Here is a 98,432-nt window from a genome sequence, read left to right as displayed (position 1 = left end):
AGATCTGGAATCTGCCGTCAAGCACTGATTTAGGTTTTCTATCAATAAGCAGCAAAACGTCCCAAAGGGAGCCTATATAGAGGAGCCGAAACACCCCTCTATATAGAAGAGACCTATCAGAGAACGCCCGAAGCCTTGAATGCCGACACCGCCCCGGCATCCAGGCCCAACACCCGCTGCAAAACTTCCAGCGTGTGCTCACCCAGCAGAGGAGGCGCAAAACGGTACTCCACCGGCGTTTGCGACAGTCGAATCGGGCTCGCCACCTGCGGCACCATCCCAGCCAGTGCATGAGGCAGCTCGATAGCCAACCCACGCGCCTTGACCTGAGGATCGGCAAACATCTGCGCCACGTCATTGATAGGCCCGCATGGCACGCCAGCCTGTTCCAGCTGTGCCACCCATTCAGCGGTTGTCTTGAACACCGTCGCCTGGCGGATCAGCGGAATCAGTGCTGCCCTGTTTGCCACCCGCAGCTTGTTGGTGGCAAAACGTGGATCGTCCGCCCACTGCGGCTGCCCAGCCACTTCCGCGAACTTGCGGAACTGCCCATCGTTCCCGACGGTAAGGATGAAGTCGCCATCCGCCGTAGGAAAATCCTGATAGGGCACGATGTTCGGATGAGCATTACCCAAGCGTTTAGGCGCATTGCCTGTCGTCAGGTAGTTCATTGCCTGGTTGGCCAGACAAGCCACCTGCACGTCCAGCAATGCCATATCGATATGCTGACCACCGCCATCGTGATCCCGATGCGCTAGCGCAGCCAGGATCGCAACAGTCGAATACAGCCCGGTCAGGATGTCCGTCAACGCCACGCCAACCTTCACCGGCCCCGCACCTTCTTCGCCTTCAGGTCGCCCCGTCAGGCTCATGAGGCCGCCCAGCCCCTGGATCATGAAGTCATAACCCGCACGCTTGGCGTAAGGGCCGGTCTGGCCGAACCCGGTGATCGAGCAATAGATCAGATCCGGATTGATCGCCTTCAGCGATTCATAGTCCAGACCATAAGCCGCCAGACCGCCGACCTTGAAGTTCTCGATCAGGATGTCCGACTTGGCCGCCAGTTCACGCACCAGCTTCTGCCCTTCAGGGCGAGTGAAGTCGATGGTGACCGATTGCTTGTTGCGATTGGCCGACAAGTAATAGGCGGCCTCGCTGGTGTTCTCGCCATAAGCGTCTTTAAGGAACGGCGGTCCCCAGGCGCGCGTGTCATCGCCGTTACCCGGACGCTCGACCTTGATCACTTCAGCGCCAAGGTCGGCCAGGATCTGCCCGGCCCAAGGCCCGGCCAGCACCCGCGATAAATCCAGTACCCGTAGATGCGATAGCGCGCCCATGGACGTTCTCCTTAATAGAACGCCTGGAGGCCGGTTTGCGCACGACCGAGGATCAGCGCATGGACGTCGTGCGTACCTTCATAGGTGTTCACCACTTCCAGGTTGACCAGGTGACGCGCGACACCGAATTCATCGGAGATGCCATTGCCGCCCAACATATCGCGAGCCATGCGCGCGATGTCCAGGGACTTGCCGCAAGAGTTACGCTTCATCATCGAGGTAATTTCGACTGCAGCGGTCCCTTCGTCCTTCATACGACCCAGACGCAGGCAGCCTTGCAGCGCCATGGTGATTTCAGTCTGCATGTCGGCCAGTTTCTTCTGGATCAACTGGGTAGCGGCCAATGGGCGACCGAACTGTTGACGATCCAGGGTGTACTGGCGAGCGGTGTGCCAGCAGAACTCGGCTGCACCCAGCGCCCCCCAGGAGATGCCGTAACGTGCCGAGTTGAGGCAAGTGAAAGGACCTTTCAGGCCACGGACATCCGGGAAAATGTTCTCTTGCGGCACGAACACGTTGTCCATCACGATTTCACCGGTGATCGAAGCCCGCAGGCCCACTTTGCCGTGAATCGCCGGAGCGCTCAGGCCTTTCCAGCCTTTCTCCAGAACGAAGCCACGGATGTCGCCGGCATCGTCCTTGGCCCAGACCACGAACACATCGGCGATCGGGCTGTTGGTGATCCACATCTTGCTGCCGGTGAGGCTGTAGCCGCCTTCGACTTTGCGCGCACGTGAGATCATCGCGCCCGGGTCGGAACCGTGGTTAGGCTCGGTCAGGCCGAAGCAGCCGATCCACTCACCCGACGCCAGTTTCGGCAGGTACTTCTGCTTCTGCGCTTCGGTACCGAATTCATTGATTGGCACCATCACCAGCGAGGACTGCACGCTCATCATCGAGCGATAGCCAGAGTCGATGCGCTCGACTTCACGAGCGATCAGGCCGTAGCTGACATAGTTCAGGCCGCTGCCACCGTACTGCTCGGGGATGGTTGCGCCCAACAGGCCGACCTCGCCCATTTCGCGGAAGATCGCCGGATCGGTCTTCTCATGACGGAAAGCTTCGAGGATGCGCGGCGCAAGGCTTTGCTGAGCGAATTGCGCAGCCGTGTCGCGAATCATGCGCTCTTCTTCAGTGAGCTGTTGATCCAGCAGCAGGGGATCGATCCAGTTGAAGCTAGCTTTACCGCCCATGAGTGTGTCCTCTCGAATCGGGTCAAATAACGTGGACTGATCCTAGGCCCGGATCGGCGCTACGGCAAACGAGGATTTTGCATACTGTTGTGCTAATTTCTCACTCCGAAACGTCGCGAAAGAGCCTTTATGCGATGTATTAGTGAGATTGACGTACATGCGCAGAAAGATACCCAGCACCACCGCCCTGATCAGCTTCGAGGCTGCCGCACGCCACGAGAGCTTCACCAAGGCCGCCCAGGAACTTTCGCTGACCCAAGGAGCGATTTGCCGACAGATCGCCAGCCTTGAAGAGTTCCTCAGTGTGGAACTGTTCCGACGTTCGCGGCGCGGGGTCAAGCTGACGGAAGCCGGACTCTCCTACAGCCGTCGGGTGGCCACTCAGCTCGATGCCGTTGAGCGCGACACCTTGTCAGTGATGGGCCAGCAGGGCACCAACGTGATCGAGCTGGCCGTAGTTCCGACTTTCGGCACCCAATGGCTGCTGCCGCGCCTCAAGGACTTCCAGCAGAAACACCCGGAAGTGACGGTCAACCTGACCAACCGCACGCGGCCGTTCCTGTTCGCCGACACGGATTTTGATGCTGCCATCTACTTTGGTGATGCGGATTGGTCGGGTACAGAATCCCACAGGTTGATGGGTGAAAATCCGATGCCCGTTTGCAGCCCCAACCTGCTCGGAAACAAGACCTGTCTGACGCCCGGCGAAATCGCCGACCTACCTCTCCTGCAACAAACCACCCGCCCCTATGCCTGGCGCCAATGGTTCGACTCCCAACACCTGAATGTCCCGCGAGACATGACGGGCCCCCGCTACGAGCTATTCTCCATGCTCGCCCAGGCAGCCATGCACGACATGGGCATTGCCCTGATCCCACCGTTCCTGATTCAAAGGGAGTTGAAAGAGAAACGTCTGGTGATCGCCAACCCCCAGGCACTGTCCAGCATCAAGGCTTACTACCTGATGATTCCTGAGCGAAAGGTCGAATCCGCGTCGTTGAGGGCATTTCGTGACTGGCTGGTAAATCAGGCGCACAGCTACAGCCTAGAGGGATAAAGGCTCTACAATGTTACTTGACCCCGTAGTCAGCTAAATGAAAGCCCTACAGATATACGTATTTGTCGCATGACAGCAAACTGTATCGACAAGTCGTACAAACGTCCCACAAGCGCCTGATGACGCGGCTTTGCGCCACTATTTCAAGGCAATGCCGCATCATTCATACGGCCGATGTGTAAATTCTTCAATTTCGGCCAGAATCCTTGAAAAGCACGGTCTACAAGGGATTGAGCCGGTTGGTTGCGACATTCGGTCACGGGGTGACTTGTAGTTAATTTTCCGTCACCCGTCATAATCCCTTGAAGGGCACAAAGTTCGCCTGCAAAATGCCGCGCCCCGCCCTGATTTGGCGGGATCGTGCTGATCGGCCGCCCCCAGCCGCACCATCCGTAGTGCATGGGTTTACTCTATAAGATCACGCAGGAGATTTGACGTGCACATTGGTGTTCCTCTCGAAACCCAGACCGGTGAAACACGGGTTGCTGCAACCCCGGAAACCATCAAGAAGCTGATCGGCCAGGGCCATAAGGTCACTGTACAAAGCGGCGCCGGCATTAATGCCAGCGTTGTCGACAGTGCCTATGAAGCGGCAGGCGCAACCATTGGCAGCGCCAATGACGCGTTTGGTGCAGAGCTGATTTTGAAGGTGGTCGCGCCCAGCGACAGCGAGCTGGCGCTGATTAAAAGCGGCACCGTTGTGGTGGGCATGCTCAACCCGTTCAGCAACGAAACCATCGCCAAAATGGCCGAGTGCGGCGTTACCGCCTTTGCCCTGGAAGCCGCGCCGCGTACCTCCCGCGCCCAGAGCCTGGACGTACTGTCCTCGCAAGCCAACATCGCCGGTTACAAGGCTGTGTTGCTGGCCGCTCACCACTACCCTCGCTTCATGCCGATGCTGATGACCGCGGCAGGCACCGTGAAAGCGGCGCGCGTGCTGATCCTCGGTGCTGGCGTGGCCGGTTTGCAGGCGATCGCTACGGCGAAACGCCTGGGGGCGGTGATCGAAGCGTCTGACGTGCGTCCGGCGGTAAAAGAGCAGATCGAATCCCTCGGCGCCAAGTTCGTCGACGTGCCCTACGAGACCGATGAAGAGCGTGAATGCGCCGTCGGTGTCGGCGGTTACGCCCGCCCGATGCCGGCCAGCTGGATGCAGCGCCAGGCCGCCGCCGTGCACGAACGCGCCAAGCAGGCTGACATCGTCATCACCACCGCGCTGATTCCCGGCCGCAAGGCACCGACACTGTTGAGCGCGCAAACCGTGGCCCAGATGAAGCCGGGGTCGGTGGTGATCGACCTCGCGGCGGCCCAGGGCGGCAACTGCCCGCTGACCGTGGCCGATCAGGTGGTCGTCGAACATGGCGTGACCATCGTTGGCCCGACCAACCTGGCCAGCGCCGTGGCGGCTGACGCTTCGGCGCTGTACGCCCGCAACCTGCTGGACTTCATGAAACTGTTGTTCGATAAAGAAGGACAACTGGTGATCAACCTTGAAGACGATATCGTCGCCGCGTGCCTGATGTGCCGCGACGGCCAGATCGTGCGCAAGAACGGCTGAGGATAAAAACAATGGAAGACATGCTGATCTCTCACGGTATCTACAACCTGATCATCTTCGTGCTGGCGATCTATGTCGGCTACCACGTGGTCTGGAACGTCACACCTGCACTGCACACGCCACTGATGGCCGTGACCAACGCCATCTCGGCCATCGTGATCGTCGGCGCCATGCTGGCAGCGGCGCTGACCGTGACCCCGCTGGGCAAGACCATGGGCACCCTGGCCGTGGCCCTGGCCGCCGTCAACGTGTTTGGTGGCTTCCTGGTGACCCGCCGCATGCTGGAAATGTTCAAGAAGAAAGCGGCCAAAGCTCCGGCTGCCAAGACCGCAACAGCAGCCAAGGCTGAGGTGCAGCAAGCATGAGCATGAACCTGGTTACGTCCCTGTATTTGATCGCCTCGGTCTGCTTCATCCAGGCGCTCAAGGGCCTCTCGCACCCCACCACGTCGCGTCGTGGCAACCTGTTCGGCATGCTCGGCATGGGCCTGGCGATCCTCACCACGGTCGGCCTGATCTACAAGCTGGGTGCCGAACTGGCCCAGGACGGTATCGTCTACGTGATCGTCGGCCTGTTGATCGGCGGCACCGCCGGTTCGATCATGGCCAAACGCGTTGAAATGACCAAGATGCCCGAACTGGTCGCCTTCATGCACAGCATGATCGGCCTGGCAGCAGTGTTCATCGCCGTGGCTGCCGTGGTCGAGCCGCAGTCGCTGGGCATCGTCAAGCAACTCGGTGACGCGATCCCGGCCGGTAACCGCCTGGAACTGTTCCTCGGTGCCGCCATCGGTGCAATCACCTTCTCCGGCTCTGTCATTGCCTTCGGCAAGCTGGCAGGCAAGTACAAGTTCCGCCTGTTCCAGGGGGCACCGGTACAGTTCAGTGGCCAGCACAAGCTGAACCTGCTGCTGGGCCTGGCCACCCTGGGCCTGGGCGTGACCTTCATGCTCACCGGTGACTACACCGCTTTCGCCGTGATGCTGGCCCTGGCCTTCGTGCTCGGCGTGCTGATCATCATCCCGATCGGTGGCGCGGACATGCCAGTGGTCGTGTCGATGCTCAACAGCTACTCCGGCTGGGCAGCGGCGGGCATCGGCTTCTCGCTGAACAACTCGATGCTGATCATCGCCGGCTCGCTGGTGGGCTCGTCCGGTGCGATCCTCTCGTACATCATGTGCAAGGCGATGAACCGCTCCTTCTTTAATGTGCTGCTCGGTGGCTTCGGCAATACGGCAGAGGCGGCCGGCCCGGCGGGTTCCAAAGAAGCCCGTCCGGTGAAATCCGGTTCGGCTGACGACGCGACCTTCCTGCTGACCAACGCCGACACCGTGATCATCGTGCCGGGCTACGGCCTGGCGGTGGCACGCGCTCAGCATGCACTGAAGGAACTGACCGAGAAGCTGACCCATCGCGGCGTGACCGTGAAGTATGCGATCCACCCGGTTGCCGGTCGTATGCCCGGCCACATGAACGTGTTGCTGGCCGAGGCCGAAGTGCCTTACGACCAGGTGTTCGAGATGGACGACATCAACTCCGAGTTCGGCCAGGCCGACGTGGTGCTGGTGCTGGGCGCCAACGACGTGGTCAACCCGGCCGCCAAGAACGATCCGAAATCGCCGATTGCCGGCATGCCGATCCTCGAAGCGTTCAAGGCCAAGACCATCATCGTCAACAAACGCTCGATGGCCAGCGGCTACGCCGGCCTGGACAACGAGCTGTTCTACCTGGACAAGACCATGATGGTGTTCGGCGACGCGAAGAAGGTCATCGAAGACATGGTCAAGGCCGTCGAGTAACCCTCTGCGGCACACGGAACGCCCCGACTCGTCGGGGCGTTTTTGTTTGTGCAAATCGTCGGACAAACTATTCTTTTGTTACCGATCCGGTAACGGTGTTTTGCTTGAAAAGCCCGGAATAGACGCCTCGATTGCGACCTTGGTAGCGGGACAGAAGCCGGCGCAATTCACTAGACTGCACGTCCTGCTACCTGTTGCCCGAGATAACAATCCATGTACCGTGACCGTATCCGCCTGCCTTCGTTGTTGGACAAAGTGATGAGCGCTGCCGACGCTGCCGCTCTGATTGAGGACGGCATGACCGTCGGCATGAGTGGCTTTACTCGCGCAGGCGAAGCCAAGGCCGTCCCCCAGGCGCTGGCTGAGCGCGCCAAGGTCACGCCGCTGAAAATCAGCCTGATGACCGGCGCAAGCCTGGGCAACGACCTCGATAAGCAGTTGACCGAAGCCGGTGTGTTGTCGCGACGCATGCCGTTTCAGGTCGACAGCACCCTGCGCAAGGCGATCAATGCCGGTGAAGTCATGTTCATCGACCAGCACTTGTCGGAAACCGTGGAGCAATTGCGCAACCAGCAATTGAAGCTGCCGGACATCGCCGTGATTGAAGCCGTAGCGATCACCGAACAAGGGCATATCGTGCCAACCACCTCGGTCGGCAACTCGGCCAGTTTCGCGATTTTCGCCAAGCACGTGATCGTCGAGATCAACATGGCGCACAACCCGAATCTCGAAGGTCTGCACGACATCTATATTCCGACCTACCGTCCGACCCGCACGCCGATTCCGCTGGTCAAGGTCGACGATCGCATTGGCAGCACCGCCATCCCGATTCCACCGGAAAAAATCGTCGCCATCGTGGTCACCAACCAGGCTGACTCGCCCTCCACTGTGCTGGCGCCAGACGCCGAGACCCAGGCCATTGCCGACCACCTGATCGACTTCTTCAAACAGGAAGTGGCAGCCGGGCGCATGACCAACAAGCTCGGCCCGCTACAAGCCGGAATCGGCACCATCGCCAACTCGGTGATGTGTGGCCTGATCGACTCGCCGTTCGAAGACCTGACGATGTATTCCGAGGTGCTGCAGGATTCGACCTTCGACCTGATCGATGCGGGCAAGCTGAGTTTTGCTTCGGGCAGTTCAATCACCCTGTCGAGCCGGCGCAATGCTGACGTCTTCGGCAATCTGGAGCGCTACAAGGACAAGCTGGTCCTGCGCCCGCAGGAGATTTCCAACCACCCTGAAGTCGTGCGCCGCCTCGGCATCATCGGCATCAACACGGCGCTGGAGTTCGACATCTATGGCAACGTCAACTCCACTCACGTCTGCGGAACGCGGATGATGAACGGCATCGGCGGCTCGGGCGACTTCGCGCGCAACGCGCATCTGTCCGTGTTCGTGACCAAGTCGATCGCCAAGGGCGGTGCGATCTCCAGCGTGGTGCCGATGGTCAGCCATGTCGACCACACCGAACATGACGTCGACATCCTCGTGACCGAAGTGGGCCTGGCAGACTTGCGCGGCCTGGCGCCCCGGGAACGCGCCCGGATCATCATCGACCAGTGCGTGCACCCGGATTACCGCCAGGCGCTCAATGATTACTTCACCACCGCGTGCGCCATCGGTGGGCACACCCCACACATCCTGCGTGATGCCCTGAGCTGGCACATCAACCTGGAAGAAACCGGGCAAATGCTGAAGAAGTAATTAGTACAGATGGCAGCTGGCGCAAACACAGTTTCGTCAGCTTGCTCTTGCCTCTTCGAAATATGAAAAAAACTGTACTGCTGTACTGGTCATTTCCTAAGGAAAATTCCTACCTTTTCGGACAAAAACAACAATTTCGCACCTTAATAGTGCGGATAGGTACAGTTGCCTCAATTTAGACCAGTACACCCCCTATAAACAGTTAACTGAGCTCTCACAATACAGATGAACTGTATCTACAGAGACTAGGCAAACAAGAGGATCATGGGCACCAGTTAAACCACTACCTAATCCCGCCATAAGCGGAAGGATGTCAACCATGGAACGTACACTCAGTTCCGAACTGTTCTTCGAAGACACTGCTGCAAAAACCCAGGCTTCCCTGCCTCTGCGCGTTATCGCCAACCTGATGCTGTGGCAGCGCCGCATCACCAGCCGCCATCAACTGGCTCGCCTGGATTCGCGTCTGCTGGCTGATGCCGGGATTAGCGAAGCACAACGCTACGAAGAGCTGAGCAAGCCGTTCTGGCGCTAAGTTAGCGTCGCTGGCTCTGACCTGAAGGTCCACCGCCAGCAACCCGAATTGAAAAAACAAAGCCCGTCGTGGGAAACCACGACGGGCTTTGTCGTTTCGGAGAAGAAAGAAAAAAGCAGTACAGTTTTAACAAACCAAAATTATACCTGAACAGTTGCTTCACCAGATTTGATACAGTCTGGAAACTTCGCCAGATCAACACGATGAGACTGTCGCGGCGTCACGCACAGACAGCTACTATCAATCAGAACCTGGCGGGCAACGAGCGTCTGACACAGCAGACACTGCGCCATCTTCCAATCGGCTTACCCTAGGAGTTACACCATGTCCCGACTTCGCCTGCTCAGCGCTGCAGCCCTGCTTGCCGTAGCTGCCAATTCCCACGCCACCAGTTTTATCGTGACCACCGACGCAGTCGTTGGGGCACTCAAATCCAGTTCCGATGCGACGTCCGACATCACGTCTTCATTCAAAGATGACAAGATCGTGCTCGCCGCGCGTGACGATGCCGCCAGCTTCGTTGCCAGCGAAGGTTCCATCCGTGGGGTGAAACTGGAAAGCGCACTCAACCATATTCGTCATCAGGCACCCCAGTTGAACGCAACCGACGCACAACTGGCGCAGGCGATCCTGACGATCTGATCGACTGCTCTGTTCGGGGACACGCTCGACGTGCCCCGATATTTCCGTGCTGGCTCTGGAATGGGCCTTGCGCTAGCCTTGGGACTCACTTCTAACTGTCGAGTCTCATGCGTTTTCTTGCAAATCTGTTGATCACTCCAGTCATGATTACGGCTGCCTGTTCAGGTTCAGCCCATGCTTACGACGCCTTTAACCTGTCAACCCAGGGGATCGTGGCCAGTGGATATGCCACAAGCATGGTGACCTCCGCCCCCTTCGACCATAAACTGCTGCTCGCAGCCCAGGATGACGCCGCGGCATTCATTGCCAGTGACGGCCAGCTAAGAGGCGCACGACTGGAGTCGGCCCTGCGGTATCTGCGCCGAACCCAGGTAAAACTTCATGCCAGCGACCTTGAACTGGCACAAGCAATTCTCGTCCAATAGTTATCCCTGTTTTTTCTGGAGTCATTCCATGCGTAACCCGCTGATTGCTGCCACTTTAGGCCTGCTGCTGTTGGCCGATGTGGCCCAGGCACATACCCTGGTTGCCACCAGTAATATCCTGATCCGTGCTACCCAGCGCACCCTCGATTTCACTTCCGACACCACCACGTCCATTCGCGATTCGAAAATCGTGCGCGAGGCCCAGGACGACGCCGCCAGTTTCGTTGCCAGCAATGGCGACATACGTGGCGCTCATCTGGAATCAGCCTTCGATTTGCTGCGCACCCGCGTGCCGGAAGCCCGTGACGCCAGTGACCTGGATCTCGCTGAAGCCATCCTCGCACTGTGAAGCGTCCAGGCGCCTGGCTGCTGGCCGGGGCCCTGTTGCTGTTCGGCAACACGGCCCACGCCGGCCTTCAATTACAGCTCAAGACCGAAGGTCTGACACCCGCGCAACAGCACGCCAGCCAGGCGTTGCTCGATGAAGCCATGCAGGCACTGCCGCCACGCTTCGTCGAGCAACTCGATCGACACATCGATGTCGGCTGGACCGATGACATGCCAAGAAATGCCTACGGTCAGGCGACACTGGTGTCCGAACTCGACCTGAACCGCAACCTGCTGGCCGGCCTCACCGATGGCAGCGCCGCGACCAAAAAAACCCATCGCCCCCATGGCACCGTACGCCGGGAAATGCTCGCCACGGTGTTGCACGAGCTGACTCACATCTACGATCGCTCACGCCTGTGGCCAAAGTCGGAGCGTGCACTGATTCAACGCTGTACCCGCCAAGACAGCAGCTCAGGGCTGGTCGGCATCCCCGACCAATGCCGCGGCCAGACCGGCCGCCGCTTTACCCTCAGCGATGATCCACGCCTGCTCGACCTCGCCGGCTGGCCGCAATACGTCGGCCGTCGTGGCGAACGCGAACAGTACAACCGGCAGATCGCGCGCAGCCCGGACATCTACGAGACGAGCAGCCCCAAGGAGTTCGTCGCGGTCAATATCGAGTACTTCCTGCTCGATCCGAGCTATGCCTGCCGTCGTCCCGCGTTGTACCGCTACTACAAAGAACACTTCGGCTGGGCACCCGCTGCCAAAGACGCTTGCGGCAAAACCGTCGCCTTCCTCAATGCCGGCAGTGATTTCGCCAAAACACCACTGGGACAGGTCGATCCTGAACGGGTTTACGCCATCGATTACCTGTTGGCCGAAGCTAACCAGAACCTGTTCAGCTACTGGGGTCACAGCATGTTGCGCCTGGTCATCTGCGCACCGGGCCGGCCTCGCGGACCGGATTGCCGACTGGACCTGGACCAGCATCTGGTGCTGTCATACCGCGCATTTGTCGGTGATGTGCAGATGTCGAGCTGGAATGGGCTGGTCGGCAAGTACCCGTCGCGATTGTTTGTCCTGCCGCTTTCCCAGGTAATCGACGAATATACCAAGACCGAGTTGCGTAGCCTGGCCTCGGTACCACTGAACCTGTCGCGCCGCGAGATCGAAGATGTGGTGGAGCACGCCGCCGAAATGCACTGGAGCTACGACGGCAACTATTTCTTCCTGTCCAATAACTGTGCGGTAGAAGGACTGAAACTGCTGCGTAGCAGCACTAACAACCCGCAACTGGTTGGTCTGGACAACATCATGCCCAACGGCATGCTCGAAGTGCTCAAGGGGCGCGGTCTGGCCGATACCAGCGTGCTGGATGATCCTCGCGAAGCACTGCGCCTGGGTTATCGCTTCGACTCCTTCCGTGATCGCTACCAAGCGATGTTCGAAGTGTTGAAAAAGCAGATGCCGATCAAACAGGAAACTGTCGAAGAGTGGCTGGATCTTAAAGCCGCAGAGCGGCGGCAATGGTTCGAACAGGCCGATTTGCGTACCAGCGCAGCATTGCTGCTGCTGGAACAGGCGAGTTTCCGTCGACAGATGTTGCTGGCCCAGGACGAAGTGAAGCAGCGCTATCTGGGCGCTCGGGAGCTTAAAAACGGCGGCATGGACAAGGCCAACGAGACACTGAAGCAGATTCTCGCCAACAGCGGCTTCCTCAGCCGCCCGGCAGAGTTGCTGGGGACCACTGGTTACGGGTTGCCACAACCGAGCGAATGGCAGCATCTGGAAGCGGAAAGCAGCCAGCGCCAGAAACAACTCCTGGCGCTGTCCGGGGATCTGGACAAGGAGGTGAGGGCGTTGCTTGAACCGGGCCGCGCCGCCGAGATGGCCGCCAACGAGGCCAACGTGACGCAGATCGGTGAGCACCTGCGCAAACTGCACAAGGCATCAGGCGGGATAGAGTTGCCTTGATACCGCACCTTGTGGGAGCGAGCCTGCTCCCACAAGGTTTACAGCGTTCAGGAGCTTTACCTTCAGCTGACGCGGGCTTTACGCACGCCTTCGGCCAACGCCGAGCACAGGCTCAGAACGCCATCGACGGCTTGTTCCGGGGAAGTGGCATTGGCGATGTGATCGATCAACGCCGAACCCACCACAACACCGTCAGCCAGCCGCGCAATGGACGCCGCCTGTTCTGGAGTCCGGATACCGAAGCCGATGCTGATCGGCAGATCGGTATGGCGACGCAGACGGGCGACCGCTTCCTCGACGTGCTCCAGCGTGGCGGCACCGGCACCGGTCACACCGGCCACCGAGACGTAGTAGACGAAGCCGGAGCTGCCGTTGAGAACGGTCGGCAGGCGCACATCATCGGTGGTTGGCGTGGTCAGGCGAATGAAGTCCAGGCCCGCTGCCTGCGCCGGGTCGCACAACTCGCCGTTATGCTCTGGCGGCAGGTCGACCACGATCAGGCCGTCAACGCCGGCCTCCTTGGCTTCGGCGATGAAGCGCGGTACGCCGTACATGTGGATCGGGTTGAAGTACCCCATCAGCACCAGCGGCGTTTCGTTGTTGTCCTGGCGGAACTCGCGAACCATTTGCAGGGTTTTTGCCAGATTCTGCTTGGCACCCAATGCACGGATGTTGGCGAGCTGGATTGCCGGGCCATCAGCCATCGGGTCGGTGAAGGGCATGCCCAGTTCGATCACGTCGGCACCAGCCGCCGGTAAGCCCTTGAGGATGGCCAGGGAGGTGTCATAGCCCGGGTCGCCGGCAGTGACGAAGGTCACCAGGGCGGCGCGGTTCTGTTCCTTGAGTTCGGCAAAACGCGTTTGCAGGCGGCTCATCAGTGTTTCTCCTGCTTGGATTGTTCCATGTGGTGCATCACGGTCTGCATGTCTTTGTCGCCACGGCCGGACAGGTTGACCACCATCAGGTGATCTTTTGGCAAGGTCGGTGCGCGCTTGAATACTTCAGCCAGGGCATGGGCGCTTTCCAGGGCAGGGATGATCCCTTCCAGGCGGCAGCACTGGTGGAATGCAGCGAGGGCTTCGTCGTCGGTCACCGAGGTGTACTGAACGCGGCCGATGTCATGCAACCAGGCGTGTTCCGGACCAATGCCCGGGTAGTCCAGGCCAGCGGAGATCGAGTGGGCGTCGATGATCTGGCCATCGTCGTCCTGCAGCAAGAAGGTGCGATTGCCGTGCAACACACCGGGTACGCCGCCGTTCAGGCTGGCCGCATGCTTGCCGGTCTCGATACCGTAACCGGCGGCTTCGACGCCGATGATCTCGACACTCTGGTCGTCGAGGAACGGGTGGAACAGGCCCATGGCGTTGGAACCACCGCCGATGCACGCCACCAGGCTGTCTGGCAGGCGACCTTCCTGGGCTTGCAGCTGCTCGCGGGTTTCCTTGCCGATCACGGCCTGGAAGTCGCGAACCATCGCCGGGTAAGGGTGCGGACCGGCCACGGTACCGATCAGGTAGAAGGTGCTGTCAACGTTGGTCACCCAGTCACGCAGGGCTTCGTTCATCGCGTCTTTCAGCGTGCCGGTACCGGCTACCACCGGGATAACCTCGGCACCCAGCAGCTTCATGCGGAACACGTTGGCCTGCTGACGCTCGATGTCAGTGGTGCCCATGTAGATCACGCAATCCAGACCGAAACGCGCAGCGACGGTGGCAGTGGCCACACCGTGCATGCCGGCGCCGGTCTCGGCGATGATGCGCTTCTTGCCCATGCGCCGCGCCAGCAGGATCTGACCGATGCAGTTGTTGATCTTGTGCGCGCCGGTGTGGTTCAGCTCTTCACGCTTGAGGTAGATCTTCGCGCCGCCGCAGAACTCGGTCAAACGCTCGGCGAAGTACAGTGGGCTTGGACGTCCGACGTAGTCGCGCTGGAAGTAGGCCAGTTCTTCCTTGAATGCAGGATCTTCCTTGGCCAACTCATATTCGCGGGCCAGGTCGAGGATCAACGGCATCAGGGTTTCGGCAACGTAGCGGCCGCCGAACGCGCCAAACAGGCCGTTGGCATCAGGGCCGTTGCGCAGATTAGTCTGGGTCATGGGGCGCTCCAGTTGAATGCGTGAAGTGATGCATAAAGAGATAGTGGGCTTCACTCTACCCCTGACGCCCCGACCTGAAAACCGATAAGATCGCCACAACCTGTCAGGAAAACTCACAGATCAAATGAGCCATGACCTTCCTCCGCTGAACGCGCTTCGCGCCTTCGAAGCCACTGCCCGCCTGAACAGCGTCAGTCAGGCGGCGGAACAGCTGCACGTCACCCACGGTGCGGTCAGCCGGCAACTCAAGGTGCTTGAAGAACACCTCGGCGTAAGCCTGTTCATCAAGGACGGTCGCGGCCTGAAACTCACAGATGCCGGGTTGCGACTGCGTGATGCCAGCAGCGAAGCCTTCGAGCGCCTGCGCAGCGTTTGCGCCGAACTCACACAAAGCACAGCCGATGCGCCATTCGTGCTCGGTTGCTCGGGAAGCCTGCTGGCGCGCTGGTTTATCCCCCGACTGGGGCGGCTCAATGCCGACCTGCCGGACTTGCGCCTGCACTTGTCGGCCGGCGAAGGCGATCTGGATCCGCGAAAACCGGGGCTGGATGCCTTGCTGGTATTTGCCGAGCCGCCCTGGCCGGCGGACATGCAGGTTTTTGAGCTGGCCAGCGAACGCATCGGCCCGGTCATGAGCCCGCGGTTTGTCGGCTATGAACGGCTCAAGCAGGCGCCGGAAACCGCGCTGCTGAACGAACCCTTGCTGCACACTACCTCACGCCCGCAAGCCTGGCCGAACTGGGCGCAACCACGGGGGCTCGACCCCAGGGCGCTGAAGTACGGTCAGGGATTTGAACATTTGTATTACTTGCTGGAAGCCGCCGTCGCGGGTCTGGGCGTGGCGATTGCTCCCGAACCCTTGGTGACGGAGGACTTGAAGGCCGGGCGCCTGGTTGCGCCTTGGGGCTTCAGTGAAACCCCGGCGCAACTGGCGTTGTGGCTACCCAAGCGCGCCGCGGACGGGCGCGCCCGACAACTGGCGCAGTGGCTCAAGAACGAACTGCGTCGAGCGGATTAATCACGCTTGCACAACAGATAAGCGGCCAGCAGGCCCAATGCGCCCACGGCGACACCGGCAGTTGTCCAGGGGTGGTCCTGGGCGTAGTCCCGGGTGGCAATCCCGGTTTCGCGGGTTTTGACCTTGACCTCTTCATAAGCATCGGCAAGCAGATGGCGCGAGTGTTTCAAGGCATTCTCGGCGTTGCTTTTCAGGGTCTTGAGGGTTTTACGCGACTCGTCCGAAGTGTCGTCCTTCAGGCTTTCCAAAGACTTGAGCAGACTCTCGATCTCGGCTTCCATGCTTTGCAATGAGGCTTTACGTAACGAGGTGTTGGCCATGGTGGCTCTCCTGCATTGGTGATGAGTGGCGTGTGTTGGTTGGGACTTCACGGGTTCGAGAAAGTGCAGAAAATCTGAACCTCACCCTCAGAACGGCCAACAGAAGAAATAGGAAAAATCACTGCTAGTCTGTAATTCACACGCCGAGGAGAACGCCATGTCTGACCATCACACCTACAAGAAAGTCGAGCTGATCGGCTCGTCCACCAGCAGTATCGAAGATGCGATCAATAACGCGCTGGCCGAGGCCAGCAAAAGCATCAAGTACATGGAATGGTTTGAAGTGACCGAGACCCGTGGGCACATCAGGGACGGTAAGGCTGCGCACTTTCAGGTGACCTTGAAAGTCGGATTCCGGATTGCCAGCAGCTGACTTTGGGCTAGTCTTCTGAACTTGCACGCCGGTCGAATGCCATAGGGAATGGCAAAGCACTCCATGAGTGCGTCCGGCTGACGGCTGGTTACCCCTATGATCCGACCAGGGAATGCAACCGATGAAGAAGTTTATGTTGGCAGTAGGTTTGTTGAGCCTTGCGGGGAGCGCATTGGCGGGCGGCAAGCCATGCGAAGAGCTGAAAGCCGAAATCGCAGCGAAACTTGATGCCAAGGGCGTATCCGGTTATTCGCTGGAGATTGTCGACAAAGGTGCCGCTGCCGGCGGGAAAGTTGTTGGCAAATGCGAAGAGGGCGCCAAAGTGATCGTCTATAAAAAGTAGGCCGATTCTCGCCCGAATAAAAAAGCCGACGCCAAGGCGCCGGCTTTTTTATGCCTGCCGTTTGAGTATCAACCCCGCATGACCTGCGCCAGCAGCTCGTAGGAATGCACGCGATCGGCATGTTCGTACAGGTCACAGGTGAAAATGAGCTCGTCGGCCTGGGTCTGTTCGATCAGGACCTCAAGTTTGGCGCGGATTTTCTGCGGGCTGCCGATCATGGCCAGCCCAAGGAAATCGTGCACGGCATCTTTTTCATGGGGCAGCCACAGGCCGTCCATGGACTTCACCGGAGGACGCTGTACCAGGCTTTGGCCACGCATCAGGGCGAGAATCCGCTGGAACACCGAGGTCGCCAGGTAATCGGCCTGCTCGTCGGTATCGGCTGCCACCAATGGCACGCCGAGCATCACGTAGGGCTTGTCCAAAACGGCTGACGGCTTGAAATGATTGCGGTAGACCCGAATCGCCTCATGCATGTAGCGCGGAGCGAAATGCGAGGCGAAGGCGTAGGGCAGACCGCGCTCGCCGGCCAATTGCGCACTGAACAGGCTCGATCCCAACAACCAGACCGGCACATTGGTCCCGGTTCCCGGCATCGCGATGATGCGTTGGTCCGGGGTACGCGGCCCGAGGTAGCGCACCAGTTCCGCCACATCTTCCGGGAAGTCGTCGGCGCTGCCGGAGCGTTCGCGGCGCAGTGCACGTGCGGTCATCTGATCGGAACCGGGAGCGCGCCCCAGGCCCAGATCGATCCGGCCCGGATAAAGGCTTTCCAGGGTGCCGAACTGCTCGGCAATCACCAACGGTGCGTGGTTGGGCAACATCACCCCGCCCGAACCGACTCGAATGGTTGACGTGCCACCGGCCAGATAACCGAGCAGCACCGAAGTCGCGGAACTGGCGATGCCATCCATGTTGTGATGCTCAGCCACCCAGAAGCGGTTGTAGCCGAATTTCTCGACGTGCTGCGCCAGGTCCAGCGAATTGCGCAGCGACTGGGCCGCGCTGCCGTTCTCGCGCACCGGCACCAGATCGAGGGTCGAGAACTTGATATCGGACAGTCGTTTCATAAACCTGCTTCTCCAATTGAGGGCGCAGGTTTGTTCTTGCGAACGCAAACCTGCCGAATCCAAAAGCCTGATTCATGCAATGAGGGCATATACCCGAGTTTCAATAGCCCGGTAAAAAATCCCGCAAAAAAAGCAGACTGATCGGACGAGATGAACTTTGCCCCACCGTCTATCCTCACAACCCAGGCAAACGGAAACCACGAAGGCGCGACGTTTCGCGTCAATCTTGAGGAGGCAGGCATGGCTATCGTTAAGAAAGCTTCGGCTCATTGGGAAGGTGATCTGAAAACCGGCATCGGCTCGATTTCCACAGAAACCGGCGTGCTCCGCGAAGCACCCTATGGCTTCAAGGCGCGCTTCGAAGGCGGCCGGGGTACCAACCCGGAAGAGCTGATCGGCGCGGCCCACGCCGGCTGTTTCTCCATGGCGTTTTCCATGATTCTCGGCGATGCCGGCCTGAAGGCCGATAGCATCGATACCCAGGCTGAAGTCACCCTGGATCAAGTGGACGGCGGTTTTGCGATTACCGCAGTTAAATTGATTCTGAAGGCAAAAATCCCCGGGGCGACCCAGGCCCGGTTCGAAGAGCTGAGCAACAAGGCCAAAGAGGGCTGTCCGGTGTCAAAAGTGCTGAATGCGAAGATCAGCCTGGAGGCAACGTTGGTCGGCTAGATTTTCATTGAAGACAAAAGATCGCAGCCTTGCACAACCTGCCGGGATCATTCGGTAAAAGGAGCTCAAGGCTGCGATCTTTTTTGCGTCGCGACAGACTTGCCCGCTAAAACTGTGGTCGAATAAATGACAGCAGCGAAAACCACGATTGTGCGTGCTGCCTCAAAGGAGCTTCACCATGAAACGTTTTGCCTTGGCGCTTATCTGTTGCGCACTGGCCACTTCGGCCCTTGCGGCACCGAAACCCTGCGAAGAACTCAAGGCCGAGATCGAAGCCAAGATCCAGGCCAGCGGCGTCACTTCCTACACGCTTGAAATCGTCACCAACGACGAGGTTCATGACCAGAACATGGTCGTGGGCTCGTGCGAAAACGGCACGAAGAAAATCATTTACCAGAAAAACGACCGCTGAACCATTCACATCAGGCAGTAGGATTCCCGGTCTTCAGCAACGATTTCGCGTTTGGCGTTGTACAGCCGGGCACCGGGGGTAAAGGCAATGGAACGGCCTTCGAGCACATAACGCTGGCCGGCTTCGAAATGATCGTATTTGATGGTCAGGTAGCACAGCCGCTCCGAAGGGCCGCTCATCATGCCCAATCCGCCACCGGGTACTTCAAAGTCGAAACGCACGATCAGTTCATGGCTGCCCGGCGTGACCTCGAAAAAACGCCCGTCGCGCAGGCGTTGTTTATCCAGTCGTTCGGCCATCAACAACTTGTCGTTAGGGAAAGGTGTCGAGAATTCGACCCAGGCCATTTTGGGATTGGGTGTCGGCATCGGGCTTTGGCAACCCGCGACAACACCGACGGCGAGTAACAGCATCAACCTGCGCATGATGGATGTCCCAAGGGATATGCATCCAGCATAACGCCGATCAGGTGTGTTGACAGCCTGCCGGCGTGCCGCGCCCAATCACTTTGCGCTGCTGATCGTAGAGTTTCGCCCAAGGCCGAAACCCGATGTTCCCTGCCTGTAGCTGATAACGCTCACCCGCGTTGAAGTCGCTGAATTTCACATTCAACTGACAATCGCGCCACAACGGCTCGGCGTCTGGGCCGATATTGGTGGGCTGGACCGCGAATTGGTAGCGGACCGTCAACTCATGGCCACCGGGTTGAACCTGGAAATAGCGTTTATCGTCGGTGTTCCTGTCATCGACCTCCAGCGCCTGCAGCGCCGTATCTTCTTGCTTCGAGTCCAGGTCGATCCAGGCTTGCGCGGGATCGTGGCGGGGTATTCCGAAACCAGCACAGCCGGCCAGCATCAGCAGGCCTCCTGTCAGTATCAACATGCGCATAGCGGAGCTCCATTCAAGCGGGATAGTCTTGCGGAAAGACTCTCCAAGGAAGAATTATTGTGATCAGGCCGCTTCCTAGCCTTGGGTTACTTGATCGCGTTTTTCGCGTTTGGTTTCCGAGCCTGTTGTTTTTGTTGCTCAACGGCTGCACCAGCGCCAGCTATTACAGCCAACTGGCCAACGGCCAACTGCAGTTGCTGCGAGCCAGGGAGCCTGTTTCCAGCGTGATTGCCGACCCGGCGCGCGATCAAAAACTGCGCACACACCTGGAGCAATCGCAAAAGGCCCGAACCTTCGCCAGCCAGCAATTGCACCTGCCGGATAACCAGAGTTACCGCTTGTACGCGGACATTGGGCGTCCCTTCGTCGTCTGGAATGTCTTCGCCACGCCGGAATTTTCCCTCAAGCCCGTAAACCACTGTTTCCCCATAGCCGGTTGCGTGGCCTATCGCGGTTACTACAGCCAGAGCGCAGCCCGCGGCGCAGCGGCTTTGCAACGCTTGCAAGGCATGGACGTGTCGATTGGCGGCGTCGAGGCCTATTCGACACTTGGCTGGTTCAACGACCCGATCATCAGTTCGATGATGGGCTGGGGGGATGAGCGACTGGCCACGTTGATCTTTCACGAGCTGGCCCATCAGCGCTTCTATGTGAAGGACGACACGGAGTTCAACGAATCCTTCGCCACCTTCGTCGAGCAGGAAGGTACTCGCCAATGGCGCGCCTACCGCCAACTGCCACCGGATAACAATGCGCAGGCACGTCAGCGCGACCAGTTCACTGAATTGGTGCTCAAGACCCGCACCCGACTGGAAAAGCTCTACACCTTGCCGCTGCCAACTGAACAAATGCGCCAGCGCAAGGCGGCCGAGTTCGAGCGCTTGCGCAGCGAATACCGGCAATTGCGCGACAGTCAGTGGGACGCAGACAAACGCTATGACGCCTGGATCTATGCCCCCATGAACAATGCCCGGCTATTGCCGTTTGGCTTGTACGACCAATGGGTGCCGGCTTTTGCCGCACTGTTCCAGCAGGAGAATGGCGACTGGCTTAAATTTTACGCCGCCGTGGAAAAGCTTGGCGCCTTGCCGACGGACGAGCGCAAGGCCGCGCTGAAGGCTTTGGCTGACGGAGCCGATCAACCAAAGAACCAGTAGCAAACCCCGATCGCACCCAGCACCCCGGCAAGCTCGGCCAGCAATGCACAACCAACGGCATGGCGTGCACGCTGGATGCCCACGGCGCCGAAGTACACCGCCAGGACATAGAACGTCGTTTCGGTACTGCCCTGGACAGTTGCCGCCACCAGTGCCGGGAAGCTGTCCACACCCGAGGTCTTCATGGTTTCAATCAGCATCGCCCGGGCGGCGCTACCGGAGAAGGGTTTGACCATCGCCGTAGGCAGCGCATCGACGAAACGCGTGTCCCAACCGGCCCATTCCACCAGATGACGGATCCCGTCCAGGCCAAAGTCCAGCGCCCCGGACGCGCGCAGTACGCCTACCGCGCAGAGCATCGCCACCAGGTAGGGCAGCAAGTTTTTGGCGACGTCGAAACCCTCTTTGGCTCCTTCAACGAAAGCCTCGTAGACCTTCACTTTGCGCAGCGCGCCGATCACTAAGAACAGCATGATCAGGCCAAACAGCGTCAAGTTGCCGAGGATCGATGACAGGCCGGCCAGAGCGGTCGCCGAAAGGGTCGCCAGCAACGCCATGAAAGCACCGAGGGCGAGGGCGCCGGGGATCAGGTAGGCCAGCACTACGGGGTCCCAGATGCGCAGGCGCTGCATGAACGCCACCGACAGGAAGCCGACAATGGTGGAGCAACTGGTCGCCAGCAGGATCGGCAGGAACACCAGCGTCGGGTCCGGAGCCCCTTGCTGGGCGCGATACATGAAGATCGTCACCGGCAACAGGGTCAGCGAGGAGGCGTTGAGCACCAGGAACAGGATCTGTGCGTTGCTGGCGACGGTCGCGCTGGGATTGAGTTCTTGCAGTGCTTTCATGGCCTTGAGGCCGATCGGCGTGGCGGCGTTGTCCAGGCCCAGGCCATTGGCGGCGAAGTTCAGGGTGATCAGGCCGATGGCCGGATGACCCGGCGGGACTTCAGGCATCAAGCGCAAGAACAGTGGTCCCAGGGCCTTGGCCAGCCATTCGACGATGCCGGCTTTCTCGGCAATGCGCAGAAAACCCAGCCAGAGGGTGAGGGTGCCGAACAGCAGCACCATGACTTCGACCGACAGCTTGGCCATGGCAAAAATGCTTTCCACCATCGCCGCGAATATCCCGGCGTTGCCACCAATCAGCCACTGGGCCAGCGCCGATACGGCTGCCACGATGAAGAAGCCAAGCCACAGGCCATTGAGCATCAGTCAAATCCCCCCAAAAGATCCGCGAATGATAGCGGGGTGGCCAGAAACGACAAACCCCGGATTTCTCCGGGGTTTGTCTGGTGCGGCAGATGCTCCCACAAGGGGTATTACATCAGCTCTTGGAAATCTCGCCTACCGGCAGCTTTTCCTTGCTGCGCCAGTGCGGCAGGGAGTTCCAGTAGCGCTGGCCCTTGGCGTCGTCGTACATGCCTTCCCAACGAGCGATAACCAGAACCGCCAGGGCGTTGCCGATCACGTTCAGCGCGGTACGGGCCATGTCCATGACACGGTCGACACCGGCGATGAACGCCAGGCCTTCCAGAGGAATACCGACGCTGCCCAGGGTGGCCAGCAGTACCACGAAGGACACACCCGGTACGCCGGCGATGCCTTTGGAGGTGACCATCAACGTCAGTACCAGCAGCAGTTGCTGGCTGATCGACAGGTCGATGCCATACAGCTGGGCAATGAAGATTGCCGCGATGCTTTGGTACAGGGTCGAACCGTCGAGGTTGAACGAGTAACCGGTCGGCACCACGAAGCTGCAAATCGCTTTCGGCGCGCCGTAGGCTTCCATCTTCTCGATCACGCGCGGCAGCACGGTTTCGGAGCTTGCGGTGGAGTAGGCCAGTACCAGCTCATCCTTGAAGATGCGCATCAGCTTGATCACCGAGAAGCCGAACAGGCGAGCGATCAGGCCCAGGATCACGAAAGCGAAGAAGGCGATGGCGACGTAAACCAGGATCACCAGTTTGGCCAGCGGTATCAGCGAGGCGAAGCCGAAGTTGGCAACGGTCACCGCGATCAGTGCGAACACGCCGATCGGGGCGTAGTTCATGATCATGTGAGTGACCTTGAACATGCTTTCCGAAACGCCCTGGAACATCTTCACCAGCGGCTCACGCAGGTCCGCCTGCAGGCTCGACAGACCGAGACCGAACAATACGGAGAAGAAGATGATCGGCAGCATTTCGCCGCGAACCATGGCCGCGAAGATGTTCGACGGGATCAGGTTGAGGATGGTTTCGATGAACGCGTGTTCATGCTGAACCTCGGCCGCCGTGGCCTGGTACTTGGAAATGTCCACAGTGCCCAGGGTGCTCATGTCGATGCCGGCACCCGGATGGAACAGGTTGGCCAGCAGCAGGCCGACCACGATGGCGATGGTGGTGACGATCTCGAAGTAGATGATGGTCTTGAAGCCGATGCGCCCCAGCTTCTTGGCGTCACCGACGCCGGCAATGCCGACGATCAAAGAGGAGATGACGATCGGGATCACGATCATCTTGATCAGACGGATAAAGATATCGCCTGCCGGTTGCAGGACGTTGCTGATCCACCAGGCTTTTTCGGCACTGAAATGGTTGAGCAGCGCACCGATTGCTATCCCCAATACCAGACCGATGAGGATCTGCCAGGCGAGGCTAAGCTTTGCCTTCTTCATATTTTTACCCTTACTTGCGTTTGACTCAGGGAGATGCGCGAACTGGAACGCTTATGGCGAAAAAGTCCAGTGCATCTGCCCCCCGTATAAGGTGCCCCGGAGCGCGTGTTTGCCGCTCTCTGGCAGGCGAAAAAAGGCGCAACTATTCCGATGCAGGTAAGCGCCGTCTAATGCCGTAAACGCCTACCCTATGCAGAATCGGCATGAGGTTTTTTTAGCGAAACGCGCGTCCCAACCGGTTCGAATACGACATTTCAGCAGGCATAAGTGCCGTGAACCGGCCATCACAGAGCAGATTGAATATTTTTTGAGCAGCGACTGAGCGTTGATTTTTCAGCAAAATCCCGCCGGGCGAAGGGAAAAATCGCGGCCAAAGAAAGGTGATTTTTCTCGATATACGGTCACCAATGAAACACCGAGAAAAGTATTTTCCGACGTAACAGGGATAAGGACGGGATAACACTGACGAAATAGAGACGAGCGCTCTATTTCAATATGTTGCTTGATCAAGCCCTTCGCAAGCCCGTCGAGCCTTGGCGGTCCGGCGAACTTGCGCAGTAGCTTCTCCTGACCCGGCCCTTGCGCAGGTACTCCCTGTACCCGTAGGTCACTCCGCCCCTGAAACAGGCAGAACGTCCCGACCCCTTGGTCATGCGCCGGCCTTCCTCAGGTGGCGCAGGTGGAAAGAGGCGCTGGCCTCCTTCGTGTACAAATTCTGTTCTATCAGCAAGCCCTTGATGGAGCCTCAGGCAAGTCGGGAAAACGCCAGCCCGCATGCCATGGCACTACCGCCCAACAGCAGGGCGGCTGCCAGTGACTTGAACAAACCTCTCATATCAGCCTCGACCGCGACGGCCAAAGAAGAAGGAAGCAATGAACATCACCAGGAACACGACAAACAGAATCTTGGCGATACCCGTGGCGGTGCCCGCGATACCACCGAAGCCCAGTACAGCGGCGATGATGGCGATGATCAGGAATGTGATTGCCCAGCTCAACATGGTGATTCTCCTTACGCTTCTGTTTAGAGGTGCTGCATTTCCCGGCGCATGGGGTGCGGCGGAAGTTATGTCTAGAACACCCAACGCTCTTGATGACGTATCTCACCCACAGGCCCGGCCTGGTCGACATCCATCATGCGCATCGGTGGGCTATCAGCCTGACTACTGCTGACGGCGCTGAAATGGGTTTGGGTCGGATGCGGAATCGACAGGAATGGCGCTTCCGGCTGCCGGCTCTGCTCCCAGCGCAGAAACTGCTGGCCGCCAAGCAAGGTAATCAACAGCGCCAGAACAGCAAACAGTCCTTGCTGGATATACACAGGCGAGAGTTGCAGGTGGGCGGCACGTTGACGGTTCATCCTGGGGCTCCTACCACTGGGGTCGGTTCGATAGCGGGCGCTTGTTTTTGAATACCCTGGTTAATCAGACAATTGCAGAGCGCATGCCAGCTTTGATACGAATTAATTCCCTTTAATATCAATATGTTATGAACGCCAAGGAAACCACTTCGCGCGCATCCTGCACGATGCCATCTATGCAGTCGTGCGTATTGCACGACGGGTCTGAAGGAAGGCGTAAATTTTTTGAATTGAGAGGAGGGTACGGAGGTCAGAAATTCACGCTGGCCGTTGGCAGATTCCGGGTATCTATCAAAAGACCCGCAAAGTCAGGTGGCTAACCGATACATCCGATGAGAGCTACCCTGCCATGACAGGAATGGCTCAGAATCAATCATGCAACTTGCCCGATTTCTCCGGGACTAAATTAAGATCATTCTTTAAGGAGCGTAGGAAAATGGAATCCGCCACTGAGCATCAAGGCCGCATTCTGCTGGTGGACGATGAGTCCGCCATCCTGCGTACTTTCCGTTACTGCCTTGAAGACGAAGGCTACAGCGTGGCCACCGCCACCAGCGCCGCGCAGGCAGATGCCCTGTTGCAGCGACAGGTTTTCGACCTGTGCTTCCTCGATTTGCGTCTGGGTGAAGACAACGGCCTCGATGTGCTGGCCCAGATGCGTATCCAGGCGCCCTGGATGCGGGTGGTGATCGTCACTGCCCACTCGGCCGTCGACACGGCCGTGGATGCGATTCAGGCCGGTGCCGCCGATTATCTGGTCAAACCGTGCAGCCCCGATCAATTGCGTCTGGCAACCGCCAAGCAACTGGAAGTTCGACAACTGTCGGCGCGACTGGAAGCCCTGGAAGGCGAGGTGCGCAAGCCCAAGGATGGTCTGGACTCCCACAGCCCAGCCATGAAAGTGGTACTCGAAACCGCCCGTCAGGTCGCCACGACTGACGCCAATATTCTGATTCTGGGTGAATCCGGTACCGGCAAGGGCGAACTGTCCCAAGCCATTCATGGCTGGAGCAAACGCGCGAAGAAATCCTGCGTCACGATCAACTGCCCGTCGCTGACCGCCGAGCTCATGGAAAGCGAACTCTTCGGCCACAGCCGCGGCGCCTTCACCGGCGCCAGCGAAAGCACCTTGGGGCGAGTCAACCAGGCTGATGGCGGAACGCTGTTTCTCGACGAGATCGGCGACTTTCCCCTGACATTGCAGCCGAAGTTGCTGCGTTTTATTCAGGACAAGGAATATGAGCGCGTCGGTGATCCGGTGACCCGTCGTGCCGATGTGCGCATCCTTGCGGCCACCAACCTCAACCTTGAGGACATGGTGCGCGATGGTCGTTTCCGTGAAGACCTGCTCTATCGCCTGAATGTCATAACCTTGCACCTGCCACCGCTACGCGAACGCCGCGAAGATATTCTCAACCTGGCCGACCGTTTCCTGGCGCGCTTCGTCAAGGAGTACGCCCGTCCCGCGCGCGCCTTCAGCGACGAGGCCCGGGAAGCGCTGCTGAGTTATCGCTGGCCGGGCAACATCCGTGAGCTGCGCAACGTGATTGAGCGGGCGAGCATCATCTGTCCGCAGGAGCGGGTCGAGATCAGCCATCTGGGCATGGCTGAAACCCCGGTCACCAATGCACCGCGAATCGGCGCGGCACTGAGCCTGGATGAGCTGGAAAAGGCCCACATCGGCGCGGTCCTCGCCACCGCCGACACCCTGGATCAAGCGGCGAAAACCCTGGGCATCGACGCCTCGACGCTGTACCGCAAGCGCAAGCAGTACAACCTGTGAGCAATCGCCGATGAAACTGGCGATGAAATTACGGACCCGGCTTTTCCTGAGCATCTCCGCACTGATCACCGTCGCGTTGCTCGGGCTCTTGCTCGGGTTGGTCAGCGTGATGCAGATGGCCGGCAGCCAGGAAGCACTGATCCGCAATAACTTCATCACCCTGGACCTGGGGCTCAAGCTGCGTCAGACCCTGGGTGATCAATTGATCATCATGCTCAGCGAGAAGCCTGACTCCGCCGCTTTCGCGGCCTCGAAGCAGCATTACTTCGAACTGCTGGAGGAAGGCATCGCCCAGGAGCCGGCAGATACCGGAAGCGAGCACGGCTTCAGAAAAGCCAAGGCCGACTACGAGAGCTTTATCCAGGCTTATGAAACGTCCCCGAACCCGTCGAATGTGCTCAGCAGCCACGACAACCTGACGGAAAAATTCAACGCACTACGCAATGGCCTGATCGCCGAGCACAAGCGCGCACTGGATAACATCAGCGATACCGAGCGACAGGCCCGGGAGCAGGCATTGCTGATTGCAGGGTTGCTTGGCCTGGTGGGGCTGGCAGTGCTGATCATCGGCTTCGTGACCGCGCAAGCTATCGCCCGACGTTTCGGGGAGCCCATCGAGGCCTTGGCCAAGGCGGCGGACCATATCGGCCAGGGCAATTTCGATGTCACCCTGCCGATTTCTTCGGCGATGGAACTGAACCAGCTGACCCGACGTTTCGGGATCATGGCCCAGGCACTGCGTGAACATCAGGCCACCAACGTCGATGAGCTGCTGGCCGGTCAGCAGCGTTTGCAGGCCGTGCTCGATAGCATCGACGACGGACTCCTGATGATCGACCGCCAGGGTCATCTGGAACACCTTAACCCTGTAGCCCAGCGTCAATTGGGCTGGGAGTCCGATCGTCTGGGTCAGGGGTTGGGCACGGCGCTGAAGCGCCCCGAGCTCGATGAGCAGCTGCAACTGGTACTGCGCGGCGGCACGCTGGAGCGGGCGCTGGAAGACTTGAGTGTCGAAGTCGACGGCGAGTCGCGACTGCTGACCTACAGCCTGACTCCGGTCAGCCATACCCAGGGCCATATTCTGGGCGCCGTGATGGTGCTGCATGACGTCACGGAACAGCGTGCCTTCGAACGGGTACGCAGCGAATTTGTATTACGCGCCTCCCATGAATTGCGCACACCAGTCACTGGCATGCACATGGCCTTCGGATTGTTCCGTGAGCGCGCGCACTTTGCCCAGGACTCCCGGGAAGCCGACCTGCTCGATACCGTGAATGAGGAGATGCAGCGGCTGATGCAGTTGATCAACGACCTGCTGAACTTCTCCCGTTACCAGAACGGTTTGCAGAAGCTCACCCTGACGCCTTGTTCCATCGAGGCGTTGCTGGAACAGGCTCGCTCACGCTTTGCCACGGCGGCCGAAGAGCAGGAAATCAATCTGCTGGTGGAGGTGCAGGAGCCTTTGCCGCGGTTACAGGCCGACCAGCCACAACTGGAGCGGGTACTCGACAACTTGCTCGACAATGCCTTGCGGCACACCGGATCCGGCGGGCGGATACGTTTGCATGCCCGGCGCCACGGTGACCGGGTCATCATCAGCGTCGAGGACAACGGCGAAGGTATTGCCTACGGCCAGCAGGGGCGGATCTTCGAGCCGTTCGTGCAGGTCGGACGCAAGAAAGGCGGGGCCGGGCTCGGCCTGGCCTTGTGCAAGGAGATCGTGCAATTGCATGGCGGGCGGATGGGCGTCTATTCACGGCCGGGGCAGGGTACTCAGTTCTACATGGCGCTGACCGTCTAGGTCACCCTCACGCTTCGTCATCCAGGCGCCGGCCTCCCCGACGTCGCCCCCGGGTAATCAATTCAGTGAACTGCACTGCGCTCAGCGCCCGCGCGAACAGCCAGCCCTGGCCGAACTTCACGCCTTCACTGCACAGGAACGCGGCCTGGGCCTCATGCTCGATGCCCTCGGCAATCACCTTCAGGTGCAGCGACTGGGCCATGTGAATGATGTGCGGGGCCACGCCGCTGCTGGCGGCGTCATGGCCCAGCGCGTCAATGAACGCCTTGTCGATTTTCAGGCAATCCACCGGCAGGGTTTGCAAATAGGCGAGGCTGCAATAGCCGGTGCCAAAGTCATCGATCAACACCTGGTGTCCGACATCCCGTAGCGCTTGCAGGTTTTCCCGGGCCACCACCACATCGACCAGCCCGCGCTCGGTGACTTCAAAGGCAATTTGCCGCGCAGCGACGCGGTGCAGGGTCAACAACCGCGCCATCACCTGGCCGATCCGCGGAACCATCACATCACACGCCGCGAGATTGACCGAGATGTACAACTGCGGGTTGGCACGCAGCAACTGGCCGAGTTGCTCGAGCAGGCGTTGCAGGACGAAGTCCGTCATCTGGCGAATCTGCCCGGTATTCTCTGCCATCGGAATGAACAGGTCGGGACTGGTCAGGGTGCCGTCCGGCCTGCGCCAGCGCAGCAGTGCTTCAGCCCCGACACAGTTGCGGCTATCGAGGTCGAAGATCGGTTGATACAGCACCTGCAACTCGCCCCGGCGAATCGCGCCGGTCAGTTCGGCGTCCAGCGACTGCCGCTGGCGCACCAGCAGAAACACCAGGAACCCGACGCAGATGCCCAGCGCGAGGCTGGCCGGCAGCAACCACCACCAGACCGCCGGGATATGCATGCCGGTGCGTGGGCTGATCAACACCAATTGATATTCCGGGTTGTCGGTGGGCATCCGGTATATCAGGCGTGCCTGGGTGATTTGCAGCGCATCACGGTTTTTCGGTGGCCAGGCCTCGTCCGGCGGCCATACCTGAGAAGCGCCGAGCACCGGAATCGCGCGCGCGCCATGGTCCAGGACTACCAGCAGGCTGCTGCCCGGCGACAGGTCGACCATATCGGTCAAATGCCCGCGAGAGGTCGCGACCCGGAAATTCCCGCGCCCGAGCATCAGCGCGGCGCGGTTTTCATCGGGTTCGGTGGTGGTGTTGAGCCAATAGCTGTAAGTCGGGCCCTTGATGTCTGGCGATCGACTCAGCGACAACCCTTCCTGGCGGGGGCGATTGGAGCAGATTCGCGAGGAGTCCATGTAGGCAGCTTCGTAGACGAAGCGATAATTGAACGAAACCTGCTGCAGGGTTGCGATCATTTCAGCATCGCAACCGCGCAACGGTTGCGCTTCAAGGTCGTCAAGGCTTTCACGCAGTTGACCGAAGAGCTGTTCCAGGCGGGCGAGGAAGCGTTCGCCCTGAGCATTCATTTCTTCGCTTTCGTTTTGCTCGACCTGGTGTATGGCAACGAACAGGCTGCCGGCCATCAACAACGTTGCGCTCAAGACAGTAGACATCAGCCCCAGGAACCAGGGGCGATGGAACCAACTACGTAAGGTCTCTCGAGCAGCGGTCATTGTGAAATATCCGAAGGATTACCAATGAGTTATAGCTGCTGATTGGAAAAAAGCCCTGACCGTCGGGCGGGCGTCATTATTTTGTCTGATTCAACACCAAAAGTAGCGCGGCAGTTTGCGCATCCGGAGTGCCATCGAAGTGCGCCGGACGGAAATGCATCTGGAATGCCGCGATCACATGTCGTGTCGCGACATCGAGCTCGCCGGTTTGTGGCGAGGCATAACCCAGGCGGGTCAACTGCGCCTGAAACCAGCTGATGCTCGGCAACTGCTCGGCGAACAACATTTGCTGGCGCGCCACCGCCTGTTCATTCGGCCAGATACCCAGGCCTTCGGCGGCCAGACGCTTCCAGGGAAACAGCGGCCCCGGGTCCAGCTTGCGCAAAGGTGCAATATCGCTATGGCCGATGATGTCGCGAGGCTTGATGCCCTGACGTTTGCTGATGTCCTTGAGCAATACGATCAACGACTGGATCTGATCTTCGGTGTAGGGATACCACACGCGTCCGGTCGGGGTGTCCTTGAAGCCCGGATTGACGATTTCGATACCGATGGAACTGGAGTTCAGCCAGGTCCGGCCATTCCATTCGCTCTCCCCGGCGTGCCAAGCTCGCACATTTTCATCCATCAGCTTGTAGATGGTGGCGCCCTTGTCGTCGCCGATCAGGTAATGGCTGCTGACTTCACCGTGGGTCAGCAATTGCAACGAACGCTCCAGCGAGGCATTGGTGTAATGCACCACCACGAACTGCACACGGCTGTCGTAATTGGCTGAGGGATGACTGGTGTCAAAACGGGGACCGCCGGCGCAGCCGGCCAGCAGAATCAGTGACGCAATCAGAGCAAAATATTTCATGGCGAAGGCAGTACACACAAGACAATAATGCAACAGTGTAACGTAATGCCTGGCGGGCTGACGGCAATCAAACAAAATGGAACAATTGACGATCAGCCCGGCTCCACGCGATTGCGTCCGGCATTTTTTGCGCGATACAGCGCCTGATCGGCTCTTTTAAGCACCTGATCGCCGTGTTCACCCGGCCTGAACGCCGTCATCCCGATAGACACGGTGATGGTCACCGGCTCTCCCTTGAAGTGGAAAGGACAAGCCTCAATGGAGGCCCGCAAGGCTTCCAGCAACTTCAACCCCGCCGCTGGCACCGTGGATGGCATCAACAGCACAAACTCCTCGCCGCCAAACCGGGCAATGAAATCCGTCCCGCGCAACCGCTTGCGCAACACACTGGCGATGATTTTCAGCACTTTGTCACCGGCCAGGTGCCCGTAGTTATCGTTGATCCGCTTGAAATGATCGAGGTCGAGCATGGCAAGCAACAACGTGTTGCCATGTTGCTGCCATTGTGTGATTTCATGATCCAGGCGCTCGCTCCAGGCCGCACGGTTGGGCAGCCCGGTCAACGGGTCGACCAATGCCTTCTGCCGTTGCTCTTCAAGGTGCTCGCGGTAACCCTGGGCCTCCTGCTCCATATGGGCGACCCGTTCGGCCAGGCTGTGCAAGCGCGCAGCGACCTCCTGCTCGCGCTCATCGCGTTGTTTCTGGTGCTGGTCCATGGTACCCAGCAAGCCTTCGAGATGGTTTTCCAGTACGTGCTTGAGATCCTCCAGGTCCGCCGCTTCCTGCATGCTGCTTTGCAGGCCATCGACCTGTTCACGGATCTGCGTATCCATCTGCCGCGCAGCCGAACGGTTGTCGGCGTGCCCTGCGGTGGCGGCCTGCAAGTTGCTCTGGAACGACTCGAGACGCTCGTTCAATCGTTGCAGATAGGCTTCGAACTCATGCTGGCCGCTGTCGGTAATAGCCAGCATCAACGTGGCGAAGTCGTCGAGGATCGGCAGCAATTCGTACCAGTTCAGACCGTTTTTCAAACGATCGCGCATGGATTCGGCTTGCGGGCGATGACGTTCGGGCAATGTCAGGTCGTCGAGCAGCCCCAGCAGCGTGTCTTCGATGTGACTGGCCACCGAGCTGTAGGAGGGCTCGGGGGAATCCGGAAGTGCATAGAGAATATCGTGTTCGGATAGCGCCTGATCGACGACGGCCACATCCTCCATAGGCATCGGAGGTAAAGGCAAGCTATCCGGCGAAACTTGCGCGGTCAGCTCGTCAGGGTTTGCTTCCGATTCAGGAGTCGTCGCGATGGTTTCCGGGGCGGACTGCCCGGCCGATTCGATTTCTGCCGCGACGGCACTGGCCGGTTGAGGTTCCACAGCCGGGTGGGCAAAAGCTACGATTGCCGGAGCAGGCGCAGCCACGGTTGGCCCGGTCGGTGCAGACTCACCTTCAACTCGCGCAGCGGGGGGTACCTGGAAAGTTGCCGCAGGATTCCTGGCTACAGAGACCAGATCAGGAGAAATAACCGTTGATGCCGCTGCCTCCTCCGCTTCACGACCGCCGAACAACCGCTGCAGCAAGCCCGGCCGGCCATTCTCCGTCGGGGTCTCCAGCTGGCTCAGGGCCTTGCCCTGCAAGCCACTCAGCTCGCTGAGCAGCAAGGGTATCTCACGTGCCTGACTGACTCGCGCATCCAGTTGCTTGGCGAAACTCTTGAGTGGCCGACTCACATCCCGTGGCAACGGCAATGTTTGCAGTTGTGTGACCAGCGCATTGAGGGCGGCACTGGTCTGGTTGACCCGGGTTTCCCGACGCTGCTCCGAGTCGAGCACTGCCTTTTCAAGGCGTGGAATCAGCGCGGCCAGGCCTGCGTCCATGTCGTCGGTGCGCACGACCTCGCGCATTTCTTTCATGCATTGGTCAACGGCGCGGTCAGTACCTTCCGCCGCCAGGGTGCTGCGCACCAGCCCGCGACGCAGCAAGTCGAGCCGCGCGTCCCAGCGACGTTCGAGCTTTTCCTGTTGTTCGATGCTTTTGAGGTATTTCTCTTTCCAACGCTGTGCTTCGTCGCTCATTCAGGGGTTCCGCGAGGGGCAGGACTCAATGCGGGCAATGCATCGGCCGTGAGCGAACCCGGCAAACGAATCTCTACCGCTACCGGCAGGTGATCGGAAATGGGCTGTGCCAGCACCTCGACCTTTTCCAGGGTCAGGCTCGGGCTCAGCAAGATATGGTCCAGGCAGCGCTGTGGGCGCCAGCTGGGAAACGTCGCTTCCAGTTGCGGCGCAAGCAGGCCGAGATCGCGCAACGGGGAATGTTGCAGCAGGTCACTGGCATGGGTGTTCATGTCGCCCATCAGTACCTGGTGCTTGTAGTCGCCAATCAACTCGCGGATGTAGGCCAATTGCAGGCTGCGGGCCCGGGCGCCCAACGCCAGGTGCATCATGACCACCACCAGCGCTTCCGGGCCTTCGCCGAACCGCACCAGAATGGCTCCGCGCCCCTTTGGCCCCGGCAACGGATGATCCTCGATTGCCCATGGGCGCAACCGGCTGAGCACGCCATTGCTGTGCTGGGCCAGGCGACCGAGATTGCGATTGAGTTGTTGATACCAGTAGGGAAAGGCACCGAGCTGGGCCAGGTGTTCGACCTGATTGACGTAGCCTGATCGCAGGCTGCCGCCATCGGCCTCTTGCAAGGCGACCAGATCGAAGTCGCCCAGCAGATTGCCGATTTTCTGCAGGTTATCGGCACGCCCGGTGTGCGGCAGCAGGTGCTGCCAGCCCCGGGTCAGGTAATGCCGGTAGCGCTCGGTACTGATACCGACCTGGATATTGAAACTGAGCAAGCGCAGACGACTGTCTGCGGGCAAGCCCGTGGACTCCAGATGATGCTCGTTGACCCGCGGATCATGCAGGCCAACGATGCGTTCAGTACCCCATCGGCGCATGGCAGTGACTGCCCTTAGTTGGCGGCAGCCTTGTTAGCCGCTCGCTCTTTGTCGATCAGTTTGTCGGCCAGTTGCAAGGCCTGTTCGGCACCGCCGGCGGAACCCACGTCAAAGCGGTACTTGCCATTGACGATCATGGTTGGAACGCCGGAGATTTCGTACTTCTTGGCCAGTTCACGAGCCTTGACGATCTGGCCCTTGATAGCGAAAGAGTCGAAAGTCGCAAGGAACTTGTCCTTGTCCACGCCTTGGGTAGCGAGGAAGTCGGCCATGTCGTTCTTGTCGGTCAGTTTTTTGTGTTCTTTCTGAATGGCATTGAACACCGCGGCATGGACGTTGTGTTCGACACCCATGGCTTCAAGGGTCAGGAACATCTGGCCGTGAGCGTCCCACGGGCCACCGAACATGGCTGGAATGCGCACGAAGTTCACGTCCGAAGGCAGCTTCTCGACCCACGGATTGATCACTGGCTCGAAGGCGAAGCAATGCGGGCAGCCGTACCAGAACAGCTCTACCACTTCGATCTTGCCAGGCACGGCGACCGGAACAGGGTTGGTCAGTTCGACATAAGGCGCGGCGGGGGCGTCAGCGGCCTGGGCAGTCATGCCGAACAGGCTGGCAGCGGCAAAAACGGCGCTGATGATCAGATTACGCATGCTTTACTCCTGGACAAATTTTATCGCCTCGCGCGACTTGTTATCGGACAGATCCTGGCGGGCTTGAGTTCTGTAGTGTAACGGCAGCGGCCACAAAAAAGGGCGGCCAAGGCCACCCTTTTTATACTTGCTGTGACGGATTAATCGAGCGTTAACACTGCAGGCGATAAGCTCGCCGCTCAACGCCTGATCCGCCGGCCTTAGTGCAGGCCTTGAATGTAGCTGGACACCGCGGCGATGTCTTCGTCGCTCAGCTTCTTGGCAATGCTCTGCATGGGCTTGGTATCGCCGTCGTTGGTGCGGCCGCCTTCTTCCTTGCGGAAATCGACCAGTTGCTTGCCGACGTATTGAGCGTGCTGACCACCCAGGTGCGGGAAACCGGCAGCCGCGTTACCTGCGCCATTTGGCGAGTGGCAACCGGTGCAGGCTGGCAAGCCCTTGGCCAGGTCACCACCACGGAACAGGGCTTCACCGCGAGCGACAATCTTCGGATCGGCGGCACCGACGCTACCTTTCTGGCTGGCGAAGTAGGCGGCGATGTCCGCCAGGTCCTGATCGCTCAGGTTGGTGAGCAGGCCGGTCATTTCCAGAACAGTGCGCTTGCCCGACTTGATGTCGTGCAATTGCTTGGTCAGGTAGCGTTCACCCTGACCCGCCAGTTTTGGAAAGTTTGGCGCCATGCTGTTGCCATCCGGGCCGTGGCAGGCGCCACAGACGGCGGCTTTGGCCTGGCCGGCTTTTGCATCACCCGGTTGTACTGCCTCACCTGCAGCATGGGCCATGCCGGAGATGCCCACGGTCAACAGCAGACTCACGATCAATTTCTTCATCAGCTAATCCAACTACGGCTAAGGGTTAAGAGTTATGGACCGGGCTTACTCGCTCATCCAAAGGATGATGGCTTGGTAATCCTCGGCACTGCAGTCCATGCACAAACCACGCGGCGGCATCGCCTTGAAACCCTGGGTCACGTGTTGCACCAGCGTCTCCATACCTTTCGCCAACCTCGGCGTCCAAGCTTCCTGATCGCCTTTTTTCGGCGCCATGGGGAGTTGGCCGGAATGACAGGCACCACAAACACGGTTGTACACAGCTTCCGGATCCTGTGTAGCCTGAGCGCTGTAAAGCGGCATCAATACACCGGCAGCTAGCAGCCATTTCGTCATAAAACGACCTTTTCAGGGTTGAGAGCGAGCTGCGTTCTAGTGCGCAATCAAGGTCTGTCGCTCTCGTGAACTTCATCCTACGCTGGGACAAAGCGCACACAAAATCTGCGGCATTATATACTGGCGTCACTGAAACGGAAGCGACACTGCTTGCCGCACCCATTCCTGGCGCCGCCCACATCGGAAATCCCATGCAACTCAAGAATCCCATCCTCGGTCTGTGCCAACAGTCCACCTTCATGCTCAGCGCCGCCAAAGTCGACCAATGTCCGGATGACGAGGGCTTCGAAGTCGCCTTCGCCGGGCGTTCCAACGCCGGCAAGTCGAGTGCCTTGAACACCCTGACGCACGCCAGCCTGGCGCGCACCTCGAAAACCCCGGGGCGCACGCAACTGTTGAATTTCTTCAAGCTAGACGATGAACGCCGTCTGGTCGACCTGCCGGGCTACGGTTATGCAAAAGTACCGATCCCGCTCAAGCAACACTGGCAGCGTCACCTGGAGGCATATCTGGGTGGTCGCGAGAGTTTGAAAGGTCTGATCCTGATGATGGACATCCGCCATCCGATGACCGATTTCGACCTGTTGATGCTCGACTGGGCCGTGGCTGCCGGCATGCCGATGCACATTCTGCTGACCAAAGCGGACAAGCTGACCTACGGCGCGGCCAAGAACACACTGCTCAAGGTTCAGGCGGAAATCCGCAAGGGCTGGGGCGATCTGGTGACAATCCAGCTGTTTTCGGCCCCGAAACGCATGGGCCTGGAAGATGCCTACACCGTACTGGCCGGCTGGATGGAACTGGCGGACAAGGGTGCCGAAGCAGAAGCCCAGTAAGTGCGAAAACTGCCTGCGGTGCACGCGGGCAGTTTTCTCGGGGCAAAAAAAACCCCGGGCTTCATATGGGGAGGGAGAAGTTCCGGGGTTGAAGCTCTAGACCGCTAGGGCGGGGTCCAGATATCTGCCAACACTTAACACAACATAGGAGCATCGAAGGGCTTCACCAGCCATTCAGTAACTCTGAGTGGTGGTGTGCAAGATTAGTTCAGATTTTTTTCAAATGGGTTTGAAATAACTCTGATAACCCTTCGGACCAAACTGTTTTTTGCGCCCTTCTGCCGCGGCACTATGCCGCAGCAGAAAAGGTCTTTTCAGGGGGCTCAGTGAGCCTCATCCCAGTTGTTTCCAACACCCACTTCGACCAGCAACGGCACATCCAGTTTCGCCGCCTCGCTCATGTGCACGCGAATTTCATCGCGAACCTGGTCGACCAGGTCTTCACGCACCTCGAGCACCAGCTCATCGTGCACCTGCAAGATGACTTTGGCGTCGAGGCCCGACACGCTCAGCCAGTTATCCACCGCGACCATGGCTTTCTTGATGATGTCTGCAGCGGTGCCTTGCATCGGCGCGTTGATCGCCGTGCGTTCGGCGGCGGCGCGCTCTTGCGGCTTGTTGGAGTTGATGTCCGGCAGGTACAGGCGACGGCCGAAGAACGTCTCGACATACCCTTGCTCGGCGGCCTGGGCACGCGTGCGGTCCATGTACTGGCGAACGCCGGGGTACCGGGCGAAGTAGGTATCGATGTAGGCCTTGGCGGTCTTGGTGTCGACGCCGATGTCCTTACCGAGCTTCTGCGCGCCCATGCCGTAGATCAGGCCGAAGTTGATCGCCTTGGCGCTGCGGCGCTGGTTGGAGGTCACGTCGGCCAATTCGACCTTGAACACTTCGGCGGCGGTCGCGGTGTGTACGTCCAGATTGTGGCGGAAGGCGTTCATCAGCCCTTCATCCCGGGACAGGTGCGCCATGATCCGCAGTTCGATCTGCGAATAATCCGCCGCCAGCAGCTTGTAACCGGCCGGGGCCACGAACGCCTGGCGGATGCGCCGCCCTTCGGCGGTGCGCACCGGGATGTTCTGCAGGTTCGGATCACTGGAGGACAGCCGCCCGGTGGACGCCACTGCCTGGTGATACGAGGTATGGATCCGCCCGGTACGCGGGTTGATCTGCTCCGGCAGACGGTCGGTGTAGGTGCTTTTCAGCTTGCTCATGGAGCGGTATTCCATGAGCACTTTCGGCAATCGATAGTCGTCTTCTGCCAGTTTGGCCAGCACTTCTTCGGCGGTGGACGGCTGGCCCTTGGCGGTTTTCTTCAATACCGGCAGGCCGAGCTTCTCGTAAAGGATCACGCCAAGCTGCTTGGGCGAACCGAGGTTGAATTCCTCACCTGCAATCTCAAAGGCTTCACGCTCCAGCGCCACCATCTTGTCGCCCAGTTCAATGCTTTGCACGCCCAGCAAGGCGGCGTCGACGTATGCGCCCTGGCGCTCGATACGCGCCAATACCGGTACCAACGGGATTTCGATGTCGGTCAGCACGCTGGCCAGGCTCGGAATGGCCGAGAGCTTTTCGAACAGGGCATGGTGCAAGCGCAGGGTGATATCTGCATCTTCGGCGGCGTAGGGCCCGGCCTGCTCCAGGGCGATCTGGTCGAACGTCAGCTGTTTCACGCCTTTGCCGGCGATGTCCTGAAAACTCACTGTGGTGTGGTCCAGATACTTCTGCGCCAGGCTGTCCATGTCATGGCGCGTGGCCGTGGAGTTGAGTACGTAGGACTCAAGCATGGTGTCGAAGGCGATGCCACGCACGGTAATGCCGTTGTCCTGATCGCCGCCGATGGCGCAGTTGGCCAGGATGTTCATGTCGAACTTGGCGTGCTGGCCGACCTTGAGTTTGCTCGGGTCTTCCAGAATCGGCTTGAGTACGCGCAGGACCGTATCGCGATCCAGCTGCTGCGGCACGCCAATGTAGGAATGGGTCAACGGGATGTAGGCCGCTTCATTGGCCTGAACCGCGAACGACAGGCCCACCAGTTGCGCCTGCTGCGCATCGATGCCGGTGGTTTCGGTATCGAAGGCAAACAGTTTGGCGTTGTTCAGCTTTTCCAGCCAGGCATCGAACCGCGCCTGATCGAGGATGGTTTCATAGGCGGCTTCAGCAGCGGCGGCTGGCGCTTCGGCCTCTGGTTCGCTGAACAGATCGGCGGCCGGTGCAGGCTCGGCGGTAGCGCTCAGCTCCAGACGCTTGGCATCCCTATCGAGGTCGTTCAACCAGCTCTTGAATTCCAGCAGGGTGTACAGCTCGTAGAGTTTGGCCGGATCTTCAGGACCCATTTGCAGGTCATCGAGCCCAACGTCCAGCGGCACATCGACCTTGATGGTCGCCAGCCGATAGGAAAGGAAAGCCATTTCCTTGTGCTCTTCGAGCTTGGCCGGCAGGGTCTTGGCGCCGCGAATCGGCAGGGTCGGCACAATGTCGAGCTGCGCATAGAGTTCGGTCAGGCCCCCGTTCACACCGACCAGCAGGCCGGAAGCCGTTTTCGGGCCAATACCCGGAACACCTGGAATGTTGTCGGACGAATCGCCCATGAGCGCCAAATAATCGATGATCTGCTCCGGAGCGACGCCAAATTTCTCCTTCACGCCCTCCACGTCCATGCTGCTACCGGTCATGGTGTTGACCAAGGTAATGTGACCGTCGACCAGTTGCGCCATGTCCTTGTCACCGGTAGAGATGATCACCGGACGATCCGCCGCCGCGCTGCTGCGGGCCAAGGTGCCGATCACGTCATCGGCCTCGACGCCTTCGACGCACAGCAGCGGGAAGCCCAGGGCGATCACGCTCTGGTGCAGCGGCTCGATCTGCAAGCGCATGTCGTCGGGCATGCTCGGACGGTTGGCCTTGTATTCGGCGAACATCTCATCGCGAAAAGTCCCACCCTTGGCGTCGAACACCACGGCGAACGGACTGTTCGGATATTGCTTGCGCAGGCTCTTGAGCATGTTCAACACGCCCTTGACCGCGCCGGTCGGCAGGCCTTTGGACGTGGTCAGCGGTGGCAGTGCGTGAAAGGCGCGGTACAGGTAAGAAGAACCGTCCACCAGGACGAGGGGGGCTTGGCTCATGAGCAGGATCAACCTTTTCGGCGGGTCCGGCGCTAGAATAGCGGGACCGTTGACGACAAAGGGACAAGGTTATCATGCGCACACTAAATCGCCTGTTGCTGGCTGGCTTGTTTGCAATCACACCACTGGCCGTCATGGCGGCGGACGATGCGCCATCGCCGGAACCGGATGTGACTATTCGCACGGAAGGCGACAACACGATCAAGGAGTACCGCCAGAATGGCTTCCTGTATGCCATTCAGGTAACACCGAAGGGCGGAAAACCGTACTTTCTGGTGCGGGCAGATGGATCGGACGGTAACTTTATCCGCTCGGATCAGCCCGATATGCTGATTCCGTCGTGGAAGATTTTCGAATGGAAGTAGTTTCTTAATTTCAATCGGCGCCGGCTCAATAGCGGCGCCCGTACTGGCAGCTTAAACATGTCTGTGTTCACCCCCCTGGCTCGGCCCGAGCTGGAAGCTTTTCTCGCCCCTTATGGCCTCGGCCGCCTGCTTGATTTCCAGGGGATTGCCGCCGGTAGCGAAAACACCAATTTCTTTATCAGCCTGGAGCAGGGCGAATTTGTCCTGACCCTGGTCGAGCGCGGCCCGGTTCAGGAAATGCAGTTCTTCATCGAACTGCTCGACGTGCTGCACGGCGCGGACCTGCCGGTGCCTTATGCCTTGCGCACCACCGACGGCGTGGCCTTGCGCGAACTGGCGGGCAAGCCTGCGTTGCTGCAACCGCGCCTGGCTGGCAAACACATCAAGCAAGCCAACGCGCAACATTGCGCGCAGGTAGGTGAGTTACTCGGCCATCTGCACCTGGCGACCCAGGCCAACATGATCAAGCGCAAAACCGATCGCGGCCTGGACTGGATGCTGGAAGAGGGCACGCAGTTTTTGTCGCACCTCGGTGGTGCCGAGCAGAAAGAGCTGCTGCAGCGGGCGCTGGAAGAAATCACCCGGCAGAAAGTAAAAATCCTGGCACTGCCACGGGCGAACATTCACGCCGACCTGTTCCGTGACAACGCGATGTTCGAAGGCACGCACCTGACCGGGTTGATCGACTTCTACAACGCCTGCTCCGGGCCGATGCTCTACGACGTGGCGATTGCCTTGAACGACTGGTGCTCGGACGACGATGGCGTGATCGATGGACCACGAGCGCGGGCCTTGCTCGGCGCTTACGCGGCCTTGCGACCGTTCACCGCCGCCGAAGCCGAGTTGTGGCCGACCATGCTGCGGGTCGCCTGCGTACGGTTCTGGTTGTCACGCTTGATCGCCGCGGAGTCGTTCGCCGGGCAGGACGTGTTGATTCACGATCCGATGGAGTTCCAGTTACGCCTGGCGCAGCGCCAGACGGTCAATACGCCGCTGCCTTTCGCCCTTTAAAGCAAAGATCGCAGCCTTCGGCAGCTCCTACGGAGCAATGTAGGAGCTGCCGAAGGCTGCGATCTTTTTGTTTCAGCGGTTACAACGACTCCAGGCACCCTGCCAGATCATTCCCCAACTTCTCCAACACCTGCTCATAGCCCTGAGCGGTCGCCGGCGTGTACCCGCCCAGCGCATCCAGTTCAGCCAGCTTCACTGGCAGTCCGGCCACCAGGGTTTCCGCCAGGCGTGGCCGCAGCGGTGGTTCACTGAACACACAGGTCTTGCCGACTTCCTGCAACCGCGCGCGCATTGCCGCGACATGCTGGGCACCGGGTTGCACTTCGGCCGCGACGCTGAACACACCCACGTGCTTGAGGCCGTAGGCGTCTTCGAAGTAGTCGAAGGCTTCGTGGAAAACGAAGTAGGGCTTGCCTTGAACATCGGCCAGGCGTTTCTTCAGGCGCGCATCCAACGCATCGAGACGCTCGTCGAAGGCTTTCAGATTGCTCTGATAGCGCGCGGCATTTGCAGGATCGGCGGCAATCAAGTCAGCCGCCATTTTCGTGGCGATGACCCGGGCGTTGACCGGCGACAGCCACAGGTGCGCATCCAGACTGCCCGGACGGTGATCGTGGTCGTGCTCGTCGGCTTCTTCGGCGTGTGAGTGGTTATCTTCGGCAAAACGACGCAGTTTCATGCCCGGCAAATCCTGCACGGCGACGTTAGGCAACGTACGACCATTGAGCACCCGTGGCAGGAAGCCTTCCATGTCCGGGCCGATCCAGTACAGCAGGTCCACCGACTGCACCTTACGTACGTCGGAAGGCCGCAACGCATAGTTATGCGGCGAAGCACCCGGTGGCAGCAAAACCTCGGGGATCGCCACGCCGTCCTGCACTGCAGCCGCGATCAACTGCAGAGGCTTGATGCTGGTAAGGACCTTGACCTCGGCCTGCGCCGAACCGATCAGCAGAAAACTTGCGATAAATGCGACAAAAACAGAAAAAAGTCGGGACACGATGACCACTCGAAGAGGCGAGAACGGGTAACATAATAACGTCTCTCACAATCGTCGTCGCCGCTCATGCTCAAAACACCGATCGCCAGCCGTCCCCACGACCACTCACATTGCGTTCACAGCGCTTTGTCCGAGGCCGATGCCCTGTGTGCGCGTCAAGGCCTGCGCCTGACCGCGTTGCGCCGGCGAGTGCTGGAACTGGTGTGGCAAAGCCACAAGCCGCTGGGTGCCTACGACATTCTCGCAGTCCTTAGCGAACAGGACGGGCGCCGCGCCGCGCCGCCGACGGTGTACCGCGCGCTGGATTTCCTGCTGGAAAACGGCCTGGTCCATCGGATTTCCTCGCTCAACGCCTTCATCGGCTGCAATCACCCGGAACATGCTCACCAGGGTCAGTTCCTGATCTGCCGTGCGTGCCACGCCGCGATCGAACTTGAGCAAAAATCCATCAGCGACGCGATCATCGCCAGCGCCAGGGATGTCGGGTTTGTCGTCGAAGGCCAGACCGTCGAAGTGGTCGGTCTCTGCTCGGGTTGCCAGGGGGCTTGATGAGCAACGCGCTGATCCGTCTTGAACAGGTTGCCGTCACGTTCGCCGGGCAACCGGTGCTGGACAACATCGAACTGAGCGTCGAGCCGGGGCAGATCGTTACCCTGATCGGCCCCAATGGCGCCGGCAAAACCACCCTGGTGCGGGCCGTGCTCGGCCTGCTGAAACCGGACAGCGGCAGCGTCTGGCGCAAGCCGAAACTGCGGGTCGGTTACATGCCGCAAAAACTTCACGTCGATCCAACCCTCCCACTGTCGGTCCTGCGTTTCTTGCGCCTGGTACCGGGCGTGGACCGTGCGATGGCCTTGGCGGCACTCAAGGAAGTCGGCGCCGAACAGGTGATCGATAGCCCGGTGCAAAACGTTTCCGGTGGCGAAATGCAACGCGTGTTGCTGGCCCGGGCCTTGTTACGTGAACCGGAACTGTTGGTACTCGACGAACCGGTACAGGGTGTCGACGTGGCCGGCCAAGCTGAGCTGTACAGCCTGATCACCCGCCTGCGTGACCGTCACGGTTGCGGCGTGCTGATGGTCTCCCACGATTTGCACCTGGTGATGAGCACCACCGACCAGGTGGTTTGCCTCAATCGTCACGTCTGCTGTTCCGGCCATCCCGAGCAGGTCAGTGGCGATCCGGCTTTCGTCGAGCTGTTCGGAAAAAACGCACAAAGCCTGGCGATTTATCACCACCACCACGACCACGCCCACGACTTGCACGGCTCGGTGGTCAAGGCGCCCACACCGGGCCAACCCCATGTCCACGGAGATAGCTGCAAGCATGGCTGATTTTCTGCTCTACGCCCTGCTTGCAGGCTTGGCCCTGGCCGTTGTCGCAGGCCCGCTGGGGTCTTTCGTCGTCTGGCGGCGCATGGCCTATTTCGGCGACACCCTGTCTCACGCGGCATTGCTCGGCGTAGCCCTGGGCTTCCTGCTGGATGTCAGCCCGACCGTTGCCGTCACTGTTGGCTGCTTGCTGCTGGCGGTGATGCTGGTGACCTTGCAACAACGCCAGCCGTTGGCGTCCGACACGCTTTTGGGAATTCTCGCACCCAGCACGCTCTCTCTGGGCCTGGTGGTACTAAGCTTCATGCACGAAGTGCGGATCGACCTGATGGCATACCTGTTCGGCGACCTGCTGGCGATCAGCCCGACCGATCTGGCCTGGATCCTTGGCGGCAGTGCTGCTGTACTGCTCTTGCTGGTTGCGTTGTGGCGCCCATTGCTGGCGATCACGGTGCACGAAGAACTGGCCAGGGTCGAAGGCCTGCCGGTGGCGGGATTACGCCTGGCCTTGATGCTGTTGATCGCCGTGGTGATTGCCGTGGCGATGAAAATCGTCGGGGTGTTACTGATCACTTCGTTGCTGATCATCCCGGCGGCTGCGGCACAACGTCACGCCCGCTCGCCGGAGCAGATGGCACTGGGCGCGAGCCTGCTGGGCATACTCGCCGTGTGTGGCGGGCTGGCGTTGTCCTGGTTCAAGGACACCCCGGCCGGCCCGTCGATTGTGGTGACGGCCGCCGCGCTATTTCTGCTGAGTTTTGTTCTGCCCCGTCGAGGGGTGTAGACTTGCTCGTTTTTTGCGCAAATAGAGAGTCGCAGGAATGAAGTCGTTCGCCTCCCGTTATCTGCTCCTTGTCGCATTTTCTTTGCTGCTGGGCGCCTGCCAAAGCACGCCATCGGAAGCCACCAAGGCCGCCGATGCACGGGCCATGGCCATCGTGCAGCTGGAGCAAAACATCGCCAGCGATGAACTGGCCATCGCCGAAGACCAATTGGCAGCCTTGCAGGCCGAATCGCCCAACGATGCTTCCCTTGAGCAATACCAGCGGCAACTGGCCGAAGCCTATCTGCGCCGCAGCCAGACCGTACTGCAAAAAGGTGACGTGGATGCCGCCGCGACCGCCCTGAGCCGTGCCCGCGCGTTGATGCCCAAGGCTCCGGCACTGACCGGCGGAGTCAACGGCTCGATTGCCCAGGCGCGCAAGGCCGAGCTGGAAAAGGCCGAAGCCGCCCTCAAGGCTGCCGAAGCCAAGCCAAAAGCCAAGGTCATCGACCCGATGGCTGAAAGCACCACTGTCGTACTGAATATCAACGATATGGGCAAACTGCGTCGCCAACTGGATGCCATCGCCGCCGATGTGGTGAATTTTCTGTGTGATGTAAGCATTCAGGCTCCACGCACCAACGATTACCCTTGGCTGGCTAACTTGCTGACCAAGCGAGTGAAGAAGCTCGATCCTGAGTTTGATCTGAAGCTGGAGCGGCAGATTTTGCGCAGTGTTCCGGCGCAGATGGTTCTGAGTCCGCGCAAACCCTGAAAAGCATCGTCGGAACGCCGACCGGAGCAAGCCCGCTCCCACAATGCCCGAGTTAGCCACAAAACAAGTGACCAACCTGGAACCCTGTGGGAGGGGGGCTTGCCCGCGAAGGCATCCTGTCTGGCAGTAAAACTCTCAGGCCGGAATCGCCTTGGCCTTCGCCTCTCTACCCCAAACCCGATGCTGCCCTATTGCAGCCAAAAACGGTTTGATCAATTTCGCATCCGCACCCACGATCAACCCCGCATCAGCCTCCAGCTTCAACACATCCAGCAACTGCTTCGCCTCGCCCTGAAACGCGATAGCCTTCAGATGCTTGTATGCCTCCAGCAGGTAATGCAGTGCCACTCCGTCAGTGCTCAGCGCCTTGATCGACGCGGCTCCGCCCGGCACGAACACCGCATCGAACGCCACCGAAGGCGAACCTTCCATCGAAGCTTCGACCGCAAGGGTTTTGCCATCAGCCGTTTTGACTGGCGCCGAACTCGGCCCTAACAGTATCCCGTGGGCCCCCTCCGCTTTCAGCGCTTTCTTCATTGCAGCGATCGAGGCGCCATCGACACCGTTCGCCGCCAAAATCGCAATTTTTCGCGTCTTGATGTTTTCCGGCAACAGATTGGCCTGGCTCAATGCCGGTGAATGATCCAGCGCGGTTTTGCGCACCTCGACGGTTCCTCGACTGGGCGCAGGCAATCCAAGGTTCTGCGCCACGCGCCTGGCCAATTCCAGATCGATATTGACGAGGATTTCGTTCACTTCCCGGGCGCGGATCGCTTCGCGCTCGACCTTGCCCAACTCAAAGCTATAGGCCGAGATGATGTGCTCCCGTTCATGCTCACTCATGCTGTGGAAAAACAAGCGAGCCTGGGAGAAGTGGTCCGCGAACGATTCGCTGCGCTGGCGAATCTTATTGGCGTCGATGCGCTCCGGATAGCTATCGAACCCGCCGTCCTGAGCGGAGGCCGGCGTTTCCTTTGGCCAGCCGCCATCAATGGAGTTCGGCTCATAGGAGGCACGTCCTTTGTCGATAGTGGTGCGGTGCTGCGCATCCCGCTGGCCGTTGTGGAAGGGTGACACCGGACGGTTAATCGGGATCTCGTGAAAGTTTGGTCCGCTGAGTCGGCTGATTTGCGTGTCGGTGTAGGAAAACAACCGACCTTGCAGCAGAGGATCGTTGGAAAAGTCGATCCCCGGGACGATATGTCCGGGGCAAAAGGCAACCTGCTCGGTTTCGGCGAAGAAATTGTCCGGATTGCGGTTCAGCACCATCTTGCCCAACGGCGTGATAGGGACCAACTCTTCGGGGATCAGCTTGGTGGGGTCGAGAATGTCGAAATCGAAGGCATGTTCGTTTTCTTCTTCGATGACCTGCACCCCCAACTCCCACTCCGGATAGTCGCCGATCTCGATCGACTCCCACAGATCACGACGGTGGTAGTCGGCATCTTTTCCCGCAAGCTTCTGCGCTTCGTCCCACACCAACGAGCAAGTGCCGGCCGTGGGGCGCCAGTGGAATTTGACGAACCGCGATTTTCCTTCGGCGTTGATCAGGCGGAAGGTATGCACACCGAAGCCCTGCATGCTGCGCAGACTTTTCGGGATCGCCCGGTCGGACATCGCCCACATCACCATGTGCGCCGATTCCGGCACCAGCGAGACAAAGTCCCAGAAGGTGTCATGGGCCGAGCCCCCGGTAGGGATTTCGTTGTGCGGCTCGGGTTTGACCGCATGCACGAAATCGGGAAACTTGATGGCGTCCTGAATGAAGAACACCGGCATATTGTTGCCCACCAGGTCGAAGTTGCCTTCGTCGGTGAAGAACTTCACCGCGAAACCTCGTACGTCGCGCACGGTATCGCCTGACCCTCGCGGCCCCTGCACCGTGGAAAAACGCACGAAGACCGGGGTTTTCTTCGCCGGATCCTGCAGGAAACCGGCCTTGGTCAGCACAGAGTGGTTTTCATAACTCTGGAAGTAACCATGGGCACCGGTCCCGCGAGCGTGAACGATGCGCTCCGGGATCCGCTCGTGATCAAAATGCGTGATCTTTTCACGCATGATGAAATCTTCCAGCAAAGACGGCCCGCGGCCCCCGGCCTTCAGGGTGTTCTGGTTGTCCGCCACCTTCACGCCCTGGTTGGTGCGCAAGGCCTGCTCAGTGGCATCGGAGCGAAATGTTTCCAGGCTGTCGAGCTTGGCATTGGTGTTGTGGCGGTCCGGGGTATCGGACCCGGCCAGGGCACTCTGGGTGGCGGCAGGCTTCTTGATACTCATCAGGCGTGAACTCCTCAGGCGTATTCCAGTGGCCTAAGTAGTGACTGACGTATTTCTTCAGCCGTTCCTTTTTTCTGACCTTTGATCGCGTTATTGCCAAATGACAGGACAAATGCGAAATAAATGCTAAGAACCTCTATACGGACAGGCTAAAATGCGCGCCCGGCTAACCGCTGATCCTTTTCTAACGCGCCCCACAAGGTTCGCTACGTGATCGAGTTTCAAAACGTCCATAAAACCTACCGCGTCGCCGGTAAGGAAATCCCCGCCCTGCATCCGACCAGTCTGACGATTGAGAACGGGCAGGTTTACGGCTTGATCGGTCATTCCGGCGCAGGAAAAAGTACCCTGCTGCGTCTGATCAATCGCCTGGAAAACGCCAGCGGCGGCAAGATCATCGTCGACGGTGAGGAAGTCACCGCTCTAGACGCCAACGGCCTGCGCCGCTTCCGTCAGCAGGTCGGGATGATTTTCCAGCACTTCAACCTGCTGGCCTCCAAGACTGTCGCCGACAACGTGGCGCTGCCGCTGACCCTGGCCGGCGAACTGTCGCGCAGCGAGATCGATTCCCGCGTGGCCGAGTTGCTGGCGCGAGTCGGTTTGTCCGACCACGCCAAAAAGTACCCGGCGCAATTATCCGGCGGGCAGAAGCAGCGTGTCGGCATTGCCCGTGCGCTGGCGACCAAGCCGAAAATCCTGCTGTGCGACGAAGCCACCAGCGCCCTCGACCCGCAAACCACCGCGTCGGTCCTGCAATTGCTGGCCGAGATCAATCGCGAGCTGAAACTGACCATCGTCTTGATCACCCACGAGATGGATGTGATCCGCCGGGTCTGCGACCAGGTAGCCGTGATGGACGCCGGCGTGATCGTCGAGCAAGGCTCGGTGGCCGAGGTGTTCCTGCATCCGAAGCACCCGACCACCAAGCGCTTCGTGCAAGAAGACGAGCAGATCGACGAAAGCGAACAGCGTGACGACTTCGCTCACGTGCCGGGGCGCATCTTGCGTCTGACCTTCCAGGGCGAAGCGACCTACGCGCCTCTGCTGGGCACTGTCGCCCGGGAAACCGGTGTGGACTACAGCATCCTGGCCGGTCGTATCGACCGCATCAAAGACATCCCTTACGGGCAACTGACCTTGGCCGTGACCGGCGGTGACATGGAAGCGGCCTTTGCCCGCTTCACCGCAGCCGACGTCCACATGGAGGTGCTGCGCTAATGGAAGCCCTGACAAGTTTCTTCGCCAATATCGACTGGTTCGAAATCTGGCTGGCCACTGGCGACACGATGCTGATGCTCGGCGGTTCGCTGCTGTTCACCGTGTTGCTCGGTTTGCCCCTGGGTGTTCTGCTGTTCCTGTGCAGCCCGCGCCAGTTGCTGGAAGCCAAAGGCGTCTACGCGATGTTGTCGCTGGTGGTGAACATCCTGCGTTCGCTGCCGTTCATCATCCTGTTGATCGTGATGATCCCGTTCACCGTGTTGATCACCGGCACGTCCCTCGGTGTCGCCGGTGCGATCCCGCCACTGGTGGTGGGTGCCACGCCGTTCTTCGCACGCCTGGTGGAAACCGCCCTGCGTGAAGTGGATCGCGGCATCATCGAAGCGACCCAGGCCATGGGCGCGACCACGCGACAGATCATCACCAATGCCTTGCTGCCGGAGGCTCGTCCGGGCATCTTCGCAGCAATTACGGTGACAGCCATTACACTGGTGTCCTACACGGCGATGGCCGGTGTCGTGGGCGCCGGTGGTCTGGGTGACCTGGCGATCCGCTTCGGCTACCAGCGTTTCCAGACCGATGTGATGGTGGTGACCGTGGTGTTGCTGCTGGTACTCGTTCAGGTACTGCAAACCGTTGGCGACAAATTGGTCGTCCACTTTTCCCGTAAGTAAGACATGAGCCGGCCATTCGCTGGCAGGTGCCAAACGGGCACCGCAAGCGGGCACCTCACATGGAGTTAGCTGAATGAAAAAACTACTCGTGGCCTTCGCGGCCGTTGCGGCATTCTCTGCCCACGCTGAAACCCTGACCGTCGCAGCCACCCCGGTTCCGCACGCCGAGATCCTCGAATTCGTGAAGCCGACGCTGGCCAAAGAAGGCGTGGACCTGAAGGTCAAGGTATTCACCGACTACATTCAGCCGAACGTGCAGGTCGCGGAAAAACGCCTGGACGCCAACTTCTTCCAGCACCAGCCGTACCTGGATGAGTTCAACAAGGCCAAGGGCACCCACCTGGTTTCCGTGGCCGGCGTGCACCTGGAGCCCCTGGGCGCTTACTCCAGCAAGTACAAGACCATTGCCGAACTGCCTGGCGGTGCCAACGTGGTGATCCCGAACGACGCCACCAACGGCGGCCGTGCGCTGTTGTTGATGGCCAAGGCCGGCCTGATCAAGTTGAAGGATTCGAACAACATCCTGTCGACCGTGAAAGACATTACCGAGAACACCAAGGACCTGAAAATCCGCGAACTGGAAGCCGCGACCATCCCGCGCGTACTGACCCAGGTCGACCTGGCGCTGATCAACACCAACTACGCGCTGGAAGCCAAGCTCGATCCGGCCAAGGACGCGCTGTTCATCGAAGGCAGCGACTCGCCTTACGTGAACATCCTGGTGGCTCGCCCGGACGACAAGGACAGCGATGCGATGAAGAAGCTGGTCGCTGCCCTGCACAGCCCGCAAGTGAAGGCCTTCATTCTCGAGAAGTACAAAGGCGCGGTGGTGCCGGCGTTCTGATCGAACTGCTGCAACGAAAAAGGGGACGCCAAGTGCGTCCCTTTTTTGTGCCTTGAAATATAGACCCCTGTGTCACTTAGTTGCGCTTGAGCATCACCGGCAACTGCGCCACCAACTTCGCATTATTCAACGGCGCCCGAATAAACCCGCGCTGAGTGCCATCCGGCCCGATCACGGCAAGGTTACCGCTGTGGTCAACGGTGTAGTTCGGCTTGCTGGTGTCCGCCGGGATGAACGGAATGCTCACCGCGTTGGCGATCGTTTGCAACTCGTCGGTCGACGCCGGGGTCAGGCCGATGAACTGCGGGTCGAAGTAGCCCAGGTACTGCTTCAGTTGCTTGGGCGTATCGCGATTGGGGTCGATGCTGACCAGCACGATCTGCAGTTTATCCACCGCTTCTGGCGGCAACTCGCTCTTGATCTGTCGCAGTTGGGCGAGGGTGGTCGGGCAGATGTCCGGGCAGAAGGTGTAGCCGAAGAACAGCAGGCTCCACTTGCCTTTCAATTCGTTGATCGCGACCGGCTGGCCGTCCTGATTGGTCATCGTCACGTCCGGCAGATTACGGCTCTGCGGCAGCAAGATGATGCCGGCGTCGATCAGCGCCGTCGGATCGCCCTGGTTTTTCCCGGACAGCACCTTGTTGACGGTCAGGCCCAGGATCAATGCAACCAGGGCGACGAGTATGAAGACGGTTTTCTGGGTTCGAGTCATAGGTTCAACAATAGATAGTGGTCTACGAGCAGGGCGATAAACAACAGGAACAAGTAGTAAATAGAGTACTTGAACGTGTTGATCGCCGCGTGCGGCCGAGTGCCACGGTACAGCACCACGGCCCATTGCAGAAACCGCGCGCCCAGCCCGAGCGCGCAGACCAGGTAGAGAGTGCCGCTCATGTGGATCACATAAGGCATCAGGCTGACGGCAAGCAATGCGAAGGTATAAAGCAGGATGTGAATCTTGGTGTAGTGCTCGCCATGGGTGACCGGCAGCATCGGGATGTCGGCCTTGGCGTATTCCTCCTTGCGATGGATCGCCAGCGCCCAGAAGTGCGGCGGGGTCCAGGCGAAGATGATCAGCACCAGCAGCAGCGGTTCGGCGCTGACGTGACCGGTGGCGGCGGTCCAGCCGAGCAATGGCGGCGCGGCACCGGCCAGCCCCCCGATGACGATGTTCTGCGGAGTCGCGCGCTTGAGGAATCCGGTGTAGACCACCGCATAGCCAAGCAATGAGGCGAGGGTCAGCCACGCGGTCAGCGGGTTGGTGAACGCCAGCAGCATGGCTTGCCCGAGGACCGCCAATACCAGCGCGAACGTCAGCGCAGCGGTCGGCGAAACCCGGCCTTCGGCGAGCGGCCGTTTGTGGGTGCGCGCCATCAACGCGTCGATGCGCCGGTCCACCACATGATTGACCGCCGCTGCGCCACCGGCACACAGGGCGATGCCCAGATTGCCGAAAATCAGCACCGTCCACGGCACTCCAGCACGGGTCGCGAGGAACATCCCCACCAGTGAAGTGATGAGCATCAGCACCACGACTTTGGGTTTGGTCAGTTCCAGGTAGTCACGCCAGATCGCCTGACTGGGACGTTCGCCGATCAGAATCGCCATGGCATCTCTCCTTTTATTGTTATGGGCCCGGCTGAGTGTTTACGCGGGCTGAAGTGCCAGCGCGCTTGCTTGACCCGGACCAGACTGGTTCGGGCGTGGTAGTTGACCAACACCATGGTCAGCAACAGCGCCGCGCCGCCCGCGTTATGCGCAACGGCCACCGGCAGCGGCAGATGGAACAGCACATTGCTGATGCCCAGGGTGATTTGTGCGCCAAGGGCAATCAGCACCAGGCCTGCCAGGCGCGTCATGCCGACTGTTTTCAGTTGCCAGGCCAGACCGAGTAGCACCAAAGTCACCAACAGGGCGCCAATACGGTGAGTCAGGTGAATCGCAGTACGAGCATCGCTGTCCAGTTGCCCGCCGAGGTAGTTCGGGCCGATGTGCTGGGTCAGGTGAAAGCCGTTGGCGAAGTCCGCCGGTGGCAACCACTGGCCGTGGCAGGTCGGGAAGTCGATACAGGCCACCGCGGCATAATTGGAACTGACCCAGCCCCCGAGGGCGATTTGCCCGATCACCAGCAACAGCCCCGCCGTCGCCCAGTGCTGTAAACGTCGTGGCACAGTCAGCGCCGGCAGCACACCGGACAGGCGCAAGGTCAGCAGAAACAACAGGCTCAAGGTCGCGAAGCCGCCCAGTAAATGCCCGGTGACCACCTGCGGCCAGAGCTTTAGCGTTACCGTCCACATGCCGAACGCGGCCTGGCCAAGAACCACCGCCAACAGAAACAACGGCAGCTTCACCGGTTGCCCGGGATGGCGGCGATGCACCCACGCACGACCGGCCAACACCGCGATCAACAGCCCCAGCGTGCCCGCGAAGTAGCGGTGGACCATCTCGTTCCAGCCCTTGTGGGCCTCGACCGGAGCGTCCGGGAAATGCAATTCGGCATGGGCCAGCTGGGCTTCGCTTTTCGGTACGCTGATGAAGCCATAGCAGCCGGGCCAGTCCGGGCAGCCGAGGCCGGCGTGGGTCAGGCGGGTGTAGGCGCCGAGCAACACCACAATCAGTGCCAGCAAGGTGGCAAACAACGCGAGGCGAAATCCAGGCTTGGCCATGACGATGCCCTTATCCGATGTTCGACAGTTTCAGCAGGTGGCGCAGATCGTTGAGCAGGTCCTTGCCCTTTACCGACGGGTCGTAGCGCAGCACCAGATTGCCGTGGGGGTCGATGATCCACAGATGCGGCGTGTCATTGCTCTGGGCGCCTTTAGTGTAGGCAGGCAAGTCCAGCGAATAGCGTTGCAACTGCGGGTACTCGCGTTGAAGTTTAGACTCGTAATCGCTGTTCAGCGTCTGCGCAGCGGCCAATGCATGACTGGCGCGGGACGCATCGCGGCCCAGGCCGATCTGGATTTGCCGCGCCAGATACACCAGTTGCTGACAATCCACCGCGCAATCCTTGGGCGCGGTCACCAGTATCTGCCAACGCTCTTCCTGTGCCTGCACGCCGATGTCCGCACGGGTCTGGCCGTTGCCGATCAGTTCGCCGTGATAACTGCGGCCCTCGGGCACCCAGAAATTCAGCTTGTACATGCCGGTGGCGAGGATCATCGGACCGATCACCCCGAGCAGGATCAGCAGCAGTTGCATACGGCCCTTGCGGCGGTTCACCGACGGTTTCGCCTCAGACATGCTGGGTGGATTCATGGCCGCTCCCATGGTGTTTCTCCTTTGCGTTGTGCCAGCCGAGATAGAGATAAAGGCCGAACAGGGCGATCGCCATGGCGAACCACTGCACGGCATAAGCGATGTGTTTTTCCGGACCCATGGCGACTACGGGCCAGTCGGCCTGATAGGTGGCGGGGCCGGTTTCGGCGCGCAGTTCGTAGGCAAAGCCTTCGCGGTTCAGTGCTGTCCAGAGCTTGTCTGGCTCAACGGCCGTAATCAGCTTCGGCCATGTCAACGTTGTGGGATCTGCGTGCAATTGGAACGTCGCCCCGGGGGAGACATAGACCCACGCCTCGAGGCTGACTGCTTCGCCAGGTGTCTTGAATTGCGGTGGTGTGCGGCGCTCCGGCCAAGGCAACCAACCGCGATTGACCAGCAGCCAAAGCCCGGAGGCCTGGTCTAGAAAGGGTTGCAACAGCTCGACGCCAACCCTGCCGTTGCGTTGACTGTTGTCCAGCAGCAGGCTGTGTTCGGCATCAAACCGGCCGTACAGGTGAACCCGACGGAAGGCCGGGTCTGTCGTGTGTTGCAGTTCGGTGCTGGCCATCGGCTCAGCGGCCCGGCGCTCGGCGTAGGTTTGCAGCAGCGCGCTTTTCTCCGCGCCCCGGCTCAATTGCCAGAACCCCAGGAACACCAGTAGCGGCAGCAACAGCACCACCACCAGCGTTGGCACGATACCCGGCCGAAAGCGCTTCATGGCATCGCCAGAAAGTCGGTCATCGCGATAGCTATACTCAAGTGCATCGCTTATCCCCCCGGAGTCTCACCATGCTCAAAGCAGCCATCGTCCTGATGCTGATTGCCACGGTTGTCAGCCTGTTCAGCGGCCTGTTTTTTCTGGTCAAGGACGACAGCCGCTCAAACCGCCTCGTCATTGCCTTGAGTGTGCGTGTCACTCTGGCCGCCATTACCCTGGGCCTGATCACCTGGGGGTTTTTCAGTGGCCAGTTGGTTTCCCATGCCCCCTGGTAACTAAAAGCTCACAGCCTCAGAGCACATAGACGAAAACAAACAGCCCGATCCACACCACATCCACGAAGTGCCAGTACCAGGTCGCCGCTTCGAAACCGAACTGGTGCTCGTTGTCGAAGTGCCCGCGCATGATCCGCACCAGCATCACGAACAGGATGATGGTGCCGATGGTGACGTGGGCGCCGTGGAACCCGGTGAGCATGAAGAAGGTCGCGCCGTAGATGCCCGAACCCAGGGTCAGGCCCAGTTCACGGTAGGCGTGCATGTACTCTTCGGCCTGGAAGGTGAGGAACGCACAGCCGAGCAATACGGTGAGCGCCAGCCAGAGTTTCAGTGCGCCGCGATGGCCCTTCTTCAAGGCATGGTGGGCAATGGTCACGGTCACGCTGGAACTCACCAGCAACACGGTGTTGAGCAACGGCAGGCCCCAGGGGCTGATGACCTCCTTGGGCGGCGGAAACAGTTTCGAGTCGGGGTTGCTCAGCAGCGGCCAGGTGAACTGGAAGTTCGGCCACAGCATGTGCGCCACGCCTTTGGCGCCTTCACCACCGAGCGCCGGCCCGGAGATATGACGGACATAAAACAGCGCGCCAAAAAAGGCGATGAAGAACATCACCTCCGAGAAAATGAACCAGCTCATGCCCCAGCGGAACGAGCGATCCATCTGTGCGCTGTACAAGCCGCCGCGACTTTCCTTGATCACCGTACCGAACCAGCCGAACAGCATGTAGGCCACCAACAGCCCACCGACGAAAAAGATAAGCGGGCCGTGGGATTCCGGACGCGCTGCCTTCAGATCATTGAACCAGGTGGCCAGGCCAAACACCGTGACGAACATCCCGACCGTGGCGATGATCGGCCATTTGCTCTGGGCCGGGACGTAATAATGTTCATGAGTTGCCATTTATTGTTCTCCTTATCGGGCACGCTCAGCCGCCAGTGTTTACAGCTACCGGTGGATGTCGGGCGGTGATATCGAACAGCGTGTAAGACAGCGTCAGGTGCTTCACATCCTTGGGCATGTCACGGTCAACGATGAAACGTACCGGCATCTCGATCCGCTGACCGGGCTGCAGCACTTGCTGGGTAAAGCAGAAACATTCGGTCTTGTGGAAGTACGCCGCCGCATTGCTGGGCGCGATGCTCGGCACGGCCTGGGCACTCATCGGCTTATCGGTGGGGTTGTGGGCGATGAAGATCATCTCGTTCACCGCCCCCGGGTTCGCGGTCAATTCATCATGTTTGGGGTAAAAGTCCCACGGCATGTCGGCGGTGTTGGTCGACAGAAACTGCACGCGCACCTGCCGCGAGGTGTCGACCGTTTGCTCACCCTCGTACTGCCCGCCGGTCTTGCCATTGATGCCGAAGGCCTTGCACATCACGTCGTAGATCGGCACCAGGGCAAAGCCAAACACAAACATCGCCACCACCACGGTCAGCAGGCGCGTGACCAGTTTTTTCATCGAAATCGAGTCAGCCATGGGCCAAGCCCTCCACACAGAACTCTGTGGGAGCGGGCTTGCCCGCGATAGCGGCCTGCCCGACACACCGCGTCGCATGCATCGCAGGCAAGCCAGCTCCCACAGGACCGAGGCGTTTCATTTCACTTCCGGCGGTGTGGTGAAGGTGTGATACGGCGCCGGTGACGGAATGCTCCACTCCAGGCCTTCAGCCCCATCCCATGGCTTGGCCGGTGCTGGCGGGCCGCCGCGAATGGTCTTGATCACGATGAACAGGAAGAAGATCTGCGTGGCGCCGAACATGAACGCGCCGATCGACGACACCATGTTGAAGTCGGCGAACTGCAGGTTGTAGTCCGGAATCCGCCGCGGCATGCCCGCCAACCCCACGAAGTGCATAGGGAAGAAGGCCAGGTTCATGCCGATGAACGACAACCAGAAATGCAGCTTGCCCAGGGTTTCGTCGTACATGTGGCCGGTCCATTTCGGCATCCAGTAATAGGCCGAGGCGAAGATCCCGAAGATCGCCCCCGGCACCAGCACGTAGTGGAAGTGCGCGACCACGAAGTAGGTGTCCTGGTACTGGAAGTCCGCCGGGGCGATGGCCAGCATCAACCCGGAGAAACCGCCGATGGAGAACAGGATCACGAACGCCACGGCAAACAGCATCGGCGTCTCGAACGTCAGCGAGCCCTGCCACATGGTGCTGGCCCAGTTGAACACCTTCACGCCTGTCGGCACCGCGATCAACAGCGTGGCGTACATGAAGAACAACTCGCCCACCAGCGGAATGCCAACCACGAACATGTGGTGCGCCCAGACGATGAACGACAGGAACGCGATACTCGCCGTGGCGTAGACCATCGAGGTGTAGCCGAACAACGGCTTGCGCGAAAAGGCCGGAATGATCGAGCTGACGGCGCCAAAGGCCGGCAGGATCATGATGTACACCTCGGGGTGACCGAAGAACCAGAATACATGCTGGAACAGCACCGGGTCTCCGCCACCGGCGGCACTGAAGAAACTGGTGCCGAAGTGGATGTCCATCAGCATCATCGTCACGCAACCGGCCAGTACCGGCATCACCGCGATCAGCAGGAACGCGGTGATCAGCCAGGTCCAGACGAACAACGGCATTTTCATCAGCGTCATGCCGGGGGCGCGCAGGTTGAGGATGGTGGCGATCACGTTGATCGCCCCCATGATCGAACTGATCCCCATCAAGTGGATGGCGAAGATGAAGAAGGTCACGCTTTCCGGCGCGTAGGTCGTCGACAGCGGCGCGTAGAACGTCCAGCCGAAGTTCGGCCCGCCACCGGGGGTGAACAGGGTCGATACCAGCAGCAGGAACGCCGCGGGCAACAGCCAGAAGCTGAAGTTGTTCATGCGCGGCAGGGCCATGTCCGGCGCGCCGATCATCAGCGGGATCATCCAGTTGGCGAGGCCGACGAAGGCCGGCATCACCGCACCGAAGACCATCACCAGGCCGTGCATGGTGGTCATCTGGTTGAAAAATTCCGGCTGGACGATCTGCAGCCCCGGCTGGAACAGCTCGGCGCGAATCACCATCGCGAACGAACCGCCAAGCAGGAACATGGAGAACGCAAACCACAGGTACAGCGTACCGATGTCCTTGTGGTTGGTGGTCAGCACCCAGCGCATCAGGCCTTTGGCGGGGCCGTGGGTGTGGTCGGTGGCGGTATGAACATGTTCATCGATTACAGCAGTCATGTCCTGTCTCCTGCAAACAGATGGGCTGGGCAGGCCGGGGTGCGTAGCCCCGACCGGTTCCGTAGGTGCGCAATAGACCGGGTCATTTGCTTTCCGCCTGTTTCAGCTCCAGCACTTCTTTAGGCGTGACCATGTCGCCCTTGTTGTTGCCCCAGGCGTTACGTTCATAGGTCACGACTGCCGCGATATCGACTTCCGAGAGTTGTTTGCCGAATGCGGCCATGGCGGTGCCAGGCTTGCCGTGGAAGACAATGCTCAGGTGAGCATCTTTCGGCCCGGTGGCGATCTTCGAGCCCTTGAGCGCCGGGAACATCGGCGGCAGGCCCTGGCCTTCGGCCTGGTGACAGGCCACACAGGTGGTGTGATAGACCTTGTCGCCGCGATCCTTGAGCTCGTCGAGAGTCCATTCCTTGCTGGTCAGCTCTTTGAGCTGCGCGGCTTCGGTCTTGCGTTCGGCCAGCCATGTTTCGTAATCGGCCTTTTCCTTGACCTCGACCACGGTCGGCATGAAGCCGTGATCCTTGCCGCACAACTCGGCGCACTGGCCACGGTAGATGCCGGGCTTGTCGACGCGGGTCCAGGCTTCATTGACGAACCCGGGAATCGCATCGCGCTTGACCGCGAAAGCCGGCACCCACCAGGAGTGGATGACGTCGGCGGAGGTCACCAGGAAGCGCACCTTGGCGCCGACCGGCAGCACCAATGGCTTGTCGACTTCGAGCAGGTAATGCTCGCCCTTGGCTTCCTTGTTGTGGATTTGATCCTGGGGAGTGGTCAGGTTGCTGAAGAACTCGACGTCCTGGCCCAGGTACTTGTAGTGCCACTTCCACTGGTAGCCGGTGATCTGGATATCGATTTCCGGCTCGCTGGCGTCGTACATCTTGATCAGGGTCGCGGTAGCGGGAATCGCCATGGCCACCAGGATCAGGAAGGGCACGATGGTCCAGAGGATTTCGACGGTGGTGCTTTCATGAAATTTGGCGGCCACCTGCCCGGTCGAGCGGCGGTGGAGAATCATCGACCAGAACATGGCACCAAATACGATGATGCCGATCACCACACAGATCCAGAAAATGATCATGTGCAGGTCGAATACTGCGTGACTGATTTCAGTCGCTCCAGGCGCCATATTCACAGTCCAGGCCGCTTGTGCCTGACTGAAAATCGACCACAACAGGAGGCCCATCCAGACATGTGGATGTCGCATCATTGCGGGTTCCCCTTATCGTTCTTGTTATCCCGCCGGCTTTCACCTGCGGCAAGGGAGCGGCTGCATCAGACTACGAACTTGAGCACCGGGCCTTGCTGCATATGCAGTCGGGCGTCATCAGCTAACTCCATTCCACCCCGAGTATAGACAGCGACTCTCACCTCGCAATGCGAAGGCGTAAATGATCTGAAACAGCATTAACTTGCGTTGCAGGGCACGAATGGAGAAGGATGCAGACGAGTGGTGGCAAACCGATATAACGGGGCCGTCTCAAGGATGAAATAATTATGACAAATGCGTCTTAGCATTTTTCGTAAGCCAGCTAAGTTATGTCTTCCCTATTTCATTGCCTTGTTTCCTGGAGTTTTCATGAACACCGCCGCATTGCGCGAGCAGATCCAAAAAGCCCAACAACACGAAGCCCAGACCGGCCTGCTGACGCGTCAGCTGGAAAGTAAGCTGCCTCATCTGCACCCGGCGATCCAATTGCCGGAGGCCGATACCAACGGCGTACTGACGCGATTTGTCGCCGCCTACATCGAAGAAGTGCCCGATCTGCTGGATGCAGCCAATGAAGTCGCAAGGGAAGCGGGCATTGAGTCACAGATCAAACCGGTGCTGAGTATCGCCGAGCAGTACTTCCTCCAGCCGCCAGCCATCATGGCCGGCCATGTCGGGCTCGACAGCCTGCTGGATGAAGCTTACCTGGCGCACCGGTTTGTCGAAGAGGTCAACGACCTGTACATCAAGCATTTCGGCCAGCCACTGATCCCTTTGGACATGACTGTCGCCAACCTGATTGCTCACCAATTGATCGGTGAGGAATTTGCCAACCAACTGGACGAAGTGGTGCATCACACCATTGACGAGATGCTCAACGACGAAAGTTTCGCACTGGAGTCGGTGGAAGCCTACCGTGACAAACTCAATAGCCCGGACACCGGTGCCGCGTGGAAACGCTGGCCGTGCATGTCCCGCCGTTTGGGCGTAGGCCTGGAACTGGATCAGCCGGCGGCTTGATCCACCGGTAAACACAATCCCCTGTGGGAGCGAGCTTGCTCGCTCCCACATTGGGCTTCAGCCAGCCGCACCTATGCCCGTGTTAGTACGAACCCTGCCTTCGAGTCTGCGCTTCAACCCCCGCGATTCAATCAACAGCTTCGAACCCTTGGCCGCATTCGCCCGGCCCCATTCCTCCAGCAGTTCCAGACACGAGTGATCGATGTAGCTCAGGTTATTGAGCGGCACATGCACCGTCACGCCTGGTGGAATACTGCCCAGCACCTGGGTCAGCGCCGGCACTTTGAGGAAGGTCGCCGCGCCCACCAGGCGCAATTCCATTTCCCCTTCCTGCGGCAGGTCGATCAGGCTGATTTTCAACCGCGAAGCTTTCAGCGCCAGCTTCACCAGCGTCAGGCCGAAGCCAATCAACACGCCGGTCAGCAGGTCCGTGAAAACAATGGCGAGCGCGGTTGCCGCATAGGTGAACATCGGCGCCCGACCGTACCGACCCAAACCACGGAAGACCTTGAGATCCACCAGCTTGAAACCGGTGTAAACCAGCACACCCGCCAGGCTCGCCACCGGAATGCTTTGCAGCACGCTGGACAGCAACAGCACGAACGCCAACAACCACAGGCCGTGGAAAATGGTCGAAAACCGCGTGGTTGCGCCGGCCTGAACATTCGCCGAACTGCGCACGATAACGCCGGTCATCGGCAACGCCCCAAGCAGGCCACACAGCATGTTGCCGATACCTTGCGCCGACAATTCCCGGTCGAAGTCCGAGCGCTGACCACTGTGCATGCGATCAACCGCGGCAGCTGAGAGCAGGGTTTCGGCACTGGCGATGAAGGCCACCGCAAACGCCGCGATCAGTAAAGCCGGATCAGCCAGGTTGAGCAGATCCGCTGGCTTTAGCCAGTCGATGGCCTCCGTCAGGTTGGCCGGTACCTCGACCCGCTTGACCTGCAACGCCAGCATTAGACTGGCAAGCGTGGCCAGACCGACGCCGAGTAGCGCGCCAGGAACGAAGCGCAGGGATTGCGGACGGAATTTCTCCCACAGCCACATGACGGCGATCGTCGACAAACCGAGCAACCCGGCTTGCCAGCCAAACGAGGGCAACGCCTGGGCCATCGCCGCCGGGAAGGCCGCCAGGTTATCCAGGCCCGAGGGTTTGGGCACGGCATCCAGCATTACATGCACCTGAGACAGGATGATCAGCACACCAATCCCGGCCAGCATGCCGTACACCACCGCGGGTGCCGTCACCCGAAACCAGCAGCCCAGCTTCAAACGGCCAGCCACCAGTTGCAGCAAACCCGCCAACAACAGAATGGGCCCGAGCATGGCGATACCGTGTTGGCGAACCAGTTCGAATACCAGAACGGCCAGGCCCGCCGCCGGACCGCTGACTTGTAGCGGCGAGCCGGCCAACCAACCGACCACCAGACCACCGATGATGCCGGTGATCAGTCCTTTGGCCGGCGGTAGCCCCGAGGCAATCGCGATGCCCATGCACAGGGGCAGGGCGACCAGAAACACAACCACCGAAGCCAGCAGCTCCCGTGGCAGAACAGCTTTGAGTCGAGCAGCACGCATGGTGAATCTCCCGAAGTTTTCTTCAGGCATGGCAAAGCCAGGCTGCCTGAACGGCAGCCTCGGCTGAACCACACAACGATTTAGGAGGGTTTAGAAGCGCGCTTTGGGCGTCGCCACGGGAATTGGCAGGCTGCCATTAAGCGGCAGGAAACAGCCTTGATCGGCGTCGTACGCTTTGATTTCGCTGGTTTCGATGTTGTAGACCCAGCCGTGAATAAATAGCTGACCATTGGCCATGCGCGAGGCCACCGACGGATGGGTGCGCAGATGCTGCAATTGGGCGATCACATTCTCTTCGGTGAGGATGTGCATGCTTTCGCTTTCGCTAGAGCAGTTGCAGTTCTCCTGCACCATGGTCTTGGCCACTTCGGCATGACGCAGCCAGGCTTTGACCGTGGGCATTTTTTCCAGACTGTCCGGGTTGAGCACCGCGCGCATGGCGCCGCAGTCGGAATGCCCGCAAATTATGATGTGATGCACTCCCAGCGCCAGTACGGCGTACTCGATGGCCGTGGAAACACCGCCGTTCATTTGCCCATAAGGCGGCACGACGTTGCCGACGTTACGGGTCACGAACAAGTCGCCGGGGGAGCTCTGGGTAATCAACTCGGGAACAATGCGCGAATCGGCGCAGGCGATGAACATCGCTCGTGGCCGCTGGGCCGTGGCGAGTTTCTTGAAGAGCTCTTCCTGCTGAGGAAAGATCTCATGATGAAAATGCAAAAAGCCGTCAACGATATGCTGCAACGCTGCATCGGCGGTTTCGGCCTCGGGTTGGGCTGAAGCCGACGCAGCCAACGGCTGTTTATCCTTGTCACTCATCAATTCATCCTCATTGGCGGGCTCAGGGAGTCTTCCCGGGTGGTCCGGTGTGAAGCCAGTGGCTGTTAAAAAACATCCAGGCCAAAAATCTCGACCCATCAGTCACTCGATGAACAAGGTAGCGGCCGAATCTTAATTGAAACTGAATAAAACGCTCTGGAATGCGTGTTCCAAGTCACAAAAAACGTGACCAGCCTAAGGCGTGAGCGCGATCTTCAGTACTCAACCATAGGCCAATTGTCCTCAAATCAACGACATTTGGCGACCAGGCGGACAAAAGGCATTGCAGTCCAGGTCAAAGCCTTCCCGGCGATTGAGCCCCAGGCGCTTGATGGTTTTGGCAAAGCGCTGTGCCAGCAGGTCGGCGAAGGGGCCTTCACCACGCATTCGAGCACCAAAGCGGCTGTCGTAGAGTTCACCGCCACGGCTCTGGCGAATCAGGCTCAGCACATGCGCCGCCCGCTGCGGATAGTGGGCGCCCAGCCATTCTTCGAACAGCGGCGCCACTTCCAGCGGCAGGCGCAACATCATGTAGGCAGCACTTTGCGCCCCGGCCGCATGGGCCTCGGCGAGCAGGCTTTCGAGTTCGCTGTCGTTGATCATCGGAATCATCGGTGAACACAGCACGCCCACCGGAATGCCCGCCTCGCGCATGACCCTGATCGCCCGCAACCGGGCCGTGGGCGCTGCGGCACGGGGCTCGAGGATGCGTTTGAGTTCGTCATCCAGGGTGGTCAGGCTGATCATTACCGCCACCAGTCTTTGGCTGGCAAGTTCGGTCAGCAGGTCCAGGTCGCGAAGAATCAGCGAGCCCTTGGTGACGATGGTCACAGGGTGTCGGTAACGCAGGAGTACTTCGAGGGTTTGCCGGGTGATCCTGTATTCACGCTCGATCGGCTGATAGGGATCGGTGTTGGAACCCAGATTGATCGGTGCGCATTGATAGCCACGTTTGGACAGCTGCTCCTCCAGTACGTCCACGGCGTTGGTCTTGGCGATCAGTTTTGTCTCGAAATCCAGCCCCGGCGACATGTCCCAATAGGCGTGACTGGGGCGTGCGTAGCAATAGATGCAGCCATGCTCGCAGCCGCGATAAGGGTTTATCGAGCGATCAAAGGGCAGGTCCGGCGAATTGTTGCGGGTGATGATGGTTTTCGCCGTCTCGATGCGCACTTCCGTGCCTTGAGTCACGGGTGCTTCCTGGTACCAACCGTCGTCCTCGGCCACCGAATGATTAGGGGCGAAGCGGTTGTGCGGGTTGGTCGCGGTGCCGCGTCCGCGAGGAGGCAATGGCATATTCATAGTGAGCGCCTTACCGTACTGTATGCTTATACAGTACACCAGAACTCATCGGCGAGCCAATGCCGTTCGGCGCCTTTTGTATAAACGGCTAATTAACAGCTTGACCATCAAACATGGATGGGACGCCTCCAGAACTCTTTGAAATTGAGAGTTACATATAAAGAGTGGCCTAAAAATTATGTTTGTCTGTATTGTTTAGTCGCTGTAATCAGACATATGGAAATAACTTAAAGGGATTTAATAATGTCGTTTTTTAATCGTCGTGGTATTTTTCTGCAAAAACTTGGGCCTACCATAGTCGACCCGAATGAAGTGCTAGTCTCCATGCAGTTTGCTTTGAAAGAATCGAGTCTGGATGGTAACGGCTCTCCGACGGAGAGCCTGCTGGATTCCACCATTTACATTGCTTCGTCTCGCGACGGTGGCCAGACTTTCAGTATTGACAATGTCAGAGACGTAGAGGGTGATGGCAATATCGGTGAAACCGACAAGGTAAAAATGCTGGCACTGGCCAAAGCTTATGCAGATATTGTCAATCCATAATTGATGATTTGCAGTAAGCAATCGACAGGAGAATGTCGATGTGGTTTGACCTGCTACGCATGACGTCCATGCGTAGCAGATTGGATATATAGGGATATTATTATGTGGACACCCGGCGATACAGGTGTATTTCTACAGCGGATAGAAACACCGGGAATTGATAAGGTAATTATAAAGTTAGTAAGAAAACAATCGGACAATAGTGCCGACCAGCGATCTTTCAACCTCTACAGCAATGTCACGACAATGACCTTGCACATAAAGTCTGAGAACATCGAAGAGTACAGACTAGACTACGATCCATGGTCTGACATTAACGTAACTCCAGACCGAAGTATTGATGAGAAAGATATCGACGCCATTACCAAGCTGGCTCTCGCCTTCTACAGTCAACCGATAATTGCTCCTGGCGACGGAGCTTTTCTCTCTCTTGAACCAGAGGATCTTGTTGATATCTTTGATCCAGAGAAACCAATTGAACCTGTCCCTCCTCCGAGAATCGGGGTGCAAATTGAAGTGCTGGATATGGAAGATGGTGATCAACCGGAGTTCGACTATTTCATGACTGCATTATCCGTGGACAATGGAGCAAATTTTAAAGTACGAAGGATCAATCCCCATTCCGGCATCTTTTACGTCCCGGGGATGGATGACTTGGTCAAATCATTCATCAAACTCAAATTGTAAGTCCATGCCAGTCACCTCAGACAACACCCTTTCACGTTTCATTGACAGTCCTCTCACAGGCCTTTGACCGCTCAGGGTTGAAGCTGGATTCCAACATCCTTTCTCTCCCTGAACGGTCACTCGGGCATGTCCTTACTGCGCTTTATCCTTGCGATGTGCCTGTTGCTGGTCGCATTGTTCAACCTCACACCAGCTCTTGCCGCCGACAGCATCTCGACTCGCCCAACAGACTGGGCGCAACCAGTCGAGGTCCAGTACAACCTTTTCCAGATGTCGCCTACGCTGTACCGCAGTGCGTTGCCGGACAGTGGGGCATTGCCGTTACTGGAAAGACTCAGGGTCGGCACGGTGGTCAGTTTTCTGCCCGAGTCAGACGCGAGCTGGTTGTCCACGGCAAAAATCACCCAAGTTCATTTGCCTTATCGAACCAACCACGTAGATGATGCAGACATACTCAAGGCACTGCGTACCATTCAAACCGCCGAAGCCAACGGTCCAGTGCTGATGCACTGCAAGCATGGCTCCGACCGGACCGGACTGATAGCGGCCATGTACAGGGTGGTGGTGCAGGGCTGGACCAAGGAAGAGGCACTGAACGAAATGACCCAGGGCGGCTTTGGCGACAGCACCCACTTCAAGGACGGCATCCGCTACATGATGCAGGCTGATGTGGAAAAACTGCGCACTGCCCTGGCCAATGGCGACTGCAGCACCAGCCCGTTCGCCGCGTGCTCGATGAAGAGCTGGTTCAAGTCCGCTCACATCGAATAAAAAAGCCCCCGCTGCATGGCGCAACGGGGGCTTTTTTTCACTCAGTGTTGTTCGTCAGGCTTTTTCTTCAATTTCGGATTCGGGAAGAACTGAACCGCCTGAACCTTGGTGTCGGCAGGTTTGGGGGCGCTGGTGTTAACCCGCGTACCCAACTCCTTGGGCACCGAAAGCCCTTGCTCATTAAGTGTGTCGGAGTAACCGCAGGCCACGCACTCTCGGTGCGGGACCTGGTCTTCATTCCACATCATCAATTTGTCCGGCTCGCTGCATGCCGGGCAGACCGCCCCGGCGATAAAGCGTTTTTTCGTAATCACAGGTCCCTCACTCATGCTGCCGCGTCCTCACTCAGGCCGCTGTGGCGCAAGAGTGCGTCAATTGATGGCCCACGACCACGGAAGTCGACGAACAGCACCATCGGCTCCTGGGAGCCGCCACGGGCCAGGATTGCTTCGCGGAACGCACGACCGGTATCGGCGTTGAGCACGCCTTCTTCTTCGAACTTCGAGAACGCATCGGCCGACAGTACTTCAGCCCATTTGTAGCTGTAGTAACCCGCTGCGTAACCGCCAGCGAAGATGTGAGCGAAGCTGTTAGGGAAACGGTTGTAGGCCGGTGGACGCATCACCGAGACTTCATCGCGCACGCCTTCAAGCACTTGCAGCACGCTGCGGCCGTCGCCGTGGGTAGCGTGCAGTTCGAAGTCGAACAGCGAGAACTCCAATTGGCGGACCATCATCAGGCCGGACTGGAAATTTTTCGCCGCGAGCATTTTCCCGAGCAGATCCTGGGGCAGCGGTTCGCCGGATTCATAGTGACCGGAAATCAGCGCCAGTCCTTCCGGCTCCCAGCACCAGTTTTCCATGAACTGGCTCGGCAGCTCGACCGCATCCCAGGCCACGCCGTTGATGCCGGACACACCAGCATGCTCGACGCGGGTCAGGAGGTGATGCAGGCCGTGACCGAACTCGTGGAACAGGGTGGTGACTTCGTCGTGGGTCAGCAGCGCAGGCTTGCCGCTGTCGGCCGGGGTGAAGTTGCACACCAGGTTGGCCACCGGGCTTTGCAATACACCGCCAGCGGTGCGACGACGGTCGCGGGCGCCATCCATCCAGGCACCGCCACGCTTGTTGGCGCGGGCGTACAGGTCGAAGAAGAAGCGGCCTACGTGCTGGCCGTTTTCCTTGATTTCAAACAGGCGAACATCCGGGTGCCAGGTGTCGAAACCTTTCTGTTCGGCAATCTCGATGCCGTACAGGCGCTGGACAATGGCGAACAGGCCACTGAGCACCTTGTCGATCGGGAAGTAGGCGCGCAGGGCTTCCTGGGCCACGCTGTAGCGTTGTTCACGGAGTTTTTCGCCGTAGAAACCGCTGTCCCAGCTTTGCAGATCCGGGCAGTCCTGTTCAGCGGCATAAGCCTTGAGCTGCTCAAGATCCTGGGTGGCGAACGGCTTGCTGCGCTTGGCCAGGTCACGCAGGAAGCTCAGCACCTGATCGCTGGACTCGGCCATTTTGGTCGCCAGGCTCAGCTCAGAGAAACTGCTGAAACCCAGCAGCTTGGCCAGTTCCTGACGCAGGTCGAGGATTTCTTCCATGACCGGGCCGTTATCGTTCTGGCCGGCATTCGGGCCCTGGTCCGACGCACGGGTGCAGTAGGCCGCATAGACTTCTTCACGCAGTGCGCGGTCCTGGGCGTAGGTCATCACCGCGTAATAGCTCGGGAATTCCAGGGTGATCAGCCAGCCGTCCAGGTCCTTGGCCTGAGCCGCGGCGGCCATTTGCGCCTTGGCCGAGTCGGTCAGGCCGGCGAGGGCGGCTTCATCGGTGATGTGCTTGGTCCAGGCTTGAGTGGCATCGAGCAATTGGTTGGAGAAACGGCTGCCCAGTTCGGACAGCTTGCTCTGCACTTCGGCGTAACGCTTCTGTTCGGCTTCCGGCAGGTCGATACCCGACAGACGGAAGTCACGCAGGGAGTGTTCCAGGATAGTTTTCTGCGCCACGTCGAAACCGGCGGCCTCCGGACTGTTGGCCAGGGCTTCGAAAGCCTGGAACAGTTCGCGGTTCTGACCCATTTCGGTGGAGTAGGCGCTCAAGGCCGGCAGGCACGACTCGTAGGCTTCACGCAGTTCGGCGCTGTTGCACACGGCATTGAGGTGGCTGACCGGGCTCCAGGCGGCGCCCAGGCGGTCGTTGAGTTCGTCCATCGCCAGCACCAGGCCAGCCCACGTTGGCTGTTTGACCTGGGTCTTGAGGATCTCGACGATGGCGACACGGTTGTCAGCCAGGATCTGTTCAATGGCCGGTTGTACGTGTTCGGCGCGGATGGCGGAGAACGGCGGCAGGTCATAGGACTGCAAAAGAGGGTTGTTCACGCTCACGGTTGATACCTTGGCTGGAGAAACATGCAGCCATCTTAATTACAATCGACGTTCACCGCAGCTATCAGCAACAGAGAGAAACCCTATCGTGAACCTTCGCAAGTATCAGAACCACACGCCGCTGCTGGGTAAAGGCGCTTTTGTCGACGGCTCGGCGGTGGTGATCGGCGACGTTGAAATTGGCGAAGACAGCTCGGTCTGGCCGCTGACCGTGATCCGTGGCGACATGCACCGCATCCGCATCGGCGCGCGCACCAGCGTGCAGGATGGCTGCGTGTTGCACATCACCCACGCCGGGCCGTTCAACCCGGACGGCTTTCCGTTGCTGATCGGCGATGACGTGACCATCGCCCACAAGGTCATGCTGCATGGTTGTTCGGTAGGCAGCCGGGTGTTGATCGGCATGGGCAGCATCGTCATGGACGGCGCAGTGGTCGACGATGATGTGATCATCGGTGCCGGCAGCCTGGTGCCGCCGGGCAAGCATCTGCAAAGCGGCTTCCTGTATGTGGGCAGTCCGGTGAAGCAGATCCGCCCGCTGACTGACAAGGAGCGCGCCTTTTTCACCTACAGCGCGGCGAACTACGTGAAGCTCAAGGATCTGCATCTGGCCGAAGGCTACGACCAGCTTTGACCCGGCCCCCTTATTCAGGATTCGACATGCATTACCAAACCGTTTTGTTCGACCTCGATGGCACCCTGACGGACCCGCGCGAAGGCATCACCCGTTCGATCCAGTTCGCCCTGGGCAAACTGGGTATCGATGAGCCGGACCTGGCGAAACTCGAACACTTCATCGGCCCGCCGCTGTTGCAGGCGTTCATGCAGTTCTACGACTTCGACGAGCCGAAGGCGTGGGAGGCGGTGAATTTCTACCGCGAACGCTTCAAGGTCACCGGTCTCTACGAAAACCGCGTGTTCGATGGCGTCATGCCGCTGCTGGAAACCCTGGGCGGACAAGGGCGTCAGTTGTACATCGCTACCTCGAAACCCTGGGTGTTCGCCCGGGAAATCGCCCGGCATTTCGACTTTGCCAAACACTTCAAGGTGATTTACGGCAGTGAATTGGACGGCACCCGGACCAACAAGGTGGAGTTGCTCGCTCACTTGATGGCCGAAGAAAGCCTGGACCCGGCCAACACCCTGATGATCGGCGACCGCAAGCACGACCTGATCGGCGCGCGCAGCAATGGCCTGGACGCGGCGGCGGTGGGCTACGGGTTCGGCAGCCATGAAGAGTTGAGCGCCGAAGCGCCGGCGTATCACTTTGAAACGCTGGCTGAGTTGCATCAGGCGTTTTTGCAGCGCTGATAAGGCCGGCACAAATTAACTGTGGGAGCGGCGGTGCGGCGATCCCACAGGGGGACTGTGTTCTTCCTCAAGGTCTCGGCGGTGGCGCTAACTTCTGCCCTTGCTCAACCGCCCAGTTCACCACCTGCGTGGTCAACTGATCGTTCGCCTGACCGAACCCGACCACCACCGCCGGAACCTGCACATCGCTGAGTGGCTGGCGCACTTCAAAGCGGCGGCTAGCGAGGATGCGCTGGTCATAACTGCGCACCAGCAATGCATCCAGACGCACGACCGCGCTGGCATTCGTGCCCTGGTATTCAGTCTGGAACGCCTGCAGGCTGCCGCCCAATTCAAGATCGGTCTGGAAAATGCTGTCATCGGTGCTCAACAATGGCACCCGTCCGTCATACTGGAAACCTTCCAGCAGACGATTGCGCACCAGCACCGGCGCCGGGTCGCTCCAGCGTGAACCCTTGTAGTGGCTGATCACATCACCCTGGGGAATCACGGCAATGTTCGGACTGTTCAACGCTTCGCTGGACTGGAATTTGCTCAGGCGCAGCGACCAGCGCTGCGGCGTGCCATGGCTGGCCGATGCACTCTGGGCCGATGGCAATCGATAGACCTCGAAGGGCTCGGGCTTGGGCAGGATCGAGCACGAACTGATCAGCGTGAAGCCAGCGACGAGGGCAATCCGAATCAGCTTCATGGTGTGAATTCCTTGGTCTTGTCACTGCCCAGCAGGTAACCGCTGGGGTTGGCTTCCAGGCGTGTGGTAATGGTGCGCAACGAACTCAGGGTTTCGCGCATCTCGCGAACGGCCGGGCCCAGGCCATTGAGGCCTTGCATGCCGCTGTTGAGCGAATCCTGATTGGCGGTGATCAGTTTGTTGAGGGTGGCACTGCTCTCCTGCAGCGACTTCATCGCCTGCTCGGCGCTGCCCAGCGCCTCCTTGCCATGCTCGTTGAGCAGCCCGTTGGCATTGCGCATCAGCGCCGTGGTCTGCTCCAGCATGGTGTTGGCCTGCTTGCCCACCGACGCCAGTTGCTGCATGGCCTGGCGAATATCGCCGCGCTGATCGGCAATGGCCCCGGTGGTTTGCTCCAGGTGCTCCAGGGTATTGCTGATGCGCTCGATGTTTTCCGTGGAGAACATCAGGTTGGCGTTATGCATCAGCGTGGTCACCCCGGCCATCAGGTCTTCGCTGTCATTGAGCAGGCGGGCGATGGGCGAGGGCGAGGCGACGATGGTCGGCAGGTTGCCATTCTTGCCCTTGAGTGTCGGGCTCTGTGGCGTGCCGCCGCTGAGCTGGATGATCGAAGTCCCGGTGACGCCGGTCAGGGCCAACTTGGCATTGGTGTCTTCCTTGACCGGGGTATCGCCGGCCAGGCGAATTCGCGCCAGCACCCGGCGCGGGTCTTTCGGGTCCAGGCGCAGCGAGATCACATCGCCGACCTTGATCCCGCTGTACTGCACCGAGCTGCCCTTGGACAAACCGCTGACCGCCTCGTTGAACACGACTTCGTAGTCCTTGAACTCGGTGTCGACACTGGACTTGGCCAGCCACAGGCCGAACAGCAGCGCGGCCGTCACCACAATAACGGTGAACAGGCCGATCAATACATGATGGGCTCGGGTTTCCATGTCAGACCTCATTGAGCTGTTGGGCGGCCGTCAATGCCGCGCGGCCGCGAGGGCCATGGAAGTATTCGTGAATCCACGCATCGTCGGTTTCCGAGACCTTGTCGATGGCATCCGCCACCAGCACTTTTTTCTGCGCCAGCACCGCCACCCGGTCGGTGATGGTGTAGAGCGTGTCGAGGTCGTGGGTCACCAGAAAGACACTCAGGCCCAGGGCATCGCGCAGGGTCAGGATCAATTGGTCGAACGCGGCAGCGCCGATCGGGTCGAGACCGGCGGTGGGTTCGTCGAGAAACAGGATGTCCGGGTCCAGCGCCAATGCCCGGGCCAGGGCGGCGCGCTTGATCATGCCGCCGGACAGCGACGACGGGTATTTCTCCGCCGCCGACAGCGGCAACCCGGCCAGGGCCATTTTCACCGCCGCCAGGTGCTCGGCGTCGTTGCGGCTCAAGCCGGCGTGTTCGATCAGCGGCAGGGCGACGTTCTCGGTCACGGTCAGCGAAGAGAACAACGCGCCTTTCTGGAACAGCACGCCGAATCGCCGCTCCACCAGCGAACGCTCGTGTTCGGACAAGGTCGGCAGGTTTTTCCCGAAGACTTTCACCACGCCTTCGCTGGGCTGGCGCAACCCGACAATGCTGCGCAGCAGCACCGATTTGCCGCTGCCGGAGCCCCCGACCACGGCGAGGATCTCGCCCTTGTACAAGTCCAGGTCGAGGTTTTCGTGCACGCTCTGGCGGCCAAAGCGGTTGCACAGTCCACGGACTTCAATCACCGCCTCGGAGGGCGCTCGGGGGATACGACTCACCAACCCATCTCCATGAAAAACATCGCGGCAATCGCATCCATCACGATCACTACGAAAATCGACTGCACCACACTCGACGTAGTGTGCGCGCCCACAGACTCAGCGCTGCCACTGACCTTGAAGCCTTCCAGGCAACCGATGGCGGCGATGAGGAAGGCGAACACCGGCGCTTTGACGATCCCCACCAGAAAGTGCTGAACGCCGATGTCCGTTTGCAGCAGCGACAGGAACATCGCCGGCGAAATATCCAGCGCCACCGCGCAGACCACGGCACCGCCGATAATCCCCGACAGCATCGCCAGGAAGGTCAGCATCGGCAGGGCGATCAGCAACGCCAGGACCCGCGGCACCACCAGCAACTCCACGGGGTCGAGGCCCAGGGTGCGGATGGCATCGATTTCCTCGTTGGCCTTCATCGACCCGATTTGCGCCGTGAACGCACTGGCGGTGCGCCCGGCCATCAGGATTGCAGTCAGCAACACACCGAATTCGCGCAGGAAAGCAAACCCCACCAGATCCACGGTGAAGACGGTGGCGCCGAAAGTGGCCAGCACCGTCGAGCCGAGAAACGCCACCACGGCGCCCACCAGAAAAGTCAGCAAAGCAACGATGGGCGCGGCGTCGAGACCGGTCTGTTCGATGTGGGCGATCATCGGCGTGACGCGCCAGCGCTTGGGACGGAACAGGCCACGGGCGATGGTTTCGATGATCAGGCCGACGAAACCCAGCAGTTGCAGGGTGTCCTGCCAGACGGTATCCACCGCGCGGCCAATACGGGTCAGCAACTGAATGGAAACGCTGACTTCCGGTTCCTTGATCGGTACGCAGAAATCGGTCAACGAGCAGTAGACGGTTTGCAGCAATGCACGATCGGCGGCAGAGAGTGTGCAATCAGGGTGTTCGGCGGAACGGCCGAGGCGCTCGGAGCCGAGCAGTTCGACCAACAGCGAGGCGCCAGCGGTGTCGAGGGCGCCTAGACCATTGAGGTCGATGGGGGTGTTGACGTCGTACTGGCCATGGAGTTTTTCGCTCAACAGCTTGAGGTCAGCGTAATGGGCAAGCGTCCAGTCGCCCGTCACCCGCAACCGCGCAGGGGTAATCGACGTGTCCAATCGGGCGTTGCCGGCCATCGTGCTGCTGATCATAAGCTCCGTGCTTGTTCAGTGATTACGCAGATTTACGTAATAGCACGAACCGGATTACTTTTCTTTGATCGCTGTGCTGTCCGTGACTTTGAAACGCAGCACGCCGATGACCTGACCATCTTCGGTCAGCACCCGAACCTGCCATTTGCCGGCCGGGTTGCCCGGGAAGTTCTGCTTGTGGGTCCAGGCCCGGTAACCCTCCTTGCGCCCGCCACGAATATCCAGGGGGATGCGGTCGACCTCTTTACCGTTGAACTGCCAGACGTGATAAATCCGCTCGTCCAGGCCACGCGGGGCATTGATCGCGGTGTATGCGTAGAGCCCGCCATTGCGAATCTGCTCGGCGCTGACTTCGTCGAGGCTGGCGCCCGGCGTGCGGTCTTGCATCTGCGTGCTGATGGCCACATCGGTCATCCACAGCGTCGCTGGCGGCACCCACGAACGCAGCTCCCAACCAACGGCGCCGATGCCCAGGGTGATACTCAAGATCGCCAACGCATTGCGCAGGGTACGAATCGGGAAGATCGACGCCAGGCTCGGGAACGACAGCAGCACCGAGATACCCAGTGCCCATTTGAAACTTTGCGCGGTGGTCAGGTGCATGATCACCGGCAAGGCGGTGAGCAGCGCGGCGAACAGGGTCAGGGTGTGCAGGGCCAGAAACGCCCAGCGCCGTGGGGCCAGCCATTTGTAGTAGAGCGGGTCGATGATCGAAATCAGCGCCGCGACGCCGAGCAGCCCGGTGAAAAACAACTGGCCACTGTTCCACGTCGTAGTGATGAAGAAGAACGGCAGGACAAAGAACAGGCTTTCCTGATGGATCATCTGCGTTGCGTAACGCAGCAAGGGTTCCGGGATTTCTCGCTTGAAGATGCGCTTGAACAGCTTGGTCAGGCTGTTTTCCAGCATCAGCCAGATCCAGCTGATCAGCATGATGGTGGTGATCCAGCTCGCCAGGCCTTGCTGGCGATCGACCAGAATGAAACTGCCCACCCCCGAGATGAAACCACAGAGCGCAATGACCCCAGGGTACCGCTTCATCAATTCGAGGATGCGCTGTACGAAAAAGGTCAGGTTTTGCATTCGGCGGTTTCACAGTCGTCGTAGGAAAAAACCTCGACAGGGTACCGCTGGTGCGGCTCTGTGGCGAGGGTTCACGGTCAGTTACACCATGCACCTGGGGGAACCGGCAAGGCCTCTCAGTCCGTTGTCACCTGGAATGGTTATTTCCTGCTATGCAAACGCCAGCCCACCAGCATCAACACGATCAAGCCCGTCCCACCGACCGCCAGCCACATCAACTGGTCATAACTGAACAACGGTTTCTCGATCCGCAAATACCCCGGTTGCAGGAGCAACTCACGCACGGCCTTGTTCGCTTCTTCCAGGGTCACCCCTTGCAGCTCCCGGGTCGGGTTGGTGAAGCGACCGTCCTCGTAGTTGCCGATGGCGCTCCAGTAGTAGTCGGCCAACGCGCTGTTGCCTTGCACGGCCCAGGACTGGCGGGCAATTGCGGCCTGCTTGAGGCGGTTGAAGGTATCGGCATTGAGGCCATCCTTGAGCAGTCCGGCCTTCAGGTCCTCAAGTACTTGTTCGGCATCGGCCACGTCGTCGCGTTCAAGGTCGGCATTGAGGCTCATGAACCCCACGCCGCCGAACACCTCGCGCTCCGCCCACGGGCCGTAGGACAAACCGTGAGCCAGGCGCAACTGGCGATAGAGCGCCCAATCCAGATAGTCCTTGAGCAAATCGAAGGTTTCATCGTGCCCATCCTCCAGTACCGGCTCCGGCACCAGCCAGTGTAACTTGGCGCCGTTGCCGACCAGACCGTGGGTCAAGGTGCGTTCATGGGCGGCGCTGGCCTGGATTTGCGGCAGCGGCGGATGCTCGCCAGGGGTGATCGCTTCCAGCGCGCCATACGCCCGCTCCAGATAGGCCGGCAGCAACTTGTCGAGGTCGCCGACCACGATCAGGGTCATGTTGTTCGGCGCATACCAGTCCTTGCGCACCTGCTCCAGCTGTTCACGGGTCAGGTCATTGACTTGCGCACGCTCCGGGCACTTGAGGCCCAGCTCCACGGCCAGTTGTTTGCTGGCCGTGTGACCGAGGTCCTGTCGATCGAGCCAGCGTTGCAGGTGCGAGTAGTGGCCGCCGTCTTCACGCTCGACCACTTGCTTGGCCGCGTTGATGGCGTTGTCGTCGAAGCGGGTCTGGGTCAGCAGCGCCAGCAACAGGTCAAGCACCTTGCGCTGGTTTTTCGCCGGGGCTTCGATGACGAAGGTCGTATCGGCATTGCTGGTGAACGCGTTCCACTCACCGCCCAGGGCCTGCATGCTTTCTTCCAGGCCGCCTTCGCCGCTGGCGTCGATTCCGCTGAACAACAGGTGTTCCAGCAGATGCGGCAGCTCCTTTTCTTCACACTTGAAATCGTCCAGGCCAACGCCGACCACCAGCCGGATCGCCACATGCCCGCGATCAGTGCCGGGTTTGAGCAGCAACTGCAAACCGTTGCGCAGGGTGTAGCCCTCGACCTGGAAGCGATCCAGAGCGAATGACGGGAATGAGCCAAGTAACAGGCAAGCGAACAACAGACAACGCATAACGAGCTTCCGTACGGCTGGCGTAAGTTCAACAGACTTCAGGCAACTGCGGACGTTCAGGGTGAATGAGTGATGTCGCTCAAATCGTCGACCACCAGCGCACCTGTCTCCGATGTTTCCAGCACCACGTAGGCACTGCTGCAAAACAGCGAATTCAGACGTTTCATGTCGGCGATCAGTTCCAGGTGCAACGAACTGGTTTCGATACTTTGCACGATTTTTCGTTGCAAGCGGCTGACATGAGCGTGGGCCAGGCGCCGTTCCTGTGCGCGGAAACGACGTTTTTCACGCACCAACTGGCGGGCACTTTCCGGGTCGCCACTGAGAAACACCGACATCCCGAGCCGCAGGTTGGAGATCAACTGAGTTTGCAGCCCGGTCAATTCGTCCAGCCCGACTTCGGAAAACGACCGGCGCTGCGAGGTTTTCTGCTGCTGGACCTTGCGCAGCATGCGTTCGATCAAGTCGCTGGCCAGTTTCAGGTTGATCGCCAGTTCGATGATTTCCGCCCAGCGCCGGCTGTCCTGATCGCTGAGATCTTCCCGGGGCATTTGCGCCAGGTACAACTTGATCGCGCTGTAGAGCGCTTCGACATCGTCGGTCAGGCGGCGCATTTCCTGGGTGACGGCGGTTTGCTTGCCGTGCAAAACATCCAGCATGGCTTCAAGCATGTTGTCGATCAGGTCGCCCATGCGCAGGGTTTCCCGGGCCGCATTGGCCAGCGCCAAGCCAGGGGTGACCAACGCCGTCGGGTCAAGATGCCGGGGCTTGGCCGTACCGTTGGCCAGCGGGCGCTCCGGCAGCACCCAGGCACAAAACCTGGCCATCGGCCCAACGCTTGGCAGCAGGATCAGGCAACGCGCGATGTTGTAGAGCAGGTGAAAGCCGATGACCATTTCCTGAGGGCTGAAATCCAGGCCATCGAGCCAGTGCACCAGCGGATCGAGCACCGGAATGATCAATAAAAGACCAATCAGTTTGTACAGCAGGCTGCCCAGCGCCACTTGGCGCCCGGCGGCGTTCTGCATGCTGGTGCTGAGGAAAGCGAGTACACCACTGCCGATATTGGCACCGATCACTAGCCCGATGGCCACCGGCAAGCTGATCACGTTGGCGCCCGCCAGAGTCGCGGTAAGCAACACAGCGGCCAGGCTGGAATAGGAAACCATCGCGAACAGCGCGCCGACCAGGGCGTCGAGCAGGAGGTCGCCGGTGAGCGAAGCGAAAATCACCTTCACCCCTTTGGCATGGGTAATCGGGTGCGCGGCTTCGACAATCAGTTGCAACGCCAGAATGATCAACCCCAAGCCAATGGCGACACGGCCCATCTGCCCGAGTCGGGTCTGCTTGCGCGACAGAAAGAAAATCACCCCGGTAAAAATCAGCAGGGGCGACAACCACGACAGATCGAACGTCAGCACCCGCGCCATCAAGGCCGTACCGACATCGGCACCGAGCATGGTGACCAACGCCGGCGTAAGCGCCATCAGGCCCTGGCCGACAAAGGAAGTGACCAGCATGGCGGTGGCGTTGCTGCTCTGAACCATCGCCGTCACAGCGATTCCGGAGAGGAAAGCCAGCCAGCGGTTGGACATGTTATGGCTGATGACATGCCGCAAGTTGGTGCCGTAGACCCGCAGGATGCCGGTTCGGACGATGTGCGTGCCCCAGATCAGCAGGGCCACGGCAGAAAGCAAATTGAGCAGGGTGAGCATAATGACCCCCTGTGGTGTAGCGCCCCAAAGGAGCAAGTTGACGGTACCGCGCAACGTTCTACGTTCTGTACTTAAGCTGTAGTTGGCTAACGGTCTGCGCGCCAGCATCGCATAGCCAAAGAAGGGATTGAAACAAAACTGTCATGAAATCCCGTTCATGCAACCCGCCAAAAAACAAAGTGGGAGCGAGCCTGCTCGCGATGAGGCCATCAGCTCCAACGTTGATGTTGACTGACAGACCGCCATCGCGAGCAGGCTCGCTCCCACAGGGTGTTGCGTACTACCGGGTTACTGGCCCGGAATATCTTTGCGCAGCTTTACCGGATCCTGCTGTTTCTTCTTTTTCGCGATGGCAGTGCGCATCCTGATGTTGATCGCTTCCACCGCCAGCGAGAACGCCATGGCGAAGTAGACGTAGCCTTTTGGCACGTGCACGTCCAGGGATTCGGCAATCAGCACCGTACCGACGATCAACAGGAACGACAGCGCCAGCATCTTCAGCGATGGATGCTTGTCGATAAACTCACTGATGGTGCCGGATGCCCACATCATCACCAGTACCGCCACGATGATTGCCGCGACCATGACCGGTACGTGGGAGACCATGCCAACGGCGGTGATCACCGAGTCCAGGGAGAACACGATGTCGATGATCGCGATCTGGATGATGGTGTAGAGGAAGTTTCCGCCCTTGCCCGAAGGTTCGTCGTTGCTTTCATCTTCACCTTCCAGCGCGTGGTACATCTCTTGCGAGCTTTTCCACAGCAGGAACAGACCACCGAAGAACAGGATCAGGTCGCGTCCGGAAATACCCTGGCCGAATACGACGAACAGGTCCGCCGTGAGGCGCATGACCCAGGTGATCGACAGCAGAAGCAGGATTCGCGTGATCATGGCCAGCGCCAGACCGAAAATCCGGGTGCGTGCCTGCATGTGCTTGGGCATGCGGCTGACCAGGATCGAAATCATGATGATGTTATCGATACCCAGGACGATTTCCAGGGCGGTCAGGGTGAAGAAGGCAACCCAGATTTCAGGGTTGGTCAGCCATTCCATGTGTATTCCTTTGAGCGATTGTTAAACCACAACGGGCCCGGGCTTCAAACAGCGAAGCCTGGACCCGAAGTGGTGAGTCTTGGGCTTATAGAGTGCTGAACACCGGGAAAGTCCCCAACAGCAGTGCAGCAATCAGTATGCAGATACAAACCAGCACTGCCCACTTCAGGGTGAAGCGCTGGTGGTCACCGAAATCGATGCCTGCCAGGGCCACCAACAGGTAGGTCGATGGAACCAGCGGGCTCAACAGATGGACGGGCTGACCGACGATCGAGGCACGTGCCATTTCCACGGCGGTTATACCGTAATGGCTGGCGGCTTCGGCAAGAACCGGTAACACGCCGTAATAAAATGCATCGTTCGACATGAAGAAAGTGAACGGCATGCTTACCAGTGCCGTGATCACCGCCAGGTACGGGCCGAGGAAGTCCGGAATCACCGCCAACAGGCTTTTCGACATGGCGTCGACCATCCCGGTGCCGGTCAGGATACCGGTGAAGATACCGGCCGCAAAGATCAACCCGACCACCGCCAGCACGCTACCGGCGTGGGCCGCGACACGATCCTTCTGTTGTTGCAGGCAAGGATAGTTGACGATCATGGCGATACTGAACGCCACCATGAACAGCACCGGCAACGGCAGCAAGCCACCGATCAGGGTGCCCATCAGGGCCAGGGTCAGGGCGCCGTTGAACCAGATCAGCTTCGGACGACGGGCATCCGGGAACTGCGAAACGCTGATTTCGCTGTGATCGATTTCATCGCCAACCAGGTGCAGTTCACCCAGGCGTGCACGCTCACGCTTGCCGTAGAAGTAGGCAATGACCAGGATCGCCACTACACCAGCCAGCATCGCAGGAATCATCGGTACGAAGATGTCGGACGGGTCCACATGCAACGCACTGGCAGCGCGAGCGGTCGGACCGCCCCATGGGGTCATGTTCATCACGCCACCGGCGAGGATGATCAGGCCGGCCATGATCCGCGGGCTCATGCCGATACGGCTGTAGAGCGGCAGCATGGCGGCCACGCAGATCATGTAAGTGGTCGCGCCGTCACCATCGAGGGAGACAACGAGCGCCAGAACGGCGGTGCCGACCGAAACTTTCAGCGGGTCGCCCTTGACCAGTTTGAGAATCTTGCGCACAGCCGGGTCGAACAGGCCGGAGTCAATCATCAGGGCGAAGTACAGGATAGCGAACATCAGCATCACGCCGGTCGGCGCAAGCTTGGTAATGCCCTCGAGCATCATCGGGCCGATCTTCGGCGAAAAACCGCCGAACAGGGCAAAGATGATTGGAATGATGATCAGGGCGATCAGCGCGGACAGGCGCTTGGTCATGATCAGGAACATGAACGTGATGACCATGGCGAAGCCAAGGAAAGTCAGCATGGGAATACTCCAGGCGTAGCGCGGCTAGGGAATGGGCGGATCGGGCGGGATCAGCGCAGAACGGGAAGCACGAGACGTACGGGCGGAGTAGCAGCGAAGCGGCGGATAGAAGAGGACATCAGAATCACCATTGTTGTTGTTAAATGGGCTGTGCGAGCGATAAAACGCTGGCATTGGCCAACCGGTCTGTTGCCGGTAGTGGGGGCGATCCTAATCGGGGAAGCTTTCAGCCAGCTTTCGCCAATGAAAGCAAGGACCGGATGTGCAACCGATCGTCGGATTGGGGCGGGGAGGTGAACCGAGTTACGGCCTTCGCGAGCAAGCCCGCTCCCACACTGGATCTGAGTCGTACACAAAACCAATGTGGGAGCGGGCTTGCTCCGGGCGGCGATCCGACGAAGACGTCGGTAACTACGCATCAGGAGGAATGCCATGAACAGAATTCACACCGGGGGCTGCCATTGCGGGCAACTGCGCTATCAATTCAGCGGGCCGCTGCACGATATCGCCCACTGCCATTGTTCGATTTGCCGACGGGTTAGCGGCGGCATCGTGACCACCTGGATCACCGTGCCGGTATCGGCCTTTCAATGGCTGGCCGGGACGCCGTCGCGCTATGATTCTTCATCCACCTGCGCGCGATATTTCTGCGGCCACTGCGGGGCGCAGCTGGCGCTGGTGACGCACCTGAGCCCGAAAAGCATCGACCTGACCATCGCCACCCTCGACCATCCAGAGCAAGCGCCGGCCGAGCGGCACATCTGGACCGACAGCCGCTTGCCGTGGCTGCATCTGGACGAACACCTGCCCGGTGAGGCCGGAGAAACACTCTGATCAAAAAACCGTCAGGTCCAACGGCCGAATAGCGCCCATCCAGATCGCGTGCTCGGTGTGGTCGAGCAGATCGTTGCCGGTGTCCGGGTGCAGAAACACCACCAGCCCCTTGCGGTTGAGCGCCAGCCACGGCAGCACGTCACCCAGCACCTGCGGCTCGAACGCCAACTGGCAGCTCCAGTCCGGGTGCGGACCGACCAGGCGCTCATGCACGCGGCCCATTTTCAGTGGAAACAATTGCGCCGCCTGCTCACACAAGGCCCGCGCCTGCCCGATTGTGCTGGCATCGAAATAAACGTGGGCGTGGTAACCCCTGATCTGCTGCATCTGAACCCCTCTGAAAACTGTTCGAACCCTTGCTGGTTCCTGCGGGTCAAACATCATACAGGCGCTGGAAAACAGGAAGCCCAGCCATGAAAAATGCCGAAACCCCCGTCGTGAAAGTGGTGCTTTATGGTGCCATGAGTAGCTTGGGCAGTGCGCTGATGGCTGAGATGCTGCGGCGCCAGCATGAAGTGATCGCAATTCTCGATGACCTCAATGCGCTGGCACCCCGTCCGGGGCTGCGCACCAAGACTGGCGACCTGTTCGACGCGCAACGGGTCAAGCAGAGTGTGGCCGGCAGCTCCGTGGTCATCTGCCTACTGGACGCTCCAGGTTTACCGTTCAGCAGCGAACACGTGGAAAAAACCATCGTACCGGGCCCGGTAGAGCAGGTGCTGGCAGTAGATGCGCTAATCGATGGCATGCAGGCAGCAAAAATCGCCCGATTGTTTCTGGTGGGTGATTTCGACGTGCTGGACGATCCGGAAACCGAGGACAGCTTGGAACGTCACGCCGCCGAGGAAATCCGCGAAGCACTGCAGAGCAGCCCTTTGCAGTGGACGATGGTTAACGAACCGCGCGGCATACCGGGACTGACCATCGAACATTTTGCCCAAATCGGGGGCAACCTCGAGCCGGGACTGGCCGAACCACTCGGACGACTGGCCCGCACCGCCGCGGGCATTGCCGATGAATTGCACTTGAACCTGCACATCCGAGAGCACGTCAACTTCATCGCCACCGACAGCTAAACCGCAATGGACGGCAGTGTCAGGCCGTTGAGTGATTGCGCACTGCTGGCCTGCTCTGCCATCAACCAATCCACAAACTGCTGGATCAACGCTCCGCGTCGTTTGCGCTGGGGCAACACCACGTAGTAACCCAGCCTCGACATCACCGTTTCGCCGATCGGTCGACACAACAACCCCTGCGTCAGTAAGTTATCCACAAGGTGGCGCCAGCCGATGGCAACGCCTTGGCCACCAATCGCCGCCTGAATCAGCAAGGTGTAATTGTCGAAGCGCAACTGCCCGGGTGCCGGGGGCGAAGTGATGCCCAGTTCGCGGAACACACCACTCCAGTCGAACCAGTTACTGCTGTGCTCCCCACGCAGGTGCAGCAACGGAAACTCCAGCAATGCGTGGGCCGGCAAGGGCAGGGGACGTTCGCTCAACAACTGCGGGCTGCACACCGGAAACACTTCTTCGCTGAACAGCCAATGGCTTTCACCCTGCTTGAAGCGGCCATCGCCGAACAGTACCGCCACATCGATATCGGTACGTAGCATGTTATGGCTGCGTTCACTGGTGACCAGGCTGACATCCACCTGCGGATTGGCCGCGTGAAAGCGGTGCAGACGCGGCATCAACCAATAGGCGGCGAAGGCAAAATCCGTGGCCACCTGCAGCACTTCATGCTGTTGCTGTGCGCTGATCGCGCTCAATCCTGCGTCGATATTCTGCAAACCTAGCTGAACCTGCTCGAAAAGGATCTGCCCGGCCTCAGTCAGTTCGATTCCACGGTAAATGCGATCGAACAGGCGTGTCGACAGTTGCTCTTCCAGGCGCTTGATCTGCTGGCTGATGGCCGGTTGCGTGGTGCCCAGCTCAACCGCCGCGGCGGTAAAACTTCGCTGACGGGCCGCCGCTTCGAAGGCACGAAGCAGATCCAGTGACAGGTCACCAAGGGCGTCATACATAATCTGTGCTTATCCTAGTCATTGCCGCGCGTGGGCTTTACCGCAAGCTGTGAGGGTTTCATTCTCGAAACCAGCACTCTCGCATAAACATCCACTATGGAATGCCGCGATCACATGAAGCGCAAGAACATTCTTTTCATCATGGCCGATCAAATGGCTGCGCCAATGTTGCCGTTCTACGGCCCATCGCCCATCAAACTGCCTAATCTCAGCCGCCTCGCCGCACAAGGCGTGGTGTTCGACTCGGCTTATTGCAACAGCCCATTGTGCGCGCCCTCGCGTTTTACCCTCGTCAGCGGCCAGTTGCCGAGCAGGATCGGTGCCTACGACAACGCCGCCGATTTCCCCGCCGACGTACCGACCTACGCCCACTACCTGCGCCGCCTCGGCTACCGCACCGCCTTGTCGGGCAAGATGCATTTCTGCGGGCCAGACCAGCTGCATGGCTACGAAGAACGCCTGACCAGTGACATCTATCCGGCTGACTACGGCTGGGCAGTGAACTGGGATGAGCCGGACGTGCGCCCGACCTGGTACCACAACATGTCGTCGGTACTGCAAGCCGGCCCGTGCGTGCGCACCAATCAACTGGATTTCGACGAAGAGGTGGTGTTCAAGGCCCAGCAGTACCTGTTCGACCATATTCGCGAGGACGGCGACCAGCCGTTCTGCCTGACCGTTTCCATGACTCACCCACACGATCCGTACACGATTCCCAAGGCTTTCTGGGATTTGTACGACGATGCAGACATTCCGCTGCCTGTAACCCCGGACCCGCATGACCTCGACCCGCACTCGCAACGTCTGCTCAAGGTCTACGACCTGTGGGACAAGCCGCTGCCTGTGGATAAAATCCGCGACGCCCGCCGCGCCTATTTCGGCGCGTGCAGCTATATCGACAGCAACGTCGGCAAACTCCTGCAAACTCTCGAGGATACCGGGCTGATTGATGACACCATCATTGTGTTTTCCGGCGACCACGGCGACATGCTCGGCGAGCGCGGCCTCTGGTACAAAATGCACTGGTATGAAATGGCTGCTCGGGTGCCGCTGCTAGTCAGCGCACCAGGGCAGTTCGGTGCCAGCCGGGTCAGCGCCAGTGTTTCCACGGCGGACCTGTTGCCAACCTTCGTCGAACTGGCCGGCGGCTCGCTGGAACCGGGCTTGCCGCTGGACGGCCGCTCGCTGGTCCCGCACCTGCAAGGGCAGGGCGGTCACGACGAGGTGTTTGGCGAATACATGGCCGAAGGCACCGTCAGCCCGTTGATGATGATTCGCCGCGGTGCCTACAAATTCATCTACAGCGAAGACGACCCTTGCCTACTCTTCGACGTACAGAATGACCCTCGCGAACTGGAAGAACTCAGTCATTTGCCGCAACATCGCCAGTTGTTCGACGATTTTCTCGTCGAAGCGCGGGCCAAATGGAACATTCCGGCGATTCACCAGCAGGTGCTCGCCAGCCAGCGGCGCCGACGCTTCGTGGCCGAGGCGCTGACCCTCGGCAAGCTGAAGAGCTGGGATCACCAGCCACTGGTGGACGCCAGTCAGCAGTACATGCGCAACCACATCGACCTCGACGATCTGGAGCGTAAAGCACGTTATCCACAACCCTGCCAAAACCAATAATGTTAAGGGGAAGTCCATGCAAAGGTTATCCACAGTACTGACGGTCGGGCTCCTGGCTCTGGGCAGTGCATCGGCGTTTGCCGATCAGAGTTGCGAGACCGTGAAAATGGCCGACCCGGGCTGGAGCGATATCGCCGCGACCAATGCCATCACCGGGTTTCTGCTGGACGGTATGGGCTACAAGGCCAAGGTCGACACCCTCGCGGTGCCGATCACCTTTGGCGGGCTGAAGGATGGCCAGGTCGATGTATTCCTGGGTAACTGGATGCCGGCGCAGCAGGGCTTCTATGACAAGTTCGTCGCCAACGGCGATGTCACGCAATTGGCGAAGAACCTCGACGGCACCGAATTCACCCTCGCTGTTCCGGACTACGTGTGGGACGCGGGTGTGCATAACTTTGCCGACCTGAACAAATACGCCGACAAGTTCGACCACAAGATCTACGGCATCGGCTCCGGTGCTCCAGCGAACATCTCCCTGCAAGAGATCATCAAGAAAAACGATTTCGACATGGGCCAGTGGAAACTGGTCGAGTCCAGCGAGCAGGCGATGCTGGCGGAAGTGTCCCGCGCGGTGAAAAAGCAGAAATTCGTGACCTTCCTCGGCTGGACGCCGCACCCGATGAACGTGCAGCTGAAAATGCACTATCTGAAGGGTGGCGAGAAATACTTCGGTGACACCGGCAGCGTACATACCCTGACCCGCAAAGGTTATGCACAGGCCTGCCCGAACGTTGGCAAACTGCTGAGCAACCTGAGCTTCACCCAGGACATGGAGAACAGCATCATGGCCGAGGTGGTGAACAAGAAAGTCAGCAATGCCGACGCAGCCAAGGCGTGGATCAAGGCCAACCCGGCGGTGTTGGATAAATGGCTCGATGGAGTGAAGACCGTGGACGGCAAGGATGCGCTGCCAGCGGTCAAAGCGAAACTCTGATGATTACCTGTGGCGAGGGAGCTTGCTCCCGCTCGGCTGCGCAGCAGACGCAATCCGGTTACCTCGATGAGTCAGACACATCGTGATTGCCCTTTTGGGACCGCTACGCGGTCCAGCGGGAGCAAGCTCCCTCGCCACAATGATCGCGTTGTCCTGCTACCCTTGCGCAAAATCCCCAACCGAGAGGCCCCATGGCCCTGCCAAGCCGCCATTCACTCTTCCCCTTCCTCACCTGGCTGCCCCGGCAAACCCGCGCCAGTGTCGGTCGCGACCTGATCGTTGGCCTCAGCGGCGCGATTCTCGCGTTGCCGCAATCCATTGCCTACGCACTGATTGCCGGCCTGCCGCCGGAATACGGCCTGTACGCCGCAATCATCCCGGTGTTGATCGCTTGCCTGTGGGGCTCGTCGTGGCATTTGATCTGCGGTCCTACGGCGGCCATCTCCATTGTCTTGTACGCCAGCGTCAGTCCTCTGGCCGTTCCTGCGTCGCAGGACTACGTCATGTTGATCCTGTTGCTGACGTTTCTTGCCGGCCTCTTTCAGTGGATGCTGGGATTGCTGCGCTTTGGCGCACTGGTGAATTTCGTCTCGCATTCGGTGGTGCTCGGCTTCACCCTGGGTGCCGCCGTGGTGATTGCCATCGGTCAATTGCCTAACCTGCTGGGACTGGACTTGCCCAGTCAGGCTACCGCGCTGGATAGCTTCATCACCTTGTTGCGCCATCTCGGCGAAATGGACAAGCCTTCACTGGCACTGGGGCTGGCGACGGTGGTGGTGGGCGTGATCCTCAAGCTGCTGCTGCCACGCTGGCCGACGCTCTTGATCACCCTGGTTCTCGGCGGCTTGCTGGTTTGGCTCTGGCCATCAATGTTCGGCCATGTGCAACTGGTCAGCGCCTTTACCGGCAAACTGCCGCCCTTCAGTCCATTGCCGCTGGACCTTGATCTGATCCTGCGCCTGCTGCCCAGCGCGGTAGCGGTAGGAATGCTCGGGTTGGTCACCAGCCTGTCGATTGCCCGCTCGATCTCCGCACGTTCGCAGCAATTACTCGACGCGAACCAGGAAGTTCGTGCCCAAGGCCTGTCGAACATCGTCGGTGCGTTTTTTTCCGGATCACTGTCAGCCGGCTCCTTCACTCGCTCAGGCCTGAGCTATGAAGCGGGGGCCTGTTCGCCACTGGCCGGGATTTTTTCGGCATTGTGGGTGGCGCTGTTTGCGATCTTCGGCGCGAGCCTGATCGCGCACATCCCGATTCCGGCCATGGCCGGCAGCATTCTGTTGATCGCCTGGGGGCTGGTGGACCATCGCGGCATTCGCGCGTTGTTGCGGGTCAGCCGCGCCGAATTCGTGGTCATGGCGCTGACCTGCGTCGCCACCCTGCTGCTGGAATTGCAGACGGCAATCTACGCCGGTGTGCTGGCCTCGCTTTTTTTCTACCTCAAGCGCACATCGCAACCACGGGTGCAGCATGTGCGGGATGGCGAGGAAGACATTCTGCGGGTGGGCGGCTCGATCTTTTTCGGCGCCAGCCATTACCTGCAAGTGCGCCTGCAACGCATGCACGGCGCGCGCGTGGTGATCGAGGCGCAGCAGATCAACTTCATCGACTATTCAGGAGTGGAAATGCTGCACCAGGAAGCGCGGCGCCTGCTTCGCCAGGACCGCAGCCTGACCTTGCGCCGAGCCCGGCCGCAGGTGGTGGAAGAGTTGAGGAAGCTGGAAGGGGCACAGAAGTGCCCGATCCGGTTTGAAGATTAAAGAGATCGCTGCCTTCGGCAGCTCCTACGGGTTGTGTGATCACCAGTAGGAGCTGCCGAAGGCTGCGATCTTTTGACTTTAAAGGGCCAGTTGCCGGCGAAGCTCAGCCAATACCGGCGCTGTATCCGGGCGTACACCGCGCCACAGAAAGAAGGCCTCGGCTGCCTGCTCGGCCAGCATCCCCAAGCCATCCATCACCACTGCCGCGCCGTTTTCGCTGGCCCAGCGGCAGAACGAGGTCGGCTCCTTGCCGTACATCATGTCGTAGCACACCGTTTTGCCAGGCTCGATCAGGCTGGCAGCAATCGGTGGCACATCGCCGGTCAGGCTCGCCGACGTCGCGTTGATGATCAGGTCCACCGACTCCCGTAACCAGTCGTAGCCACTGGCCGAGACCGGCCCCAGATCGCAGAACAGTTCCGCCAGCAACTCGGCCTTTTCCACCGTGCGATTGGCGATGATCACCGATGCCGGCTGCTCGGCCAGCAACGGCTCCAAAGCACCGCGCACCGCGCCGCCAGCACCGAGCAGCAGGATGCGTTTGCCTTTGAGGCTGAACCCGGCATTGACCGTCAGGTCGCGCACCAGCCCGGCACCGTCGGTGTTGTCGCCCAGCAAACTGCCATCGGCCAGTTTGCTCAGGGTGTTCACCGCGCCCGCCCGCTGCGCCCGTGCCGTCAGGCTGTTCGCCAGCCGATAGGCTTCCTCCTTGAACGGCACCGTCACATTGGCGCCACGCCCTTCGAGGAAAAACGTCCGGGCACAGGTGGAAAAGTCGTCCAGTGGCGCCAGTAGCGTGTTGTAGTCCAGCTTCTGCGCGGTCTGCTCGGCGAACAAGCGATGGATCAACGGCGACTTGCTGTGGCCAATCGGGTTACCGAATACGACATAACGGTCCATCAGGATTCCTCGTTCAGGCTTCGGCCAACCAATCGCGGTCTTGCAGGAAGTACTCGGTCAGGCGCGCTTCTTCGCTGCCGGGCTCGGCCTTCCAGTCGTAGGCCCAGCGCACTTGCGGCGGCAGCGACATCAGGATCGACTCGGTACGTCCGCCCGATTGCAGGCCGAACAGCGTGCCACGGTCATAAACCAGGTTGAACTCGACATAGCGCCCACGGCGGAACTCCTGGAATTCCCGCTGTTTTTCGGTGAACGCATCGTTCTTGCGGCGCTGCACGATGGGCAGATAGGCGTCGATGTACGCATCACCGATGGCGCGCATGAAGGCGAAGCTGGTGTCGAAATCCCACTCGTTCAGGTCGTCGAAAAACAACCCGCCGATGCCACGCGGCTCGTGACGATGCTTGATGTGGAAGTAGCTGTCGCACCAGGCCTTGTAACGCGGGTAGACGTCCGGGCCGAACCGCGCACAGGCCTGCTCGGCGACACGGTGCCAGTGGATGCAGTCTTCTTCGTTGCCGTAATACGGGGTCAGGTCGAAGCCGCCGCCAAACCACCAGACCGGTTCTTCACCTTCTTTTTCCGCGATGAAAAAGCGCACGTTGGCGTGGGAAGTCGGCACGTGCGGGTTGTGCGGGTGAATCACCAGCGAAACGCCGAGGGCTTCGAAGCCACGGCCGGCCAGTTCCGGTCGATGAGCGCTGGCAGACGGTGGGAGACCGCTGCCGAAGACATGGGAAAAGTTGACGCCGCCCTTTTCAATCACCGCGCCGTTTTCTATCACGCGGGTGCGACCGCCACCGCCCGCCGGCCTGGTCCAGGCGTCTTCGACGAATTGCGTGCCACCGTCTTCGGCCTCCAGAGCGGCGCAAATACGGTCTTGCAGGTCGAGCAGGTAGGCTTTTACGGCCTCGGTGCGGGTCGTCATGTCATCACCTTGAATCGGGCAAAACAACGCGGCGCTCCATTGGAGCTCAGCCTGCGCAAATGGGCGCGTAGCATACCATCGCAAGTCACCCCGCCGCAGTTGACGAAGATCAAGCTTAGGAGTCCGATAGGGAGCTTGGTAAAACGACCTATGGAGAGTTCTGATGGCAAAGCGTATCCAGTTCCGCGCCCATGGTGGCCCCGAAGTGCTCGAATATGTGGATTACCAGCCCGCCGAGCCAGGTCCGAAGGAAGTGCGCGTGACCAACAAGGCCATCGGCCTGAACTTCATCGACACCTATTACCGCAGTGGCCTGTACCCACCACCGTCCCTACCGTCGGGTGTCGGCTCGGAAGGTGCAGGCGTGGTCGAGGCGGTGGGCAGCGAAGTGAGCCGCTTCAAGATCGGCGATCGCGTCGCCTATGGCAGCGGCCCTCTGGGCGCCTACAGCGATCTTCACGTCTTGCCCGAGGCTAATCTGGTGAAACTGCCGGACGCCATCAGCTTCGAACAGGCCGCCGGCGTGATGCTCAAGGGCCTGACCGTGCAGTACCTGCTGCGTCAGACTTATGAACTCAAGGGTGGCGAAACCATCCTGTTCCATGCCGCGGCCGGCGGGGTCGGTTCCCTGGCCTGCCAATGGGCCAGAGCCTTGGGCGTCAAGTTGATCGGCACCGTCAGCTCGGCGGAGAAGGCCGCGCTGGCCAAGGCCAACGGCGCCTGGGCGACCATCGACTACAGCCATGAAAATGTCGCGCAACGCGTGCTGGAATTGACCGACGGCAAAAAAGTCCCGGTGGTGTACGACGGTGTTGGCAAGGACACCTGGCTGACTTCACTCGATAGCGTCGCGCCACGCGGGCTGGTGGTGAGTTTCGGCAATGCGTCCGGCGCGGTCGACGGTGTGAACCTGGGGATCCTGGCAGGGAAAGGCTCGCTGTACGTAACCCGGCCAACCCTGGGCACTTATGCGAACAACGCCGAGAACCTGCAACGCATGGCCGACGAGTTGTTCGAGATGATCATCGGCGGCAAGCTGACCGTGGACATCAGCCAGCGTTATCCACTGGCTGACGCGGCGAAGGCGCAGACCGAGTTGTCGGCGCGGCGCACGACGGGTTCGGTTGTTCTGCTGCCATAACCCTCTGTGGCGAGGGAGCTTGCTCCCGTTGGGCTGCGCAGCAGCCCTGCATTCGGCAACTGTGTAGTTTCAGTTATAACGCGCCTGCAGTTTTTGCGGGCGCTGCGCACCCGAACGGGAGCAAGCTCCCTCGCCACATGTCCATCCAGCTTTAGTCCGGACGCACAACCCTGCCGGTCGCCAGATCACGAATCACGCTCGGGTTCTTGCGCCCGCCCAAATTGCCACCCAGCACCAGATCCACCTGGCCACGGAAATACTGCTCGACGCGAATCCTCGTACGCGCCGCCGGACGTCCCTGCGGGTTGGCCGACGTCGACACCAGCGGCCCGACCAGCGCGCACAAATCCCGCACCTGAGGGTGATCGCTGACCCGCAGCGCCACGGTTTCATGCACGCCGGTAATCCACTCCGGCAACAGGTTCTGGTGCGGCACCAGCCAGGTGTTCGGACCCGGCCAGGTGCTGGCCATGCGGTCCATCCACAATTCGGGGAAGTCTTCGAAAAGGAAATCGAACTGACGGATGTTGTCGGCGACCAGAATCAGCCCCTTGTCCACAGACCGGCCCTTGATCAGCAGCAGACGTTCCACCGCTTCCTCATCCCAGGGGTCGCAACCCAGGCCCCAGACTGCTTCGGTTGGGTAGGCAATCACCGCCCCGGCGCGAATTGCTTGCGCGGCTTGTTGCACACGCCAACTGTTGACCATGAAAAACACTCCAGAATTAGGCTCTGCGCAGTTTACCGATCTTGTTTATAAAACCTAGCTCACCCGCGCAAACCAGCGCCCGCTTTCGCACACGGCGCGGCCATCCATTTCCAGTTCCGTCAGCGCCGCCAGCACTTTCGGCAGGGCCCAGCCGCTTGCGTCGGCCAGCGCTTCACTGGTGTGAGGCGCGGCATGCAGCAGCTTCAGCAGTGGGTGAGTCGTTGCAGGGATGCAGGTTTCTGTGGATAACGACAGTCGTTGCCAGCCGCGCAAGGCTTCGAGGATATGTTCGATAGTTTCCACCAGCACCGCACCGTCCCGAATCAACTGATGACAGCCGCGGGCACCGGGGTGATGGATCGATCCAGGCATCGCAAACACCTCGCGCCCCTGTTCCGCCGCCAGCCTCGCGGTGATCAGAGAACCGCTGGCGACACTGGCTTCGACCACCAGCACCCCGAGAGACAAACCACTGATGATCCGGTTGCGCCGGGGGAAGTTGCCGGCGCTGGGGCCTGCATCCAGTGGAAACTCCGAAAGCACTGCGCTGCCCGACGCGATCATGGCGTCCGCCAGGCGTCTGTTTCGCTGTGGATAAAACTTCTCGAGCCCCGTGCCGAGCACACCAACTGTTTGCCCACCGACGTCGAGCGCGGCCTGGTGCGCGGCGGCGTCAATGCCCAGGGCCAGGCCGCTGGTAATGACAAAACCGGCACCGGCCAGGCTGCGGGAAAACGCGGCAGCGGTGTCCATTCCTGGCCGGGACGCGCGACGGCTGCCGACCATCGCCAGTTGTGGTTTTTCCAGAATGCCCGGATCGCCCGCGACAAATAACAGCGGCGGTGCATCGCTGATTTGTGCCAGCAGTGCCGGATAGTCCGGTTGGTCCCACATCAGTAAATGCTGGGCCGGATGCTCCAGCCAGGCCAATGCATGACTGGCGCCGTCACGGATCTCGGTGCTACGCCTGGCCTCGGAACAGGCCAGTGGCAAACCCAGCGCGCGCCAGGCACTGGCCGGTGCGCTGATCGCTTTTGACGCCGAGCCAAAGGCTTCAAGCAGCTTCTTGAAACGTGCCGGACCGAGTTCCGGCAAGCGGTGCAGACGTAATCGAGCTTCCAGTTCCGCGGGGGAAACCGGTGTAACAGTAGGCAGCGACATGGATCATCCTTGATCGTAATAAGCACCCGTACAAACGGGAATAAGCTGTGGATAACTCTGTTGGTAACTTGTGAAGCACTCTTACGGATTTCGCACCTTGTCCATCACCGACAGCGAGCGCGAAGCGCTGAGCACCAGCCCATAGCTGAGCTTGTCGTAGGTACGGAAAACCATCAGCAGACCAGCGCGCTCATCGGGAATTTTCAACGGCTGACCGGTTATCCGGTCGCGCACGGTTTCGCCGGTCTTCATCACCGCCAGCAGATTGCCTTCGGCCAGGCCGTCGCGCTGCCCCTTGTTCAGTGTTACCACGTCCAACTCGCCGATCTGCGTGACCCCACGCGGCACATCGATGATCAAACCGTTGATTTCGTGGCTCGGTGTGCTGGGCGTAAAGGTCGAGTTGATCGCGCGCTCCTCACCGCCGAACAAGCGATCGCCGAGGCGGACCTCCTGGGTTGTGCGTTGCAACTCCAGGGTGGCGACCTCACCTTCGATGGCCACGACCTCGCCGCCGCCGATGTCATCGGCGTTGATCCCCAGGATTTCCTTGCTCTGCGGATCGGTGTAGACCTTGCCTTGGCGGAAAATGCCGTACGCCGGTTGCGCCGGATCGAAATGGCCGCGGGCAAAAATGCGGTCACCCGCGCCACTGAGCACGCGCTCGGCATCGCCTGCGACGATGTAGGGCGCCTTGTCGAAATCCTCGGCCTTGTCGACGATGCGGTTGCTCAGCAAAAAGCTGTTGATCGATTTCAGCGCAATGCCGGGGATAGCCTCGGTTACCGGGCTGCTACGCACCTGAGGCGACAGCTTTATGGTGGGAATATCTTCCCGAAGTTGCACTTGCCCGTAGGCCAGACCGGCCGAGGCCAGTAGCAGCAGGGCGAGTAGTGATTTCCTCATGCGGTGAATCCCTTTATTATGTGCGTTCGCGTGAAACGCCAGAGCCATCAGAGGCTCGCTCCCTGCTTGCTTATCAAGACTTGCTTGTCAACAAAAGGGAGCTACGTTTTACAACGGTAGCCTGCATCTTCGGACCGCCAGGCCATCGACCCGACCTTACTTCACACGTGCACTAATCAAGCTTATGGCCATTTTAAACATCCTCGAATTCCCTGATCCGCGTCTGCGCACTATCGCCAAACCAGTGGCCGTAGTGGACGACGAAGTGCGTCAGTTGGTCGACGACATGTTTGAAACAATGTATGAAGCGCCTGGCATCGGCCTCGCCGCTACCCAGGTCAACGTGCACAAACGTATCGTCGTGATGGACCTCTCCGAAGACCGCAGCGAACCGCGAGTGTTCATCAACCCCGAATTCGAACCCCTGACCGACGAGATGGAGCAATACCAGGAAGGCTGCCTTTCGGTACCGGGCTTCTACGAAAACGTCGATCGCCCGCAAAGGGTCAAGGTCAAGGCGCTGGACCGCGATGGCCAACCCTACGAACTGATCGCCGAAGGCCTGCTCGCGGTGTGCATCCAGCATGAATGCGACCACCTCAACGGCAAATTGTTCGTTGATTACCTGTCGACGCTCAAACGCGACCGCATCAAGAAGAAGCTGGAAAAACAGCATCGCCAAAACGCTTGATGCCCTCCTTCAAAGGCTTGCCGCGGCAAGCCTTTTTCTTTTCAAGATGCTTTGCAATAGAGAACACCCATGACTGAGCCACTGCGCATCGTCTTTGCCGGCACCCCCGAATTCGCCGCCGAACACCTCAAGGCCCTGCTCGACAGCCCTTACGAGATCGTCGCGGTCTACACCCAACCGGATCGTCCGGCCGGTCGCGGGCAAAAACTGATGCCAAGCCCGGTCAAGCAACTGGCGCTGGAGAACAATATCCCGGTGCTGCAACCGCCGACCCTGCGCAACGAAGATGCCCAGGCGGAACTGGCCGCGCTCAAGCCGGACTTGATGGTGGTGGTCGCCTACGGCCTGATCCTGCCGCAAGTGGTGCTGGATATTCCGCGCCTGGGTTGCATCAACAGTCACGCCTCGCTGCTGCCGCGCTGGCGTGGTGCGGCGCCGATCCAGCGCGCCGTGGAAGCGGGGGACGCCGAAAGCGGCGTGACCGTAATGCGCATGGAAGCCGGCCTCGATACCGGGCCGATGCTGCTCAAGGTCGCCACGCCGATCAGCGCCGAAGACACCGGTGGCAGCCTGCATGATCGTCTGGCCGAAATGGGCCCGCCGGCCGTGGTCCAGGCGATTGCCGGCCTCGCCGCCGCAACACTGGAGGGCGAAGTGCAGGACGACAGCCTGGCCACCTATGCGCATAAATTGAACAAGGACGAAGCACGCATCGACTGGAGTCGCCCGGCGGTTGAGCTGGAGCGTCTGGTGCGTGCCTTCAACCCGTGGCCGATCACCCACAGCACCTTGAACGGCGAAGCCCTGAAAGTGCTGGCCGCAAATCTGGCTGAAGGCAAAGGCGCCCCGGGTGAAATCCTTAGCGCCAGCAAGGACGGTCTGATCGTCGCCTGCGGCGAGCAGGCCTTGTGCCTGACCCGTCTGCAATTGCCCGGCGGCAAGGCGCTGAACTTCAGTGACCTGTTCAACAGCCGCCGTGAGAAATTCGCCACCGGAACGATCCTCGGTCAAGCGGCGGACGCTCAATGAATCCGCGTTTGGCCGCCGCCAAGGCACTCGCCGCAGTCCTGAGCGGCAAAGCCTCGCTCAACAGTTCGCTGCCAACACAAATGGACAAGGTCGACGACCGTGATCGCGGCTTCACCCAGGACCTGGCATTCGGCACCGCACGCTGGCAGCCACGCTTGTCCGCGCTGGCGGCCAAACTGTTGCAGAAGCCGTTCAAGGCAGCCGACGCCGATGTCGAAGCGTTGCTGTTGGTCGGTCTCTATCAATTGCTCTACACCCGCGTCCCGGCCCACGCCGCCATCGGCGAAACCGTCGGTTGCGCCGACAAGCTGAAAAAGCCTTGGGCCAAGGCATTGCTCAACGCTGTGCTACGCAATGCTCAGCGCGAAAGCGAAACGATTTTCGCCGAGCTGGAACGTGATCCGGTGGTGCGCACCGCCCACCCGCGCTGGTTGCAGAAATCCCTGAAGGCGTTCTGGCCCGAGCAATGGGAAGCCATTTGCGCCGCCAACAATGCGCATCCGCCGATGATTCTGCGGGTCAACCGTCGTCATCACAGCCGTGATGCCTATCTCGGATTGTTGACCGACGCCGGTATCGCCGCGACGCCATGCATTTATAGCCGCGATGGCATCGTGCTCGAAGCCGCCACCGACGTGCGCGGCCTGCCAGGCTTCGCCGAGGGCTGGATCAGCGTGCAGGACGAGGCCGCGCAACTGGCTGCCGATCTGCTCGACCTCGCGCCAGGCCAACGGGTGCTGGACGCCTGCTGCGCACCGGGCGGCAAGACCTGCCACATCCTCGAAGCCGAGCCAAAACTGGCCGGCGTCGTGGCCGTAGACCTTGAAGCCAAGCGACTGGTACGAGTGCGGGAAAACCTCGAACGCCTGAAACTGAGCGCCGAACTGATTGCCGCCGACGGTCGCGACACTCAGGCGTGGTGGGACGGCAAGCCGTTCCAGCGCATCCTGCTGGACGCGCCATGCTCGGCCACCGGCGTGATTCGTCGTCACCCGGACATCAAGCTGACCCGCCAACCCGACGACATCGCCGCGCTGGCGCTGCTGCAGGGCGAGTTGCTCGATGCCATGTGGAAAACCCTGGAAGTCGGGGGCATCCTGCTGTACGCCACCTGTTCCACGCTGCCGACCGAAAACACCGAAGTCATCGAAGCCTTCCTCGCCCGAACGCCGGGTGCCCGGGAACTGGACCTCGCCACGGCGGCCGGCATCAAGCAGCCCCATGGTCGCCAGTTGCTGGCCCAGGAAGGTGGCCACGATGGTTTCTACTACGCCAAGCTGATCAAGATCGCCGCCGCTCGCGGTTAAATGGATTCAATGGAGTGACTGGATGAAAATCATCATCCTTGGTGCAGGGCAGGTCGGCGGTTCGCTGGCCGAACACCTGGCCAGTGAAGCCAACGACATTACTGTGGTCGACACCGATGGCGAGCGCCTGCGCGACCTTGGTGACCGCCTGGACATCCGCACGGTACAAGGTCGTGGCTCATTCCCGACCGTGTTGCGCCAAGCCGGAGCGGATGACGCCGACATGCTGGTCGCGGTGACCAACAGCGACGAAACCAACATGGTCGCCTGCCAGGTCGCCCATACCCTGTTCCACACCCCGACCAAGATCGCCCGGGTTCGCGAAGCCGCGTACCTGACCCGCGAAGAGCAGCTGTTCCAGAACGAAGCGATTCCGGTGGACGTTCTGATCAGCCCGGAACAAGTGGTCACCAACTATATAAAGCGCCTGATCCAGCACCCCGGCGCCTTGCAGGTGATCGACTTCGCCGAAGGCAAGGCGCAACTGGTGGCGGTACGGGCGTACTACGGCGGGCCGCTGGTGGGCCAGCAACTGCGGCAGTTGCGTGAACACATGCCGAACGTGGAAACCCGCGTCGCGGCGATTTTCCGTCGTGACCGGCCGATCCTGCCCCAGGGCGACACGGTGATCGAGGCCGACGACGAGGTGTTTTTCATCGCCGCCAAGGCGAATATTCGCGCGGTGATGAGCGAAATGCGCCGTCTCGACGAAACCTATAAACGCATCGTCATCGCCGGTGGCGGGCAGATTGGCGAGCGTCTGGCCGAGGCCATCGAAAGCCGTTATCAGGTGAAAATCATCGAGATGAACCCGGCGCGCTGCCGTCATCTCTCCGACACACTGGACAGCACGGTAGTGTTGCAGGGCAGTGCTTCAGACCGCGACCTGCTGATGGAAGAGAACATCGCCGACGCCGACCTGTTCCTGGCGCTGACCAACGACGACGAAGCCAACATCATGTCATCGTTGCTGGCCAAGCGACTGGGCGCGAAGAAGGTGATGACCATCATCAACAACCCGGCCTATGTCGATCTGATCCAGGGCGGCGACATCGACATCGCCATCAGCCCGCAACTGGCGACCATCGGCACCTTGCTGGCCCACGTGCGCCGAGGCGACATCGTCAGCGTGCACTCACTGCGCCGGGGTGCGGCGGAGGCCATCGAGGCAATTGCCCATGGCGATGCGAAATCGAGCAAGGTGATCGGCAAGGCCATCGAGAACATCGGCCTGCCGCCAGGCACCACCATCGGTGCGATTATCCGCGACGAAGAAGTGATCATCGCCCACGACAACACCGTGATCGAAGCGGGCGACCATGTGATTCTGTTCCTTGTGGATAAAAAGCATATTCGCGATGTGGAGAAGCTGTTTCATGTGGGGTTGAGCTTCTTCTGATCCGGATTTTTCGGCGATCAGACTGGCCTCATCGCGAGCAAGCTCGCTCCCACAGGGTTCTCGGTCGTACACAGCATTTGTGTTTCTGAAGATCAACTGTGGGAGCGAGCTTGCTCGCGATAGCGGACTTCCAGATACCGGATATTTTCCTGACACACCTCAAAAAGGAATCCACTGATGATCGAATCCCTGGAAAAAATGCTCGCCAAGGGTGTGGATAACTCATTGCTGCGCTTCGGCCTGGGCAAGGGCTATCTGGATCTGGGGGAAAACGCCAAGGCTGCGGAGCATTTCCAACGCTGCGTCGAATTCGATCCGAAGTATTCGGCGGCATGGAAACTACTGGGCAAGGCCCATCTGGCGCTGGCGGACTTTACGGCCGCGCGCCAAGCCTGGGAGCAAGGTCTGGAAGCCGCTCGCGCCCATGGCGACAAGCAGGCCGAAAAGGAAATGACGGTGTTCCTGAAGAAGCTCGAGCGTCAGGCGTACTGATCAGAGATAACGCAAACCGATTCCCTCGGCATCCACCTGCACTACTTCCATACGCACCCGCGGCGCGCCTGTGGGTAAGCCCTGCACCTGACCGTAAACCACCGCGCCTTTGGGCAAAGTCGACAACCCCGGATGCTTGACGTAAACGCCGGTGGTCGACAGGTTGCGCGTCTGCCCCAGGCAATCGCCAAAGCTTTCGTGACTGATCTTGATGCGGAATGACTTGCGGTGTTCGGACATCTTCTGCGCCCTTGAGTGAACGGTTGTGGATAACCCCGAGTCCAGGGTCATCCACAGATCATGCCAATCGATTCAATACCAACGCTCTTCACCCGGCGGACGCTTCTTGAAGCGCTTCATGCTCCACATGTACTGGCTCGGGTATGCCCGCACATAGCGCTCGACCACCTGGCTCATGGCCGCGCAGGACTGCGCGGTATCGGTGCTGTACATGGCCTCTGGCGCAGCTTCAAGGATCACTTTGTAGCCGGAACCGTCCGGCAGGCGCAGGGCATGCAGGAACACGCCGACCGCTTTGCCGCCGGCCAGCATGTTCGGCACGAACTTGCTGGTCAGCGCCTGGGTGGCGAAGAACGGCACGAAGATCCCGGCGGATTCGGACGGTTCCGGGTCAGCGGGAATGCCCACTGCACCACCTTTGCGCACTTCCTTGATGACGCTGAGGATGCCTTCCTTGGTGGAAGCGGCGACTTTGTTACCCAACTGCACCCGCTGCTTTTGCAGCAATTCATCCACCGCTTTCAACTTCGGCGGGCGGTAGAAAATGATCGGTTTGCACTGGCTGCAATAGAAGTGGTTCAGCACTTCCCAGTTGCCCAGGTGGCTGGTGATACCGACCACGCCTTTGCCGGAGGCGAGGGCGTCCTTCAAGATGTCGAGGCCTTCAACCTCGCGCACCAGGTCGATGGAGCGCTGGGCCGGCCAGATCCAGGCGCAGGCGCTTTCGGTCAGGGACTTGCCGATGTCCTTAAGGCTCTGTCCGACTAAACGTTCGCGCTCGGCGGGGTCCATGTCCGGAAAGCACTTGGACAGGTTGATCCGCACCACGTCGCGGGAACGGTTCGGGGTTTTCCACATGACCCAGCCAATCGCCGAGCCGACGGCCTGCACGGCCCGCCACGGAAGCAGGGCAAACAGCCGCAGAGCGCCTACCAGCAAGGCGCCTTTCAACTTATCCACAGG

General features: G+C 59.8%; 100 protein-coding genes. 46 read left to right on the top strand and 54 right to left on the bottom strand.

Going from position 1 to position 98,432, the window contains the following annotated elements; genetic code table 11:
• Window positions 1-116: 116 nt before the first annotated feature.
• Together ACMDB8_RS28460 and ACMDB8_RS28455 are read right to left on the bottom strand one after the other, a co-directional pair.
• The gene (locus ACMDB8_RS28460) at window positions 117-1,337 is read right to left on the bottom strand and encodes a CaiB/BaiF CoA transferase family protein (RefSeq protein WP_056725196.1); all 1,221 of its coding nucleotides are present in this window, start codon (window positions 1,335-1,337) and stop codon (window positions 117-119) included.
• Between the two features lie 11 nt (window positions 1,338-1,348).
• Complete coding sequence (locus ACMDB8_RS28455) at window positions 1,349-2,530, bottom strand: acyl-CoA dehydrogenase (RefSeq protein WP_056725194.1); 1,182 nt, start codon at window positions 2,528-2,530, stop codon at window positions 1,349-1,351.
• 157 nt (window positions 2,531-2,687) lie between these two features.
• Here ACMDB8_RS28455 and ACMDB8_RS28450 point away from each other — a divergent pair, with 157 nt between their 5' ends.
• From ACMDB8_RS28450 to ACMDB8_RS28405, 10 genes are all read left to right on the top strand, one after another.
• Complete coding sequence (locus ACMDB8_RS28450; RefSeq protein WP_056725192.1) at window positions 2,688-3,587, top strand: LysR family transcriptional regulator; 900 nt, start codon at window positions 2,688-2,690, stop codon at window positions 3,585-3,587.
• 436 nt (window positions 3,588-4,023) lie between these two features.
• On the top strand, window positions 4,024-5,145 hold the full coding sequence (locus ACMDB8_RS28445) for a Re/Si-specific NAD(P)(+) transhydrogenase subunit alpha (RefSeq protein ID WP_409078224.1): 1,122 nt from the start codon (window positions 4,024-4,026) through the stop codon (window positions 5,143-5,145).
• A gap of 11 nt (window positions 5,146-5,156) precedes the next feature.
• The gene (locus ACMDB8_RS28440) at window positions 5,157-5,510 is read left to right on the top strand and encodes an NAD(P) transhydrogenase subunit alpha (RefSeq protein ID WP_056726684.1); all 354 of its coding nucleotides are present in this window, start codon (window positions 5,157-5,159) and stop codon (window positions 5,508-5,510) included.
• Window positions 5,507-6,943 carry an NAD(P)(+) transhydrogenase (Re/Si-specific) subunit beta gene (locus ACMDB8_RS28435; RefSeq protein ID WP_409078223.1) on the top strand — a complete coding sequence of 479 codons (1,437 nt, stop codon included), beginning with the start codon at window positions 5,507-5,509 and terminating at the stop codon, window positions 6,941-6,943. Before ACMDB8_RS28440 ends, ACMDB8_RS28435 begins: the two co-directional genes overlap by 4 nt.
• Before the next feature lie 213 nt (window positions 6,944-7,156).
• On the top strand, window positions 7,157-8,650 hold the full coding sequence (locus ACMDB8_RS28430; RefSeq protein ID WP_223542707.1) for an acetyl-CoA hydrolase/transferase family protein: 1,494 nt from the start codon (window positions 7,157-7,159) through the stop codon (window positions 8,648-8,650).
• A 319-nt stretch (window positions 8,651-8,969) separates the two neighbouring features.
• A complete protein-coding gene (locus tag ACMDB8_RS28425) occupies window positions 8,970-9,185 on the top strand; it encodes a DUF1127 domain-containing protein (RefSeq protein ID WP_008018491.1) in 216 nt (71 codons plus the stop codon).
• A gap of 324 nt (window positions 9,186-9,509) precedes the next feature.
• Window positions 9,510-9,827 (top strand): DUF2388 domain-containing protein, encoded by a 318-nt coding sequence (locus ACMDB8_RS28420; protein WP_056726686.1) that lies wholly within the window; start codon window positions 9,510-9,512, stop codon window positions 9,825-9,827.
• Window positions 9,828-9,934: 107 nt separating this feature from the next.
• Window positions 9,935-10,252, top strand: a complete 318-nt coding sequence (locus ACMDB8_RS28415; RefSeq protein WP_056726687.1) for a DUF2388 domain-containing protein — start codon at window positions 9,935-9,937, stop codon at window positions 10,250-10,252.
• Window positions 10,253-10,280: 28 nt separating this feature from the next.
• Window positions 10,281-10,601 carry a DUF2388 domain-containing protein gene (locus ACMDB8_RS28410; protein WP_056726688.1) on the top strand — a complete coding sequence of 107 codons (321 nt, stop codon included), beginning with the start codon at window positions 10,281-10,283 and terminating at the stop codon, window positions 10,599-10,601.
• Window positions 10,598-12,559 carry a DUF4105 domain-containing protein gene (locus ACMDB8_RS28405; protein WP_056726689.1) on the top strand — a complete coding sequence of 654 codons (1,962 nt, stop codon included), beginning with the start codon at window positions 10,598-10,600 and terminating at the stop codon, window positions 12,557-12,559. The genes ACMDB8_RS28410 and ACMDB8_RS28405 overlap by 4 nt, the downstream gene beginning before the upstream one ends.
• A gap of 62 nt (window positions 12,560-12,621) precedes the next feature.
• Here the strand turns inward: ACMDB8_RS28405 and trpA are convergent, their stop codons facing one another.
• Together trpA and trpB are read right to left on the bottom strand one after the other, a co-directional pair.
• Window positions 12,622-13,434 (bottom strand): tryptophan synthase subunit alpha, encoded by an 813-nt coding sequence (gene trpA, locus ACMDB8_RS28400; protein ID WP_015092933.1) that lies wholly within the window; start codon window positions 13,432-13,434, stop codon window positions 12,622-12,624.
• Complete coding sequence (gene trpB / locus ACMDB8_RS28395) at window positions 13,434-14,654, bottom strand: tryptophan synthase subunit beta (RefSeq protein WP_056726690.1); 1,221 nt, start codon at window positions 14,652-14,654, stop codon at window positions 13,434-13,436. Before trpB ends, trpA begins: the two co-directional genes overlap by 1 nt.
• A 124-nt stretch (window positions 14,655-14,778) precedes the next feature.
• Here trpB and ACMDB8_RS28390 point away from each other — a divergent pair, with 124 nt between their 5' ends.
• Window positions 14,779-15,672, top strand: a complete 894-nt coding sequence (locus tag ACMDB8_RS28390; protein WP_056726691.1) for a LysR family transcriptional regulator — start codon at window positions 14,779-14,781, stop codon at window positions 15,670-15,672.
• Here ACMDB8_RS28390 and ACMDB8_RS28385 read toward each other — a convergent pair.
• Window positions 15,669-15,992 carry a DUF883 family protein gene (locus ACMDB8_RS28385; protein ID WP_056726692.1) on the bottom strand — a complete coding sequence of 108 codons (324 nt, stop codon included), beginning with the start codon at window positions 15,990-15,992 and terminating at the stop codon, window positions 15,669-15,671. The two genes, ACMDB8_RS28390 and ACMDB8_RS28385, sit on opposite strands and share 4 nt — an antisense overlap.
• A 157-nt stretch (window positions 15,993-16,149) precedes the next feature.
• On the opposite strand from ACMDB8_RS28385, the gene ACMDB8_RS28380 reads away from it, so the two are divergent.
• A complete protein-coding gene (locus ACMDB8_RS28380; protein ID WP_008045871.1) occupies window positions 16,150-16,365 on the top strand; it encodes a dodecin in 216 nt (71 codons plus the stop codon).
• 121 nt (window positions 16,366-16,486) lie between these two features.
• The gene (locus ACMDB8_RS28375; RefSeq protein WP_056726693.1) at window positions 16,487-16,708 is read left to right on the top strand and encodes a DUF1161 domain-containing protein; all 222 of its coding nucleotides are present in this window, start codon (window positions 16,487-16,489) and stop codon (window positions 16,706-16,708) included.
• A 68-nt stretch (window positions 16,709-16,776) separates the two neighbouring features.
• Here ACMDB8_RS28375 and ACMDB8_RS28370 read toward each other — a convergent pair whose 3' ends face one another.
• Entirely contained in the window at window positions 16,777-17,778 is a 1,002-nt protein-coding gene (locus ACMDB8_RS28370; RefSeq protein ID WP_056726694.1) for an LLM class flavin-dependent oxidoreductase, read from the bottom strand.
• Window positions 17,779-18,018: 240 nt separating this feature from the next.
• On the opposite strand from ACMDB8_RS28370, the gene ACMDB8_RS28365 reads away from it, so the two are divergent.
• Entirely contained in the window at window positions 18,019-18,450 is a 432-nt protein-coding gene (locus ACMDB8_RS28365; protein WP_056726695.1) for an OsmC family protein, read from the top strand.
• A gap of 178 nt (window positions 18,451-18,628) precedes the next feature.
• The gene (locus ACMDB8_RS28360; protein WP_056726696.1) at window positions 18,629-18,862 is read left to right on the top strand and encodes a DUF1161 domain-containing protein; all 234 of its coding nucleotides are present in this window, start codon (window positions 18,629-18,631) and stop codon (window positions 18,860-18,862) included.
• A 5-nt stretch (window positions 18,863-18,867) separates the two neighbouring features.
• On the opposite strand, the gene ACMDB8_RS28355 is transcribed toward ACMDB8_RS28360, so the two are convergent.
• Window positions 18,868-19,287: a hypothetical protein gene (locus tag ACMDB8_RS28355; protein ID WP_056726697.1), complete on the bottom strand. Its 420-nt coding sequence runs from the start codon at window positions 19,285-19,287 to the stop codon at window positions 18,868-18,870.
• Between the two features lie 40 nt (window positions 19,288-19,327).
• The gene (locus ACMDB8_RS28350; protein WP_056726698.1) at window positions 19,328-19,750 is read right to left on the bottom strand and encodes a hypothetical protein; all 423 of its coding nucleotides are present in this window, start codon (window positions 19,748-19,750) and stop codon (window positions 19,328-19,330) included.
• Window positions 19,751-19,809: 59 nt separating this feature from the next.
• Here ACMDB8_RS28350 and ACMDB8_RS28345 point away from each other — a divergent pair, with 59 nt between their 5' ends.
• A complete protein-coding gene (locus tag ACMDB8_RS28345; protein ID WP_056726699.1) occupies window positions 19,810-20,907 on the top strand; it encodes an aminopeptidase in 1,098 nt (365 codons plus the stop codon).
• Here the strand turns inward: ACMDB8_RS28345 and ACMDB8_RS28340 are convergent.
• From ACMDB8_RS28340 to ACMDB8_RS28325, 4 genes are all read right to left on the bottom strand, one after another.
• Window positions 20,889-22,118 carry a nucleoside recognition domain-containing protein gene (locus ACMDB8_RS28340; RefSeq protein WP_046042661.1) on the bottom strand — a complete coding sequence of 410 codons (1,230 nt, stop codon included), beginning with the start codon at window positions 22,116-22,118 and terminating at the stop codon, window positions 20,889-20,891. The genes ACMDB8_RS28345 and ACMDB8_RS28340 overlap by 19 nt on opposite strands.
• Before the next feature lie 115 nt (window positions 22,119-22,233).
• Entirely contained in the window at window positions 22,234-23,565 is a 1,332-nt protein-coding gene (gene gltP, locus ACMDB8_RS28335; RefSeq protein ID WP_056726700.1) for a glutamate/aspartate:proton symporter GltP, read from the bottom strand.
• A gap of 836 nt (window positions 23,566-24,401) precedes the next feature.
• Window positions 24,402-24,566 (bottom strand): DUF1328 domain-containing protein, encoded by a 165-nt coding sequence (locus ACMDB8_RS28330; protein WP_003177151.1) that lies wholly within the window; start codon window positions 24,564-24,566, stop codon window positions 24,402-24,404.
• Between the two features lie 71 nt (window positions 24,567-24,637).
• On the bottom strand, window positions 24,638-24,925 hold the full coding sequence (locus ACMDB8_RS28325; protein ID WP_056726701.1) for a hypothetical protein: 288 nt from the start codon (window positions 24,923-24,925) through the stop codon (window positions 24,638-24,640).
• A gap of 436 nt (window positions 24,926-25,361) precedes the next feature.
• On the opposite strand from ACMDB8_RS28325, the gene algB reads away from it, so the two are divergent.
• Window positions 25,362-26,708: a sigma-54-dependent response regulator transcription factor AlgB gene (algB, locus tag ACMDB8_RS28320; RefSeq protein ID WP_056726702.1), complete on the top strand. Its 1,347-nt coding sequence runs from the start codon at window positions 25,362-25,364 to the stop codon at window positions 26,706-26,708.
• A 10-nt stretch (window positions 26,709-26,718) separates the two neighbouring features.
• On the top strand, window positions 26,719-28,509 hold the full coding sequence (locus tag ACMDB8_RS28315) for a KinB sensor domain-containing domain (RefSeq protein ID WP_056726703.1): 1,791 nt from the start codon (window positions 26,719-26,721) through the stop codon (window positions 28,507-28,509).
• Between the two features lie 7 nt (window positions 28,510-28,516).
• Here the strand turns inward: ACMDB8_RS28315 and ACMDB8_RS28310 are convergent, their stop codons facing one another.
• The 7 genes from ACMDB8_RS28310 to ACMDB8_RS28280 form a co-directional block, all read right to left on the bottom strand.
• Window positions 28,517-30,130, bottom strand: a complete 1,614-nt coding sequence (locus tag ACMDB8_RS28310) for an EAL domain-containing protein (protein ID WP_056726704.1) — start codon at window positions 30,128-30,130, stop codon at window positions 28,517-28,519.
• 76 nt (window positions 30,131-30,206) lie between these two features.
• On the bottom strand, window positions 30,207-30,986 hold the full coding sequence (locus tag ACMDB8_RS28305) for an N-acetylmuramoyl-L-alanine amidase (RefSeq protein ID WP_223542701.1): 780 nt from the start codon (window positions 30,984-30,986) through the stop codon (window positions 30,207-30,209).
• Window positions 30,987-31,078: 92 nt separating this feature from the next.
• Window positions 31,079-33,058 carry a GGDEF domain-containing protein gene (locus tag ACMDB8_RS28300; RefSeq protein ID WP_409078222.1) on the bottom strand — a complete coding sequence of 660 codons (1,980 nt, stop codon included), beginning with the start codon at window positions 33,056-33,058 and terminating at the stop codon, window positions 31,079-31,081.
• A complete protein-coding gene (locus tag ACMDB8_RS28295) occupies window positions 33,055-33,933 on the bottom strand; it encodes an endonuclease/exonuclease/phosphatase family protein (protein ID WP_056726707.1) in 879 nt (292 codons plus the stop codon). Before ACMDB8_RS28295 ends, ACMDB8_RS28300 begins: the two co-directional genes overlap by 4 nt.
• A 14-nt stretch (window positions 33,934-33,947) precedes the next feature.
• Window positions 33,948-34,589, bottom strand: a complete 642-nt coding sequence (locus ACMDB8_RS28290; RefSeq protein WP_056726708.1) for a thiol:disulfide interchange protein DsbA/DsbL — start codon at window positions 34,587-34,589, stop codon at window positions 33,948-33,950.
• A gap of 200 nt (window positions 34,590-34,789) precedes the next feature.
• Complete coding sequence (locus ACMDB8_RS28285; RefSeq protein ID WP_056726709.1) at window positions 34,790-35,419, bottom strand: c-type cytochrome; 630 nt, start codon at window positions 35,417-35,419, stop codon at window positions 34,790-34,792.
• A gap of 45 nt (window positions 35,420-35,464) precedes the next feature.
• Window positions 35,465-35,755 (bottom strand): c-type cytochrome, encoded by a 291-nt coding sequence (locus ACMDB8_RS28280; RefSeq protein WP_008002190.1) that lies wholly within the window; start codon window positions 35,753-35,755, stop codon window positions 35,465-35,467.
• 191 nt (window positions 35,756-35,946) lie between these two features.
• Here ACMDB8_RS28280 and yihA point away from each other — a divergent pair, with 191 nt between their 5' ends.
• The gene (yihA, locus tag ACMDB8_RS28275) at window positions 35,947-36,591 is read left to right on the top strand and encodes a ribosome biogenesis GTP-binding protein YihA/YsxC (protein WP_046042671.1); all 645 of its coding nucleotides are present in this window, start codon (window positions 35,947-35,949) and stop codon (window positions 36,589-36,591) included.
• Between the two features lie 323 nt (window positions 36,592-36,914).
• Here the strand turns inward: yihA and polA are convergent, their stop codons facing one another.
• On the bottom strand, window positions 36,915-39,719 hold the full coding sequence (polA, locus tag ACMDB8_RS28270; protein ID WP_056726710.1) for a DNA polymerase I: 2,805 nt from the start codon (window positions 39,717-39,719) through the stop codon (window positions 36,915-36,917).
• A gap of 74 nt (window positions 39,720-39,793) precedes the next feature.
• On the opposite strand from polA, the gene ACMDB8_RS28265 reads away from it, so the two are divergent.
• The gene (locus ACMDB8_RS28265) at window positions 39,794-40,084 is read left to right on the top strand and encodes a DUF2782 domain-containing protein (RefSeq protein WP_015092908.1); all 291 of its coding nucleotides are present in this window, start codon (window positions 39,794-39,796) and stop codon (window positions 40,082-40,084) included.
• Window positions 40,085-40,141: 57 nt separating this feature from the next.
• Complete coding sequence (locus ACMDB8_RS28260; RefSeq protein ID WP_409078221.1) at window positions 40,142-41,095, top strand: homoserine kinase; 954 nt, start codon at window positions 40,142-40,144, stop codon at window positions 41,093-41,095.
• A 79-nt stretch (window positions 41,096-41,174) separates the two neighbouring features.
• Here ACMDB8_RS28260 and znuA read toward each other — a convergent pair whose 3' ends face one another.
• Complete coding sequence (znuA, locus tag ACMDB8_RS28255; RefSeq protein ID WP_082563011.1) at window positions 41,175-42,095, bottom strand: zinc ABC transporter substrate-binding protein ZnuA; 921 nt, start codon at window positions 42,093-42,095, stop codon at window positions 41,175-41,177.
• Between the two features lie 66 nt (window positions 42,096-42,161).
• Between znuA and zur the strand changes: the two genes are divergently transcribed.
• From zur to ACMDB8_RS28235, 4 genes are read left to right on the top strand one after another with little or no spacing between them, the layout of a single operon-like run.
• Window positions 42,162-42,644 (top strand): zinc uptake transcriptional repressor Zur, encoded by a 483-nt coding sequence (gene zur / locus ACMDB8_RS28250; protein WP_056726713.1) that lies wholly within the window; start codon window positions 42,162-42,164, stop codon window positions 42,642-42,644.
• The gene (gene znuC / locus ACMDB8_RS28245) at window positions 42,644-43,429 is read left to right on the top strand and encodes a zinc ABC transporter ATP-binding protein ZnuC (protein ID WP_056726714.1); all 786 of its coding nucleotides are present in this window, start codon (window positions 42,644-42,646) and stop codon (window positions 43,427-43,429) included. The genes zur and znuC overlap by 1 nt, the downstream gene beginning before the upstream one ends.
• The gene (gene znuB / locus ACMDB8_RS28240) at window positions 43,422-44,210 is read left to right on the top strand and encodes a zinc ABC transporter permease subunit ZnuB (RefSeq protein WP_046042679.1); all 789 of its coding nucleotides are present in this window, start codon (window positions 43,422-43,424) and stop codon (window positions 44,208-44,210) included. The genes znuC and znuB overlap by 8 nt, the downstream gene beginning before the upstream one ends.
• Window positions 44,211-44,247: 37 nt before the next feature.
• Window positions 44,248-44,964, top strand: a complete 717-nt coding sequence (locus tag ACMDB8_RS28235; protein ID WP_409078220.1) for a PA5502 family lipoprotein — start codon at window positions 44,248-44,250, stop codon at window positions 44,962-44,964.
• Between the two features lie 135 nt (window positions 44,965-45,099).
• On the opposite strand, the gene katE is transcribed toward ACMDB8_RS28235, so the two are convergent.
• A complete protein-coding gene (gene katE / locus ACMDB8_RS28230; RefSeq protein WP_409078219.1) occupies window positions 45,100-47,238 on the bottom strand; it encodes a catalase HPII in 2,139 nt (712 codons plus the stop codon).
• A gap of 210 nt (window positions 47,239-47,448) precedes the next feature.
• On the opposite strand from katE, the gene ACMDB8_RS28225 reads away from it, so the two are divergent.
• From ACMDB8_RS28225 to ACMDB8_RS28215, 3 genes are all read left to right on the top strand, one after another.
• Window positions 47,449-48,456, top strand: a complete 1,008-nt coding sequence (locus tag ACMDB8_RS28225) for a methionine ABC transporter ATP-binding protein (protein WP_056726717.1) — start codon at window positions 47,449-47,451, stop codon at window positions 48,454-48,456.
• A complete protein-coding gene (locus ACMDB8_RS28220) occupies window positions 48,456-49,130 on the top strand; it encodes a methionine ABC transporter permease (protein WP_056726718.1) in 675 nt (224 codons plus the stop codon). The genes ACMDB8_RS28225 and ACMDB8_RS28220 overlap by 1 nt, the downstream gene beginning before the upstream one ends.
• Window positions 49,131-49,203: 73 nt before the next feature.
• Window positions 49,204-49,974, top strand: a complete 771-nt coding sequence (locus ACMDB8_RS28215) for a MetQ/NlpA family ABC transporter substrate-binding protein (RefSeq protein WP_056726719.1) — start codon at window positions 49,204-49,206, stop codon at window positions 49,972-49,974.
• A gap of 76 nt (window positions 49,975-50,050) precedes the next feature.
• On the opposite strand, the gene ACMDB8_RS28210 is transcribed toward ACMDB8_RS28215, so the two are convergent.
• From ACMDB8_RS28210 to ACMDB8_RS28190, 5 genes are read right to left on the bottom strand one after another with little or no spacing between them, the layout of a single operon-like run.
• Window positions 50,051-50,686, bottom strand: a complete 636-nt coding sequence (locus ACMDB8_RS28210; RefSeq protein ID WP_409078218.1) for an SCO family protein — start codon at window positions 50,684-50,686, stop codon at window positions 50,051-50,053.
• Window positions 50,683-51,582: a heme o synthase gene (gene cyoE / locus ACMDB8_RS28205; RefSeq protein WP_056726721.1), complete on the bottom strand. Its 900-nt coding sequence runs from the start codon at window positions 51,580-51,582 to the stop codon at window positions 50,683-50,685. Before cyoE ends, ACMDB8_RS28210 begins: the two co-directional genes overlap by 4 nt.
• Window positions 51,570-52,640 (bottom strand): COX15/CtaA family protein, encoded by a 1,071-nt coding sequence (locus tag ACMDB8_RS28200; protein ID WP_056726722.1) that lies wholly within the window; start codon window positions 52,638-52,640, stop codon window positions 51,570-51,572. Before ACMDB8_RS28200 ends, cyoE begins: the two co-directional genes overlap by 13 nt.
• A 10-nt stretch (window positions 52,641-52,650) precedes the next feature.
• Window positions 52,651-53,244: a hypothetical protein gene (locus tag ACMDB8_RS28195; protein ID WP_056726723.1), complete on the bottom strand. Its 594-nt coding sequence runs from the start codon at window positions 53,242-53,244 to the stop codon at window positions 52,651-52,653.
• A complete protein-coding gene (locus ACMDB8_RS28190; RefSeq protein WP_056726724.1) occupies window positions 53,210-53,950 on the bottom strand; it encodes an SURF1 family protein in 741 nt (246 codons plus the stop codon). Before ACMDB8_RS28190 ends, ACMDB8_RS28195 begins: the two co-directional genes overlap by 35 nt.
• Window positions 53,951-54,021: 71 nt before the next feature.
• Between ACMDB8_RS28190 and ACMDB8_RS28185 the strand changes: the two genes are divergently transcribed.
• Window positions 54,022-54,225, top strand: a complete 204-nt coding sequence (locus ACMDB8_RS28185) for a twin transmembrane helix small protein (RefSeq protein ID WP_007969817.1) — start codon at window positions 54,022-54,024, stop codon at window positions 54,223-54,225.
• 16 nt (window positions 54,226-54,241) lie between these two features.
• Here ACMDB8_RS28185 and ACMDB8_RS28180 read toward each other — a convergent pair whose 3' ends face one another.
• The 4 genes from ACMDB8_RS28180 to coxB form a co-directional block, all read right to left on the bottom strand.
• The gene (locus ACMDB8_RS28180) at window positions 54,242-55,129 is read right to left on the bottom strand and encodes a cytochrome c oxidase subunit 3 (RefSeq protein WP_056726725.1); all 888 of its coding nucleotides are present in this window, start codon (window positions 55,127-55,129) and stop codon (window positions 54,242-54,244) included.
• 25 nt (window positions 55,130-55,154) lie between these two features.
• Window positions 55,155-55,706, bottom strand: a complete 552-nt coding sequence (locus ACMDB8_RS28175; protein WP_056726726.1) for a cytochrome c oxidase assembly protein — start codon at window positions 55,704-55,706, stop codon at window positions 55,155-55,157.
• A gap of 117 nt (window positions 55,707-55,823) precedes the next feature.
• Window positions 55,824-57,416, bottom strand: a complete 1,593-nt coding sequence (gene ctaD, locus ACMDB8_RS28170; protein ID WP_409078217.1) for a cytochrome c oxidase subunit I — start codon at window positions 57,414-57,416, stop codon at window positions 55,824-55,826.
• Between the two features lie 82 nt (window positions 57,417-57,498).
• Window positions 57,499-58,626: a cytochrome c oxidase subunit II gene (gene coxB, locus ACMDB8_RS28165; RefSeq protein ID WP_056726728.1), complete on the bottom strand. Its 1,128-nt coding sequence runs from the start codon at window positions 58,624-58,626 to the stop codon at window positions 57,499-57,501.
• A gap of 369 nt (window positions 58,627-58,995) precedes the next feature.
• Between coxB and ACMDB8_RS28160 the strand changes: the two genes are divergently transcribed.
• On the top strand, window positions 58,996-59,646 hold the full coding sequence (locus tag ACMDB8_RS28160) for a hypothetical protein (protein ID WP_056726729.1): 651 nt from the start codon (window positions 58,996-58,998) through the stop codon (window positions 59,644-59,646).
• A gap of 57 nt (window positions 59,647-59,703) precedes the next feature.
• Here the strand turns inward: ACMDB8_RS28160 and ACMDB8_RS28155 are convergent, their stop codons facing one another.
• From ACMDB8_RS28155 to ACMDB8_RS28145, 3 genes are all read right to left on the bottom strand, one after another.
• Window positions 59,704-61,230, bottom strand: coding sequence for a SulP family inorganic anion transporter (locus tag ACMDB8_RS28155; protein ID WP_056726730.1), 1,527 nt, complete (start codon window positions 61,228-61,230; stop codon window positions 59,704-59,706).
• A gap of 90 nt (window positions 61,231-61,320) precedes the next feature.
• Window positions 61,321-62,052 (bottom strand): carbonic anhydrase, encoded by a 732-nt coding sequence (locus tag ACMDB8_RS28150; RefSeq protein ID WP_008045785.1) that lies wholly within the window; start codon window positions 62,050-62,052, stop codon window positions 61,321-61,323.
• Between the two features lie 243 nt (window positions 62,053-62,295).
• Window positions 62,296-63,354: a PA0069 family radical SAM protein gene (locus ACMDB8_RS28145; protein ID WP_409078216.1), complete on the bottom strand. Its 1,059-nt coding sequence runs from the start codon at window positions 63,352-63,354 to the stop codon at window positions 62,296-62,298.
• A 243-nt stretch (window positions 63,355-63,597) separates the two neighbouring features.
• On the opposite strand from ACMDB8_RS28145, the gene ACMDB8_RS28140 reads away from it, so the two are divergent.
• The 3 genes from ACMDB8_RS28140 to ACMDB8_RS28130 all read left to right on the top strand — a co-directional run bounded on the left by ACMDB8_RS28140 (window position 63,598) and on the right by ACMDB8_RS28130 (window position 65,355).
• Window positions 63,598-63,897 (top strand): hypothetical protein, encoded by a 300-nt coding sequence (locus ACMDB8_RS28140; RefSeq protein ID WP_223542697.1) that lies wholly within the window; start codon window positions 63,598-63,600, stop codon window positions 63,895-63,897.
• A gap of 102 nt (window positions 63,898-63,999) precedes the next feature.
• Window positions 64,000-64,584, top strand: coding sequence for a hypothetical protein (locus tag ACMDB8_RS28135; RefSeq protein WP_409078215.1), 585 nt, complete (start codon window positions 64,000-64,002; stop codon window positions 64,582-64,584).
• Window positions 64,585-64,710: 126 nt separating this feature from the next.
• Window positions 64,711-65,355, top strand: coding sequence for a tyrosine-protein phosphatase (locus ACMDB8_RS28130; protein WP_223542695.1), 645 nt, complete (start codon window positions 64,711-64,713; stop codon window positions 65,353-65,355).
• Between the two features lie 41 nt (window positions 65,356-65,396).
• On the opposite strand, the gene ACMDB8_RS28125 is transcribed toward ACMDB8_RS28130, so the two are convergent.
• Window positions 65,397-65,684, bottom strand: a complete 288-nt coding sequence (locus ACMDB8_RS28125) for a YheV family putative zinc ribbon protein (protein ID WP_056726735.1) — start codon at window positions 65,682-65,684, stop codon at window positions 65,397-65,399.
• A complete protein-coding gene (gene prlC / locus ACMDB8_RS28120; protein WP_409078214.1) occupies window positions 65,681-67,732 on the bottom strand; it encodes an oligopeptidase A in 2,052 nt (683 codons plus the stop codon). The genes ACMDB8_RS28125 and prlC overlap by 4 nt, the downstream gene beginning before the upstream one ends.
• An 88-nt stretch (window positions 67,733-67,820) precedes the next feature.
• Here prlC and ACMDB8_RS28115 point away from each other — a divergent pair, with 88 nt between their 5' ends.
• Together ACMDB8_RS28115 and ACMDB8_RS28110 are read left to right on the top strand one after the other, a co-directional pair.
• Window positions 67,821-68,366 carry a gamma carbonic anhydrase family protein gene (locus ACMDB8_RS28115; protein WP_056726737.1) on the top strand — a complete coding sequence of 182 codons (546 nt, stop codon included), beginning with the start codon at window positions 67,821-67,823 and terminating at the stop codon, window positions 68,364-68,366.
• A gap of 26 nt (window positions 68,367-68,392) precedes the next feature.
• Complete coding sequence (locus tag ACMDB8_RS28110; protein WP_056726738.1) at window positions 68,393-69,043, top strand: HAD family hydrolase; 651 nt, start codon at window positions 68,393-68,395, stop codon at window positions 69,041-69,043.
• 67 nt (window positions 69,044-69,110) lie between these two features.
• Here ACMDB8_RS28110 and ACMDB8_RS28105 read toward each other — a convergent pair whose 3' ends face one another.
• From ACMDB8_RS28105 to ACMDB8_RS28065, 9 genes are all read right to left on the bottom strand, one after another.
• On the bottom strand, window positions 69,111-69,734 hold the full coding sequence (locus ACMDB8_RS28105) for an ABC-type transport auxiliary lipoprotein family protein (RefSeq protein WP_223542693.1): 624 nt from the start codon (window positions 69,732-69,734) through the stop codon (window positions 69,111-69,113).
• Window positions 69,731-70,669: an MlaD family protein gene (locus ACMDB8_RS28100; protein ID WP_056726740.1), complete on the bottom strand. Its 939-nt coding sequence runs from the start codon at window positions 70,667-70,669 to the stop codon at window positions 69,731-69,733. Before ACMDB8_RS28100 ends, ACMDB8_RS28105 begins: the two co-directional genes overlap by 4 nt.
• A gap of 1 nt (window position 70,670) precedes the next feature.
• Window positions 70,671-71,474: an ABC transporter ATP-binding protein gene (locus tag ACMDB8_RS28095; protein WP_223542692.1), complete on the bottom strand. Its 804-nt coding sequence runs from the start codon at window positions 71,472-71,474 to the stop codon at window positions 70,671-70,673.
• Complete coding sequence (locus ACMDB8_RS28090) at window positions 71,471-72,619, bottom strand: ABC transporter permease (RefSeq protein ID WP_056726742.1); 1,149 nt, start codon at window positions 72,617-72,619, stop codon at window positions 71,471-71,473. Before ACMDB8_RS28090 ends, ACMDB8_RS28095 begins: the two co-directional genes overlap by 4 nt.
• Window positions 72,620-72,673: 54 nt before the next feature.
• Window positions 72,674-73,702 carry a DUF5924 family protein gene (locus ACMDB8_RS28085; RefSeq protein WP_056726743.1) on the bottom strand — a complete coding sequence of 343 codons (1,029 nt, stop codon included), beginning with the start codon at window positions 73,700-73,702 and terminating at the stop codon, window positions 72,674-72,676.
• 140 nt (window positions 73,703-73,842) lie between these two features.
• On the bottom strand, window positions 73,843-75,219 hold the full coding sequence (locus ACMDB8_RS28080) for a M16 family metallopeptidase (protein WP_056726744.1): 1,377 nt from the start codon (window positions 75,217-75,219) through the stop codon (window positions 73,843-73,845).
• 56 nt (window positions 75,220-75,275) lie between these two features.
• Entirely contained in the window at window positions 75,276-76,934 is a 1,659-nt protein-coding gene (locus ACMDB8_RS28075; protein ID WP_056726745.1) for a Na/Pi cotransporter family protein, read from the bottom strand.
• A 288-nt stretch (window positions 76,935-77,222) separates the two neighbouring features.
• Entirely contained in the window at window positions 77,223-77,990 is a 768-nt protein-coding gene (locus tag ACMDB8_RS28070; RefSeq protein WP_056726746.1) for a TerC family protein, read from the bottom strand.
• Between the two features lie 85 nt (window positions 77,991-78,075).
• Entirely contained in the window at window positions 78,076-79,383 is a 1,308-nt protein-coding gene (locus tag ACMDB8_RS28065; RefSeq protein WP_056726747.1) for a CitMHS family transporter, read from the bottom strand.
• Between the two features lie 432 nt (window positions 79,384-79,815).
• On the opposite strand from ACMDB8_RS28065, the gene ACMDB8_RS28060 reads away from it, so the two are divergent.
• On the top strand, window positions 79,816-80,217 hold the full coding sequence (locus tag ACMDB8_RS28060; RefSeq protein WP_056726748.1) for a GFA family protein: 402 nt from the start codon (window positions 79,816-79,818) through the stop codon (window positions 80,215-80,217).
• Here ACMDB8_RS28060 and ACMDB8_RS28055 read toward each other — a convergent pair whose 3' ends face one another.
• Window positions 80,218-80,544, bottom strand: a complete 327-nt coding sequence (locus tag ACMDB8_RS28055; protein ID WP_223542691.1) for a DOPA 4,5-dioxygenase family protein — start codon at window positions 80,542-80,544, stop codon at window positions 80,218-80,220.
• Between the two features lie 86 nt (window positions 80,545-80,630).
• Here ACMDB8_RS28055 and ACMDB8_RS28050 point away from each other — a divergent pair, with 86 nt between their 5' ends.
• Complete coding sequence (locus tag ACMDB8_RS28050; RefSeq protein ID WP_056726750.1) at window positions 80,631-81,293, top strand: NAD(P)-dependent oxidoreductase; 663 nt, start codon at window positions 80,631-80,633, stop codon at window positions 81,291-81,293.
• On the opposite strand, the gene ACMDB8_RS28045 is transcribed toward ACMDB8_RS28050, so the two are convergent.
• Entirely contained in the window at window positions 81,290-82,240 is a 951-nt protein-coding gene (locus ACMDB8_RS28045) for a choline sulfate utilization transcriptional regulator (RefSeq protein WP_056726751.1), read from the bottom strand. The genes ACMDB8_RS28050 and ACMDB8_RS28045 overlap by 4 nt on opposite strands.
• A 114-nt stretch (window positions 82,241-82,354) precedes the next feature.
• Between ACMDB8_RS28045 and betC the strand changes: the two genes are divergently transcribed.
• From betC to ACMDB8_RS28030, 3 genes are all read left to right on the top strand, one after another.
• On the top strand, window positions 82,355-83,869 hold the full coding sequence (betC, locus tag ACMDB8_RS28040) for a choline-sulfatase (protein WP_409078213.1): 1,515 nt from the start codon (window positions 82,355-82,357) through the stop codon (window positions 83,867-83,869).
• 16 nt (window positions 83,870-83,885) lie between these two features.
• Window positions 83,886-84,806 carry a choline ABC transporter substrate-binding protein gene (choX, locus tag ACMDB8_RS28035; protein ID WP_056726753.1) on the top strand — a complete coding sequence of 307 codons (921 nt, stop codon included), beginning with the start codon at window positions 83,886-83,888 and terminating at the stop codon, window positions 84,804-84,806.
• Between the two features lie 191 nt (window positions 84,807-84,997).
• Window positions 84,998-86,566 (top strand): SulP family inorganic anion transporter, encoded by a 1,569-nt coding sequence (locus tag ACMDB8_RS28030; RefSeq protein ID WP_056726754.1) that lies wholly within the window; start codon window positions 84,998-85,000, stop codon window positions 86,564-86,566.
• Between the two features lie 78 nt (window positions 86,567-86,644).
• On the opposite strand, the gene aroE is transcribed toward ACMDB8_RS28030, so the two are convergent.
• Both aroE and hemF read right to left on the bottom strand, forming a co-directional pair.
• Window positions 86,645-87,466: a shikimate dehydrogenase gene (aroE, locus tag ACMDB8_RS28025; RefSeq protein ID WP_056726755.1), complete on the bottom strand. Its 822-nt coding sequence runs from the start codon at window positions 87,464-87,466 to the stop codon at window positions 86,645-86,647.
• 13 nt (window positions 87,467-87,479) lie between these two features.
• Window positions 87,480-88,394, bottom strand: a complete 915-nt coding sequence (gene hemF / locus ACMDB8_RS28020; protein ID WP_223542689.1) for an oxygen-dependent coproporphyrinogen oxidase — start codon at window positions 88,392-88,394, stop codon at window positions 87,480-87,482.
• Between the two features lie 163 nt (window positions 88,395-88,557).
• On the opposite strand from hemF, the gene ACMDB8_RS28015 reads away from it, so the two are divergent.
• Window positions 88,558-89,535, top strand: coding sequence for an NADPH:quinone reductase (locus ACMDB8_RS28015; protein ID WP_056726756.1), 978 nt, complete (start codon window positions 88,558-88,560; stop codon window positions 89,533-89,535).
• 151 nt (window positions 89,536-89,686) lie between these two features.
• On the opposite strand, the gene ACMDB8_RS28010 is transcribed toward ACMDB8_RS28015, so the two are convergent.
• The 3 genes from ACMDB8_RS28010 to ACMDB8_RS28000 all read right to left on the bottom strand — a co-directional run bounded on the left by ACMDB8_RS28010 (window position 89,687) and on the right by ACMDB8_RS28000 (window position 92,311).
• Entirely contained in the window at window positions 89,687-90,244 is a 558-nt protein-coding gene (locus tag ACMDB8_RS28010; protein WP_056726757.1) for an L-threonylcarbamoyladenylate synthase, read from the bottom strand.
• Between the two features lie 54 nt (window positions 90,245-90,298).
• Entirely contained in the window at window positions 90,299-91,405 is a 1,107-nt protein-coding gene (gene dprA / locus ACMDB8_RS28005; RefSeq protein WP_056726758.1) for a DNA-processing protein DprA, read from the bottom strand.
• An 81-nt stretch (window positions 91,406-91,486) separates the two neighbouring features.
• Window positions 91,487-92,311: a hypothetical protein gene (locus tag ACMDB8_RS28000; RefSeq protein ID WP_056726759.1), complete on the bottom strand. Its 825-nt coding sequence runs from the start codon at window positions 92,309-92,311 to the stop codon at window positions 91,487-91,489.
• Between the two features lie 184 nt (window positions 92,312-92,495).
• On the opposite strand from ACMDB8_RS28000, the gene def reads away from it, so the two are divergent.
• From def to ACMDB8_RS27975, 5 genes are all read left to right on the top strand, one after another.
• The gene (def, locus tag ACMDB8_RS27995; RefSeq protein ID WP_056726760.1) at window positions 92,496-93,002 is read left to right on the top strand and encodes a peptide deformylase; all 507 of its coding nucleotides are present in this window, start codon (window positions 92,496-92,498) and stop codon (window positions 93,000-93,002) included.
• Between the two features lie 69 nt (window positions 93,003-93,071).
• Entirely contained in the window at window positions 93,072-94,031 is a 960-nt protein-coding gene (gene fmt / locus ACMDB8_RS27990) for a methionyl-tRNA formyltransferase (RefSeq protein WP_409078212.1), read from the top strand.
• The gene (rsmB, locus tag ACMDB8_RS27985; RefSeq protein WP_409078211.1) at window positions 94,028-95,338 is read left to right on the top strand and encodes a 16S rRNA (cytosine(967)-C(5))-methyltransferase RsmB; all 1,311 of its coding nucleotides are present in this window, start codon (window positions 94,028-94,030) and stop codon (window positions 95,336-95,338) included. The genes fmt and rsmB overlap by 4 nt, the downstream gene beginning before the upstream one ends.
• Window positions 95,339-95,360: 22 nt before the next feature.
• Complete coding sequence (gene trkA, locus ACMDB8_RS27980) at window positions 95,361-96,737, top strand: Trk system potassium transporter TrkA (protein WP_056726763.1); 1,377 nt, start codon at window positions 95,361-95,363, stop codon at window positions 96,735-96,737.
• Window positions 96,738-96,911: 174 nt separating this feature from the next.
• The gene (locus ACMDB8_RS27975) at window positions 96,912-97,229 is read left to right on the top strand and encodes a tetratricopeptide repeat protein (protein ID WP_177336489.1); all 318 of its coding nucleotides are present in this window, start codon (window positions 96,912-96,914) and stop codon (window positions 97,227-97,229) included.
• Here ACMDB8_RS27975 and ACMDB8_RS27970 read toward each other — a convergent pair whose 3' ends face one another.
• Both ACMDB8_RS27970 and ACMDB8_RS27965 read right to left on the bottom strand, forming a co-directional pair.
• A complete protein-coding gene (locus ACMDB8_RS27970; RefSeq protein WP_056726765.1) occupies window positions 97,230-97,469 on the bottom strand; it encodes a PilZ domain-containing protein in 240 nt (79 codons plus the stop codon).
• Window positions 97,470-97,541: 72 nt separating this feature from the next.
• On the bottom strand, window positions 97,542-98,429 hold the full coding sequence (locus tag ACMDB8_RS27965) for a lysophospholipid acyltransferase (RefSeq protein ID WP_008045719.1): 888 nt from the start codon (window positions 98,427-98,429) through the stop codon (window positions 97,542-97,544).
• Window positions 98,430-98,432: the final 3 nt, after the last annotated feature.

It is taken from the genome of Pseudomonas monachiensis (assembly GCF_047345015.1).
Classification (GTDB): Bacteria; Pseudomonadota; Gammaproteobacteria; order Pseudomonadales; family Pseudomonadaceae; genus Aquipseudomonas; species Aquipseudomonas monachiensis.
This window is presented reverse-complemented; position numbering and strand designations above follow the sequence as displayed.

What these genes read in the sequence shown, in the direction of transcription:
- ACMDB8_RS28440 (WP_056726684.1), top strand. Translation starts at nt 5,157, where the DNA reads ATGGAAGACATGCTGATCTCTCACGGTATCTACAACCTGATCATCTTC.
- znuC (WP_056726714.1), top strand. Translation starts at nt 42,644, where the DNA reads ATGAGCAACGCGCTGATCCGTCTTGAACAGGTTGCCGTCACGTTCGCC.
- ACMDB8_RS28175 (WP_056726726.1), bottom strand. Translation starts at nt 55,706, where the DNA reads ATGGCTGACTCGATTTCGATGAAAAAACTGGTCACGCGCCTGCTGACC.
- aroE (WP_056726755.1), bottom strand. Translation starts at nt 87,466, where the DNA reads ATGGACCGTTATGTCGTATTCGGTAACCCGATTGGCCACAGCAAGTCG.
- ACMDB8_RS28045 (WP_056726751.1), bottom strand. Translation starts at nt 82,240, where the DNA reads ATGTATGACGCCCTTGGTGACCTGTCACTGGATCTGCTTCGTGCCTTC.
- ACMDB8_RS28130 (WP_223542695.1), top strand. Translation starts at nt 64,711, where the DNA reads ATGTCCTTACTGCGCTTTATCCTTGCGATGTGCCTGTTGCTGGTCGCA.
- ACMDB8_RS28455 (WP_056725194.1), bottom strand. Translation starts at nt 2,530, where the DNA reads ATGGGCGGTAAAGCTAGCTTCAACTGGATCGATCCCCTGCTGCTGGAT.
- ACMDB8_RS28360 (WP_056726696.1), top strand. Translation starts at nt 18,629, where the DNA reads ATGAAACGTTTTGCCTTGGCGCTTATCTGTTGCGCACTGGCCACTTCG.
- ACMDB8_RS28100 (WP_056726740.1), bottom strand. Translation starts at nt 70,669, where the DNA reads ATGGAAACCCGAGCCCATCATGTATTGATCGGCCTGTTCACCGTTATT.
- ACMDB8_RS28085 (WP_056726743.1), bottom strand. Translation starts at nt 73,702, where the DNA reads ATGCAAAACCTGACCTTTTTCGTACAGCGCATCCTCGAATTGATGAAG.
- ACMDB8_RS28265 (WP_015092908.1), top strand. Translation starts at nt 39,794, where the DNA reads ATGCGCACACTAAATCGCCTGTTGCTGGCTGGCTTGTTTGCAATCACA.
- ACMDB8_RS28380 (WP_008045871.1), top strand. Translation starts at nt 16,150, where the DNA reads ATGTCTGACCATCACACCTACAAGAAAGTCGAGCTGATCGGCTCGTCC.
- ACMDB8_RS28135 (WP_409078215.1), top strand. Translation starts at nt 64,000, where the DNA reads ATGTGGACACCCGGCGATACAGGTGTATTTCTACAGCGGATAGAAACA.
- trpB (WP_056726690.1), bottom strand. Translation starts at nt 14,654, where the DNA reads ATGACCCAGACTAATCTGCGCAACGGCCCTGATGCCAACGGCCTGTTT.
- fmt (WP_409078212.1), top strand. Translation starts at nt 93,072, where the DNA reads ATGACTGAGCCACTGCGCATCGTCTTTGCCGGCACCCCCGAATTCGCC.
- ACMDB8_RS28460 (WP_056725196.1), bottom strand. Translation starts at nt 1,337, where the DNA reads ATGGGCGCGCTATCGCATCTACGGGTACTGGATTTATCGCGGGTGCTG.
- ACMDB8_RS28420 (WP_056726686.1), top strand. Translation starts at nt 9,510, where the DNA reads ATGTCCCGACTTCGCCTGCTCAGCGCTGCAGCCCTGCTTGCCGTAGCT.
- ACMDB8_RS28355 (WP_056726697.1), bottom strand. Translation starts at nt 19,287, where the DNA reads ATGCGCAGGTTGATGCTGTTACTCGCCGTCGGTGTTGTCGCGGGTTGC.
- ACMDB8_RS28140 (WP_223542697.1), top strand. Translation starts at nt 63,598, where the DNA reads ATGTCGTTTTTTAATCGTCGTGGTATTTTTCTGCAAAAACTTGGGCCT.
- rsmB (WP_409078211.1), top strand. Translation starts at nt 94,028, where the DNA reads ATGAATCCGCGTTTGGCCGCCGCCAAGGCACTCGCCGCAGTCCTGAGC.
- ACMDB8_RS28450 (WP_056725192.1), top strand. Translation starts at nt 2,688, where the DNA reads ATGCGCAGAAAGATACCCAGCACCACCGCCCTGATCAGCTTCGAGGCT.
- ACMDB8_RS28315 (WP_056726703.1), top strand. Translation starts at nt 26,719, where the DNA reads ATGAAACTGGCGATGAAATTACGGACCCGGCTTTTCCTGAGCATCTCC.
- choX (WP_056726753.1), top strand. Translation starts at nt 83,886, where the DNA reads ATGCAAAGGTTATCCACAGTACTGACGGTCGGGCTCCTGGCTCTGGGC.
- ACMDB8_RS28010 (WP_056726757.1), bottom strand. Translation starts at nt 90,244, where the DNA reads ATGGTCAACAGTTGGCGTGTGCAACAAGCCGCGCAAGCAATTCGCGCC.
- ACMDB8_RS28300 (WP_409078222.1), bottom strand. Translation starts at nt 33,058, where the DNA reads ATGAGCGACGAAGCACAGCGTTGGAAAGAGAAATACCTCAAAAGCATC.
- ACMDB8_RS28350 (WP_056726698.1), bottom strand. Translation starts at nt 19,750, where the DNA reads ATGCGCATGTTGATACTGACAGGAGGCCTGCTGATGCTGGCCGGCTGT.
- ACMDB8_RS28215 (WP_056726719.1), top strand. Translation starts at nt 49,204, where the DNA reads ATGAAAAAACTACTCGTGGCCTTCGCGGCCGTTGCGGCATTCTCTGCC.
- ACMDB8_RS28305 (WP_223542701.1), bottom strand. Translation starts at nt 30,986, where the DNA reads ATGAAATATTTTGCTCTGATTGCGTCACTGATTCTGCTGGCCGGCTGC.
- yihA (WP_046042671.1), top strand. Translation starts at nt 35,947, where the DNA reads ATGCAACTCAAGAATCCCATCCTCGGTCTGTGCCAACAGTCCACCTTC.
- ACMDB8_RS28150 (WP_008045785.1), bottom strand. Translation starts at nt 62,052, where the DNA reads ATGAGTGACAAGGATAAACAGCCGTTGGCTGCGTCGGCTTCAGCCCAA.
- ACMDB8_RS28415 (WP_056726687.1), top strand. Translation starts at nt 9,935, where the DNA reads ATGCGTTTTCTTGCAAATCTGTTGATCACTCCAGTCATGATTACGGCT.
- ACMDB8_RS28390 (WP_056726691.1), top strand. Translation starts at nt 14,779, where the DNA reads ATGAGCCATGACCTTCCTCCGCTGAACGCGCTTCGCGCCTTCGAAGCC.
- ACMDB8_RS28155 (WP_056726730.1), bottom strand. Translation starts at nt 61,230, where the DNA reads ATGCGTGCTGCTCGACTCAAAGCTGTTCTGCCACGGGAGCTGCTGGCT.
- ACMDB8_RS28365 (WP_056726695.1), top strand. Translation starts at nt 18,019, where the DNA reads ATGGCTATCGTTAAGAAAGCTTCGGCTCATTGGGAAGGTGATCTGAAA.
- ACMDB8_RS28290 (WP_056726708.1), bottom strand. Translation starts at nt 34,589, where the DNA reads ATGCGTAATCTGATCATCAGCGCCGTTTTTGCCGCTGCCAGCCTGTTC.
- katE (WP_409078219.1), bottom strand. Translation starts at nt 47,238, where the DNA reads ATGAGTATCAAGAAGCCTGCCGCCACCCAGAGTGCCCTGGCCGGGTCC.
- ACMDB8_RS28105 (WP_223542693.1), bottom strand. Translation starts at nt 69,734, where the DNA reads ATGAAGCTGATTCGGATTGCCCTCGTCGCTGGCTTCACGCTGATCAGT.
- polA (WP_056726710.1), bottom strand. Translation starts at nt 39,719, where the DNA reads ATGAGCCAAGCCCCCCTCGTCCTGGTGGACGGTTCTTCTTACCTGTAC.
- ACMDB8_RS28090 (WP_056726742.1), bottom strand. Translation starts at nt 72,619, where the DNA reads ATGATCAGCAGCACGATGGCCGGCAACGCCCGATTGGACACGTCGATT.
- ACMDB8_RS28210 (WP_409078218.1), bottom strand. Translation starts at nt 50,686, where the DNA reads ATGACTCGAACCCAGAAAACCGTCTTCATACTCGTCGCCCTGGTTGCA.
- ACMDB8_RS28015 (WP_056726756.1), top strand. Translation starts at nt 88,558, where the DNA reads ATGGCAAAGCGTATCCAGTTCCGCGCCCATGGTGGCCCCGAAGTGCTC.
- ACMDB8_RS27970 (WP_056726765.1), bottom strand. Translation starts at nt 97,469, where the DNA reads ATGTCCGAACACCGCAAGTCATTCCGCATCAAGATCAGTCACGAAAGC.
- ACMDB8_RS28280 (WP_008002190.1), bottom strand. Translation starts at nt 35,755, where the DNA reads ATGACGAAATGGCTGCTAGCTGCCGGTGTATTGATGCCGCTTTACAGC.
- def (WP_056726760.1), top strand. Translation starts at nt 92,496, where the DNA reads ATGGCCATTTTAAACATCCTCGAATTCCCTGATCCGCGTCTGCGCACT.
- ACMDB8_RS28435 (WP_409078223.1), top strand. Translation starts at nt 5,507, where the DNA reads ATGAGCATGAACCTGGTTACGTCCCTGTATTTGATCGCCTCGGTCTGC.
- ACMDB8_RS28310 (WP_056726704.1), bottom strand. Translation starts at nt 30,130, where the DNA reads ATGACCGCTGCTCGAGAGACCTTACGTAGTTGGTTCCATCGCCCCTGG.
- ACMDB8_RS28410 (WP_056726688.1), top strand. Translation starts at nt 10,281, where the DNA reads ATGCGTAACCCGCTGATTGCTGCCACTTTAGGCCTGCTGCTGTTGGCC.
- ACMDB8_RS28070 (WP_056726746.1), bottom strand. Translation starts at nt 77,990, where the DNA reads ATGGAATGGCTGACCAACCCTGAAATCTGGGTTGCCTTCTTCACCCTG.
- ACMDB8_RS28080 (WP_056726744.1), bottom strand. Translation starts at nt 75,219, where the DNA reads ATGCGTTGTCTGTTGTTCGCTTGCCTGTTACTTGGCTCATTCCCGTCA.
- ACMDB8_RS28075 (WP_056726745.1), bottom strand. Translation starts at nt 76,934, where the DNA reads ATGCTCACCCTGCTCAATTTGCTTTCTGCCGTGGCCCTGCTGATCTGG.
- ACMDB8_RS28285 (WP_056726709.1), bottom strand. Translation starts at nt 35,419, where the DNA reads ATGAAGAAATTGATCGTGAGTCTGCTGTTGACCGTGGGCATCTCCGGC.
- ACMDB8_RS28260 (WP_409078221.1), top strand. Translation starts at nt 40,142, where the DNA reads ATGTCTGTGTTCACCCCCCTGGCTCGGCCCGAGCTGGAAGCTTTTCTC.
- coxB (WP_056726728.1), bottom strand. Translation starts at nt 58,626, where the DNA reads ATGATGCGACATCCACATGTCTGGATGGGCCTCCTGTTGTGGTCGATT.
- ACMDB8_RS28030 (WP_056726754.1), top strand. Translation starts at nt 84,998, where the DNA reads ATGGCCCTGCCAAGCCGCCATTCACTCTTCCCCTTCCTCACCTGGCTG.
- ACMDB8_RS28375 (WP_056726693.1), top strand. Translation starts at nt 16,487, where the DNA reads ATGAAGAAGTTTATGTTGGCAGTAGGTTTGTTGAGCCTTGCGGGGAGC.
- ACMDB8_RS28430 (WP_223542707.1), top strand. Translation starts at nt 7,157, where the DNA reads ATGTACCGTGACCGTATCCGCCTGCCTTCGTTGTTGGACAAAGTGATG.
- trkA (WP_056726763.1), top strand. Translation starts at nt 95,361, where the DNA reads ATGAAAATCATCATCCTTGGTGCAGGGCAGGTCGGCGGTTCGCTGGCC.
- zur (WP_056726713.1), top strand. Translation starts at nt 42,162, where the DNA reads ATGCTCAAAACACCGATCGCCAGCCGTCCCCACGACCACTCACATTGC.
- ACMDB8_RS28385 (WP_056726692.1), bottom strand. Translation starts at nt 15,992, where the DNA reads ATGGCCAACACCTCGTTACGTAAAGCCTCATTGCAAAGCATGGAAGCC.
- ACMDB8_RS28125 (WP_056726735.1), bottom strand. Translation starts at nt 65,684, where the DNA reads ATGAGTGAGGGACCTGTGATTACGAAAAAACGCTTTATCGCCGGGGCG.
- ACMDB8_RS28110 (WP_056726738.1), top strand. Translation starts at nt 68,393, where the DNA reads ATGCATTACCAAACCGTTTTGTTCGACCTCGATGGCACCCTGACGGAC.
- ACMDB8_RS28200 (WP_056726722.1), bottom strand. Translation starts at nt 52,640, where the DNA reads ATGGCCAAGCCTGGATTTCGCCTCGCGTTGTTTGCCACCTTGCTGGCA.
- ACMDB8_RS28195 (WP_056726723.1), bottom strand. Translation starts at nt 53,244, where the DNA reads ATGGGAGCGGCCATGAATCCACCCAGCATGTCTGAGGCGAAACCGTCG.
- dprA (WP_056726758.1), bottom strand. Translation starts at nt 91,405, where the DNA reads ATGTCGCTGCCTACTGTTACACCGGTTTCCCCCGCGGAACTGGAAGCT.
- ACMDB8_RS28000 (WP_056726759.1), bottom strand. Translation starts at nt 92,311, where the DNA reads ATGAGGAAATCACTACTCGCCCTGCTGCTACTGGCCTCGGCCGGTCTG.
- ACMDB8_RS28340 (WP_046042661.1), bottom strand. Translation starts at nt 22,118, where the DNA reads ATGCTCAATGGCCTGTGGCTTGGCTTCTTCATCGTGGCAGCCGTATCG.
- algB (WP_056726702.1), top strand. Translation starts at nt 25,362, where the DNA reads ATGGAATCCGCCACTGAGCATCAAGGCCGCATTCTGCTGGTGGACGAT.
- ACMDB8_RS28050 (WP_056726750.1), top strand. Translation starts at nt 80,631, where the DNA reads ATGAAAAATGCCGAAACCCCCGTCGTGAAAGTGGTGCTTTATGGTGCC.
- ctaD (WP_409078217.1), bottom strand. Translation starts at nt 57,416, where the DNA reads ATGACTGCTGTAATCGATGAACATGTTCATACCGCCACCGACCACACC.
- trpA (WP_015092933.1), bottom strand. Translation starts at nt 13,434, where the DNA reads ATGAGCCGCCTGCAAACGCGTTTTGCCGAACTCAAGGAACAGAACCGC.
- ACMDB8_RS28425 (WP_008018491.1), top strand. Translation starts at nt 8,970, where the DNA reads ATGGAACGTACACTCAGTTCCGAACTGTTCTTCGAAGACACTGCTGCA.
- ACMDB8_RS28160 (WP_056726729.1), top strand. Translation starts at nt 58,996, where the DNA reads ATGAACACCGCCGCATTGCGCGAGCAGATCCAAAAAGCCCAACAACAC.
- ACMDB8_RS28190 (WP_056726724.1), bottom strand. Translation starts at nt 53,950, where the DNA reads ATGAAGCGCTTTCGGCCGGGTATCGTGCCAACGCTGGTGGTGGTGCTG.
- ACMDB8_RS28370 (WP_056726694.1), bottom strand. Translation starts at nt 17,778, where the DNA reads ATGAAACGACTGTCCGATATCAAGTTCTCGACCCTCGATCTGGTGCCG.
- ACMDB8_RS28145 (WP_409078216.1), bottom strand. Translation starts at nt 63,354, where the DNA reads ATGAATATGCCATTGCCTCCTCGCGGACGCGGCACCGCGACCAACCCG.
- ACMDB8_RS28325 (WP_056726701.1), bottom strand. Translation starts at nt 24,925, where the DNA reads ATGAACCGTCAACGTGCCGCCCACCTGCAACTCTCGCCTGTGTATATC.
- ACMDB8_RS28295 (WP_056726707.1), bottom strand. Translation starts at nt 33,933, where the DNA reads ATGCGCCGATGGGGTACTGAACGCATCGTTGGCCTGCATGATCCGCGG.
- ACMDB8_RS28220 (WP_056726718.1), top strand. Translation starts at nt 48,456, where the DNA reads ATGGAAGCCCTGACAAGTTTCTTCGCCAATATCGACTGGTTCGAAATC.
- ACMDB8_RS28065 (WP_056726747.1), bottom strand. Translation starts at nt 79,383, where the DNA reads ATGCTGACTTTCCTTGGCTTCGCCATGGTCATCACGTTCATGTTCCTG.
- ACMDB8_RS28060 (WP_056726748.1), top strand. Translation starts at nt 79,816, where the DNA reads ATGAACAGAATTCACACCGGGGGCTGCCATTGCGGGCAACTGCGCTAT.
- ACMDB8_RS28185 (WP_007969817.1), top strand. Translation starts at nt 54,022, where the DNA reads ATGCTCAAAGCAGCCATCGTCCTGATGCTGATTGCCACGGTTGTCAGC.
- ACMDB8_RS28180 (WP_056726725.1), bottom strand. Translation starts at nt 55,129, where the DNA reads ATGGCAACTCATGAACATTATTACGTCCCGGCCCAGAGCAAATGGCCG.
- ACMDB8_RS28330 (WP_003177151.1), bottom strand. Translation starts at nt 24,566, where the DNA reads ATGTTGAGCTGGGCAATCACATTCCTGATCATCGCCATCATCGCCGCT.
- ACMDB8_RS28235 (WP_409078220.1), top strand. Translation starts at nt 44,248, where the DNA reads ATGAAGTCGTTCGCCTCCCGTTATCTGCTCCTTGTCGCATTTTCTTTG.
- hemF (WP_223542689.1), bottom strand. Translation starts at nt 88,394, where the DNA reads ATGACGACCCGCACCGAGGCCGTAAAAGCCTACCTGCTCGACCTGCAA.
- cyoE (WP_056726721.1), bottom strand. Translation starts at nt 51,582, where the DNA reads ATGGCGATTCTGATCGGCGAACGTCCCAGTCAGGCGATCTGGCGTGAC.
- znuB (WP_046042679.1), top strand. Translation starts at nt 43,422, where the DNA reads ATGGCTGATTTTCTGCTCTACGCCCTGCTTGCAGGCTTGGCCCTGGCC.
- gltP (WP_056726700.1), bottom strand. Translation starts at nt 23,565, where the DNA reads ATGAAGAAGGCAAAGCTTAGCCTCGCCTGGCAGATCCTCATCGGTCTG.
- ACMDB8_RS28055 (WP_223542691.1), bottom strand. Translation starts at nt 80,544, where the DNA reads ATGCAGCAGATCAGGGGTTACCACGCCCACGTTTATTTCGATGCCAGC.
- betC (WP_409078213.1), top strand. Translation starts at nt 82,355, where the DNA reads ATGAAGCGCAAGAACATTCTTTTCATCATGGCCGATCAAATGGCTGCG.